Annotated in this window: 76 protein-coding genes; 36 read left to right on the forward strand and 40 right to left on the reverse strand. The window is 71.9% G+C overall.

The features are described 5' to 3' along the window. Nucleotides 1-24: 24 nt before the first annotated feature. On the reverse strand, nucleotides 25-1,224 hold the full coding sequence (mgt, locus tag ACFWBT_RS03640; RefSeq protein ID WP_385695384.1) for a macrolide-inactivating glycosyltransferase: 1,200 nt from the start codon (nucleotides 1,222-1,224) through the stop codon (nucleotides 25-27). A gap of 120 nt (nucleotides 1,225-1,344) precedes the next feature. On the opposite strand from mgt, the gene ACFWBT_RS03645 reads away from it, so the two are divergent. Further along, on the forward strand, nucleotides 1,345-2,133 hold the full coding sequence (locus tag ACFWBT_RS03645; protein WP_385695386.1) for an MBL fold metallo-hydrolase: 789 nt from the start codon (nucleotides 1,345-1,347) through the stop codon (nucleotides 2,131-2,133). A 79-nt stretch (nucleotides 2,134-2,212) separates the two neighbouring features. On the opposite strand, the gene ACFWBT_RS03650 is transcribed toward ACFWBT_RS03645, so the two are convergent. Beyond that, nucleotides 2,213-3,187 carry a CDP-alcohol phosphatidyltransferase family protein gene (locus ACFWBT_RS03650; protein WP_385695388.1) on the reverse strand — a complete coding sequence of 325 codons (975 nt, stop codon included), beginning with the start codon at nucleotides 3,185-3,187 and terminating at the stop codon, nucleotides 2,213-2,215. Nucleotides 3,188-3,731: 544 nt separating this feature from the next. On the opposite strand from ACFWBT_RS03650, the gene ACFWBT_RS03655 reads away from it, so the two are divergent. After that, on the forward strand, nucleotides 3,732-4,595 hold the full coding sequence (locus tag ACFWBT_RS03655) for a phosphotransferase enzyme family protein (RefSeq protein WP_385695391.1): 864 nt from the start codon (nucleotides 3,732-3,734) through the stop codon (nucleotides 4,593-4,595). A 332-nt stretch (nucleotides 4,596-4,927) separates the two neighbouring features. On the opposite strand, the gene ACFWBT_RS03660 is transcribed toward ACFWBT_RS03655, so the two are convergent. The 4 genes from ACFWBT_RS03660 to ACFWBT_RS03675 all read right to left on the reverse strand — a co-directional run bounded on the left by ACFWBT_RS03660 (nucleotide 4,928) and on the right by ACFWBT_RS03675 (nucleotide 9,302). Beyond that, nucleotides 4,928-5,650: a 3'-5' exonuclease gene (locus ACFWBT_RS03660; protein ID WP_385695394.1), complete on the reverse strand. Its 723-nt coding sequence runs from the start codon at nucleotides 5,648-5,650 to the stop codon at nucleotides 4,928-4,930. Between the two features lie 105 nt (nucleotides 5,651-5,755). After that, nucleotides 5,756-6,994: an SAV2148 family HEPN domain-containing protein gene (locus tag ACFWBT_RS03665; protein ID WP_385695397.1), complete on the reverse strand. Its 1,239-nt coding sequence runs from the start codon at nucleotides 6,992-6,994 to the stop codon at nucleotides 5,756-5,758. A gap of 119 nt (nucleotides 6,995-7,113) precedes the next feature. After that, nucleotides 7,114-8,430: a copper amine oxidase gene (locus tag ACFWBT_RS03670; protein WP_385695400.1), complete on the reverse strand. Its 1,317-nt coding sequence runs from the start codon at nucleotides 8,428-8,430 to the stop codon at nucleotides 7,114-7,116. Between the two features lie 56 nt (nucleotides 8,431-8,486). Then, complete coding sequence (locus tag ACFWBT_RS03675) at nucleotides 8,487-9,302, reverse strand: Tat pathway signal sequence domain protein (RefSeq protein WP_385695402.1); 816 nt, start codon at nucleotides 9,300-9,302, stop codon at nucleotides 8,487-8,489. A 179-nt stretch (nucleotides 9,303-9,481) separates the two neighbouring features. Here ACFWBT_RS03675 and glgX point away from each other — a divergent pair, with 179 nt between their 5' ends. Together glgX and treY are read left to right on the forward strand one after the other, a co-directional pair. Next, nucleotides 9,482-11,590, forward strand: a complete 2,109-nt coding sequence (gene glgX / locus ACFWBT_RS03680) for a glycogen debranching protein GlgX (protein ID WP_385695405.1) — start codon at nucleotides 9,482-9,484, stop codon at nucleotides 11,588-11,590. 225 nt (nucleotides 11,591-11,815) lie between these two features. After that, nucleotides 11,816-14,320, forward strand: a complete 2,505-nt coding sequence (treY, locus tag ACFWBT_RS03685; RefSeq protein WP_385695407.1) for a malto-oligosyltrehalose synthase — start codon at nucleotides 11,816-11,818, stop codon at nucleotides 14,318-14,320. Here treY and ACFWBT_RS03690 read toward each other — a convergent pair. Beyond that, on the reverse strand, nucleotides 14,280-15,458 hold the full coding sequence (locus ACFWBT_RS03690; protein WP_385695409.1) for a cytochrome P450: 1,179 nt from the start codon (nucleotides 15,456-15,458) through the stop codon (nucleotides 14,280-14,282). The genes treY and ACFWBT_RS03690 overlap by 41 nt on opposite strands. A 573-nt stretch (nucleotides 15,459-16,031) precedes the next feature. Here ACFWBT_RS03690 and ACFWBT_RS03695 point away from each other — a divergent pair. Beyond that, nucleotides 16,032-17,282 (forward strand): M14 family zinc carboxypeptidase, encoded by a 1,251-nt coding sequence (locus ACFWBT_RS03695; RefSeq protein WP_385695412.1) that lies wholly within the window; start codon nucleotides 16,032-16,034, stop codon nucleotides 17,280-17,282. Nucleotides 17,283-17,366: 84 nt separating this feature from the next. Here ACFWBT_RS03695 and ACFWBT_RS03700 read toward each other — a convergent pair whose 3' ends face one another. Both ACFWBT_RS03700 and ACFWBT_RS03705 read right to left on the reverse strand, forming a co-directional pair. Then, nucleotides 17,367-18,692 carry a M14 family zinc carboxypeptidase gene (locus ACFWBT_RS03700; protein WP_385695415.1) on the reverse strand — a complete coding sequence of 442 codons (1,326 nt, stop codon included), beginning with the start codon at nucleotides 18,690-18,692 and terminating at the stop codon, nucleotides 17,367-17,369. A 159-nt stretch (nucleotides 18,693-18,851) separates the two neighbouring features. After that, complete coding sequence (locus ACFWBT_RS03705) at nucleotides 18,852-19,403, reverse strand: FHA domain-containing protein (RefSeq protein ID WP_385695417.1); 552 nt, start codon at nucleotides 19,401-19,403, stop codon at nucleotides 18,852-18,854. 195 nt (nucleotides 19,404-19,598) lie between these two features. Here ACFWBT_RS03705 and treZ point away from each other — a divergent pair, with 195 nt between their 5' ends. Continuing rightward, entirely contained in the window at nucleotides 19,599-21,344 is a 1,746-nt protein-coding gene (treZ, locus tag ACFWBT_RS03710) for a malto-oligosyltrehalose trehalohydrolase (RefSeq protein WP_385695419.1), read from the forward strand. Between the two features lie 36 nt (nucleotides 21,345-21,380). On the opposite strand, the gene ACFWBT_RS03715 is transcribed toward treZ, so the two are convergent. The 5 genes from ACFWBT_RS03715 to cyc2 all read right to left on the reverse strand — a co-directional run bounded on the left by ACFWBT_RS03715 (nucleotide 21,381) and on the right by cyc2 (nucleotide 28,006). Continuing rightward, nucleotides 21,381-22,325: an aminoglycoside phosphotransferase family protein gene (locus tag ACFWBT_RS03715; RefSeq protein ID WP_385695421.1), complete on the reverse strand. Its 945-nt coding sequence runs from the start codon at nucleotides 22,323-22,325 to the stop codon at nucleotides 21,381-21,383. Nucleotides 22,326-22,388: 63 nt separating this feature from the next. Further along, nucleotides 22,389-23,513, reverse strand: a complete 1,125-nt coding sequence (locus ACFWBT_RS03720; protein WP_385695422.1) for an aminopeptidase P family protein — start codon at nucleotides 23,511-23,513, stop codon at nucleotides 22,389-22,391. Between the two features lie 93 nt (nucleotides 23,514-23,606). Further along, entirely contained in the window at nucleotides 23,607-24,227 is a 621-nt protein-coding gene (locus ACFWBT_RS03725) for a LysE family translocator (protein ID WP_385695424.1), read from the reverse strand. A gap of 346 nt (nucleotides 24,228-24,573) precedes the next feature. Next, on the reverse strand, nucleotides 24,574-25,086 hold the full coding sequence (locus tag ACFWBT_RS03730) for a PDZ domain-containing protein (RefSeq protein ID WP_385695426.1): 513 nt from the start codon (nucleotides 25,084-25,086) through the stop codon (nucleotides 24,574-24,576). A 742-nt stretch (nucleotides 25,087-25,828) separates the two neighbouring features. After that, nucleotides 25,829-28,006 carry a germacradienol/geosmin synthase Cyc2 gene (cyc2, locus tag ACFWBT_RS03735; RefSeq protein WP_385695428.1) on the reverse strand — a complete coding sequence of 726 codons (2,178 nt, stop codon included), beginning with the start codon at nucleotides 28,004-28,006 and terminating at the stop codon, nucleotides 25,829-25,831. A gap of 486 nt (nucleotides 28,007-28,492) precedes the next feature. Between cyc2 and ACFWBT_RS03740 the strand changes: the two genes are divergently transcribed. Next, nucleotides 28,493-29,764 carry a cytochrome P450 gene (locus tag ACFWBT_RS03740; RefSeq protein ID WP_385695431.1) on the forward strand — a complete coding sequence of 424 codons (1,272 nt, stop codon included), beginning with the start codon at nucleotides 28,493-28,495 and terminating at the stop codon, nucleotides 29,762-29,764. Between the two features lie 66 nt (nucleotides 29,765-29,830). Here ACFWBT_RS03740 and ACFWBT_RS03745 read toward each other — a convergent pair whose 3' ends face one another. After that, nucleotides 29,831-30,727: a hypothetical protein gene (locus ACFWBT_RS03745; protein WP_385695433.1), complete on the reverse strand. Its 897-nt coding sequence runs from the start codon at nucleotides 30,725-30,727 to the stop codon at nucleotides 29,831-29,833. Nucleotides 30,728-31,210: 483 nt separating this feature from the next. Continuing rightward, nucleotides 31,211-32,407 carry a damage-control phosphatase ARMT1 family protein gene (locus ACFWBT_RS03750; RefSeq protein ID WP_385695436.1) on the reverse strand — a complete coding sequence of 399 codons (1,197 nt, stop codon included), beginning with the start codon at nucleotides 32,405-32,407 and terminating at the stop codon, nucleotides 31,211-31,213. 407 nt (nucleotides 32,408-32,814) lie between these two features. On the opposite strand from ACFWBT_RS03750, the gene ACFWBT_RS03755 reads away from it, so the two are divergent. Then, nucleotides 32,815-33,774 (forward strand): lytic polysaccharide monooxygenase, encoded by a 960-nt coding sequence (locus ACFWBT_RS03755; RefSeq protein WP_385695439.1) that lies wholly within the window; start codon nucleotides 32,815-32,817, stop codon nucleotides 33,772-33,774. A gap of 18 nt (nucleotides 33,775-33,792) precedes the next feature. On the opposite strand, the gene ACFWBT_RS03760 is transcribed toward ACFWBT_RS03755, so the two are convergent. Next, nucleotides 33,793-34,458, reverse strand: coding sequence for a Tat pathway signal sequence domain protein (locus ACFWBT_RS03760; protein ID WP_385695441.1), 666 nt, complete (start codon nucleotides 34,456-34,458; stop codon nucleotides 33,793-33,795). Nucleotides 34,459-35,158: 700 nt separating this feature from the next. Here ACFWBT_RS03760 and ACFWBT_RS03765 point away from each other — a divergent pair. From ACFWBT_RS03765 to ACFWBT_RS03775, 3 genes are all read left to right on the forward strand, one after another. Beyond that, nucleotides 35,159-35,833, forward strand: coding sequence for a DUF6230 family protein (locus ACFWBT_RS03765; protein ID WP_266763579.1), 675 nt, complete (start codon nucleotides 35,159-35,161; stop codon nucleotides 35,831-35,833). Continuing rightward, a complete protein-coding gene (locus ACFWBT_RS03770; protein ID WP_385695444.1) occupies nucleotides 35,833-36,246 on the forward strand; it encodes a DUF6114 domain-containing protein in 414 nt (137 codons plus the stop codon). Before ACFWBT_RS03765 ends, ACFWBT_RS03770 begins: the two co-directional genes overlap by 1 nt. Before the next feature lie 166 nt (nucleotides 36,247-36,412). Then, nucleotides 36,413-37,657 carry a cytochrome P450 gene (locus ACFWBT_RS03775; protein ID WP_385695446.1) on the forward strand — a complete coding sequence of 415 codons (1,245 nt, stop codon included), beginning with the start codon at nucleotides 36,413-36,415 and terminating at the stop codon, nucleotides 37,655-37,657. Between the two features lie 13 nt (nucleotides 37,658-37,670). Here ACFWBT_RS03775 and ACFWBT_RS03780 read toward each other — a convergent pair whose 3' ends face one another. The 5 genes from ACFWBT_RS03780 to ACFWBT_RS03800 are packed head-to-tail and all read right to left on the reverse strand — an operon-like array spanning nucleotide 37,671 to nucleotide 41,856. Then, nucleotides 37,671-39,011, reverse strand: a complete 1,341-nt coding sequence (locus tag ACFWBT_RS03780) for a cytochrome P450 (protein ID WP_385695449.1) — start codon at nucleotides 39,009-39,011, stop codon at nucleotides 37,671-37,673. Then, entirely contained in the window at nucleotides 39,008-39,610 is a 603-nt protein-coding gene (locus ACFWBT_RS03785) for an ATP/GTP-binding protein (protein ID WP_351554267.1), read from the reverse strand. Before ACFWBT_RS03785 ends, ACFWBT_RS03780 begins: the two co-directional genes overlap by 4 nt. Then, nucleotides 39,588-39,950, reverse strand: a complete 363-nt coding sequence (locus ACFWBT_RS03790; RefSeq protein WP_385695453.1) for a DUF742 domain-containing protein — start codon at nucleotides 39,948-39,950, stop codon at nucleotides 39,588-39,590. Before ACFWBT_RS03790 ends, ACFWBT_RS03785 begins: the two co-directional genes overlap by 23 nt. Then, nucleotides 39,947-40,360 (reverse strand): roadblock/LC7 domain-containing protein, encoded by a 414-nt coding sequence (locus ACFWBT_RS03795; RefSeq protein ID WP_266763573.1) that lies wholly within the window; start codon nucleotides 40,358-40,360, stop codon nucleotides 39,947-39,949. Before ACFWBT_RS03795 ends, ACFWBT_RS03790 begins: the two co-directional genes overlap by 4 nt. Further along, entirely contained in the window at nucleotides 40,357-41,856 is a 1,500-nt protein-coding gene (locus ACFWBT_RS03800; protein ID WP_385695456.1) for an ATP-binding protein, read from the reverse strand. Before ACFWBT_RS03800 ends, ACFWBT_RS03795 begins: the two co-directional genes overlap by 4 nt. Before the next feature lie 206 nt (nucleotides 41,857-42,062). On the opposite strand from ACFWBT_RS03800, the gene ACFWBT_RS03805 reads away from it, so the two are divergent. Continuing rightward, nucleotides 42,063-43,028 (forward strand): helix-turn-helix domain-containing protein, encoded by a 966-nt coding sequence (locus ACFWBT_RS03805; protein WP_385695459.1) that lies wholly within the window; start codon nucleotides 42,063-42,065, stop codon nucleotides 43,026-43,028. A 160-nt stretch (nucleotides 43,029-43,188) separates the two neighbouring features. Further along, nucleotides 43,189-44,058: a LysR family transcriptional regulator gene (locus tag ACFWBT_RS03810; protein WP_385695462.1), complete on the forward strand. Its 870-nt coding sequence runs from the start codon at nucleotides 43,189-43,191 to the stop codon at nucleotides 44,056-44,058. A 79-nt stretch (nucleotides 44,059-44,137) separates the two neighbouring features. Here ACFWBT_RS03810 and ACFWBT_RS03815 read toward each other — a convergent pair whose 3' ends face one another. The 5 genes from ACFWBT_RS03815 to ACFWBT_RS03835 all read right to left on the reverse strand — a co-directional run bounded on the left by ACFWBT_RS03815 (nucleotide 44,138) and on the right by ACFWBT_RS03835 (nucleotide 49,433). Further along, entirely contained in the window at nucleotides 44,138-45,544 is a 1,407-nt protein-coding gene (locus ACFWBT_RS03815) for a YhgE/Pip domain-containing protein (protein ID WP_385695465.1), read from the reverse strand. Between the two features lie 426 nt (nucleotides 45,545-45,970). Beyond that, nucleotides 45,971-46,378, reverse strand: a complete 408-nt coding sequence (gene msrB, locus ACFWBT_RS03820) for a peptide-methionine (R)-S-oxide reductase MsrB (RefSeq protein WP_385695468.1) — start codon at nucleotides 46,376-46,378, stop codon at nucleotides 45,971-45,973. A gap of 45 nt (nucleotides 46,379-46,423) precedes the next feature. Continuing rightward, nucleotides 46,424-47,812: a UDP-N-acetylmuramate--L-alanine ligase gene (gene murC, locus ACFWBT_RS03825; RefSeq protein ID WP_385695471.1), complete on the reverse strand. Its 1,389-nt coding sequence runs from the start codon at nucleotides 47,810-47,812 to the stop codon at nucleotides 46,424-46,426. Nucleotides 47,813-48,033: 221 nt separating this feature from the next. Beyond that, the gene (locus ACFWBT_RS03830) at nucleotides 48,034-48,507 is read right to left on the reverse strand and encodes an indole-3-glycerol phosphate synthase (RefSeq protein WP_385695473.1); all 474 of its coding nucleotides are present in this window, start codon (nucleotides 48,505-48,507) and stop codon (nucleotides 48,034-48,036) included. A 116-nt stretch (nucleotides 48,508-48,623) separates the two neighbouring features. Next, nucleotides 48,624-49,433 carry a pyrimidine reductase family protein gene (locus ACFWBT_RS03835; RefSeq protein ID WP_385695476.1) on the reverse strand — a complete coding sequence of 270 codons (810 nt, stop codon included), beginning with the start codon at nucleotides 49,431-49,433 and terminating at the stop codon, nucleotides 48,624-48,626. Between ACFWBT_RS03835 and zapE the strand changes: the two genes are divergently transcribed. The 6 genes from zapE (at nucleotide 49,432) to ACFWBT_RS03865 (ending at nucleotide 55,336) form a co-directional block, all read left to right on the forward strand. Continuing rightward, nucleotides 49,432-50,577: a cell division protein ZapE gene (zapE, locus tag ACFWBT_RS03840; protein WP_385695479.1), complete on the forward strand. Its 1,146-nt coding sequence runs from the start codon at nucleotides 49,432-49,434 to the stop codon at nucleotides 50,575-50,577. The genes ACFWBT_RS03835 and zapE overlap by 2 nt on opposite strands. Before the next feature lie 141 nt (nucleotides 50,578-50,718). Next, complete coding sequence (locus ACFWBT_RS03845) at nucleotides 50,719-51,765, forward strand: slipin family protein (RefSeq protein ID WP_385695482.1); 1,047 nt, start codon at nucleotides 50,719-50,721, stop codon at nucleotides 51,763-51,765. A 219-nt stretch (nucleotides 51,766-51,984) separates the two neighbouring features. Next, nucleotides 51,985-53,208, forward strand: coding sequence for a threonine--tRNA ligase (gene thrS / locus ACFWBT_RS03850; protein WP_385695484.1), 1,224 nt, complete (start codon nucleotides 51,985-51,987; stop codon nucleotides 53,206-53,208). A gap of 132 nt (nucleotides 53,209-53,340) precedes the next feature. Then, nucleotides 53,341-54,231: a polysaccharide deacetylase family protein gene (locus ACFWBT_RS03855; protein ID WP_385695487.1), complete on the forward strand. Its 891-nt coding sequence runs from the start codon at nucleotides 53,341-53,343 to the stop codon at nucleotides 54,229-54,231. A gap of 83 nt (nucleotides 54,232-54,314) precedes the next feature. After that, on the forward strand, nucleotides 54,315-54,521 hold the full coding sequence (locus ACFWBT_RS03860; protein ID WP_385695488.1) for a hypothetical protein: 207 nt from the start codon (nucleotides 54,315-54,317) through the stop codon (nucleotides 54,519-54,521). A 65-nt stretch (nucleotides 54,522-54,586) separates the two neighbouring features. Further along, nucleotides 54,587-55,336, forward strand: a complete 750-nt coding sequence (locus ACFWBT_RS03865; protein WP_385695491.1) for a peptidyl-tRNA hydrolase — start codon at nucleotides 54,587-54,589, stop codon at nucleotides 55,334-55,336. A gap of 140 nt (nucleotides 55,337-55,476) precedes the next feature. Here the strand turns inward: ACFWBT_RS03865 and ACFWBT_RS03870 are convergent, their stop codons facing one another. Continuing rightward, nucleotides 55,477-55,971: a hypothetical protein gene (locus ACFWBT_RS03870; protein WP_385695493.1), complete on the reverse strand. Its 495-nt coding sequence runs from the start codon at nucleotides 55,969-55,971 to the stop codon at nucleotides 55,477-55,479. A gap of 259 nt (nucleotides 55,972-56,230) precedes the next feature. Here ACFWBT_RS03870 and ACFWBT_RS03875 point away from each other — a divergent pair, with 259 nt between their 5' ends. Then, the gene (locus tag ACFWBT_RS03875) at nucleotides 56,231-56,461 is read left to right on the forward strand and encodes a DUF397 domain-containing protein (RefSeq protein WP_385695553.1); all 231 of its coding nucleotides are present in this window, start codon (nucleotides 56,231-56,233) and stop codon (nucleotides 56,459-56,461) included. A 129-nt stretch (nucleotides 56,462-56,590) separates the two neighbouring features. Beyond that, a complete protein-coding gene (locus ACFWBT_RS03880) occupies nucleotides 56,591-57,514 on the forward strand; it encodes a helix-turn-helix domain-containing protein (protein ID WP_385695496.1) in 924 nt (307 codons plus the stop codon). Between the two features lie 28 nt (nucleotides 57,515-57,542). On the opposite strand, the gene ACFWBT_RS03885 is transcribed toward ACFWBT_RS03880, so the two are convergent. Then, on the reverse strand, nucleotides 57,543-58,361 hold the full coding sequence (locus tag ACFWBT_RS03885) for an SAM-dependent methyltransferase (RefSeq protein WP_385695498.1): 819 nt from the start codon (nucleotides 58,359-58,361) through the stop codon (nucleotides 57,543-57,545). A 358-nt stretch (nucleotides 58,362-58,719) separates the two neighbouring features. Here ACFWBT_RS03885 and ACFWBT_RS03890 point away from each other — a divergent pair, with 358 nt between their 5' ends. From ACFWBT_RS03890 to ACFWBT_RS03910, 5 genes are all read left to right on the forward strand, one after another. Then, nucleotides 58,720-59,508 carry a DUF4142 domain-containing protein gene (locus ACFWBT_RS03890; protein ID WP_385695500.1) on the forward strand — a complete coding sequence of 263 codons (789 nt, stop codon included), beginning with the start codon at nucleotides 58,720-58,722 and terminating at the stop codon, nucleotides 59,506-59,508. Nucleotides 59,509-59,660: 152 nt separating this feature from the next. Next, nucleotides 59,661-60,989, forward strand: coding sequence for a DUF692 domain-containing protein (locus ACFWBT_RS03895; RefSeq protein ID WP_385695502.1), 1,329 nt, complete (start codon nucleotides 59,661-59,663; stop codon nucleotides 60,987-60,989). A gap of 303 nt (nucleotides 60,990-61,292) precedes the next feature. After that, entirely contained in the window at nucleotides 61,293-62,060 is a 768-nt protein-coding gene (locus tag ACFWBT_RS03900) for a DUF4142 domain-containing protein (RefSeq protein ID WP_385695503.1), read from the forward strand. 127 nt (nucleotides 62,061-62,187) lie between these two features. Further along, on the forward strand, nucleotides 62,188-62,997 hold the full coding sequence (locus tag ACFWBT_RS03905; RefSeq protein ID WP_385695506.1) for a TIGR04222 domain-containing membrane protein: 810 nt from the start codon (nucleotides 62,188-62,190) through the stop codon (nucleotides 62,995-62,997). Between the two features lie 120 nt (nucleotides 62,998-63,117). Further along, a complete protein-coding gene (locus tag ACFWBT_RS03910; RefSeq protein WP_385695507.1) occupies nucleotides 63,118-64,809 on the forward strand; it encodes an alpha/beta hydrolase in 1,692 nt (563 codons plus the stop codon). A 64-nt stretch (nucleotides 64,810-64,873) separates the two neighbouring features. Here the strand turns inward: ACFWBT_RS03910 and hemQ are convergent, their stop codons facing one another. Both hemQ and hemG read right to left on the reverse strand, forming a co-directional pair. After that, nucleotides 64,874-65,605 carry a hydrogen peroxide-dependent heme synthase gene (gene hemQ / locus ACFWBT_RS03915; RefSeq protein ID WP_356462803.1) on the reverse strand — a complete coding sequence of 244 codons (732 nt, stop codon included), beginning with the start codon at nucleotides 65,603-65,605 and terminating at the stop codon, nucleotides 64,874-64,876. A 4-nt stretch (nucleotides 65,606-65,609) separates the two neighbouring features. After that, nucleotides 65,610-67,100 (reverse strand): protoporphyrinogen oxidase, encoded by a 1,491-nt coding sequence (hemG, locus tag ACFWBT_RS03920; protein WP_385695511.1) that lies wholly within the window; start codon nucleotides 67,098-67,100, stop codon nucleotides 65,610-65,612. 266 nt (nucleotides 67,101-67,366) lie between these two features. Between hemG and ACFWBT_RS03925 the strand changes: the two genes are divergently transcribed. Both ACFWBT_RS03925 and ACFWBT_RS03930 read left to right on the forward strand, forming a co-directional pair. After that, nucleotides 67,367-68,398, forward strand: a complete 1,032-nt coding sequence (locus ACFWBT_RS03925; RefSeq protein ID WP_385695554.1) for a DUF4349 domain-containing protein — start codon at nucleotides 67,367-67,369, stop codon at nucleotides 68,396-68,398. Between the two features lie 27 nt (nucleotides 68,399-68,425). Then, the gene (locus tag ACFWBT_RS03930) at nucleotides 68,426-69,835 is read left to right on the forward strand and encodes an FAD-dependent oxidoreductase (protein ID WP_385695514.1); all 1,410 of its coding nucleotides are present in this window, start codon (nucleotides 68,426-68,428) and stop codon (nucleotides 69,833-69,835) included. An 81-nt stretch (nucleotides 69,836-69,916) separates the two neighbouring features. Here the strand turns inward: ACFWBT_RS03930 and ACFWBT_RS03935 are convergent, their stop codons facing one another. Then, a complete protein-coding gene (locus ACFWBT_RS03935; protein ID WP_385695516.1) occupies nucleotides 69,917-70,249 on the reverse strand; it encodes a hypothetical protein in 333 nt (110 codons plus the stop codon). Nucleotides 70,250-70,449: 200 nt separating this feature from the next. On the opposite strand from ACFWBT_RS03935, the gene ACFWBT_RS03940 reads away from it, so the two are divergent. After that, a complete protein-coding gene (locus ACFWBT_RS03940) occupies nucleotides 70,450-71,268 on the forward strand; it encodes a rhomboid family intramembrane serine protease (protein ID WP_385695519.1) in 819 nt (272 codons plus the stop codon). Nucleotides 71,269-71,308: 40 nt separating this feature from the next. On the opposite strand, the gene hemE is transcribed toward ACFWBT_RS03940, so the two are convergent. After that, complete coding sequence (gene hemE / locus ACFWBT_RS03945; RefSeq protein WP_385695522.1) at nucleotides 71,309-72,376, reverse strand: uroporphyrinogen decarboxylase; 1,068 nt, start codon at nucleotides 72,374-72,376, stop codon at nucleotides 71,309-71,311. Nucleotides 72,377-72,561: 185 nt separating this feature from the next. On the opposite strand from hemE, the gene ACFWBT_RS03950 reads away from it, so the two are divergent. The 5 genes from ACFWBT_RS03950 (at nucleotide 72,562) to ACFWBT_RS03970 (ending at nucleotide 79,460) form a co-directional block, all read left to right on the forward strand. Next, on the forward strand, nucleotides 72,562-73,230 hold the full coding sequence (locus ACFWBT_RS03950; RefSeq protein WP_385695525.1) for a DUF3000 domain-containing protein: 669 nt from the start codon (nucleotides 72,562-72,564) through the stop codon (nucleotides 73,228-73,230). A 283-nt stretch (nucleotides 73,231-73,513) separates the two neighbouring features. Beyond that, complete coding sequence (locus ACFWBT_RS03955; protein ID WP_019073943.1) at nucleotides 73,514-74,176, forward strand: response regulator transcription factor; 663 nt, start codon at nucleotides 73,514-73,516, stop codon at nucleotides 74,174-74,176. 154 nt (nucleotides 74,177-74,330) lie between these two features. After that, the gene (locus ACFWBT_RS03960) at nucleotides 74,331-75,608 is read left to right on the forward strand and encodes a ribonuclease D (RefSeq protein WP_385695528.1); all 1,278 of its coding nucleotides are present in this window, start codon (nucleotides 74,331-74,333) and stop codon (nucleotides 75,606-75,608) included. A gap of 502 nt (nucleotides 75,609-76,110) precedes the next feature. After that, nucleotides 76,111-77,337, forward strand: a complete 1,227-nt coding sequence (locus ACFWBT_RS03965) for a thiolase family protein (RefSeq protein ID WP_385695530.1) — start codon at nucleotides 76,111-76,113, stop codon at nucleotides 77,335-77,337. Then, the gene (locus tag ACFWBT_RS03970; RefSeq protein ID WP_385695532.1) at nucleotides 77,334-79,460 is read left to right on the forward strand and encodes a 3-hydroxyacyl-CoA dehydrogenase NAD-binding domain-containing protein; all 2,127 of its coding nucleotides are present in this window, start codon (nucleotides 77,334-77,336) and stop codon (nucleotides 79,458-79,460) included. Before ACFWBT_RS03965 ends, ACFWBT_RS03970 begins: the two co-directional genes overlap by 4 nt. A 136-nt stretch (nucleotides 79,461-79,596) precedes the next feature. Here ACFWBT_RS03970 and ACFWBT_RS03975 read toward each other — a convergent pair whose 3' ends face one another. The 6 genes from ACFWBT_RS03975 to ACFWBT_RS04000 form a co-directional block, all read right to left on the reverse strand. After that, nucleotides 79,597-80,613 carry a hypothetical protein gene (locus ACFWBT_RS03975; protein WP_385695535.1) on the reverse strand — a complete coding sequence of 339 codons (1,017 nt, stop codon included), beginning with the start codon at nucleotides 80,611-80,613 and terminating at the stop codon, nucleotides 79,597-79,599. Nucleotides 80,614-80,674: 61 nt separating this feature from the next. Continuing rightward, the gene (locus ACFWBT_RS03980) at nucleotides 80,675-81,733 is read right to left on the reverse strand and encodes an NlpC/P60 family protein (RefSeq protein WP_385695536.1); all 1,059 of its coding nucleotides are present in this window, start codon (nucleotides 81,731-81,733) and stop codon (nucleotides 80,675-80,677) included. A 37-nt stretch (nucleotides 81,734-81,770) separates the two neighbouring features. Continuing rightward, on the reverse strand, nucleotides 81,771-82,253 hold the full coding sequence (locus ACFWBT_RS03985; protein WP_266763537.1) for a poly-gamma-glutamate biosynthesis protein PgsC/CapC: 483 nt from the start codon (nucleotides 82,251-82,253) through the stop codon (nucleotides 81,771-81,773). Next, nucleotides 82,250-84,289, reverse strand: coding sequence for a poly-gamma-glutamate synthase PgsB (gene pgsB / locus ACFWBT_RS03990; RefSeq protein ID WP_385695539.1), 2,040 nt, complete (start codon nucleotides 84,287-84,289; stop codon nucleotides 82,250-82,252). The genes ACFWBT_RS03985 and pgsB overlap by 4 nt, the downstream gene beginning before the upstream one ends. A gap of 6 nt (nucleotides 84,290-84,295) precedes the next feature. Continuing rightward, complete coding sequence (locus ACFWBT_RS03995; protein WP_385695542.1) at nucleotides 84,296-86,557, reverse strand: cache and HAMP domain-containing protein; 2,262 nt, start codon at nucleotides 86,555-86,557, stop codon at nucleotides 84,296-84,298. A gap of 431 nt (nucleotides 86,558-86,988) precedes the next feature. Next, nucleotides 86,989-88,215: a CapA family protein gene (locus ACFWBT_RS04000; RefSeq protein ID WP_385695544.1), complete on the reverse strand. Its 1,227-nt coding sequence runs from the start codon at nucleotides 88,213-88,215 to the stop codon at nucleotides 86,989-86,991. A gap of 98 nt (nucleotides 88,216-88,313) precedes the next feature. Here ACFWBT_RS04000 and ACFWBT_RS04005 point away from each other — a divergent pair, with 98 nt between their 5' ends. Together ACFWBT_RS04005 and ACFWBT_RS04010 are read left to right on the forward strand one after the other, a co-directional pair. Further along, nucleotides 88,314-89,213, forward strand: a complete 900-nt coding sequence (locus ACFWBT_RS04005) for a hypothetical protein (protein WP_385695547.1) — start codon at nucleotides 88,314-88,316, stop codon at nucleotides 89,211-89,213. A gap of 4 nt (nucleotides 89,214-89,217) precedes the next feature. Next, on the forward strand, nucleotides 89,218-89,592 hold the full coding sequence (locus ACFWBT_RS04010) for an NTP pyrophosphohydrolase (protein ID WP_385695550.1): 375 nt from the start codon (nucleotides 89,218-89,220) through the stop codon (nucleotides 89,590-89,592). A gap of 171 nt (nucleotides 89,593-89,763) precedes the next feature. On the opposite strand, the gene ACFWBT_RS04015 is transcribed toward ACFWBT_RS04010, so the two are convergent. After that, nucleotides 89,764-91,287, reverse strand: coding sequence for an amino acid permease (locus tag ACFWBT_RS04015; protein WP_385695552.1), 1,524 nt, complete (start codon nucleotides 91,285-91,287; stop codon nucleotides 89,764-89,766). Between the last annotated feature and the right edge of the window lie 113 nt (nucleotides 91,288-91,400).

Consider the following 91,400-nt stretch of genomic DNA (forward strand, 5'->3'; position numbering starts at 1 on the left):
CAGGACGGGCCCTTCGCGTGTGGTTCACGTCCGCGCGCGCAGTTCCGCCTCGATGAGGTCGGCAGTCCGCCGGGTGCCTCCCTCCTCGGCCATCCGCTCGCGGATCTCCCGCAGCCGGCGGGCCACTTGGGGATCGTCGGCCACCGCGAGGACGGCCTCGCGCAGGGTGGCGGCGGTGGCCTCCTCCATGGGGAGGTGGCGGGCGACGCCGAGCGTCCGGAGCATGTCGGCGTTGCCGAACTGGTCGGCCGCCTGCGGTACGGCCACCATCGGCGTGCCGGTGGCCAGTCCCTCCTGGCTGCCGCCCGCGCCCGCGTGGGTGATGAACGCGTCGGCCTGCCGGAGGACCGAGAGCTGCGGCACCCACGGGTGCACCTCCACGTTGCCGGGCAGCTCGCCCAGCTCCGCCGGGTCGACGAACTTTCCGATCTGCAGCACCACATGCCAGTCCGGCACGTCTTCGAAGGCCTCGGCGCACGCGCGGTAGAAGGCGGGCTGCTTGGTGAAGCTGGAACCCAGTGACACGAGCAGCACCCGCCCGGCACCGGCGGGTCGCCGCCACTCCCCCTGCGCGGCACGGTCGCCCTGACAGGCCCCGACGAAGGTGTAGCGCCGCTCGTCGACGCGGTCGGCGTTCGGCTGAAGGGCCCGCGGGATGAGGACGAGGCAGCGGTCGGGGCGGCCCATGAAGTCCTCGACGCTCAGGTCCATGCCGTTCTCGGCGATCCAGCCGGCGAAGGTCTCGTAGAACGCCTTGCCGCGCGGGGTCTGTTTGAGCGGCTCGAACAGCGGCTTGCCGACCTCCTCCTCGTAGCCCTCCCAGGCCACCAGGTTCGGTGAGAGCTGCACGATCGGGACACCCCAGCGATGGGCGAGCACCCGGGCGGGATAGGCGGTGATGTCGTACAGCACCAGATCCGGCTCGTCCCCCGCGTAGGCCGCCGCGAGCTGCGGCTCGGCCTGCAGGGCGTCCGCCAGGAACGGCTCGATGTTGTCGATCAGCTCGGTCCCCCACGCGTCCGGATCGTCGTCGGTGGGCAGCGTCGAGGTCCACGGCTTCGGTTCCGCGCCCGTCTCGGCGATCCGGTCGGCGAACGCGGGCGGAATCGCGTACGTGACGCGGTGGCCGCGGGCGACGAGTTCCCTGATCACTTCGATGCTCGGGTTCACATGGCCGTGGGCGGCGATGGAGAACATGGCGACATGGGCGGGTCGAGTGGTCATGTACCGAGCCTAAGCGAGACGATACGTCTCGTCCAGCCAATAGACGTCTGCGGTCGCGGCCCACCCGCCGATCGGGTACTACGGAAACCGGGGCCCACCGCGACGAAGGGACGGCTCACCGTGCAGACGCGTCTCGACGAGATCGCCGACGGCATCCACCGGATCTCGACCCACGTCCCCGAGATCGCCCCACCGGCCGGGTTCACCTTCAACCAGTTCCTGGTGGCGGCAGAGGAACCCCTGCTCTTCCACACCGGGATGCGCGCCCTGTTCCCATCGGTCTCCGAGGCCATCGCACAGGTGATGCCGGTCGACCGGCTGCGCTGGATCACGTTCGGGCATGTCGAGGCCGACGAGTGCGGCGCGGTGAACGAGTTCCTGGCCGAGGCCCAGCACGCCGAGGTCGCACACAACACCCTGGGCTGCCTGGTCACCCTCAACGACCTGGTCTCCCGGCCGCCGCGACCGATGGGCGAGGGAGAGCGTCTGGACATCGGCGGCCACGAGGTGCGGCGGGTCGTGCGGAACATCAACACCCCGCACGTACCCCACAATTGGGAGGCCCGGCTGCTCTTCGAGGAGCACACCCGCACCCTCTTCTGCGGTGACCTGTTCACCCACCTCGGCAACGGGCCCGCCGTCACCGCCGACAGTCTCGTCGAACGCTGCCTGGAGGCGGAGGAATTGTTCCGCCAGATCTCGTGCCTGACCGCGATGACGGCCACGCTGCGCTCGCTCGCGGAGCTGCGGCCCGCCACGCTCGCCGTGATGCACGGCTCCTCGTTCAACGGGGACTGCCCCCGCGCGCTGAACGACCTCGCGGACGCCCTCGACTCCCGTTTCGGCCCGGAGGCCGCGTTCGTGTCCCGGCCCAGCGTGCTGGCGGGACCGCATCCCGGGGCGGCGTGACCCACGCCCGCACGGCGAACCTCATACGTGGCCGGGGTGCGGGCACCCCCGGCCACCGTGCTGTCCGGGAGAAGAGGGCTCAGGCGGCCTTGGTCACCGCGTCGCGCTCGAACGAGTTGATCGTGCGCGTGAAATCCCGGGTGGACAGCAGAAGCTTGTAGATGATGGCGAGTTCGAAGACGAGAAGCAGCACTCCGGAGACGACGGTCGCCTCCACGACGGAGTCGAGAAGCGGACCGATGATGAACGCGCCCATCTGGAATTCGATTCCGCTCACCAGGTGAGGACGAATCCGGTGCCGCAACAGGAGGGAGCGCATCCGCAGATAGGTCGGAAAACGGTGGCGGAACTCCCGCTGCAGATCGATGACCTGGCGCGAGGGAACGGCCGTCGCGCCCTCCGTGGCCTCCGCCCCGGCGGCCGCCTCGGCCTTGCCCATGTCCTGCTCGATGTCGGCCTCGGGGTTGTCGCGGAGCAGGTCCTCCATGAAGGTCAGCTCGGCCTGGTTCTCGGCGCGGCGCGCCTCCCGCAGCCGCGACTTGATCTGCTTCCGCATGGAGTGCCGAATCTTGAAGATCTCCAGGGAGTTGATGTAGCGCAGGGTGTCGAGTCCCACGACGGCGAGGGCCAGCCAGATGTACAGCGTCTCCCCACTGCGCTGGTACTGGCCGGCCATCAGCGCCACCGCGCACACGGCCACCCGGATGCGGTCGAAGACGAAGTCCAGCCAGGCACCGAACACCGAGCCCTGGCCGGTGAGCCGGGCGAGCTTGCCGTCCATGCAGTCGAAAATGAAGCTGACGTGGTAGACCACCGCACCCGCGACGAGCCAGCGCCAGTCGCCGAGCGCGAAGCAGGCCGCCGAGACCAGGCCGAGCAGGAACGCGCCCCAGGTGATCTGGTTCGGCGTGATCCTCGTCCGCATGGCGAGTTGCCTGACCAGGGGTGTGGCGACCGGGTCGACGAGCAGCACGGTCCACCACGCGTCACGCTTCTTCTCCGTGATGCGCCGCACCTCGGCGAGGTCCGGAATGTCTCGACGTATGAGTCGCATGGGTCAACTTCCTGATGTTCGACTGGAATTAACCTCACGCTAGGAATGCCCTCACCCAAGGCACAAGATCCGCCCCGTGCAACCTTTTCAAGGGGGTAACGGTCCCATCAGTAACCGAGTCGATGGGACTTTCCGGCAAGCCCCGCGTTACCCGAGCGTTATGCAATGACCCGACCGTTATTCAACGTGCGCCAGGACTTCACCGTCTGGGCGCAACCGTGACGGAAGGACGTCACGGCACTCGTGGACGGTGACATTCCGGTGGCCCCTGCCGCGCTCGCGGCCCGCGCCCGCGCCATTCCGCTTCGCCGGAATCCGCTTCGCCGGAATCGTTTCCCTCGGGATCCGTTTCCCTCGGGTGCCGCCCGTCGCGGCCTCCGCGACCAATCGGGTCCCGTTGCACGCCGGGTGGCACCGCGCGACTCCGGACACCAAGCACCGGGTCCGACCTGTGGGAATGGGACACTGACCGACGGATGGCGTGACCCCACGCCGTCGTACGCGAGGGCAGCGCGGGCGGCGCGCGAGGACACGGAGGCGAGCGATGGACGAGGCACGGGCGCGGGACGTACTGGCGGCGGCGAACGTGCTGCCGGGGCCGGCGCGGGACGCGTCGCTCCTCGCCCTCGGCGAGAACGCGGTGTTCGCCGCCGGCGACCTGGTCGTCAAGGTGGGGCGGGACGCCGAACTCCTCGACCGCGCGCGCCGGGAGCTGGACATCGCCGCGTGGCTGGCCGGTTCGGGCGTCCCCGCCGTGCGGGCCGCCGAGCCGGAGCCGCTGCTGGTCGACGGGCACCCCGTGACGGTGTGGCACCGGCTGCCCGATCCCGTCCGCCCCGCCGAACCGCGCGACCTGGCCGAACTCCTTCGGGTGGTGCACGCACTGCCCTCCCCCTCCTTCACCCTGCCGCCCCGCGAACTCCTCGGCGGTGTGGAACGCTGGCTGCGTCTGGCGGGCGACGCGATCGACCCCGTGGACGCGGCGTATCTGCGGGAGCGGCGCGACGGGTTCGCCACGGCGGCCGCCGCGCTCGTCCCGCATCTGCCGCCGGGCCCGATCCATGGCGACGCGCTGCCCCGCAACGTCCATGTCGGTCCGGACGGACCGGTCCTGGTCGACCTGGAGACCTTCTCCGCCGATCTGCGCGAGCACGACCTGGTGGTCATGGCCCTCTCCCGTGACCGTTACGGGCTTCCCGCCGAGGCGTACGAGTCCTTCACCGCGGCGTACGGCTGGGACGTCCGCGCGTGGGAGGGCTGCTCCGTCCTCCGGGGCGCCCGGGAGACGGCCAGCTGCGCCTGGGTCGCCCAGCACGCGCCGGCCGACCCCAAGGCGCTGGCGGAGTTCGAACGCAGGGTGGCGTCCCTGCGGGACGGCGACGAGACGGTGCGCTGGTACCCGTTCTGACCGGACGCCCGGTCTCGGCCGCGCGATCGACGGAGCCGTCCTCCACACCGACGGCCGCCTCTCGGCGAAGAGCGCGAGTGCCTCCGGTCTCGCCCCCGCGCGGCCCCCTATGGGCCCCGGCGTCCCCTACGGCGCCGGCTCCCACCGGAAGCGATCACGGCCCCTCCGGTCTCGCCCCGGCACGGACTCCCCGGTACGCCCTGGCGCCCGCTACGGTGCCGGCTCCGACCGGCCCGCGCTCCCCGCTCCCCTGTCACGCGGCGCGCCCGCTCCGGGCGGGACCCGGTGACCCCGGTTCCGTGTCCGGTGGCGGGGCCCGGGAGGCGGTCGGGTCAGACTCTGTCGTCCGCCAGGTCCCGCAGCGGCCAGGTCCCGTCCACCACGGCGTCCGCGTCGCCCTTGCGGCGCAGGAACCCCTGGAAGTCGGCCGCCCATTCCGCGTACCAGTCGATCTGGCGGCGGTGCAGCTCGGCGGGGCCGAGGGCCGCGACCTTGGGGTGACGGCCGGCTATCGCGCAGGCGAGCCGGGCCGCGGCGAGCGCGTCGGCCGAGGCGTCGTGGGCGGAGTCCAGGACCACTCCGTACTCGGTGCAGACCGCTTCGAGGTTGCGCTTGCCCCGGCGATAGCGGTCCACCGAGCGGTCGATGGTGTAGGGGTCGATGACGGGGGCCGGGTCGATGCCGCCGAGCCGCTCGCGCAGCGACGGCAGTCCGTACCGGCGCAGTTCGGCGGAGAGCAGCGTGAGGTCGAAGGCCGCGTTGTACGCGACGACCGGGACGCCGGTCCGCCAGTAGGTGACGAGGACGCCCGCTATCGCGTCGGCGACCTCGTCGGCGGGCCGGCCCTCGGTGGCCGCCCGCTCATTGGTGATCCCGTGCACGGCCACGGCGTCGACGGGGATCTCCACGCCCGGATCGGCCAGCCACTCGCGGCGCCCTCCCGGCTCTCCGTCCTTGACCTCGATCACGGCGCCCGTCACGATGCGCGCCTCGCGCGAATCGGTCCCGGTCGTCTCCAGGTCGAAGCCGATCAGCAGCTCCCGGTGCCAGCCCATGGGCGGCCCCCCTTCTTCGTGGTGCTTTCCCCCAGTGGTCTCCACGATCCCATGGGCCACTGACAATCCGAGGACCGCGTTCCGCTCGGCCGGGGGAGAGCCTTTTCAGGACACAGGCCGCGAATCGGCCCAGGCCACCTCGAACTCCTCGCGATAAGTGGGGAAGAGCCCCTCTTCGTTGCTTTCGTCCGGTTTGACGAGCCGGCTTCCGCCGCGCAGCACCAGGACCGGCGCCTCCATGCCGCGCGTCCGGCGCAGATACGACTGCACGACCGCGATGCCGTCCGAGCCGTCCCCGTCCACCAGGTAGGCGGTGAAGCGGGGCGTCTCGTCGTAGACCTGGATCTCGAAGGCGTCCGGGTCGCGCAGCCTGGACCGGACCCGTCGCATGTGCAGGATGTTCATCTCGACGGCCCGGCTCAACTCGCCGCGCTTGATGCCGAGTTCACGCTCACGCCGTTTGACGGCACTGGAAGCGGGGTTCAGGAACAGCAGCCGCGTCCGGCAGCCGGACTCGGCGAGGCGGACCAGCCGGCGCCCGGAGAAGTTCTGCACCAGCAGGTTCAGGCCGATGCCGATCGCGTCGAGCCGACGGGCTCCGCCGAAGAGGTCCTCGGCGGGGAACTGGCGCAGCAGCCGCACCCGGTCGGAGTGCACCCCGACGACGTCCGCGTACCGGTCGCCCACGAGTTCCTCGACGGCGTCCACGGGCAGCCGCCGCGCGGAGGGCACGTCGCTCCCGGCGCCGAGGATCTCCAGGAGCTTCGCCGCGGCCCGCTCGGCCTGGCCCAGCACGGCCTCGGACAGGGCGCGGTTGCGCGACACGACGTTCCGGGTCACTTCCAGCTCGTCCAGGGCCAGTTCGACGTCCCTGCGCTCGTCGAAGTAGGGCTCGAAGCACGGCCAGTGCTGCACCATCAGCTCGCGCAGCTGGGGCAACGTGAGGAAACTGAGCACGTTGTCGTCGGCCGGGTCGAGCAAGTACCCCTTGCGACGGCTGACTTCGCGGACGGCGACCGCCCGCTGCACCCACTCCTGCCCGGCGGGACCCGCGGCGGCGACCACCCAGTCGTCGCCGTGGACGGGTTCGTAGATGGGACGGAGAACAGCGGCCACGACCGCGCGCAGCCGCTGTTCGACCAGGTTCAGCCAGATGTAGGCGCGCCCGGCTCGCTGGGCGCGCGTACGCACCTCGCGCCAGGCGTCGGCGCCCCAGTCCAGTTCCGGTCCAATGGATCCCATTTCCATCGGCCGTGCCAGGGACACCGCGCCGGGTGGGACATCTGTGGAGTTCCCCTCGTGACCCTCGTCACCAGGAGGCAACTCCAGCCCTCCCGAGCCCACCCGCGCACCGCCTTCCGCTCCCCCGAGCACTCCCCAGGGGCCAGGCCCCAATCAACGATCAAGGAAGGGTACTCCGGGAGCGGCGAGCGGTGCAGCCCGATGCACAGGTCGTTTCCCAACTACCTTGGTTCGACATGCCCGTTCTGGTTCGCCAGCTCCGGCGGAGTGAGCGGATTCATAGCGGTGACGTCACGCGGTGCGATGGCGAAGCCCTGCCAGTGGACCGGCATGGGCTGCTGGTCCTCGTCGCGGGCGATGTGGTGGAAACCCGAGTTGACCCAGACGACGGGGTGCGTGAGCGTCTGCCCGCCGACCCACTTGTCGACGGATTTTCCGTGTCCGGCACCGCAGTTGCGCAGGTTGTCGCTGGCGAACTGCTCGCACTTGTTGTACTCGGTGAAGTAGACGTCGTGCTTGGTGAAGGCACGGCCGAGGTACTTGGTGGTCGCGCCCGGGACGAGCTCGTAACTGCGGGCGTGGTTGTCCTTGTTCTTGCCCGAGTTGCTGACGAGACGCCACCAGCGCGAGTTCTTGGCGTCGCCCGCGAGTTCCTTGGTGATCTTCGTGACCGTGGTCTTCTTGCTCGGTGCCGCCGCGCCGCTCGCGGGCGGGCTGACCGTGGAGTCGTACTGCTCCACCTTGGCCTTGGAGGAGCCGTCCAGGCCGAAGTTGAGCCGCCAGAAGACGTTGTGGCTGTGGCTGGTGGCGTAGTCCTTGGCGCCCTTGCCGAGCGGCCAGCCGCGGCCGTCACCCGCGTCGTAGTCACCGGGCGAGAGGCTGCCGGTGGCGCCGACGTTCATGTTGAGGGTGCCGTCGTCCTGGAAGCGCCACTCGGTGATGTACTCGTACCAGCCGACCTTGTTGACGGTGTAGACGAGAAGGTCCTTGCCCTGCTTCTGGAAGACCTTGTTCCCGGTGTCGGCCTCCATCCGATAGGCGTGACCGCGTGAACGGGTCGTGGTGCACAGGCCCTTGACGTTCGCGTGCTGCGGGTCCCAGGCGTCGGGGACCTTGACCGTCTTGATGGCGCCGCCGGGGCACTCGGCCGGGACCATGTCGACCAGGCCCTGGCCGAAGCCGGCGCCCGTCAGGTCGCTGTACTCGACCGAGCCGTCGTCGTAGGGGACGTCGATCTGGGCGAGCTTGGCGCTGCTGAGGACCTTGATCGGGGCGGCCTCGCCGGGCGGCTGGTACGAGATGTCCTCCAGGACGAGCCCGGCCTCGCTCTCGTAGTGCCAGCACATCCGCCAGGTGGTGCCGGTGGCGAGCTTCTGCTCGATCCGGTAGGCCGCGCTGCAGTCGGCGGCCGGGGCGGGCGCGGCCTTCGGCTGGGCGACGGCCGGTCCTGCGGCCGTCGTCGCGCCGGCGGCCAGGGCGAGCACCGAGAGGCCCGCCGCCGCCCGGCTGCGGGCACGGCTGTTTCTGTTGACGCGCATGAAGAAGTGACTCCTTGCGGAAAGCAGTGAAGGTGGGAAGGAGAGAGGGGCGGCGCTCAGCCGAGCTTGCCGACCTTGCGGGTGCTCAGGTCGATCACCAGGTCACGGCTGTCGATCCAGGGCCCGTTCTTGACCTTCGGGAAGAGCCGTACGCAGCGGTGCTCGCCGCAGGCGTCGAGGACGGCGGGCTGGCCGCCGGGCGTCGCGCGGTAGACCATGCTGTTGAGCATCAGCTGGTCGGGCGAGGCGAGTTCCTTGCCGGTGGCGTCCTTGAAGTCGGCCTTGAGGCCGGCGCCGAGCGGGTCGGCGATCAGCAGTTCGGCGGCCTCGGTCATCTCGTCGCGGCTGATCGGCGGCTGCACGTCGTGCTGGGTGCCCGTCTTCTCGACCTTCCCGGTGTCGAGGTTGACGGTCTTGGTGACGAGCGTGTCGTCCTTGTAGTCGTAGAACGTGACGTCGGCGCGGCGCGGCGCGTTCGGGTCGTCCAGTTCGGCCGTCTCGGGTTCGGCGAGGTCGACGCCGATCCGCTGCGGTCCTCGCTCGCCCTCGACGTTCTCGGTGGCGTTGAACAGCTGCCGGTTCACCGCGATCCGCTCGACGCGCTTCATCTCGTCGTCGGTCAGCGGGTCACGGCCCTTGCCCTTCTCGCCCTGGGCCGGAGCCCGCTCGACGACGCCGGGCCGCACCGCTCCGCCCTGCTCCCGCAGCGCCGCCCGTTCCTGCGCGGTCGTGCCGGCTGCCAGGCCCCCGTCCCGCTCGTCGGCCCCCGCCGACCCCGGAAGGGTGATACCGACCATCACGGCCGTCCCGGCCACCGCGATGGCCGCACCTGCCACCACCTTGCCCAGATGGCGGTGCACTATCTTGCGCACATTTCCCCCTACTCCCCCCACGTACTTCAGGAGTCGCTCGAGTCCCACTGGTTCGGCATACGAGGTATGCCTGGTCACGGGGTAAGAGGGATGTAAGTCATAGGAGGTTCCATCACTTTCGGGGAGACTCGGCTCGGACTCGCCCCCAGGGGCACGGCACTACTGGAAGAGTCATATCCATGCAGGTCTGGCCTGGAGAGGCATATCCACTCGGTGCCACGTACGACGGTGCCGGTACCAATTTCGCGGTCTTCTCGGAGGCCGCCGACCGTATTGAGCTGTGTCTGCTGCACGACGACGGCTCGGAGACGGCCGTGGAACTGCGCGAGACCGACGCGTTCGTCCGGCACGCCTACCTGCCCGGCATCATGCCCGGACAGCGGTACGGCTTCCGGGTGCACGGGCGGTACGCGCCGGAGCGCGGACAGCGTGCCAATTCCGCGAAGCTGCTCCTCGACCCGTACGCGCGTGCGATCGCCGGTTCCGTGACCTGGGGCGAGCAGGTGTACGGCTATCCGTTCGGGTCGCCCGACAAGCGCAACGACCTCGACTCGGCGCCGCACACCATGTCGTCGGTCGTGGTCAACCCGTACTTCGACTGGGGCGACGACCGGCGCCCCCGCACGGAGTACCACCACACCGTGCTCTACGAGGCCCACGTCAAGGGCCTGACGATGCTGCATCCGGCGCTCCCCGACGAGCTGCGCGGCACGTACGCGGCGCTCGCCCACCCGGCGATCATCGAACACCTGACGGAACTCGGCGTCACCGCGCTGGAACTGATGCCCGTACACCAGTTCGTCAACGACCACCGTCTGGTCGACATGGGTCTCAACAACTACTGGGGCTACAACACCATCGGCTTCTTCGCCCCGCACAACGCGTACGCCTCCTGGGGCGACCGGGGGCAGCAGGTCCTGGAGTTCAAGTCGGCCGTCCGGGCGCTGCACGAGGCCGGCATCGAGGTCATCCTCGACGTGGTCTACAACCACACGGCCGAGGGCAACCACCTGGGTCCGACCCTCTCCTTCAGGGGCCTCGACAACGCCTCGTACTACCGCCTGGCGGACGACCCCCGCTACTACATGGACACCACGGGCACCGGCAACTCCCTCCTCATGCGCTCCCCGCACGTGCTCCAGCTGATCATGGACTCGCTGCGCTACTGGGTCACCGAGATGCACGTGGACGGCTTCCGCTTCGACCTCGCGGCCACCCTGGCCCGGCAGTTCCACGAAGTGGACCGGCTGTCGTCGTTCTTCGACCTCGTCCAGCAGGACCCGGTGGTCTCCCAGGTGAAGCTGATCGCCGAACCCTGGGACGTCGGCGAGGGCGGCTACCAGGTGGGCAACTTCCCGCCCCTGTGGACCGAGTGGAACGGCAAGTACCGCGACACCGTGCGGGACATGTGGCGCGGTGAGCCGCGCACGCTGGCCGAGTTCGCGTCCCGGCTGACCGGCTCGTCCGACCTGTACCAGGACGACGGTCGCCGCCCGCTCGCCTCCATCAACTTCGTGACCTGCCACGACGGCTTCACGCTGCACGACCTCGTGTCCTACAACCACAAGCGGAACCAGGCCAACGGCGAGGACAACCGCGACGGCGAGAGCCACAACCGTTCCTGGAACTGCGGCGCCGAGGGCGAGACGGACGACGAGACCGTGCTGGCGCTGCGGGGCCGGCAGCAGCGCAATTTCATCGCCACGCTGATGCTCTCCCAGGGCGTGCCCATGCTCAGCCACGGCGACGAGTTCGCGCGCTCCCAGGGCGGCAACAACAACGCGTACTGCCAGGACAGCGAGCTGGCCTGGGTGCCGTGGCCGGAGGACGGCTCCGACCTCCTGGACTTCACGCGCGCGATGGTGTGGCTGCGCAGGGACCATCCCGTCTTCCGGCGGCGGCGGTTCTTCCACGGGCGGCCCGTCCAGGGCACCCACGACGAGCTCTCCGACATCGCGTGGTTCACCCCGGAGGGCCAGGAGATGACCCAGCGCGACTGGGGTTCCGCGCAGGCCCGGGCGCTGTCCGTCTTCCTCAACGGCAACGCGATCTCCGAGCCGGGCCCCCGCGGGGAGCGCATCGCCGACGACTCCTTCCTGCTGATGTTCAACGCCTCGCCGAAGTCCCTGGACTTCGTCGTGCCGGTCGACCACGGCCGCCTGTGGCAGGTCGTCGTCGACACGTCCCGGCCTGAGGGAGTCGCCCCGGGTACGGGCGCGAAGGTCGAGGCCGGGGAGCGGCTGACCCTGGTCGACCGGAGCATGACGGTGCTGCAGCGGCCCGCGTAGGAGGGCCCGGTCCGATCGGCACGCGCGCGTGGCTCCCGCCGTGGGGCGCACGCGCGCGGGGGTCTCCGTCGTGGGGCGCACGCGCGCGGGGGTCTCCGTCGTGGGGCGCACGCGCGCGGGGCGCGGGTCTTCGCCGTCCGTCGTGCGTCCGGGCCGGGCCGCCGTGCGTGTCCATATGCGTGCGCCGATGACAGGAAATCCGGCCGGGCGGGTACGTAGGTTCCCATGACACCTGAGCGTCCCGAACCGGCGATCACGGACCCGGTCGTCCCCGGCCCGGTTGTTCCCGTCGTACCGACCGCCACGTACCGGCTGCAGCTCCAGCCGGGGTTCCCCTTCCGGAGCGCCGAGGCGGCCGTGCCGTACCTGGCCTCGCTCGGCGTCTCCCATCTGCACCTGTCCCCCGTCCTGGAGGCCGTGCCCGGCTCCACGCACGGGTACGACGTGGTGGACCACGGGCGCGTACGGGCCGAACTCGGCGGTGAGGAGGGGCTGCGCTCCCTGGCGCGCACCGCGCGGGAGCACGGGCTGGGCCTGGTCGTGGACATCGTGCCGAACCACATGGCGATGGCCCCGCGCCACAACCACGCCCTGTGGGAGGTGCTGCGCGAGGGCCCCGCGTCGCCGTACGCGCGCTGGTTCGACATCGACTGGGACGCCCAGGACGGCCGGATCCTGCTGCCGGTGCTCGGGGACCGTCTCGGCGCCGAGATCGGCCACCTGAAGGTCGACGGCGACATACTGCGCTACTACGACCACGTGTTCCCGCTGCGCGAGGGCACCGCGAAGCTGCCGCTGCCCCAGCTCCTCGACGCCCAGTGGTACCGCCCGGCCTGGTGGCGGATGGCCCGCACGGACCTCAACTACCGGCGCTTCTTCAGCATCTCGGAGCTCATCGGAGTGCGGGTCGAGGACCCGGAGGTGTTCGCGGCGACCCACGCGAAGATCCTGGAACTCCTCGACGACGGTGTCGTCGAGGGACTGCGCATCGACCACCCGGACGGTCTGGCGGACCCGGACACGTATCTGCGCCGGCTGCACGAGGCGACCGGGGGCCGCTGGACGGTGGTCGAGAAGATCCTCGCGGACGGTGAGCCGCTCCCGCCCGCGTGGCCCGTGGCGGGCACCACCGGCTACGACGCGCTGCGGCACGTCGACGGCCTCTTCACCGACGAAGCCGGCGCGAGCGGGCTCCTCGGCCGCTACCGGCGGTTCGCGGTCCCGCAGGCCGACCGGGGCGGCCACTGGGAGAGCACGGTGCGCCGGGCGGCGTACAAGGTGGTCACCCACGAACTGGCCACCGAGGTGGAGCGCCTCACGCGCGTGGTGAGCGCTCTGTGCGCCGCGTCCCCCGACCCGGCCCTGCGCGACCACGCCCCCTGGGCCCTGGGCGCCGCGCTGCGGGAGCTCCTGGTCCGGCTGGAGGTGTACCGGCCCTATCCGTCCACGGACGCGTCCCTGGTGGTGACCGAGCGGGCCGCCGACGAGGCCAGGGCGGCGTTCAGGGTGCCCGAGGAGGCCCATGCCGTGGACGTCGTACGGGACCTGGTGCTCGGGCGGGGCGGTGCCGGGCCCGAGGCGGCCGAGTTCCGGGCCCGGTTCGCGCAGACCTCGTCGGCGCTGCGGGCCAAGTCCGTGGAGGACACGGCGTTCTACCGCTATGTGCCGCTGCTGTCCGCGAACGAGGTGGGCGGCGACCCGGGCAGCCCCGCTGTGTCCCCGGAGGACTTCCACGCCTACTGCGCGCGCGTGCAGCGCGACTGGCCCGCCACCGGAACCGTCCTGTCGACCCACGACACCAAGCGCAGCGCCGACGTACGCGCCGCCGTCTCGGTCCTCACCCAGTGCCCGGAGCGCTGGTCCGACGTCCTCGCCGAGGTGACCCACGACGGGGCGGGGATGCCCGACCCGCAGGTGGCGTGGGCCGCCTGGCAGACGGTGTTCGGCCTCGGCCCTGCCGAAGGCGACGGTGGCGGCGACGGTGGCGGCGGGCACGAGCGGGAAGGCGGAGGTGGGGGCGAAGGCGGCGGTGCGGCGTACGAAGAGCGGGTCCGGGACGCTCTGCTGAAGCACATCAGGGAGGCCGGAACGCACACCGCCTGGACCGAGCGGGATCCCGCGTACGAGGACGCTGTGGCGGCGTTCGTCACCGAGGGGCCGTGCGGGGCCCCTGGCCGGCGCGTGGCCGCTCTCCGGGCCTCCCTGGCACCGCACGTGCGGGCGAACGTCCTCGGGGCCGCTCTGGTCCATCTGACGATGCCCGGGGTGCCGGACGTGTACCAGGGCACCGAGGACGAGTACCGGGCACTGGTGGACCCGGACAACCGGGGGGCGTTCACCCCGCGGGACCTGTCCGCGGAGAAGGTGGCGCTCACGGCCGCCGCGCTGCGGCTGCGCGCCCGGCGGCCCGACGTCTTCGGCGACGCCGCGACGTACGCGCCCCTGCCGGCCGGGGGTCCGGGAGCCGCGCACTGCGCGGCGTTCCTGCGGTCGGGAGAGGTGATCACGGCCGTCACCCGGCTGTCGCTGCGGCTGGCGGAGGCGGGCGGCTGGCGCGACACCCGGCTGGCGCTCCCCGAGGGACGGTGGGCCGACGTGCTCTCCCCCGACTCGCCCGAGCGGGAGTTCACGGGGCACGCGCGCGTGGCGGAGCTCTTCGAGAGGTCGCCCGTCGTGCTGCTGGAGCGTGTCAGCGCAGACGCACCGGCAGGGTCCGGGGAGACCGGCTGATCAGACCCTCGGCGGGAGGCCTGGGCCCCGGCGCCCTGCGGACGTCCGGCAGGACGGTCAGCAGGGCGCGCAGACCGTGCTCCGCGGTCAGCCGGGCCAGCGGGGCACCCAGGCAGGAGTGCGGTCCCGAGCCGTACGCGAGCTCACCCGGGTCGGCGCGGAAGGCGTCGTAGCGGTCCGGGTCCGCGAACCGTGCCGGGTCGCGGCCCGCGGCACCGAGCAGACACGCCACGGCGGCGCCCTCGGGGATCGGGCCGATCGGTTCGAGGGCCCGGCGCGGCACGATCTGCAGCGGCGGATCCCGGCGCAGCGACTCGGCCCAGGCACCGTCCGCCAGCTCGGGACGGGTCCGGATCAGGTCCAACTGGCCGGGATGGTCCAGGAGGTTGGCGAGGAACGAGGCGAGCGCGCGTGCGGTCGTCTCGCCGGCCGCGCCCAGCACCGCGGCGGCCAGGCCCGTCACGTCCTCCTCCGGCAGGGGACGGCCGTCGGCCCGGGCCGCGCACAGCGCGGAGAGCAGATCGTCTCCGGGGTGGGCACGGCGGCGGGCGACGTGGGGGCGCAGGTAGGCGTCGAGTCCGGGGCGGTGCCCGCCGAGGTGGTCGAGTCCCGTACGGCACCAGGCGTGCACGCGCGCGGTGTCCTCGTAGGGCAGCCCGAGCGCGGCGACGGCGGCCGCGGCGGGCAGCCACTGGCAGAACTCGGCGACGAGATCGGCCTCCCGGCGGGACGCGAGGCGGCGGGCGAGGACGTACGCGGTGCGCTCGACGCCCGATTCCAGGGCCGCCAGCGCGCGACCCCGGAGCGCCGGGGACAGGAGGGCCCGGTGGCCGCCGGGCACGCCGTCCGGGCGGGGGGCGAGTGCGGGTCCGGGCGGGGGCGCGACGAGCCGCGGGTCCGCGAGTGCGGCGCGCACGTCGGCGTACCTGCTGATCAGCCAGGCGCCGAACGGCTCGTCGTACACGAGGGGGAAGTCTCCGCGCAGGGTGCGGTAGAGCGGGTGGGGGTCGCGCTCGGTGCCGGGATCGAGCAGGCTCGGCAGAACGGTCGCCCGCGCGGACGGCACGCGCGGGGGCAGGTACGGCGCCTCGGACGCGGGGCACGGGGGCGCGAACGGGGTCACCGGCGAGAGAGACATGGCCGTGATCGGGGTCGGCGGCGGGCTCGTGACGGGCGAGAGCGGCCCGCTCAGGAAGCCAGGCGGGGGCGGACCCGCGAGGGACGGGGGAGGCGGGCCCGGCACGTTCGGGGGCAGGGGCGGGGGCGTGATCTTGACCGGTGGGCCCGCGGGTATCGCCGCCGGGCCGCCTTCGCGGGGAAGGCCATGAGGACACAGCACCGCGGGCCACCACCTCGGGTCTGCGCGCCGGACCCGCGCGCGGTTGTTCCGAGTCGACCACCGTCTGACCGGGACCGCAGTTCCCGTACACCCTTACGGGTGAATCGTGTACGTGACACCGGCTCGCCCGCGCGTGGCGCGCGCGTACGCCGTCCACCCGTCCCGGGCTCCCGTTCCCGGGCCCCTCCCCCGGTTCTCCGCAGGCCGGGGGGTGCGGTCCGCACCGGCCCCGGGCGGCTCGCGCATCCGCGGCGGCCCGTTGCCAGGGGAAAGTGCCACCCGGTGCCCCGCGGAGCCGCCGTGTCGCGTTCTTGACAGTTCCCCGAGACCGTGGAGTACTGCCAAAAGCGACGCAGGGCGGACCAGTCGGGGGTGAGTCACCTGCCGGAGTTGCGCTATCCCAGTGTGACCGAAATCGTCTCGTCCGCCTGGGCGTTGGCGGCCCACCGACCCGACCTGTGCGTCCTGAGGCAAGTGGGGACCTCCCGCGCGGGCAGGCCTCTCCAACTGCTGTCCGTCGGCCACGCCCGGCGCGCGGTCCTCGTCGTGGCCGGGGCCCACGCGAACGAACCGACGGGCGGTTCGACGCTGCTGTCGCTGGCCGAACGCGTGCTGCGCCGACGGGAGTTGCGAAGAGACACCTCCTGGCACTTTCTGCTCTGCGCGGACCCCGACGGGGCGAGCCTGCATGTGACGCCCGCGCCGCGCACCCTGCTCGACTACCACCTGGGCTTCTTCCGTCCCGCCGGACCCGAGCAGCCGGAGTGGTCGCCCTCCGTCCTGCCGCCCGACCGGCTGCCGCCGGAGACCCGCGCGCTGACCCGGGTCATCGACGAGCTGCGGCCCTATCTCCAGGCGACGCTGCACGGGACCGATCTGGGCGGCAGCTGGGTGCAGTTGACCAAGGACATCCCGGGGCTCGCGGAGCCGTTCGCCAAGTCCGCGGCGGAGCTGCGCATCCCGGTCGAGACGGCCGCGTCGGACGCCGCGGGCTGGCCCGCTTCAGGGCCCGGGGTCCATGTGATGCCGGCGCCCGGTTCGGACGCGGCGTACCCGAGCATGCCGGACGACGCCCGGCACAGCACCTGGTACCACGCCCACCGGTACGGCGGTCTGACGGCCGTCGTGGAGGTGCCGATGTGGGCCAGCGACCTGGTGGACGATCCGGCGCCCCACCCCGCCCCCGCGGCGGCGCTGCGGCGCCTGGCACACCGGCTGCTGACCGACGCCTTCCAGGTGGAGGCGGTGCTCGGGCGGGCCCTGCCGCGGCTGCCGGGACCCGACGGGCCCCTTCTGCGGGCGGCGAAGTGGGCGCTGGAACTGGTGCCGGGCCTCGCCGCGGACTGGTCGCAGGCGCCCCCTCCGGACACGACGATGGCGTACGTGGGCAGTGTCGACGCGTTCGGCCGGCGGATTCCGCTGCGGGCCGCGTCCATGCTGCTGCGCGTCCTCCAGGAGTTCGGTGACCGCGAGGCGCCCCATCTCGAACAGCTGGTGGCCGGCTGGAGCGACGCCTTCGCCGAGCGCTTCCGGGCGCGCTGGGTGCCGCTGGAGAACCAGGTCGAGCACCAGGCCCGTACGGTGATGGCGGCCGCCCGCCACGCGCGCGACAGCGCCGCCTGACTCAGCTCGGCAGGTCGAACACCGCACCCGTCTCGGCTCCCCTGTGGACGAGCGGGCCGGCGCGGAGCACCGGGAGGGTCTTCGTCATTCCTGGTGCGTCGGCACCGTGGCCTGCGCGCCCCGGCCCGGCTCACCCGAAGGGGAACGCGCGCCCGCGCGGCGCCCCGCGAGGTCGAACGCGGCGAGCACCACACGCGCCTGGTATTCGACCTGGCGTGCGACCGGTATCCAGCGGGCCCCGCAACCGTCGCGGTAGTCGGCGCACCACGCGTCGATCAGCCGGTCGAGTTCGGGCAGCGCGTCGCACGGGTCGTGCCCGGAGGCGGTGACCAGCTGGTGCAGCAGCCCGGCCGTGCGCAGGGCGACCCGGCGTCCGGCGAGGCGCAGGGCCGTGAGCCGGGCGGTGTCGAGCGGCGGCAGGGCGCGCGCGCCGGCGTCCCGCACGTCGGGATCCCAGGAGTCGGCGAGGCCGGGGCCGACCAGTAAATAGTCGTCCACCGGCGCGAGGAGACAGGTCGCGTCCGGCGAGGCGCCGAGGCCGGGCCGCACGCGGGCCAGGATGCCTTCCAGGAGCCGCGTGTCGTGCCGCAGCGTGCGGCTGACGGAGCGGAGCACCGCGTCGGGATCGGCGGGGCGCGCCGGGTTCCCGACGGCGCCGACGCCCCACATGGGTGCCTCGACGATCGCCGTCACCGTGCCGTGCGGCTGCGGGTGGAACCAGGTGGAGTCGACCGCGGCCTCCGTGATGGCGGCGGCCAGGTCTCCCCTGCGCGGCGGCGGGACGCGGTAGACGGCGGGGCCGAGCGCCGGCCAGTACAGGGTGTCGTACGGGCCGAGTTCGCGCGGGATGCCGAGGCGGGCCGCGCTGTGCGCGACGCGCTGGGCGAGACCGGGCAGGTCGCGGGTCAGCTCGACGAACGCGCCGCCGACGTCGACGCCGTGCAGGGAGCACTGGAGGAACGGCCGCAGTTCGTCCTGGAGGCGGAGCAGGGCGCGGGTCTCCGGCAGGACGGTGCCGTCCGCGCCCTCGGGCAGCCATTCGGGCTGTTCCAGGAAGCCGGGCCGGAAGAAGTGCCGGAAGTAGTGGCCGAGGGTGTACGGGCCGCGGAGCCAGGCCTCGTTGCGGCGCGAGCCGTCCGGGTCGAGGCAGAGCAGCAGGTTCCAGGTGGCGTCCGCGCCCTCGGTGAGCCGGGGGTCGGCGAGCGCCCGTTCGGCCAGCCGCAGGACCGTGGCACCGCCCACGGGTTCGTTGGCGTGCGGTCCGGCGACGACGAGGGCCTGGCGGCTGCCGTGTCCGACGGACAGGAGCCACAGCGGCGTGCCGGCCCGGGAGGTGCCCACGCGGCGCAGCCGGGCGGCATCGGGGTGCCGGGCGGCGAGCGCGGCGGCGCGGACGCCGAGTTCGTCCACGGTCGGGTAGCGCCGGAGTGGCGGCAGGGCACACCTCCGCTCGTACGGCGCCGTCGGTTCACCTGATGCGCATGGTGCAACCACAGTCAGTCACGGCTCCGGAGGTACGTCAACACCGAGGGAGGCGAGGGATGTTGCGGAGCTCCGTGCCGCCGCGGCTCAGTCCGAGGCGAGGCGGAACAGAATCCGGCCGAAGCCGATCTGGTCGCCGTCCTGCACGACGGACGCGCCGATGACGCGCCGGCCGTTGACGGTCGTGCCGTTGGTCGAGCCGAGGTCGCGCAGCACCCACACGCCGCTCTGCCGACTCAGCTCGGCGTGCACCCGGGACACCGTCTCGTGGTTGAGCCTCAGCCCGCTGGCCGGGTCGCGGCCGATGCGCAGCGGATAGGGGCTGCCGGGGTTGGGCAGCTGCAGCTTGGGCAGGCGCTCGGCCTGCCAGGCCCTGCGCAGCCGTACGGTGAAGCCGGAGACGGCCTCCACCGTGCCGAACACCAGTTTCGACCAGCGGCGCTCGGTGGGCAGGTCGGCGGTGAGCACGGCGAGTTCGTCGGACCGGCGGGCGGCCAGGGCCAGCTCCATGCGGCGGATGAACGTGTCGTGCGAGAGGCGGCCGAGGGCGACGCCGTCACGGAGGGACTTGAGCGCCCGGTCGCGCTCCGCGTCGGACAGCCGCGCGGGGTACGTGTGGAACTCGAAGGACGACGTCACGATGGTGATTGTCGGGCAGTAACGACGGGGTGTCCAGAAGAGCCCGAAACGGCGCGAGGAACCGCGTGGAGCCGTTCGCGGGACCAAAGGGCGACGAACACGCGGCAAAAGGGTGGATCCGAAAGCGAATTGATCTCCGGTGAAGCACCATGGACGGGCCGATTGTCACAGCGAGCCGACAAGGGGGAACCGTCTGTGCGATTCGAAGTGTGGGCACCGCAGGCCGACCGGATGACGCTCCATTGCGCGGGTGTCACGAGCGCGCTGGACCGCGATCCCGAGCGTGCCGGGTGGTGGACGGGCGACGCGGACGCGGAGGAAGGGACCCGGTACGGGTTCGCGGTGGACGACGGCCCCGTGCTGCCCGATCCCCGCTCGCTCCGGCAGCCGGACGGCCCCGACGGACTGAGCGCGGTGGTCGACCAGGAGCGGTACGCGTGGCGCGCCGAGTGGACCGGGCGGGCGCTGCCGGGCGCGGTCCTCTACGAACTGCACGTGGGTACGTACACGCCCGAGGGCACGCTGGACGCGGCGGCCGAGCGGCTCGGGCATCTGGCGGAACTGGGCGTCACACACGTCGAGTTGATGCCGCTGTGCCCGTTCCCCGGCCGGCACGGCTGGGGCTACGAGGGTGTCTCCCTGTGGGCCGTGCACGAGCCGTACGGCGGCCCCGAGGCGCTGAAGCGCTTCGTCGACCGGGCGCACGAACTCGGCCTGGGAGTCGTCCTCGACGTCGTGCACAACCACCTCGGCCCCTCCGGCAACCATCTCCCCGCGTTCGGGCCCTACTTCACGGACACGCATCAGACGCCCTGGGGCTCCGCCGTGAACCTGGACGCGCCCGGCTCGGACGAGGTGCGCGCGTACCTCGTCGGCAGCGCGCTGGCCTGGCTGCGCGACTACCGGATCGACGGACTGCGCCTGGACGCGGTGCACGCACTGCGGGACACCCGTGCGCTGCACTTCCTGGAGGAGCTGTCGACGGCCGTGGACACGCTCGCCGGCGACCTGGGCCGGCCGCTCTTCCTGATCGCGGAATCGGATCTGAACGACCCGCGGCTCATCACCTCCCGCGAGGAGGGCGGTCTCGGGCTGCACGCCCAGTGGAACGACGACTTCCACCACGCGCTGCACACCACGCTCACCGGTGAGGCGCAGGGCTACTACGCGGACTTCGGCCGCGCCCCGCTCGCGGCCCTGAGCAAGACGCTGACGTCGGGCTTCTTCCACAACGGCACGTACTCCAGCTTCCGCGGACGGCATCACGGCCGCCCGTTCGACCGTGCGCGCGTCTCGGCGCAGCGGCTGCTCGGCTACGCGCAGACCCATGACCAGATCGGCAACCGCGCCCAGGGGGACCGGCTCTCGGCCTCCCTCTCCCCGGGGCTGCTGGCCTGCGCGGCGGCGCTGACGCTGACCGCGCCGTTCACGCCGATGCTCTTCATGGGTGAGGAGTGGGCCGCGGGCACCCCCTGGCAGTTCTTCACCGACCACACCGACCCCGAGCTCGCGGAGGCCGTACGGCGGGGCAGGCGGCGGGAGTTCGCGGCGCACGGCTGGGCCGAGGAGGACGTCCCCGACCCGCAGGACCCGGCGACCCGGGACCGCTCCTGCCTCGACTGGTCGGAGCCCGAGGCGCCCGCGCACGCGCGCGTGCTGGCCTGGTACCGCGAACTGATCGCCCTGCGGCACGGTCAGGCCGACCTCTCGGACCCCGATCTCGCGGCGGTCAGGGTCGCCCACGATGCGGGCGCCCGCTGGCTCGCCGTCCGGCGCGGGGACGTCCGGGTCGCCGTGAACCTGTCCAAGGACCCCGCGGCGATCCCGCTCGGCATCCGCCGCGCGCGGATCCTGGCGTCCTGGGACCCGGCCGAAGCACCGGAAGCGGACGGGGTCCTGAACGTGCCGGGCGAGTCGTGCGTGGTGCTGACGCAGGCGTGAGGCGCTCGGCGCGGAGGCCGTGGAAGAGCCCGCGCCCTACGGCACGTCGTCCGGGCCGTCCCGCAGATCCGTGACCCGCTCCAGCAGGATCGACTCCCAGGCGCGCCGCAGCCGGGCCTCCAGGAGCGGGACGGGACTGTCGTCGCGGGCGCGGCCGCGATGGCGGTCGGCGAGCCGGATGACGGTGTCGCAGCGGGAGAGCCACAGGCCGCGCAGGCAGGGACGGGCGCCGTAGCCGGCGAGCGTGGCGGCGCGCACGGCCGCGGGGGCGCCGACGGCGGTGGCGAGCCCGGCGATGTCCTCGGCCGGATCACCGAGGACCGCATCGGTCCAGTCGAGGACGCCGCGCACCCGCCCGTCGGGGCTGACCACGAGGTGTTCGCCCAGGAGGTGGTGGTGCACGAGGACCGCGGCGCCGGTCTGCGCGCCGAGCTGGACGGCGGCGGGCGCGGCGAGCTGGGCGAACCGCGCGGGGTCGAACTCCTCGGCGGGGAGCCGCTCGGCGGCGCGTAGCGCGGCGGCCCGCAGGGTCTCCAGGGAGCGTGGCGGGGTGCGCGGCACACCGAGCGTCTCGGCCTGGCGTACGGGGACCTCGCGCAGCCCGGTCAGCAGCCCCGCCAGGTCGGCCTCGCCGAGGGCCGAGACGTCCTGTTCCTCGCCGGAGACGCCGGGCACCTTGGTGTCGAGGGTGTAGTTCAGTCCGCTCGCCCACTCGCCCCGCGCGACGCTCACCGGGACGGCGACCCCGATGAGCGGGCGGATCAGGTCGCGCAGCCGCAGCTCACGGCGTTGCCGCAGAGAGGCGTCGCGGTTCTGGGTGAGCCGCAGCACGTGGCGTCGGCCCACCCACCAGGTGGAGAGCCCGCCCCCCTCGGCGACGGGCCGCACGTCCGGTCCCGGGCCCGCCGCGGTGTCGTCGGCCAGCAGCGAGAGGACCAGTCCGCGGACTGTTTCCGTGGTCGGTGTCGGTGTCTGGGTCATGGTCGCGCCCTTGTCGTCCGGGTGCGGGGGCGAAGCGGTTGCCGCGCGGTCGGCGGTCGCACGTCAGTCGACGATCACCATCTCGCGGGATGTGGTGTTGAGGCGGCGTCCGCCGTCGTCGGTCACCGTGACGATGTCCTCGATCCGGACCCCGAACCGGCCGGGCAGATAGATGCCCGGCTCCACGGAGAAGCACATGCCGGGGACCAGGGGCTGTTCCTCGCCCTCGACCATGTAGGGCGGTTCGTGGGTGGTGACGCCGATGCCGTGCCCGGTGCGGTGGATGAAGTATTCGCCGTACCCGGCGTCCTTGATGACGGCGCGCGCCGCGCGGTCGATGTCCTGGCAGGCGGCTCCGGGCCGCACGGCACGGAAGCCGGCCTCCTGGGCCTCGCGCACGATGTCGTGCACCTTGCGCTCCTCGTCGTCCGGCTCGCCGACGTGGACCGTGCGGGAGGTGTCGGAGCCGTAGCCCTCCTTGAGACCGCCGAAGTCCAGGACCACCATGTCGCCGTGCTCGATGACGCGCTCGTCGGCCTCGTGGTGCGGGTTGGCTCCGTTGGGGCCCGAGGCGACGATGGTGAAGTCGACCTGGGAGTGCCCGAACCGGCGCAGCAGTTCGGCGAGGTCGCGGGAGACCTCCGACTCCCTGCGGCCCGCGAAGGACACCTTCCGGATCTCCTCGAACGCCGCGTCCGCGGCCGCTCCGGCGGCCGCGAGCCGGTCCAGTTCCGCCTGGTCCTTGACGGCCCTGAGCATCGGCAGGGCCTCGGTGAGCGCGCTGTAGCGGCTGTCGGGGAGCCGCTTCTGCAGGCCGAGCAGATGCAGGGCCCAGCCGTTGTCGCTGATCCCGAAGCGGCCGGCGCGCTCCAGGAGGGGCGCGGCCGCCTCGTAGGGGTCCGTGCCGTCGGTCCAGTCGTGGAGGGTCAGCGCGGGCGCGCCGGCCGACTTGGCCGCGTCGGGCGCCTCCAGGGTGGGCACGACGAGGGCCGGGTCGTGTCCCGCCCGCAGTACCAGCAGGGTCAGCCGCTCGGTCTCCGCCGGGCGGTACCCGGTCAGCCACACCAGGTCGGGCCCCGGCGCGACCAGGACGCCGTCGAGACCGGCGTCGGCCGCGGCGTCGGCGGCGCGCCGCATGCGGGCCTCGTAGTCGCCGGCGGTGAAGGGCGCGGGTGTGGCGGTGGTCATCCATGCCTCCGTGTGTCCGGAGTTCCCCAGGGGGCTACGGCAGCATCCTGCCCCTCCGGTGGGGTGTGCGCGAGCCGGTTGTGCCTGTCGCCGTCAGCTCTCCAGGGCGAGGCGGGCTCCGAGGAGCAGCAGGACGCCTCCGGAGACCTGCTCCAGGCGCCGGCGTACGCCCGTCCGGGACAGGACGGCCTTCATCCGGCCGACGAACCACACGTACACGCTGTAGTAGCCCACCTCGTACACCGCCCAGAGCGCGGCGAGGCCGAGCATGGCGGGCAGGTGCGGGGCGCTCTCGGGCACGAACTGCGGCAGGAAGGACATCGCGAAGACGGCCGCCTTCGGGTTGGCGAGGTTGAGCAGCAGCCCGCCCCGGTAGGACGCCCAGCCGCTCTTCTCCGGGCCCTCCCAGCCGCCGTCGACGGCCCCCTTGGTACGGCGCGCCTGCCACAGCGTCTGGACGCCGAAGCCGACGAGCACGACGGCACCGACGATCCGCATGACGTCGTACGCCATCTCGGAGGCGGCGAGCAGCGCGGTGAGGCCGAGGGCGGCGACGGCGCCCCACACGAAGACACCCGTCTCGTTGCCTAGCACGGTCAGGAAGCCGGACCGCCGGCTGCGCAGCGACTGCTTGATGATCAGCACGGTGCTCGGGCCGGGCGAGGCGGCGATCAGGGTGCAGGCGCCGAGGAAGGCGAGGAGGGTGCTCAGCATGCGGCCATCCTGGCGGCCCGCGGCCCGCGTGGCCAGCCCCTTTCCCCCAGCGCCCGTCAGGTCCGAGAGCCGCTCCCCGGGCATCCGCCGACGCTCGGAGCCCTCCCCCGCGTCCTGCCGCGCCGGGGCCTCGCCCCTGCCTCCTGCCTCCCGCCGGGGGGCGAGGCCTCCGGAGCCCGCGAACGGCGGTCCGGCCAGCCGCGGGGACACCCGGCGTGCCGCGTACGGCGCCCGGCATGCGGTGGGCGGCGCCCGGCGTGCCGTGTGCCGCGTACGGCGCCCGGCATGCGGGGTGCGGTGTGCGGTGGGACATCGGAGCCGCGGTCGTCCGGGCCGCCCGTCCGTCTCAGGTCACGATGCCCGGGAGCGCGGACAGTTGCCTTCGGTTGCCGTTCGCGTGACGCACGTCGAGGGTGACCTCCTTGCCCGGCTGAGCGTCCGCCACCGCGCGGGCGAGGTCGGCGGCCGAGGAGACCTCGGTCCCGCCGACGGCGACCAGGACATCGCCGCGCACCAGGCCCGCGGTGTAGCCGGGACCGGGGATGTGTACCCCGACGACCAGCGCGCCCCCGCCCTCCGGGGCGTCGACGGCCTCGATCCCCAGGGCCGCCCGGCCGGTCTCCCGCTCGGACCGCCCCGACGGGATCGGGCTGCCGCTGCCGGACTCGGTGGTGGAGCCACCGGGCAGCGGCAGCCCGGAGACACCCGGGGTCTGCCGTGTCTGCCCGGCCGCACCGGCGGCCTGCTTCCGGAGGTCCGCCAGTCTGCTCATCCCGATCACCGTCGCGCCGACCGTGCCGAGCCCCACGCCGGACAGCACCAGCACCGACCCGACGAACAGGCTGAACAGCAGGGTCATCAGCCGCCTGCCGCGGCGCCGCGCAGCGTGCGGGCGCCGGGTCTCACCGGGCGGACGGCCACTATCACCGCTACCACCACCGCTACCACTACCGCTACCGCCGCCACCGCCGCCCGGGTCCTGACCGGGCATCGGCTTGGGACGCAACGCGGTCTGTTCCATGGGTCGCCTCCGGCAGATGTTCTGGCAGGTGTTCTAGGACCGCCTCCGGCCCTTGCTCTACCCCGGCCACCGGCGCGCGACGATTCCCTAACGAGTGAGACTGTCATCCCCGTTCGAGAAGTCCGTCCGCCACGGCCGCCGCCGTTCGCGGCGCGCTGCTGGTCCGGCGGCAGGCCGGAGCCGGGGGCGTCCAGCCGACGGGCGTCGACCAGGTCGCCGCGACGCGGGCCCGCGCGCCGGGCGAGCGGATGAGACGCGGGCAGCAGCACGCAGACCGGTTCCTCGCTGACGCCGTGCGTGGTCAGCCGGGCCATGTCGGGCAGCCGGAGGGGGCCGCTCGGCGCGGCGAGTCCGTCGACGAGGTCCAGATCGGCCGCGCCGACGGCGACCGCCGCGGGAACCTCGTCGCGGGCGAGCACGCGCACGCGCAGGGCGAGCCGCGGTGGCCCATGCCGGCCTCGCACCCGCGAGCGGGTCCGCCCGAGCGCCCGCACCATCACGTCGCCGGCGGGTGTGAGGCGGACCCGACCTCGCGGAGGAGGTCCGCGAGGTCACCGAGGCCGCCGACCGCCGGAACCCGTCAGAGCGAGGCGGGCTCCGCGCGCCAGGCGAACGGCAGCGCGGGCGCCTGGTCCGGCACGAATCCGTGGGCGCGCCGCGCCAGGTTCGTCGCGCCGTAACGGCGGCAGTCCTGGTGCCACTTCAGGATTCCGGCCAGCCAGTTCTGCAGCTCCACCACATAGCCCCGCATGATTCCGCGCACCTCCTCCGAGAGCTTGAAGTCCTCGTACAGGATGGGCAGTTCATGGGCGGCGACATGCTGGAACTGCTCCATGCGCTGGGTCATCAGGTCATGGATGACGCCGAGCGCGGTCGGGTAGTCGCAGCCGAAGAAGTTCTGCACGACGAGGATGCCGTTGTGGATCTCCCCCTCGTACTCGATCTCCTTCTGGTACGAGAAGACGTCGTTCAGGAGCATCGCGTAGTCCATGGCCGCGTTCTCCATCGACCGGACGGGGCCGCTGCGGTAGACCTCCGGCGGGACCTCGGGGCCGTGACCGAGGCGGCACAGGCCCATGGTGAGCTCGGAGCCGAAGGTGGCCCGCCGCATCTCCAGATAGTCGACCGGGTCCGGGATGCGGTTCTGGATCTGGTTGGACAGCTCCCACAGCCAGCTCTCCGTCATCACGTCGACCGCCGCGCGCAGGGTGCTGCGGGCGTCCGGGGTCATCTCCGCGGTGGTGCGCCGCCACAGGTCGATGAGTCCGCGTTCCATGCCGTTGACCGGGACGGGGACCTCCTCGCCGTCGGCGGGCATGCAGGCCGAGAGGCGCGCGGTGGTCAGCCTGGCGGCGGCCAGATCACGGCGGTTGCCGAAGAGCAGCGGGTAGTAGTCGTCGCCGTAGGTGCCCCAGGCCAGCCACTGCGAGCTGAGGTCGAGGGCCTCGGGGGTCGCGTCGGGATGGATGCCCGCGGCGCAGAGCGGCAGGTCGTAGGCGATGAGCTTGTCCTCGTCCCAGACGCCCTCCTGGAGCATGCCCGTGGTGTGCATCCAGGTGCCGAGGCGGTCCCGGGCGCCCGCGAGGTGCGGGCTGAGGGTGACCTCGAACGGCATGTGGAAGTCGGGGAGCAGGGAGGGTCCGACCTTCTGGAACGGGACGTGGGTGTACGCGCGCAACCGCTCCGCGCCGGCCGCGGAGAGCAGCGCCCCGATGTCCGCGGCGGAGGTCCCGAACCCGCCCATGCCGAGGGGGCGCGCCTCCTCGACGGCGCCCTCGTTCATGTAGCGGCTGGAGCGCATGTGCCACTCGTGGCCGCCGGACTGCCAGTCCTGGAGGCCCTGTGCGTACGCGGCCACGGCGCCGATCTCCTGAGGGGTGAGCCCCTTCTCCACGGCCAGCGCGGGTACTTCGGTGAGCGCCGTGTGCTCGAACTGGTGGAGCCGTGAGGTGAGGATGTCGTTGACCGTCTCGGCGGCCTGCTGTGTGGTGCAGCCGAAGAACGTCTCCAGGACGAGGACGCCGTTGCTCAGTTCGCCCTCCTCCTCGACTTCCCGCTGGTAGGAGAAGAGGTCGTTGCGCAGGTGGACGCCGTCGGAGAACGTCTCCATCAGGACGCGCAGCGGCCTCGACTCGGCGACGGACGCGGGCACTTCGGCGGTCGCGTACTCCACGAGCCCGGCCGACCAGGGGGCGCCGCCCACCTTGCGGCGCATCTCGATGTACTCGACGGGGTTGGAGATCCGCCCCTCGTTGATGTTGGACAGCTCCCACATCGACTCGTTGAGCAGATGCTCGGTGGAGACGGCGAATCGCCTGCGCCAGTCCGTCGACATCGAGGGCACGGTGCGCGCCCACAGGTCGGCGAGTCCGGCCTCGACGGGGTTCTCCGGCTGGGGTACGGGAGTCGACAGGTCGAGCGGCATGAAGAGGGGCAGCCGGTCCAGGTAGGCCTTGCCGCCGGCGCGGTCCTGGGTGCGTTTGAAGGTCTCCAGGAAGTGGTCGTCGAAGAAGAACACCCACACGTACCAGTCGGTGATGAGGGAGAGGGCCGGTCCGTCGCAGTCGGGGTGGGTGTACGCGCACAGCAGGCCGTAGTCGTGTGCGTCGAGGTCGGACTGCTCCCAGATGCCCGAGCCTTCCAGCATGCCCATTCCGCGGGCCCACTCGACCGAGTGGGCCCGCGCCTCGTCCAGATGCGGGTTCAGCCGGGCGGTGTACGGCATGTAGAAGTGCGGGAGTTCGAACGGCTGCGTCATGGCCGGGCCCTACCCATGGCTCCGAGCGGACATCCGCAGGCCAGGACATGATCACACCATCGCGTGAACCGGTGCGAAAGCCGCGCGCGGCGGCGTATTCGTCCGGGCCGGGCCGACGCCCCGGCTCGATGCCGGCCCGCCGCCCGGCTCCCGTCCCCTTGCCTGCCCGGCCGCCGCCCGCCACCGTGGCCGTATGACCCTCGTCGCGCTCCCCCGTGCCGTGCACGGCTCCGCTGTCCGTGCGGTGTTCGCGGGGCGCGTCCCGTCCGCCGCCGGACCGGTGTCCGCACCGGTGTCACCGGATCCGGGTCGCGTCTCCGTCCCGTTCGCGTCCGCAGGTCCACGCTGCCGATCCGCGCCGGAGGGCCCGGGCAGGCATGGCGGAGGGGTTCGGGAGAGCACCGGCGGGCGGCGCTCCGGCGTAGTCCCGGGCGGGTGGGGCGGCGAGAGGCGAGAAGGCCCCGGCAGGCGCAGTGGCGGGGAGTCGTGAGCGCCGCGCCACGGCCGCACGTGCCTCCCGTTCCGGACGTCTTCGACCCGCGACGGTACGCCGACGGGGTGCCCCACGCCGCGTACCGCGTCCTGCGCGATCACCACCCGGTGGCCTGGCAGGAGGAACCCGAGGTGCTGGGCTGGCCGGCCGGTCCCGGGTTCTGGGCGGTGACCCGGCACGCCGACGTGGTCCGGGTGCTCAAGGACTCCTCGACGTACTCCTCGTACCTCGGCACGACCCAGATCCGGGATCCCGACCCCGCGGATCTGCCGTTCATCCGGCGCATGATGCTCAATCAGGACCCGCCGGAACAGGGCCGGTTGAGACGTCTGGTGAGCCGGGCGTTCACCCCGCGCCGCATCGAGCACTTCGCGTCGGTGGTCCGCGAGCGGGCCCGTACGCTGCTCGGGCGGGCGGTGCGGGAGGCCCGGTCGGGCGACGGCATCAGCGACCTCGTCGCCGCGGTCACCGACGACTACGCCCTGCTCAACCTCGCGGATCTGCTCGGCGTGCCCGAGCGCGACCGGGGGCTGCTGCTGCACTGGACGCGGCGGGTGATCGGCTACCAGGACCCCGACGAGGCGGGCCCCGCGGTCCTCGGCCCGACGGGGAAACCGGTCGATCCGCGCTCTCCGGCGATGCTGCGGGACATGTTCGCCTACGCGCGGGAGCTCGCCGATTTCAAGCGGCGTCATCCCGGCGACGATGTGCTGACCACCCTCGCCACCGACGCCGAACTCGCCCCGGAAGAACTGGAGATGTTCTTCTTCCTGCTCACGATCGCGGGCAACGACACCGTGCGCGGCGCGGCCCCCGGGGGCCTGCTGACACTGGCGGAGCATCCGGAGGCGTACGAGGGTCTGCGGTCGGGCCGCCATCGACCCGCCACGGCCGTCGAGGAGTTGCTGCGTGCGCACCCTCCCGTGCTCACCTTCCGCCGGACGGCGGCCGTGGACACGGAACTGGCCGGACGGCGTCTGCGCGCGGGCGACAAGGTGGTCGTCTTCCACGCCTCGGCCAACCACGACGAACGCGTCTTCGCCGACCCCCACCGGCTCGACCTGTCCCGGGCCCCGAACCCCCATGTCTCCTTCGGGGACGGCCCGCACGTCTGCCTGGGCTCCCACTTCGCCCGGCTCCAACTGCGGGTGCTGTACGAGGAGACCGTGCGGGCCATGCCCTCGCTGCACCCCGCGGGGCCGCCCGGACGTCTCGTCTCCAACTTCATCAACGGCATCAAGTCTCTCCCTCTTCAAGTGACTTGACCACCGGTGCGGTGCACGGGACCGCCGGCCCGGGTACTCCCGCGCGCCGCCCGCCTCGGCGTCCGGTCAGTCGGAGCGGAGGTTCTCCAGTGTCGAGCGGGTGTCGGTCTTCACCCACCGCGAGACATCGCCGACCTCGGGCGGAGTGGTCGTCTCGTAGGACGACGTGTAGACGCTCCAGCTCATCTGGTAGGTCATCCAGCCGTCGCGCACCGCGAGGATCACCGCCCGGCTGCCGCTGGTTCCCGAGCCGGAGGTGGTGTCCTCGGTGACGAGATAGGCCTCGTCACCGAAACCGGACACCTTCTCCACCTCGTAGTCGTCGTAGCGCTGGCTGTACTCGGACCACACGGCGGTGAACTCGGCGGAGGGATCGGTTGTCTTGTGGAGATCCACCTGCACCGAGAGATACGCGTCGGAGTAGGAGGAACTGGACGATTTCTTCAGGGAGATGCTGCAGTAGCTCTCGTCGATGGCCTTGTGCTTCAGCGCGTTGTGCGTGGGGGCGCTGTCCTGCTCGGTGTACTCGGTCCGCAGGGCGGTGTAGTCGACCGCGGAGCAGAGATTGGCCTTGGCCCGGTATCCCGCCAGATCCGGGTCGTCGCCGAGCGGGCGGAGAAGGAAGACCCCGCCGGCCCACAGCGCGGAGGCGACCACCGCGCCGACCGCCGCCCACAGCACCGCGCGTCCCGCGGTGCCCTTGCCGCCGGGCGGCGGGGGAAAGCCCGGCGGTTGCCCGTATCCGTACGGCTGGGCCGGAGCGTAGGTGGGAGGAGGGCCGTAGCTGTTCGCCGGGCCCGGGGCCGGGTACGGATTGCCCGGCGCGGGTTCGGGTCTCGGCAGCGCCGACGGCTGGTGGTACGCCTGCGACTGGTTCGCGGGGGCGGGCGGAGCCGTGGAGCCGGGTGGGGGCGACGTCTGCGCCTGGGGCTGCGCCGGGACGTCCTCGGGCCGATCCTGCATCCTGTGCTCCTTCTCCGAAGTCGTCGGGCGTGCGATCAAGGTGGCGGAACCGGCGCTGCGCTCGACGCCGACCGGATGGCGGTGCCGACAGGTGGCGCGGTCGCAGCGGAGCCATGGACCGGTGGGGACAGCGAGCGAAGGGGCGATCGGTCGCCGTGAGCAGACGTCCGGGCCCGACGGTGAAGCCGTGCTGCCACCACACTGGGTGACTCAACACGTCGATTCTAAAGGGCAGTTCGACAGAAGTGACCTTGCAGCATCGACCGTTGCAGAGTCGTTGATCTCACCGGAAACCGCCCGGTCCGGGGATAGTTCCAGCAAAGACGGATACCCCCGCCCACGGCGGCGCCTCACCGATGGATACGCCTGCCCGTAGGAGACCGAGGTGGCTCGCGGGAAGGCCCCGGCCGTCCCGCGGAGTCTCCGGCCGCGAACCGTGCGCCGCGGGACCCCGCGCGAGGTCCGGACCGGAGCGGGTCGCCGCTAGCGTCTCGCCTGGATCAGCGCGTGGGTGCCGCTGGTGCGCCAGCGGTGGTCCTCAGCGGCGTCGAGCGCCGCCTCGACGGAGGAGGTGATGCCGACGACGACATCGGACTTAAGGGTGCGCAATGCCGCCACCGGGCCGGGGAAGGAGGCGGTGGCGACGGCGAAGGGCGTGGTCGCGGGGTAGCGGCGGTCGCCGATGAGGCGGCGGTAGTTCAGATCACCCTTCAGCAGGGTCACATCGGCCGCGGTGAACTCCCGCCGGAGGTCTTCGGGCATGTCCGCGTACGGCAGCGGGGCACAGGCGAAGGGGTGGGTGCGGACGGTGAGACGGCCCTCGGACAGTGCGGCCCAGAGGCGGTTCCCGGCCTCGCCCGCGGCTCCCTTCGCTCCGGTGAGGCGGCGCAGGGCGTCGATCACGTCCGCGGTCGTGGCGTCGGAGACGTAGTACGGGTACGGCTTCACCTGCAGGACGGTCCGCTCGACCCGGCCGTGGCGGAGCAGGTGGTCGATGAGGAGCAGGTCGGGGACGAGTTCCCGGCCCGCGTTGTCCGCGACCAGGCAGAGGGTGCCGCCCGCGAGGAGCGATCGCAGCACCTCTCCGTCGTTCGCCACGAGCTGGGAGTCGGCTGCCGTCCCGCCCTCCCCGCCGGCCAGCCGGAACCCGAGATCGGCGCGGTTGCCCCACAGGGAGCCGTGCAGCAGCGCCTCCTCCTGCTCCTCGGCCGGCCGCCGCGCGAGATCGTCCAGCGCGGCGAGTTCCTCGTCGGCCTCCGGCGTGTCCAGTTCGGCGAGCTTGAACGGGCGGAAGGGGTCGATGCCCTGCCACGGCCCGGGCGTGAAGTAGCCGACGGCTTCGAGCAGTCGGCGGTAGAAGTAGCTCTCGGACCAGAGGAAGGGAACGTCGAACCAGGACCGGCCGTAGTACTCCCGGCCGCCCCAGGCATCCCACTGCCCGCGGTCCGCGGCCGACGCCGCGAGCGGTTCCACGACCCCCTCGGCGCAGTTCCTGAGCAGGGCGTCGAGCGCGTGGCGCTGCTCGGGGCCGTACGGGAAGGCGTCCGCCACCTTGCGGATGAGCGCCGGATGCCTCTCGGCCAGCACGCTCCAGGGGAACGAGCCCCGCACCGCGCTGACGACCACCGGCGCGTCCTCGGGACCGGCGGCGGGGCGGGCGGATGCGGCGGGCTCAGGCATGCCGCTCACCGTACCGGCTGGGCAGAAGGGGCCGTCCGACGCGCGTGCGCGCCGGGCGGCCCCTCCCCCCGTAGAGCCCAGCGGTCGGCCTGGTCGGTCGGCTTCGAGCTGTCGACCGCGCTGTGTGCCGCGCGGCCGTGTCCTGGACACGGGCTCGCGGCTGCCGTGGGCGGTCGCGCTGAACGATAGGCAGGCGGCGGGTGGGAGGGATAGCGGGAAAACCCTCGATCGGGCCGCGAATCGGCTCCCGTCCGCCCCGGTTCGCCAAGATGGTCCCGTTTCACACGGACCGCGGATCTGAACGCACGGCGCTGTGGCCCCGTATTGCACGGTGCCCCGTGCGAGGAGTGCGTCCCGGCCGCGCGCGGTGGCACGCCGCTTCGCCGACGCACCGAGGAGACCTCCGGATGTCCGCCTACCGCACCGCAACCGCGGCCGCTGTCGCCCTGGCGGCGCCGCTGCTCCTCGCGACGTGGGCCGCTGGGCCCGCATCGGCGCACGGCGCGCCGACGTCTCCGGTCAGCCGGGTGGCCGCGTGCTCACCGGAGGGTGGCGGTCTGGTCCGGACGGCGGCCTGCCGGGCGGCGATCGCCGCGAACGGCGCGCCCTTCACCGCGTGGGACAACCTGCGGGTGGGCGGCGTCAACGGCAGGGACCGCTCGGTGATCCCGGACGGGAAGCTGTGCAGCGGCGGTCTGCCCGCCTACAAGGGCCTCGACCTGGCCCGTGCCGACTTTCCGTCGACGCGTCTGACGCCCGGCGCGGCCTTCACCCTCAAGTACAGTTCGACGATCCCGCACACGGGGACCTTCAAGCTCTTTCTGACCAAGCCGGGTTACAGCCCGACGCGTCCTCTGAAGTGGTCCGACCTGCCGGAGAAGCCGTTCGCCTCGGCCACCGACCCGGCGCTGGTCGACGGCGCCTACCGCATCAACGCGAAGCTGCCGTCCGACCGCACCGGCCGCCAGATGCTGTTCACGATCTGGCAGAACTCCAGCACGTCGGACACCTACTACTCGTGCTCGGACGTGGTGTTCTCCGGCGGGAGCGCGGCGTCGAAGCCGGCTCGGAGCACGGCGTCCTCGGGGAGCACCGGAAGCACGTCCGGCGGCAAGAGCGCCAAGGACACCTCCGGGTCGACCAAGCTGGCGACCTCGCCGCCCAGCCGCACGCCGGCCTCCCCCGCCGCCGACTCGCCTTCCCCTGCGGCCAGTTCGGCCGCCGGGGAGACGGACACCGATCATCTGACTCCCGCCGCCGACAGCACATCGGGCGGCGGGCCCGCCCTCCCCCTGGTCGCGGGGGGAGCGGCGACCGCGCTGCTGCTCACCGTCGGCATCGCCGTCACCCTGCGACGCCGGCGGTGAACACGCGCCCGGTGGACGTCAGTTGACGTAGACCACCGGGCTGTCCGGCTGGCTGGTGTCGGTGACGGGGGCGTACTTCGCGGTGAAGTAGCCGCTGCTGAAGCACAGGGACGAGCCGGAGAACTTGGTGAACTGCTGGTTGGCGAAGGTGATGCTGTTGTCGGCGTTGCTCGCCGTGCCGGACAGACTCGGCGCCCGGTAGACGCAGTTCAGGGTGCCCAGCAGGGTGCGCAGCTTGACCGTGGTCTGGATGGTGGACCCGGCGGCCGGGGTGACGGTGACGGATCCGTCGGAGCCCACCGCGGTGCTGTACGGCAGGTTGTCGACCGTGATGCCGGTGACGCCGAGAACGCCGACGACGTTGCTGCTGCACGAGCTGCTGTCGAAGGTGTGCCCGGTGAGCGACTCGGTGGCCGTGCCGGGAGCCGCCGGGTTGTCGGTGGCGGTCGCGGTGAACGTCGACGCGGAACAGGAGACGCCGCTCGTGCCGGTGCTGCTGGAGTAGAGGGTGGCCGTGGTGCCGCTCGCGAGCGAGGCCTTGAGGACGTCTCCGACGGCGACGGGGGTTCCTCCGGCGCTGCCGGTGGTGAGCACGGGGACGTCGTCCGCGGAGGCGGGGACGATCGCGGAGGCCGACAGGGCCGCGACGACGCCGACGAGGGCGAGCAGGGATCGAGTACGCATGGGGGGTGCCTCTTCTCCGATGGGGGTGTGGGTGCCTGACCGCGCCGGGGCGCGGGGGTGCGGGTCGAGAAGGTGGCGCGGGGGTGCGGGGTGGAACGGCCGCGCGGGGCCGACGGGTTCGACGCTCGGCGCGGGTGGTGCGAGGAAGGACCGCTGCCGGTCCATGACGCCTTCTCCGTGCGCCAGGGACCGGCAGCGACAGCCGGGCGACCGGTACGGCCCGGAGGGGAAGGTGACCGTGCCGGTGCCGCGGGGACGGGGAGTGGCCGAGGGTGCGCGCCGCTTCGGCGTACGCGCCCGGGCCGCTCCGGAACACGCCATGACCGCCCCGCGCAGAACGGGGTCCGGGAGGTGACGGGCGCGTCGGCCGACGGATCCGGCGCCACGGATCCGGGGAAACCAGGGAGAGTTGTAGACCTGATGGATGGTCAACGTCAAGGCGCAGCAAGGAAGTTGAAGGTCACGACGCCCCTGTCGCCGGCGCGTGTTCACAGGTGGGGCACAACTGGCACGGTTTTCCCACAGGTCCCTTGACCCTGCATGTAACCCCCGGTAACTTCCTCGACGGCTACTGCTGCGTAACGAGAAAGCCCTTGCAACCGCCGGGAGGCGCGAGGGGGCGTGCGCCGCAGCCGCTGTCCGCGCCAGGACAACGCGCCACTGGAGCCCGACCCGCATCGAATGTGCCCAGGGAGCAGACATGGCCTCGTCCCCGGACGCCACAGCGTCCACCGGTTCCACGCCCGAGACCCCGGAAAGCGGTTCAGCCGCCGACGGGCAGAACAGACGCGGACGGGTCCGTCTGCGCCGCGCCGCCGTGATGGCACTGCCTGCCACCGCGGTCGCCGCCGGATTGATGATCCTCACCGCCCAGGGCGCGCTCGGCGTCCAGTTCGCCATCTCCGGCATGCCGTTCACGGTCACCGCCACCGAACTGAACGGCACCGGCTTCGAGCAGTTCGGCGGCCTCGACAACATGGCGGAGGACAGTCCGAACGCCGGCGACACGGGCGGCCAGGTCCTCATCGTCACCTCGGCGATCAAGAACGCGACCCTCACCAAGCTGTGCCAGAGCGTCGACCTGGGCGGCACGAACCTGCTCATCACGGCGGGCAGCGGGGCGGACAAGGTGCAGGCGAGCCACCTCACCACCGACTCCACGGAACTGTCCGGCGACGCCTCCTTCGACAACATCGAGATCGGCAACGACGCCAGCACCCTCGACAAGGCCGGGGTCCAGGGCCCCAAGGGCGTCTTCAGCCAGCAGGCCGACACCGTGCGCATCGCGAACCTGCGCCAGACCAACTACGCGACCACGGCGGCGGTGTTCAAGCTTCCCGGCCTCAAGCTCCGCTTCAGCGAGCAGGGTTGCTGATGAGCTCCGGCGTCCGTACGGACAGCTCCCGGAGCCTGCGGGCCGGTTTCCGGCAGTGGCGTGCGCACCGCCCCTTCTGGGGCGGGCTGCTGCTCGCCCTGGCGGGAGCGGAGATCCTCCTCACCGAGAAGGCGTCGCTGAAGGTCGTCATGCACATCGGGATGCAGGGCCTGGCGGGCTATCTGCTCCCCACCATGATGCTGCTGTGCGGCCTGCTGATCCTCTTCAACCCGGCCCAGCGCCTGTTCTACTCCCTGCTGGGCATCCTCCTGTCCCTGGGCACCTGGCTCACCTCCAACCTCGGAGGCTTCTTCATCGGTCTGCTCCTCGGAGCCGTCGGCAGCTGCCTCACCTTCGGCTGGCTGCCCGACCAGAAGCCGCGCAGGCGGCTGCTGCGTCGCGGACACGCCTGAGCCGGGCGGCCGGAACGGACCCGCACCCTGGGCAACTTGCCTGTACGCGCAGGGAAATTGACACCGTACGCAGCCGACGCCGAGTGGGTCTCGATGGGACCCCGTGTGCTCGCGTAGCGTGACGCGGCGTATGCCGAATTGGGGTTCGACTGCCGGGAGGCTCCTGATGGGTAATCCAAGTCCCTTAGTGATCGACGCGACCGGACGCGACATCCACGAAGAGGCCGCCCGGATACGCGAGAGCGGACCGCTGGCCCGGGTGGAGCTTCCCGGCGGCGTGGAGGCCTGGGCGGTGAGCGGCCCCGAGCTGCTGAAACGGCTGCTCACCGATCCCCGGGTGTCCAAGGACGCACGGCAGCACTGGCCCCTGCTCGCGAGCGGCGCGATCACCCCGGAGTGGCCGCTGTTCACCTGGGTGGCCGTGCAGAACATGTTCACCGCGTACGGAGGCGAACACAAACGCCTGCGCACGCTCGTCTCCAAGGCGTTCACCGCCCGCCGGACGGCCGCGCTCCAGCCGCGTATCGAGGAGATCACCCGGCGGCTGCTGGACCGCGTGGAGAAGGCGGGGCAGGGCTTCCAGGTCGTCGACCTGCGCGAGGAACTCTGCTACCCGCTGCCGATCCAGGTGATCAGCGATCTGTTCGGGCTGCCCGAGGAGCGGGGCCCCGAGCTGCGGCGCCTGGTCGACCGCATCTTCGACACCTCCGCCGACCCCGGTGAGATGACGGCCGCCTACGAGCGGATGTACGTCGTCCTGGCCGAACTCGTCGCCGCCAAGCGGGAGTCACCCGGCGACGACCTGACCTCGGGGCTCATCGCGGCCCGCGACGAGGAGGACGGCACCCGGCTCAGCGAGCAGGAGCTGCTGGACACACTCGTCCTGATGGTCAGCGCCGGTCACGAGACGACGGTCAACCTCATCGACAACGCCGTGCACGCCCTGCTCACCCGGCCCGAGCAGCTCGAACTCGTCCGGGAGGGCCGCGCGACCTGGGACGACGTGGTCGAGGAGACCCTGCGCGCGGACGCGCCGGTCGCGAACCTGCCGCTGCGGTACGCCGTGGAGGACATCGTCCTCTCCGAGCTCGGCGGCCCCGACGGAACCGTGATCGCCAAGGGCGAGGCGATCCTCGCGGCGTACGCCGCCGCCGGTCGCGATCCGGAACGCCACGGGAAGGACGCCGACCGGTTCGACGTCACCCGCGCCGACAAGGAGCACCTCGCCTTCGGCCACGGTGTGCACCACTGCCTGGGGGCGCCGCTGGGCCGGCTGGAGGCCCGGATCGCGCTCCCGGCACTCTTCGACCGGTTCCCGGGCCTGCGACTCGCGGTTCCGGAGGAGGAGTTGCGGCCGGTGGACTCCTTCATCTCCAACGGCCACCGCTCCCTTCCCGTCCGCATTTCCTAGCAGGCGGGCCGGTTCATTCGCCGCGCCACCAGGCCGACAGCCGCGCCCAGCCGCCCCTCGGGCGGTCGGGCGCGGGGGCCGAAGGCTCAGGGGCGGGTGCCGGGAAGGCCGCAGCCGGCGTCCGGAGCCCGCCCTCGGGCCGTCCGGCCGCCGGGGCGGGCGGGAAGCTCACCGGCAGCGCGGCGAGCGCCCGGTGGAAGGGGCCGGGACGCCACTCCAGCTTCTCGGCGGGAACCGCCAGTTCGATGTCGGGGATCCGGTCGAGCAGCTTCTCGACCCCGACGGCGGCGATCAGCCGCGCCGGGCCCTGCGCCGGGCAGTTGTGCGGGCCCGCGCTCCACGCCAAGTGGGCGCGGTTTCCCGTGCGCTGACCGCTCGTCAGGGACGGATCCGTGTTGGCCGCGGCGAGACTCACCACCAGCGGATCACCCGCGCGCAACGGTGTGCCCTCGTACACGACGTCGTGCCGCGGATAGTGCACGGCGTAGTTGGCGATCGGCGGATCGGTCCACAGCACCTCGTCGAGGGCGTCCTCCACCGGCAGAGTGCCGCCGGACAGGTCGCCCGCGAAGCGGTCGTCGGACAGCAGCAGGCGCAGGCTGTTCGCGATCAGGTTCTGCTCCGGTTCGGTGCCCGCGCCCATCAGCACGACGAGGGTGTGGACCATCTCCTCGTCGGTGAGCGCGGCCGGGTGCTCCATCAGCCAGGACGTCATGTCCGCCCCGGGCCGCCGCCGCTTCAGCGCGACGAGGTCGAGCAGGGTGGTGGTGAGCAGTTCGTTCGCCTTCTCGGCGTCCACCCCGTCGAAGATCCCGGACATCCCCTCGACCAGCCGGACGCCGTGGCCCGCGGGGCAGCCGAAGAGATGGTTGAAGACGAGCAGCGGCAGGACCTGGGCGTATTCGCCGAGCAGATCCGCCGCGCCGCGCGGCGCGAACCGGTCGATGAGGGTGTCGGCGCTGCGCTCGACATAGCCGCGCAGGGTGCTGGGCTCGACGCGGGCGAGGCTGTCGGTGATGGCGCCGCGCAGCCGTCGGTGCTCCTCGCCGTCGGTGAACAGGGCGTTGGGCCGGTACATCATCATCGGGACGACCGGGCTGTCCATCGGCACGGTGCCGTCCGCCAGGTCCCGCCAGCGGCGCGGGTCCTTGGAGAAGGTCTCCGGACTGCGCAGGACGTGCAGGGCGGCGTCGTACCCGATGACGAGGGTGGCCCGGACGCCGGGCGCGAGTTCGACGGGCCCGGTCGGTCCGGCCTCCCGCAGCCGCCGGTAGACCGCGGCGGGATCGGCCGCGAACTCCGGCCCGTACAGGGACTGGTGGGCTGGGCAGCCGGGGGGCGGTACGGCGGTCACGCGTGCTCCAGTTCGCCGGTGCGGTTCAGTAGGTATTCGACGAGGGTGATCAGTGCCTCGGTGGAGGAGACCGGATCGCGCGCGTCGCAGCGTACGAGCGGGGTGGAGGGCAGCAGGTCGAGCGCCTCGCGCACCTCGTCGAGCCCGTGCCCCGGCCCGTCGCCGAAGTCGTTCAGGGCGACGGCGTACGGGAGCCCCAACTCCTCCAGTACGCCCATGACGTCGAAGGACTGGTCCAGGCGCCGGGTGTCGGCGAGGACGAGCGCGCCGAGCGCGCCGCGCGTCATGTCCTGCCAGAGCTCGGTGAAGCGCTGCTGCCCCGGAGTGCCGAACAGATAGAGCACCAGGGTGTCGTTGAGGGTGAGGCGGCCGAAGTCGAGGGCGACCGTGGTGGTGGTCTTGTCCCGCGTTCCGGCCAAGTCGTCGACGAGCGCGCCGGCTTGGCTCATGACCTCCTCGGTGCGCAGGGGCCGTATCTCGGACAGCGCGCCGACGAATGTGGTCTTGCCGACCGCGAAGTGGCCCACCACCAGCAGCTTGACGGCGGTCCGCACGCCCTCGGGCAGATACATGGTCTCAGAGGCGGGAGCGGAGCCCATCGAGCACCTCCTGGAGGATGCGGGTGTCGGACGGCCGGGCGGAGGGGATCGGCGCGCGGGTGACCAGGTGGCCGCTGTCCATCAGATCGGCGATCAGCACCTTGGTGACGCTGACCGGCAGCTCCAGATGGCCGGCCACCTCGGCCACCGACAGCGCCCCGGGCCTGCACAGCTCCATCAGCCGCCGCTTCTCGGGGCTCAGCCCGGTGAGCGGCGGGCCTTCCGCGGCGATCAGGAGCGTGACGAGGTCGAGGGTGTTGCGCGACGGGTACGAGCGGCCGTCGGTGACGACGTACGCCCGCACCAGCCGCTCCCCGGGGCGGCGCCTGGGCGGCGTCATGCCGGACTGCCGGTGTCCTGCCGGGCCGGGCTGGTCAGCTCCTTGCCGAGCCGGTCGACCAGCTTGTGCATGCGGTAGGTGACGGCCTCCATGTCGACCTCCTCGGTCGTGGACACCGCGAGATGGGCGCCCTCGCCCGCGGCGACGAGGAAGACGTATCCGTGCGCGAACTCGATCAGGGTCTGCCGCCACGGTGTGTTCGCGCTGCCGCAGAACTCGGCCGTGCTGCGGCTGATCGACTGCACGCCGGACAGACCCGCGGCCAGCCGTTCGGCGTCGTCCCGGCCGATGTCGGCGGAGTGGGCGCGGAGCATGCCGTCGGCGGACAGCAGGATCGCGTGCCGCGCTTCCGGCACCTTCAGGACCTCGTCGAGCATCCACCCCAGCTCGTTGGTCTTGGGCGCGGTCATCCCTGTGTGTTCCCTTCGTTCTCGTGGGGGGTGTCGTACGACGTCACGGGGACGTCCGTCGGCTTCATGGGGGCGTCCGTCGGCACCCCGGGGGCGTCCGTCGGCGTCGCGGGCGCGTCCGTCGGCGCGAGGGCCTCCGGTTCTCCGGGGATGCCGGGCATCTCGGAAGCGTCGGGCGTTCCGGTGGTGTCCCGCGCCGAGCGGCCGAAGCGCGTGCCGCGCGCGAACGCGCCCATGCGCCGGGCGTTCTCCTCGGCCGACCGTGCGCTGACGTCCTCGGCGGGCACGGCGGCGGGCTGTTCGGCGGGGGCCGCCTGCTGCGGGCCGCGGCGCCGCCGCTTCGGCAGGCCGCCGGCCGTCGTCGTCTCGACGGGCTCGGCCACCCGGAGCGTGGGACGCGCGGGCGCCCCGGGACCCGCGGGCCGCCCGGCCGCCTGTGCGGGCTCGGCCTGTGAGGGCTCGGCCCGCGGAGCCTCGGGGGCCGCGGCCACGTGCGTGAGCAGCGTCGACGGAAGGAACACCACGGCGCGGACACCGCCGTACGGGGACCGCGTGTCCACCGAGACGCTGAACCCGTACCGTGCGGCGAGTACGCCGATGACGGCGAATCCGAACTGCGGCGGATCGTCGAGCCGGGTCACGTCCACCGCGTCGCGGCCGGTCAGCAGCGCGGCGGCCTGCTCGGTCGCCCGGCCGTCCATGCCGACGCCGGCGTCGTCGATGACCACGCACGCGCCGTTGTGCACGGACTGGACGGTGACCTCGACCGTGGTGTTGGGCTGCGAGTGGCGTGCCGCGTTGTCCAGGAGCTCGGCGACGGCGAGGACCACCGGTTCGACCGCGCGGCTCTCGACGGCGATGTCGACCTGTCCGTTCACGCGGACCCGGCGGTAGTCGCGGACCCGGGAGGTCGCGCCGCGCACCACCTCGATCAGCGCGGAGGTGCTGCGCTGCCGTCCGGGCCAGGAGCCGCACAGGACGGCGATCGCCTGGGCGCGGCGGCCGAACTGGGCGTTGGTGTGGTCGATCTCGAGCAGGTCGCGCAGCACGTCGGGGTGGTCATGCCGGTCCTGCATCTCCGCGATGGACACCTGCTGCTCGTTGGCGAGGGCCTGGATCGAGCGCATCGACGCCTTGAGCGCGGACTTCGCCGACTGGTCGGCCCGCGCCTGCGCGTGGTCCACCGCCTCCGCGAAGCGTTCGAGGACGCTGTCGAGATGCTTCGCGAAGTCCGTGTCCGCCAGCCGGGCGTCGAGCAGGCCCCCGGCGGGGGCACCGGTGGGGGCCTGCTGGTGCGGCGCGGCCTCCAGCGCGGGGAGGCGGACCGCGACCATGCGGCGCAGCTCCTCGTCACGGGCCCGCAGGTCGTCCGCGAGCGCGGCGGTCCGTCGGCGCTGCCGCCTGGTGATCCCGCGCTGGCGCAGCAGCAGCACGGTGACGGCGAGCAGGCCGGCGGCCAGGCACCAGGACGCGGCCTCCGGTATCCGTTCGGTCATGGTCCTCAAGTCCTCATATGCAGAGACGCGTTGCTGGGGCGGAAGCGGGAAAAGTGAGGGGTGGGGCGCGAGTGGGCGCGGCGCACGACGCTAGCCGCGCGGCGGCACCGGCGCTTGCCCCGGCGCGCAAGGAAGTTGCCGTCATGCGCACCGGCTGTGTGCACTAGGCTGACACCGTGTAACTGCCCTCAGTCGCACAGGAGTTGATGGTGTCGTTGCCCGCGGGAAGCTACCTGGTGGAGACCCGGTCGACGGGTGCGGTGGAGCCCCGGGAGCGGGCCGACTTCTGGAGCGAGCACATCGGGTCGTACCAGTCCCGGATGGGCTACCGCTTCGGCCGCCCCGACAACTTCCGCGGCGAGACGGTCCGTCAGCGCACCGAGACCTATCAGCTGGTCAGGTTCCGGTCGGACGAGATCGAGTACAGCAGGACCGCCCGGCAGGTCCGCGAGGACCCCGACGGGGACTACCGATTACTGCTTCCGCTGACCGGGGAGATCGTCCTGCGCCAGGACGACCAGGAGGCACGGCTGACCCCGGGGACGGGCACGCTCGTCTCCTTCGGATCACCCTTCGAGTGCCTCCAGGACGCCTCCACCCAGGCGTTCGTCCTCACGATCCCGGCCCGGGAGGTGGACGGCCCGCTGAACCGCAAGTCGCCGCTGGCCACCGGCCTCGACCTGACCAGGGGTCTCGGCCGCGTCGTCGGGTCGATGCTCGACGGTCTGTACGCCGAGCGCGACGATCTCTCCGACTCCCAGTTCGACGCCGTGTCCGACCGCGTGGTCGAGCTGCTGTGCATGCTCGCCACCGGCGACGACCGCCCCGACGGAGCCCGCCATCTGACCGGCGTGGAGACGGTGGTCCGCCGCCACGTCCGCGAGCACGCCGCCGACCCCGGCCTCACCGGTACCTCCATGGCCCGCGCCCTCGGCTGGTCGCTGCGCCAGGTCCAGCTGGCGCTCCAGCACGCGGGCACCACCCCGCGCGACCTGATCCGCGAGGAGCGCCTGCGCCTGGTCCGCGAACGCCTCCGGTGCGGCGACTGCGAACACCTGACGATCACCGATCTGGCCTACGCCTCGGGGTTCTCCTCGGCGAGCGCCCTGAGCACCGCGTTCCGGCAGCGCTTCGGGGTGAGCCCCCGGGAGATGCGCAACGGCACCCGTTGAGTCCCGGTCTCCGGTCCCGGCCCTCCCCCATCCACGCGTCGGCACCCCGTCGGGACCTCACCGGGGACCTCGTCGGGACCCGCGCGGACGATCACGGCCTGGGACAATCGGCGCAGGGCAGGAACTCGATCGGAGACGGGCTGCGGCTTCGGGAGTGGAGATGGATCTGCGGCAGATGGAGGTCGTGGTCGCGGTGGCCGAGGAGGGCGGTTTCACCGCGGCGGCCCAGCGGCTGCACGTGGTGCAGTCCGCCGTGTCGAGCACGGTCCTCGCACTGGAAAGGGAGCTGGGCACCCCCCTGTTCGACCGCACCACGCACCGGGTGTTCCTGACCCCGGCGGGCGAGGTCTTCGTCCCGGCGGCGCGCGCCGCGCTGCGGGCGGCGGAACGGGCACGGGCGAGCGTCGACCTGGTCCGGGGACAGCTGCGGGGCACGATCACGATCGGTACGACGCAGGGTGTCTGGGCCGGCCTTCACCGGCCGCTGGCCGCTCTGCGCGCCGAGCACCCGGATGTGATGGTGCGGTTGCGGCAGGCGGCCGTGACCGACATCCGTCAGGCGCTGCGCGAAGGCACCGTCGACCTGGCCGTGGTCGCGCTCGACCATCGGCCGCAGCGCGGTCTGGTGACCCGGCTGCTGTCCCACGAGGAGATGGTGCTGGTGTCCGCTCCTGGCCGGACGCTCACCGGAACCGGCCCGGACGGCACGATCACGCTCGCCGGGACCGCCCGGCTGCCGCTGGTGGACTTCACCCCGGGCCGGGCGATCCGCCTCTGCGTGGACCGGGCGTTCGATGCCGCCGGCGTGGAACGGGAGACGGCCTTCGAGGTCGACGACATCGTCGCCGCGGCCGAGCTCGTCCGCGGCGACCTGGGCGTCTGCGTCCTGCCCGCCTCGATCGCCGCACAGTTCCCCGACCTCGGCACCCACACCTTCGCCCGGCACGCACCCCACTGGAAGATCATGCTGGTCCACCCCGGTGGCGACACCTCGCCGGCGGTGGCCGCCCTGCTGCGGCACATGCCCTGAGGGCCGCCGCGCCAGGCGTTCCCGAGGGCCGATCGGCCGGTGGTCGGTCCGGTGGCGGTGGATGACTGCGGGGTGCCGGTCAGGCGGATCGGACGGGATGCCGGGCGGGCTGCGGGGTAAGACGGTGCAGGCCCTTGCGGTCGTAGTAGCGCGTCATCGCGAAGCCGAAGACAAGGGCGAGCACGGCACCGATGCCGATCATGAGCCAGGCGCGGCCCAGGCCGGCGTCGGCCCGCGCGTCGAAGAAGAGGATGGCGCGCACGCCGTCGCTGAGCTGGCGCATGGGCTCGAAGACGGACAGGAAGCGGTAGAACCCGGGGACCGCCTGGAGCGGGACGGTGGCGCCCGACGACGGCAGGCCCAGCACGATGAACACGAACATGGACACGAGCTGTCCGATCCCGCCGAACGCCGCGTTGATCGCCTGGACGCCCAGTCCGACGGCGAGGCTCGCGCAGTAGGAATAGATCCACAGCAGCGGCAGATGGGTGGCGTCCATACCGAGGATCGCGACGGTGGCCAGCATGACCAGGGAGACCGTGAGCACGGTGATCCCTGCGGTCATGGCCATCTTCAGGAGCAGGGTCTGGGTGCGGTTGATCGGCACGGTGGGACGACGGGTGTGCCAGGGACCGATCTCGCTGTCGGCATAGCCGAGGGCCGTGTCGACTCCGGTGCTGATGAGGTTGGCGCCGAGGAACCCGGCCAGCACCAGAAGCAGGGTGTAGTAGAACGCGCTCAGTCCGAGACCGCTGTGCCGGCCGATGGGGTGCCCGACCCGGGTGACGACCTGGACGGGGTCGGCGAGGAGCAGCCGGGTGGTGGAGTCCGCCTTCGCTGTCGCGGAGGACGCCGTCAGTTCCTTGCCGATGGTCGTGGAGGCCCGCTGGGCCGCCGCCGTGGTGATCCGGCTGGCGAGGGACGAACCGAGGCTGCCCATACCGGGGTTGGTCAGCACTGTCATGGTGGGCCGGGCCGTGGCGTTCGCGGTGGTCAGCGCGGCGAGGGAGTCGGTGAAGTCCCGGGAGACGACCAGGGCGCCGTAGATCTTGCCCGAGGAGAGCTCGTCCTGGGCCTGCGCGGGAGTGAGCCTGCGCCAGTCGGCCGTGCCGGAGGTGTCGTCGGCGACGACGGCCGCGGTGACCTGGCTGCCCACGTTCTGGCGCTGGCCCGGAAGCGGCTTGCCCGTGTCCGCGTTGACCAGGCCGATCGGCAGGTCGTGCAGATGCTGGTTCGGGTTGACGATGCCGCCCATGTAGAGCAGCGACAGCAGCAGCGCGAGCAGCCCTGTCAGCACGGTGGGCACCAGCCACAGCTTCGGCCGGCGCAGGAGCGCGGCGGCACGCGCCTGGGCGGGGGCGCCGGCGTGGTCACCCCGGTCGCCGTCCGTGTCACCACGGCCGGCGTTGCCCGGATCGGCACCGCTGCCGACGCCCGTGGCGTCCTCGTCGCCGTCGTCCGGGGGGTGATTGCTGTCGGCGTCCATGGTTCTCCGTAGTTCCGGGCGGCACGGGAGCGGCGTGGGCGCGCGGCCCCCGGCCGGGGAGTCCGGGGCCGCACGTCAGCTCAGGATCGATGGTGCGCGGGTGTCACGGACGGCGACGCGCCGGACCGCCCACAGCGGCGCACGGCCACGCGGACGGCACCCTGGTGAAGCCGCCGGTCGGTGAGGACTCCGTCCACGACCCGCTGGGAGCTCCCGCGTCGCGGGAGCTCGGCCACCCCTAGGACTGCGGGCACCCGACGTGCCCGCACGAGCCCGCCGCGGCGATGGACATGATGTCTCTGCATGGCGGTGCTGCCCGGTGCGTGAGTGCTGCCCGGCGTGTGGGTGCTGCCCGGTGTGCGGGTCCTGGTCCTCCCGGACCCCGGCCCGCACCCAGGCACAGGCGTCCGGCTCGACGCCCCCGGCTCAGCCCTCGTCGGGCGTCAGCCGCAGCGAGATGCTGTTGATGCAGTACCGCTGGTCCGTCGGGGTCGCATACCCCTCACCCTCGAACACGTGACCGAGGTGCGATCCGCAGCGGGTGCAGCGCACCTCCGTCCGCACCATGCCGTGCGAGCGGTCCTGGATCAGCTCGACGGCGTCGGTGTCCTTCGGGTCGTAGAAGGACGGCCAGCCGCAGTGCGACTCGAACTTCTCCGTGGAGGTGAAGAGTTCGGCGCCGCAGGCGCGACAGGAGTAGACGCCCGTCGTCTTGGTGTCGGTGTACTCCCCGGTGAAGGCGGGCTCGGTGCCCGCCTTGCGCAGCACCGTGTACTCGGCCGGGGTCAGCTCCGCGCGCCACTGCTCGTCCGGCTTTTCGATGTCGTACGACATGAAGCTCAACCCCTCACGTTCAAGAAGGCTCACAGGGAGCCACGGCTACTCGGACAGCCGGGCGAGGATCTCCGGTCCGAGATCCGTCACGTCGCCCGCGCCCATGGTGAGAACGAGATCACCGGGCTTCGTCATTCCCGCGACGACGGACGGCACCTCGGCCTTGTCGTGGACCGGCGTCACCTCCGCGCCCGCCGCCCGTGCGGCCTTCAGGATCAGCTCGCTGGTGACGCCCGGGATCGGGTCCTCACGGGCCGGGTAGATGTCCAGGACGACCGAGGCGTCCGCCAGGGACAGCGCCTCGCCCATCTCCTTGCCCAGTTCCTGGGTGCGGGAGAACAGGTGCGGCTGGAAGACCACGAGGATGCGGCCCGAGGCCCCGGCCCGCATGGCCTCCAGGTCGGCCGTCATCTCGGTCGGGTGGTGCGCGTAGGAGTCGATGACCTGGACGCCGGCCGCCTCGCCCTTGAGCTGGAGGCGGCGCTTCACACCGGTGTAGGAGGCGAGCGCGGGGGCCAGCTCGGCGGCCGGGATGCCCAGGGCCACACCCGCCGCCAGCGCCGCCACCGCGTTGTGCGCGTAGTGGCGGCCGGGGACGGAGACGGCGAAGGTCAGCTCGGCGCCGTCCAGCAGGACCGTCACCTCGCTCTTCAGGCCGTGCGGGACCACGGAGAGCACCCGGACGTCCGCGTCGGCGGCGTCGCCGTACGTCACCACGCGCACGTCACGGCCCGTGACCCGGCGGGTCAGCTCGCGCGCGCCCTCGTGGTCCGCCGAGATCACCAGCGTGCCGCCCTCGGTGACGCGGTCCACGAACGTCTCGAAGGACTCGTAGATCTCTTCCATGGACGCGTAGTTGGCGTGGTGGTCGAGCTCGACGTTGAGGATGATCGCGACCTCGGGCGCGTACTTGTGGAAGCTGCGGTCCGACTCGTCGGCCTCGGCGACGAAGATCTCGCCCTGGCCGTGCAGGGCGTTCGAACCGGGGGCGTCGAGGTCGCCGCCGATGGCGTACGACGGGGAGAGGCCGAGCGACGACAGGGACACGGCCAGCATCGACGTGGTGGTCGTCTTGCCGTGGGTGCCGGCGACGGCGATCGGGCGCAGGCCGTCCATCAGGCGAGCGAGGGCGTCCGAGCGGTGGACCACCGGGATGCCGAGCTCGGCCGCGCGGGCGAGCTCCGGGTTGTCCGCGCGGATCGCGGAGGAGACCACGACGCAGGTGGCGTCGGGGGCGAGGTGATCGGCCGCGTGCCCGATGTGCACCGTGGCGCCCAGCGCGCGCAGGGCCTCGGCGGTGGCGGACTCCTTCGCGTCGCTGCCCGCCACCTCCGCTCCGCGCTGCGCGAGGATCTTCGCGATGCCCGACATCCCGGCGCCGCCGATGCCGATGAAGTGCGGTCGGTCCATCGCGGTAGGAAGGCCGGGTGCCATGCGTGTATCTCCCCAAGATCCGGTACGAAGGTGGGCGCGCTCTCCCGAAGGGAACGCGCACCCAGCCTATTGGGTGCGGCGGACAGCACCTCACAAGGGACACCGGCGAACGCGTGCCGCCCCCGGGGACGGGCGCGAAGCCGGGAGCTGTACCCCGGTGGGAAGCGGACCCGTCACTTACGCACCCCCGGGGCGGGCGAGCCGCCTCAAGTCCCGCCGTCTCAGGTCTTGCTGTGCGAGAACAGTTTCAGCACCGGCACGCCGACCTTGTGGCGGGCCCGGGAGGCCCAGTCACGGTGGAAGAACTCCTCCACGTAGTGGGGGTCGGTCAGCACGATGACCTCATCGGCCTCGACCTCGTCGACCAGGCCCTTCAGCGCGTCGAGCGGGTGATCCTCGATGAGCCGCCCCTCGGCCGCGCTGCCGGACGCGCGCAGGGCCACCAGCGACACCTCCAGCGCCCGCTCGCCCTGGCTGGCGGCCTCCTCGCCCTCCGGCGTCTCGCCCTCACGGGTCGCCTCGTCGATCTCGCCGAGCGCCACGTCGTCGATGGCCCGCAGCAGCCGGTCCGCCTGGTCGCCCCGGGGCTGGAGCAGCACGTGGAAGGCGACCGCCTCGTCACCGTGCAAGGTGGTGACGAACTCCACGTCGGCGGACGTCAGGGCCTTCTCGATCATCAATACGCTTGTGAACACGACAGGCGCCCTTCTCGTCCGTGGGCCGTCCCGGCCCCCTGCGGAAACCATCCTGCCCCGTGACAGCACGGGTACTGCGCGATTTAGTGTGCCCGGCGGAAGATAAACGGAATCGACTATTCCGCCGACCTGTCAGGCCGACGGTATCGGCCGTAGAGGAACCCGGCCTCTTCCAGCAAAGAGGCCAGTTCGAACCGGCGCGGGACCGGGATCGGGGGTCCTCCGGCGATCCGCTGGGCGTCTCCCGCGGCGAGCATCGGGGCCAGCGTCAGACACAGCTCGTCCAGCACACCGGCCGCGATCCACTGGCCCAGCAGTCGGGGCCCGCCCTCGGTCAGCAGCCTGGTGTGCCCGAGGTCGCCGAGGGCCCGGACGGCGCGGGCGGGATCGACGCCCATGCCGTCCCCGGCGATCACCACCTGTGCGCCCGCGCGCTCGGCCTCCGCGATCCGGTCCGGGGCGGCCGCGGCGCCCGTCAGTACCAGCGTGGGCACCAGGGGCGAGGTGAAGAGCGGCAGCGAGAAGTCCAGGTCGAGGCTCGCCGTGACCACCGCGATCGCGGGTGCGGGGCCCTGCCCGGCGGCCTTGCGGAGCGCCGCGAAGGCCTCACGCGCGCGTGCCGGCCGGTACCCCTCCTGCCGTACCGTTTCCGCTCCGACGACCACGACGTCCGCGAGAGCCCTGAGGACACCGAAGATCCGCATGTCGGTGGCGCTGGAGATCGGCTGGGAGCGCCCGTCGTGCTGGGCGGCGCCGTCCAGCGTGGACACCATGTTGGCGCGCAGCCAGGGCTCGCGGACCTCGGGGTAGGCGTACGCCTCCGCCAGTTCCCCGAGCTCCCACTCGCGCTCCGTCACATCCGTCCGGGGGGCCTCGACGGAGGCCTGGGCTGCTGTTTCGTAGGTCACAGGGAACAGGCGTCGCATGACGTGCAGTCTGGCACGGCGCATAGAGTGGGGAACCGTGTCGTCCACCACCACCGCCTCCGGGATCGACCCGATAGCCGAAGCGGCCCCCTCGTCCCTGTGCGCTCGCGAGCCGCACGTCCCCGCCGACCGGCTCGTCGCCGAGATGGTGCCGCCGCCGCGCTTCGACTCGGTCCGCTTCGCCACGTACATCCCGGACCCGAACCAGCCCAGCCAGATCGAGGCCGTGGGCATCCTCGAACGCTTCGCCGGCGGGCTCGGCGGGGCCCACGCCATCGGTGCCCCCAAGCGGAGGCTCTTCGGCTTCGGCAAGGCCCCGAAGGCTCCGGCCGGTCCCCGGGGCGTCTACCTGGACGGCGGCTACGGCGTCGGCAAGACCCACCTCCTCGCCTCCCTGTGGCACGCGACCCCGGCGGAGCCCTCGCTCAAGGCGTTCGGCACCTTCGTGGAGCTGACGAACCTGGTCGGCGCGCTCGGCTTCCAGAAGACCGTGCAGACCCTCTCCGGGCACCGCCTTCTGTGCATCGACGAGTTCGAACTGGACGACCCGGGCGACACCGTCCTCGTCTCCACGCTGCTCGGCAAGCTGGTCGACGCGGGCGTCGCGCTCGCGGCCACCTCGAACACGCTTCCGGGCAAGCTCGGTGAGGGCCGGTTCGCGTCCGCCGACTTCCTGCGGGAGATCCAGGGCCTCTCCGCGCACTTCCGCCCGCTGCGCATCGACGGCGAGGACTACCGCCACCGCGGGCTGCCCGAGGCGCCCTCCCCGTTCTCCGACGAGCAGGTCACCAAGGCGGCGTACGCCACGGAGGGTGCGTCCCTGGACGACTTCCCGCACCTGCTCGACCATCTCGCCCGTGTCCACCCCAGCCGGTACGGCGCCCTGACCGACGGGATCAGGGCGGTCTGCCTCACCGACGTCCAGCCCGTCCCGGACCAGTCGACGGCGCTGCGGCTCGTCGTGCTCGCGGACCGGCTCTACGACCGTGAGGTGCCGGTCCTCGCCTCCGGAATGCCCTTCGACCGGCTGTTCAGCGAGGAGATGCTGAACGGCGGCTACCGCAAGAAGTACTTCCGCGCGATCTCCCGGCTGACCGCCCTCGCCCGCGACGCGAAGGGGCTCGTGGAAGGCCCGGGAGCCTAGAAGCCCGCCGTCCCGGAGGGGGTGGGCCGCACCAACGGCCCGCCCCCTTCGGGACGCTGTTCCGGGCGCCCCTCTTCGCGCACTCCCCGCGACGTAAAGTGGAGATGTCGCGCAAATCGGGCGGCTCGGAAGGGGGTCGTCATGGTCCAGGAACTCATCGTGGCGATCACGGCGGCCTGTTCCGCCTCAGTGATCTACGTCGCGGCCGGTGCCCGGGTCGTCAAGCAGTACGAACGCGGGGTCGTCTTCCGCCTCGGGCGGCTCGCGGGGGAGGTCCGCTCCCCCGGTTTCACCATGATCGTTCCCTTCGTCGACCGGCTGCGCAAGGTCAACATGCAGATCGTCACGCTGCCCATCCCGGCCCAGGAGGGCATCACCCGGGACAACGTCACGGTCCGCGTCGACGCGGTCGTCTACTTCCGGGTGGTGGACGCGCCGAACGCGATCATCCAGGTCGAGGACTACCGCTTCGCGGTCTCCCAGATGGCGCAGACCTCCCTCCGGTCGATCATCGGCAAGAGCGACCTGGACGACCTGCTGTCCAACCGCGAAAAGCTCAACCAGGGACTGGAGTTGATGATCGACAGCCCGGCGATCGGCTGGGGTGTGCAGATCGACCGAGTCGAGATCAAGGACGTGTCGCTGCCGGAGACGATGAAACGGTCCATGGCGCGGCAGGCCGAGGCCGACCGTGAGCGCAGGGCCCGCATCATCAACGCGGACGCGGAGTTGCAGGCGTCCAAGAAGCTGGCACAGGCCGCCGAGGTGATGTCGGAACAGCCGGCCGCGCTCCAACTGCGGCTGCTCCAGACGGTGGTGGCCGTCGCGGCCGAGAAGAACTCCACGCTCGTCCTGCCCTTCCCGGTGGAACTGCTGCGCTTCCTGGAACGGGCGCAGTCGGGACAGCCGCCGGTGGTGGCCGAGTCGCAGCGGGAGCCGCAACCGAAGGCGCCGCCCGTGGTGGAGCGGCAGCCGGCGGTCGAGCCCGTCGAGCCTCCCGCCGCGCCGGACCGGATCAATGGAGTGCCGGAGGCTCTCGGCCTTCCGGAGGCGTTCGCGGACACGGAGGGGTTCAGGATCCCGGATGCGTTCGGAATCCTGCGTGAGCCCGGACTGCCGGGGGAGCCCGGGGAACCGGACGAGTCTCGGGATCCGGAGGATTCCAGGAAACCGGACGGATCCGGGTGAGCGGGGCAGGGCGCGGAGCCGGAGGAGCCCACGGGATAAATCCCGTGCCCGCCCCGGGGGCCGCTGCTAGCGTGAGGGCCATGAAGCGTGCCGCACTGAACACGACGACGCCGGAGAGTGTCCCGGCGCGCTGACCGCTGACGTGAGTCGAAGCCCCGGGGCGAGTGCCCCGGGGCTTCGCCGTGTGGTCGCTCGCCCTCCCCACGCGAGGAGACCACCATGAACGACCACCGCCGACTCGGCCGTGAGCTCGACCTGTTCGACACCGACCCCCTGATGGGCGCCGGGCTGCCGTACTGGCTGCCGGACGGCGCCGCCGTGCGGTACGCCCTGGAGGAATATGTGCGCGACGCCGAGCGGCGGGCGGGCTATCGGCACGTGTACTCCCCGGTGTTGGGCAAGCGGGAGCTGTACGAGATCTCGGGGCACTGGTCGCACTACGGCGACGACATGTTCCCGCCGATGGAACTCGGCGGCGAGCAGATGCTGTTGCGGCCGAGTCTGTGTCCCCACCACGCGCTCATCTACCGTTCCCGCCCGCACAGTTACCGCGAACTCCCCTTCCGCATGGCCGAGTTGGGCGGCATGTACCGTTCCGAGCTGTCAGGCGTACTGGGCGGCCTGACCCGCGTCCGTGCCATCCAGCTCAACGACGCGCACATCTTCTGCACCCCGGACCAGGTCGCCGAAGAGGCTTCCGCCGCCCTCGGGTTGATCCGTGGGGCGTACGACGCGATGGGCATCGGCGCCGCCCGCTACCGGCTGTCGCTGCCGGGCCCCGGCGGGAAGTACGTCGCCGATCCCGAGCTGTGGCGCAGATCCGCCGCGCTGCTGCGCGAGGTCCTCGACGGTTCCGGTGTGGCGTACGAGGCCGTCGAGGGGGAGGCCGCGTTCTACGGGCCCAAGATCGATGTCCAGATCACCGACTCGGCGGGCCGCGAGTCCACCCTGTCCACCGTTCAGGTCGACTTCCACCAGCCGGAGCGCTTCGATCTGCACTACATCGGGGCCGACGGCGGGAAGCACCGGCCGGTCATGGTGCACCGCAGCGTGATCGGGAGCCTGGAACGGGCCGTCGCCCATCTCATCGAGGTGCACGGCGGCGCCTTCCCCGCCTGGCTCGCCCCCACCCAGCTGGTGGTCCTGCCCGTCTCCGACGCCGAGACCGACCGGGCACTCGGGCTGGTGCGCCGCTGCCGCGACCGGGGTCTGCGGGCCGAGCTCGCCGCCCCGGACCAGGGCAGTCTGGGCGCCCGGGTGCGCGCCGCCCGCCTGGTCCCGTACCAGGCGGTGATCGGGCCCCGGGAAGCGGCGGCCGACCTGATCGCCCTGCGCCTGCGCGACGGGCGCCGCCTCGACCCCCGGCCGGCCGACGAGGTCCTGCACGTCATCGGGCGGCTGATCGAATCCCGCAGCGCCGACCTGCTCGACCGGGCCGCCTGAGCACGTATCGGGCATCTGCTCGCGCGGCGCGGCCCCGGACAGAGCCCCAGGCGGGTGACTTCGGGGCCGCGCACGGGCGGCACACCCCCCACGATGGCCGAATAATCATATTTACCCGCATATCTTCACACGATGATCCTCTCTGTACGGAGCATCGCCGTGACCTGCGCCCTCGGAGCACTCGGTGCCGCACTCACCGCTTGCGGCGGCCCGGCGACCCCGCCCCCCGCCCGCCGGGCACACCAGGCGTCCGCCACCTCGGCCGCGACCACGCGGCCGCCCACGCTCGCGCCCGGGCCCGCCGGACTGACACCCGTCTTCGAGAACGGACCGCGTTCGCGGGACAGGACCGTCGCGCTCACGTTCGACGCGGACATGACCGCGGATCAGGGGGCTCGGGCCGCGGCCGGTGAGCACTTCGACAATCCCCGGCTGATCGCGACGCTCCGGGAGTTCAAGGTGCCCGCGACCGTCTTCATGACGGGCCGGTGGGCCGACGAGTATCCGCGGGAGGCCAGGGACATCGGACAGGACCCGCTGTTCGAGATCGCCAACCACTCGTACAGCCACTACGCCTTCACGAAGGACTGCTACGGGCTGCCGACCGTGCCCGAGGACAGGATGCGCGCGGACGTGGAGCGGGCGTACGCCGCCTTCAGGACGGCGGGGGTGCGGGACGCGATGCCGTACTTCCGCTTCCCCGGCGGGTGTTACGACCAGCGGTCGCTGCGGACGCTCAGCGCGGCCGGGGTCACCGCCGTGCAGTGGGACGTGGTGAGCGGGGACGCGTTCGCGACGGACGCGGACGCCGTGGCGCGACAGGTCCTCGACGGGGTGCGGTCCGGGTCCGTCGTCGTCATGCACTGCACGCGCAGCGCGGCTCCGGCGACCGAGCGGGCGCTCCGGACGATCGTTCCCGAGCTGCGCCACAGGGGCTTCCGGTTCGTGAAGGTGTCCGAACTGATCGGTGCCGCGGGCGGACGGCACCGAGCGTCCGCCCGGTCCTGGTCACCTCGACCGTGAGAGCGGGCGGCGTCGGGCAGCCGCTGTCGCCGCTCACGCCCTCCTCGCACTCTCCGGCCGGCCGCCGCTCGTAAGCTGGGGCCATGAGCGACGACTACTGCGCGAGCGGCGCGGACCGGCCGGCCGGCGCGTCCCTGCACGCCCTCGACGCGACGGGGGAGGCCGGGCCGCCGTACGCCGAGTGCGTGCTGTGCCGTAAGCCCACCGAGTACCCGGAGTCGCACAAGGGGATCACGCTGTGCCCCGTCTGCGAGTGGCAGGAGGCCCAGCGCACCGCGTGTTCCGGCTGACCGGGGAGGGCGTCCGCGAGAACCGTCCGTGCCGAACGGATCTTCCGCCTGGCAGACTGGTGGACGTGACCAGCGACCCGACCTCCTCCGACGACAGCCCGTTCCGTTCCGAACCCACCGTGCGCGACAAGGCGGTGCAGTTCGTGCTGCCGCTGGTCGTGCACATCGAGAAGGCCGCTCCCCCGGCGCGCACCGACGCCCTGGAGACCTCGGCCCGGGCCGTGCTGACGATCCTGAGCGACGAGCGGTCGCTCGGGGACGGCGAGTGGGCGCAGGCGATGCGGGACTGGCAGGACGCCCGGATCCGCAAGGTCGTGCGGCGGGCGCGCGGAGCGGAGTGGCGGCGGGCCGAGGCACTGCCCGGCATCACGGTGACCGGAGGGTCCGCCGAGGTGCGCGTCTTCCCGCCGGTGCCGCTGGACGGCTGGCCCAAGGACCTGGCGCGGCTCCAGGTGTCCGGTACGGATCTCGACGACCCGGAGCCCCCGGCACCGGCCGATCCGACGGCGCCCGTGCTGTGGCTCAACCCGGAGCTGGACATGTCGGCCGGCAAGACGATGGCGCAGACGGGCCATGGCGCCCAACTGGCCTGGTGGGAACTGTCGGAGAAGGAGCGGACCGCCTGGCGTGACGCGGGTTTCGCCCTGTCCGTGCGCACCGCTGATCCGGCTCGCTGGCGTGAACTCACCACCTCCGGGCTTCCGTTGGTCCGCGACGCGGGTTTCACGGAGATCGCGCCCGGACTGACGGTCGCCGTCGAGGGGCACGACCGCGTCGGCGCCCTGCCCGAACGGGCCCGGCACTCGGCCGGCTGACACCGAGGCGCTCCCCTCGCCGCCGGGCATGTACCGGGTGCGGGTGAGGCGGTGCGAGTGAGGCGATACGGCCGAAACGGTGCGGGTGAGGCGGAAGCGGTGCGGGTGCGCACCGCCGCCCGGCCCTCGGGTCCGGAGCGTCAGTCGGCCAGCGTGGAGGCGAGTTCCGTGGTGGCCCGGACGAGTTCGGTGTCGGGCTCGGCGAGCAGGTGCTGGAGCGTGCCGCGGTGGGCGCGTACGGCTTGCCGGGCTTCGCGCTCCCAGCCCACCCAGTTCTCGCGGCGGTTGAGGAGTTTGGGGTAGGCGGCGGCGGTCCGCTCCCACTGCCGGGCGTCCGCGATGTCCTTCAGCAGCTGGATGATCTGCACGCGGCAGGTGACCTGGGGCAGTTCGGCGAGCTCCCACAGGAAGGGGACCGTGGCGGCTGTCGCCTGTTCCACGACGAATCCGAACTGGCAGATTCGTTCCCTCAGGTCCTGGAGCGCGGCCCTGGCCGTTGCCGCGTCACCCCGCGCAACACTGTCGAGCAGGAACGGGATGTCGTGCGCCGACCCCTTGGAGTCCTTGATCTCACCCCACGACACATGTTCCAGATTCCTGAGTGGTGTTGCCATTTCCGCTCCCTCCGAAGGCATCGGACAGTGTCAGGTGTGCGGGCGGACCGACAGCCCCGCCCGGACGATCACGCCCCCGAGGGAGCTCCCTGATCTGACGTCAGCACAAGCCGCTGGTAACGACGTTGACGCCGCCGCTAGTATCCACCCCGACAGCGCCTTCGTGCAATTGCACGAGAAATTGCACGAAGACAGGGAGGCATGAACCACGTGATCCGGCCACGGCCCGCGACGGGCGGCCGGAGCACACGTGGTGGAACGTCAGCAAGGAGAGTGCGTGGTGCCATCAGTGCCGAACGGAGTGCGGGCGAGCTCGCTGGATGCCTGCTGGATCAAGAGCAGGCACAGCAACGCCGAAGGCAACTGCGTCGAAGTGGCCGATCTGGGCGACGGAGGTATCGCGGTCCGCAACTCCCGCGACCCCGACGGTCCGGCCCTCGTCTACACCCCGGCGGAGGTGGCCGCCTTCCTCGCCGGCGCGAAGGAAGGCGAGTTCGACCATCTGTTGTGAGACGGTCCTCCGGATCTCCGAACTCCGTTGAAGCGGAAGGATAGTTGTCCACTTCTGTCTCCCCATGCGGCAGAGTCCGGCGCAGTGCGATAATTTTGGCTGTCTTCTGCCCGTCGACTGGGAGTCAGGATGTCCGTCGAGTCACCCCGCGTCTCCCGCCTCGAACCGTATCTGAGGCGGGCTGAGCCCGCTCCCACTCTGCTGAAGATGCTGGTCGGCGTTCAGCTGGCCGGTGCCCGCGAGGACGCGGGTCTCTCCCAGGAACAGGCGGCCCGGTCCCTCGGGTTCAGCGCGGCGAAGCTCTCGCGCATCGAGGCGGGCAAGGGGCGTCGGCCACCCACCGAGGGAGACGTCCGCGCACTGCTCGACCTGTACGGGACCGATTACTACGAGGCGTCGGTCCTGCTGAGACTCCTGAAGCGCGCCGGTGAGCCGGGGTGGTGGCAGCGCTACGACAAGCGGTTGATGCCCGAGTGGTTCGACCGGCTGGTCGGACTCCAGGAGGCCGCCACCACCATCCGTACGTTCGAGATCCAGTACGTTCCGGGCCTGCTCCAGACTCCCGAGTACACCCGGGCGGTCGTGGAGCGCGGGCTGCCGACGGCACCGGCCGCCGAGGTGCAGCGCCGGGTGGAACTGCGGATGCGCCGACGGGAGCTGCTGAACCGGGCGGACGCCCCTCAGTTGTGGGCCGTCGTCGACGAGTCCGTACTGCTCCGCGTCCTGGGCAGCCGCGAGGTGATGCGCGCACAGCTGGAGCACCTCATCGAGATGGCTCAACGTCCGCATGTCGTCGTGCAGTTCGTACCGCTGGACGTCACGAACGCCTCGGCGCCGGCCATCCCCGTCACCTATCTGCGTTTCGGCGGCGCCGAACTGCCCGACATCGTCTACCTGGAGCACATCAGGAGCGCCAACTTCCTGGAGGACCGCGACGAGACGGAGGAGTACCGGGTGGTACTGGACCGGCTCGCCGACGAGGCCCTCAGCCCCCGCGCGTCCCTGGCGCTGCTGCGCGACACGGTGGAACAGCGCTACAGCCGGTCGCACTGAGGGGGCCGTACCGGCGGATGCCGGCGTACTAGCGGATGCGGCCGACGCCGCCGAACTCGATCCACTCCTGGGTGAGTTGACGCGCCACCACTTCGGTGTCCGGCCGCCAGGTGGACACCTCCACGAGTCCGGGCTCGAGGATGTCCATCCCGTCGAAGTACTCCGCCACGTCCTTCTCCTGGCGCACCCGGCCCCAGTGGCCCTGCGTCGCGGTGTCCATGAAGTCGGTGACGAACTTCCGGACCTCGGGGTCCTCGCTGACCAGCTGGCACATCACCATGAAGCTCCCGGGAGCCAGCCGTTCGCTGACGCGGCTGATCACGGAGAGCGGCCCGTCGGTCTCGCTGTCGGGGATGCAGTGGAACACCGAGTTGAACAGCACGGCCACCGGCTGCGAGAGGTCTATCAGCCGCTGGGTGTCGGGGTGGGAGAAGATCTCCTCGGTTTCCCGCAGGTCGGCGTGGATGACGGCCGTACGCTCGTTCTGCTCCAGCAGGGCCCGGCCGTGCACCAGCACCATCGGGTCACTGTCGACGTAGACCACCCGGGATGCCTCGTCGACACCCTGGGCGATCTGGTGCACGTTGTTCTGGGTGGGCAGGCCGGATCCGTGGTCGAGGAACTGCCTGATGCCGTATCCGTCCGCCAGCGTCCTGACCACCCGCTGGAGGAACCGCCGGTTGTTCAACGCCAGCGCACGGGTGCTCGGCACGACCTTGTCCAGCTCTTCGCAGGCCGCCCGGTCGGCGGCGTAGTTGTCCTTGCCGCCCAGGTAGTGGTCGTACATGCGTGCGGCCGTGGGCACGGTGGCATCGATCGACGTGGACAGTTGCTGGTCAGGCTGCATCGTTCCCCCAGATCCGTGCCGCGCCAACTGGACTGGCCCGACCGACAATACATATTAGAGAAACGGAAGTTGGGGTTACCAGCCCCCGAACGGAGGACACGGGAAAGGGCTCCCGCCGGCCGCCCTTCAGCGGGCCGGCGTGAAGTGGCGGATCAGCAGGGAAAGCCGCCGGTCGTAGCCCGCTCGGGACAGTCGCCCGCTGCGCATCAGCATCACGCGCCCACGGCGGCCGGCGCCTCGCCGGGGTCGATCAGCGCCGTGCGCGCGGTTTGAACAGCACAGCCATCCCGTACGTACCACCAAGCACTGGCCAAATATTGGATTCCAACGACCGGTTGGTTTGCCCCGGGAGGCACCTTTGCGGCGTATCAACGGCAGTGCCCTCGTCATCGCGGCGCTCGTCGCCACCCTCGGAGCCCTCGCCTTTCCCGTGTGGTCGTACGCCGACCGCTCGGGCACGGGCCAGGCCAATCTCGCCGCGGGGACGGTGAGCACCCCATGGGGGCCGCTGTCCGCCTCGGACCGCGATCTGATCGTCCGGGTGCGGCTGGCCGGTCTGTGGGAACTGCCCGCCGGACAGCAGGCCATGGAGCGGGCGCCCACCAAGGCGATCAAGGAGGCGGGCGACCATCTGATCGTCGGGCACACGGACCTCGACAAGAGGGTGCGGATCGTCGCGGCACAGCTCAACGTCGAGCTGCCGAACCAGCCGAACGAGCAGCAGCAGGGCTGGCTGCAGGAGCTGAGCGCGGCGACGGGCAAGGAGTACGAGAGAAAGTTCGCGAATCTGCTGCGCGCCGCGCACGGCAAGATCTTCCCGGCCATCGGCGCCGTCCGCAACGCCACGCGCAACTCGCTCGTGCGGCAGCTGGCCAGCGACACCAGCGTGACCGTGCTCGACCACATCACCGTGCTGGAGAAGACGGGAGAGGTCGACTTCGACGCCATCGCCAACGACACGGCCGCGGCGTCGACCGCCAGCCCCACCGGTCCCCCGCCGCCGACCATCGGCTCGCCGGTGGCCTCCGCCCCACCGGTCCAGCCGGGCGACGGTGTCGATGTCTCGTCGAGCCCGTCGGCACAGCCGCCCGGCACGGTGAACACCGCCCGGCCGGAGCCGTCGGACCCGGACAAGGTGATCCGGTAGCGGGCACGGAACCTCAAATGTTGCTCTGAAGGTCCGCTCCGGTGGGTTCGGCGCCGGCTCCCGGGGCCATGACTCCGTCACGCCGGAACTCGGGCCGTCGTGAGGGGACGACACGCAAGCGGCCCGGTCGAGGTCGTGACGGAGGAGGGGACATGCGGCAGCCGACGCGGCTGGGTACGGGAATCGGGTGGCGGCCTGAGATCGCCGAGGCCGTGGAGCGCATGCCCGGCATCGACTGGGTCGAGGCCGTGGCGGAGAACGTGTGCCCCGGCCATGTCCCCGAGTCGCTGCTGCGGCTGCGCGAGCGGGGTGTCACGGTGGTGCCGCACGGGGTCTCCCTGGGACTCGGCGGAGCCGACCGTCCCGACGAGTCCCGGCTCACCGCGCTCGCCGAACGCGCCGAGGCCCTGGGCTCACCGCTCGTCACGGAGCACATCGCGTTCGTGCGGGCGGGCGGCCCGCTCACCGCCTCACCGCTTCTGGAGGCCGGGCACCTGCTGCCGGTTCCGCGCACCCGGGACGCGCTGGACGTCCTGTGCGAGAACATTCGCGCCGCTCAGGCCGCGCTGCCCGTGCCCCTCGCGGTGGAGAACATCGCCGCGCTGATCTCCTGGCCCGGCGAGGAGATGACGGAGGGACAGTTCCTCTACGACCTGGTCGACCGCACCGGCGTCCGGCTGCTCATCGACGTGGCCAACCTGCACACGAACCACGTCAACCGCGGCGAGGACCCCGCCAAGGCCCTCGACGAACTCCCGGTCGAGGCCATCGCCTACGTCCACGTCGCCGGCGGCTTCGAACGCGACGGCGTATGGCACGACAGCCACGCCCATCCCGTCCCCCGGCCCGTTCTCGACATCCTCGCCGACCTCGCGTCCCGGGTGACTCCGCCCGGGGTCCTCCTGGAACGGGACGAGAACTTCCCCGAACCGGCCGAACTGGAGCGCGAGCTGGCGGCGATCCGGGAGACGCTGGAGCAGGCGGGACCCCTGCCCGGAGGGACCGCGCGGGCCGCGTCCGTACGGGTGAGCAGCCCGGTCGGCACGAATGCCGGCCCCGACGTCGAGGACGCCACCCGTCAGCGGCTGGCGCTGTCGCAGGCCGCGCTGCTGTCCTCGCTCGTGGCGGGGACCCCGGTGCCCGAGGGGTTCGACCGCGTCCGGCTCGGGATGCAGGCGCGCGCACTCGCCGCCAAGCGGGCGGACGTCGTGGCGAAGGTGGCCCCGGAGCTGCCGGAGATCCTCGCGGACGGCTACCGGCCGGCGTTCCTCGCGTACGCGCAGGGTCATCCGATGACCGACGGGTACCGGCGCGACGCCCTGGACTTCGCCGAGCATCTGCTGCTGACGGGGCTCCCGGAGGGTGCGGAGACGCGGCGGCTGCGTGACTGGTGGCTGGAGCGATCGGGTCCGGCCCCGCTGTCGCGGCGGCCCGGGGCCCGGCTGGCCCGCGCCACCCGGAGGGCGCTGCTGCGCCGCTGACCAAGCGTGTCGGCCGGGCCCCCGCGCTCGCGCCGGTCACGGCGCGCCGCCTCGACTACAGCACCGCGGCGCGCCGCGTCCGCGGAGTGTGCCCGGAGTAACACCGCTCTCCGTGAAGGTGCCGCGCGGGTCCGTTTCCTGCGATTTCAGGGCGTTCTGACGTACGCCCGAACTACCGCAACCGGCGCCTTCCACCCTCCGCTCGATCCAAACCTCCTGTACGGCCGTTGGCGTAGCGCCCGCAGTAATATGCCAACCCGCACCCACGGCGCACTAGCGTGCGGTGCCGCAACAGGAGGCACCATGCGATCCAACAACCGCACCGGATTGGTCAGTGGAACAGGGCTCATCATCACCGCCCTCCTGGCGACCCTGGTCGCGCTGGCCTTTCCGATCTGGTCGTACGCGGACCGCGCCGGCACCGGCCTGGACACCCTGAACGCGGACACCGTGCCGACCCGGTTCGGTCCGTTGTCGGCCCTGGACCGGGAGTTCGTCACCAAGGTGCGGCTGGCCGGGCTCTGGGAGCTGCCCGCGGGTCAGCAGGCCCAGGAGCGCGGCACCACCCAGGCCGTACGGACGGCCGGTGAGCACCTCATCGAGGGGCACACGTTCCTGGACTCCCGGGTCCGCAATGTCGCCGCCCGGCTCGGCCTGGAGCTGCCCAACCAGCCCAATCCGCAGCAACGCGAGTGGCTGGCCACGCTGAGCGCGGCGCACGGCACCGAGTACGACTTGGCCTTCGCGAACATCGTGCGCAAGGCGCACGGCAAGGTCTTCTCCGTGGTCGCCCAGGTCCGCGCGAACACCCGCAACTCGCTCGTACGCGATCTCGCCGACGACGCGAACACCACCGTGCTCGACCACATCAAGGTCCTGGAAGCGACCGGATACGTGGACTTCGACGCGCTGGCGGAGGACGCGGCGACCGCGAGCCCGCCGCCGCTCACCGCCTCCCCCGCGCCGCCCGGCCCGACGCAGTCCCCGCAGTCGCCGGTCCCGGTGACCCCGTCCCCGGGCTATCCGCTCCCACCGGCCGCCGCGCGCCCGAACCCGACCTCGACGCCCTAGGGCACGTCCGCAAGGTCCCGGCCGTCCCGTATCGGCCGGGAAACGGAACGTCACAGACCCACAACGCTCCGTCCCACATAGTGAATAAGGCATGGCGCCCGCCCGGCCCTTCGCATAGAAAAACGCCATGTTCTGGGTCCTTCTCCTGCTCCTGGCCTGGGCCGCGGCCGGCATCTCCTGCACCCGGCTGTGCCTGGCCGCCGTCCGCGCCGCGTCGGTCGACGCCGACGCGGCCCGCGGGCACGACCTCACGCTGTACGAGGCGGCCTTCCTGTCCGGCGGCCCGGCCCGGGTGGCCGATCTGACCCTGGTGTCGATGGCCCGGCAGCGTCGGCTGCTGCTCGCGCACACCGGCTGGGCGACGGTGGTGGACCCGCGCGGGCGCGACGACATGGAGCGCTCGGTCATCGGAGCCATCGGCCCGGAGGGCCAGTCCCGGATAGCGCCGGTGCGGGCGACCGCGGCCGGCGCGGACTCGGTACGCCGTCTCGCGGACCGCCTGGTCGCGGCGGGCCTGGCCGTTCCCGACGGCGACCGCACCACCGTCGCGGAGGCGGTCCGCCAGGTCCGGGCCGCCGCGGCCGCGGTCCTCGCGCTGGCCGTCGCGGCCCTGCTGCTGCCGGCCCAGAGCACCGGGAGCGAAATCCCGGTGGCGGTCTGGTTCGCGCTCCCGCTCCTTCTGACGGTGAGCTGTCTCGCCATCGCCCGGATCGAGGTGCACCCCTACACGCGCTGGGCCTCCCCGGCCGGCCAGCGACTGCTCGGCAGGCTCGCCCGGCACTCCGACGCATCGGATGACGACCGTACGTACCTCACGTCCGTCGCCGTACGCGGCGTTCGCGCCATCGGTGAGCCGGAGGTGCGGGCGGCGCTGGCGCACCGGGACCGCGACGCCGGACTCGGCGGCTGGCTGCAGGGGGCTCGCGAAGGGGGCTGACGGGCGCTCAGGGGGGCGCATCGGGGTCATTGGCGCCGACACCGGCGGCCGGTGCTTTACTTCGCCAACCGTCGAACGAAACATCCTTTCTGTCGCTGCCGTGCGCTGAAGGGATTCGCGATGAGAGCTGCCGTCCTCCACGGAACCGCAGGGTCCTTGCTCCTGACCGGTCTCGTCGCCGCTCCGGCGGGTGGCGCACCGGCCTGGCCCGCCCCGGCCGACTCCGCCGAGGCGCGCGGTACCGCCGTCGCCGCCCAGCGCGCCGCGGCCGCGGGCGTCCGCTTCGGCAAGTGCGCGAAGGAAGAGCGTCTGCCGGGCAATCTCCAGTGCGGCACGGTGACGGTGCCCCTCGACTACGCCCTCCCCGACGGCAAGCGGATCAAACTGACCGTCAGCCGCGTCAAGGCCACCGGCAAGGACCCGCACAACTCGAAGCACAGGGTGCCGCGCCAGGGCGCCCTCGTCTACAACCCCGGCGGGCCCGGGGCCTCCGGCATGTACTTCCCGCTGATCGGCTTCCTCCCCGAATGGAAGCCGATCGGGGCGGCGTACGACCTCGTCGGCTACGCCCCGCGCGGCGTGGACCGCTCCGCGCCGCTGTCCTGCCGGGACCCGAGGCGCCTGCTGAAGGCGCCCCTGCACTCCCCGACGTTCCCCTCGGAGTCGTACAAGAAGGAACGGATCGCGGAGGCCAAGGCGTACGCCCGCGGCTGTGCCCTCCGTTCGGGCTCCGGCCTGCGCCACTACACCTCGCTCAACAACGCCCGCGACCTGGACGTGCTGCGCGCCGCGCTCGGCGAGCGGAAGCTGACCTTCATGGGCGCCTCGTACGGGACGTACTTCGGCTCCCTGTACGCGACGCTGTTCCCCTCGCATGTACGCCGGATGGTCTTCGACTCCGCGGTGAACCCCGACCCCGACAAGATCTGGTACCGGAACAACCTCGACCAGTCGGCCGCGTTCGAGGTGCGCTGGGCGGACTTCCGCGCGTGGATGGCCCGGCACGACAAGGTGTACGGGCTCGGCCGGACGCCCGAGGAAGTGCTGCGTTCCTACGAGAGGGCGCGTGCGCGGCTCGCCGCCGAGCCCGCGGGCGGCAAGGTGGGCCCGGCGCAGCTGCAGGGCGCGTTCCTGCAGGCCGGGTACTACGACGACTACTGGCCGCAGCGCGCGCTGGCGCTGTCCGCCTATCTGAAGGGTGACCCGAAGCCGCTGGTCCAGGTGGCGGGACCGCATCCGGAGGCGGCCGCCGAGCAGGAGAACGGCAGCGCGGTCTACACCGCGGTGGAGTGCAACGACGCGTCCTGGCCGACCGACTGGCGCGTCTGGGACCGCGACAACACGCGTCTCGCGCAGGTCGCGCCGTTCGAGACCTGGGACAACGTGTGGCTGAATCTGCCGTGCGCGTACTGGTCCGGGCCGCGGCAGAAGCCGCTCGACGTGCGGACGCTGCCCGGGGAGCTGCCGCCGACGCTGATCCTGGCCGCCGAGCGGGACGCGGCGACGCCGTACGAGGGCGCCAAGGAGTTGCAGCGGCGGCTGTGGGGCTCGGTGCTGGTGACCGAGAACGGCGCCGGTACGCATGGCATCGGCGGCGGCCCCAACAAGTGCGTCAACGGCTATCTGAACGCCTACCTGCTGGAGGGCAGGCTGCCCGATCGGAGCGCGGCGTGCGCGCCGCACGCGGAGCCGAAGCCGCAGGCACCGGTCAGTCGTGCGCGGGGCACCAAGGGCGCGAAGGACGTGAAGGGTGCGGCGGCGTCGAAGGCCTCCGCGCGCGTCGCGACGGCGAAGGTCCGGCAGGCGCCCTGACAGCGGTCACGAACACCGGAAGGCGGGCGTCCTCCCTAGGGCGCCCGCCTTCTTGTGGTGCCGATCAGGCGAGGCCGGCGACCAGCTCGGCGACGTCCTTGCGACGGCCGGTGTAGAACGGGACCTCTTCGCGGACATGCATCCGGGCCTCGGAGGCGCGCAGGTGGCGCATGAGGTCGACGATGCGGTAGAGCTCGTCGGCCTCGAAGGCGAGGATCCACTCGTAGTCGCCGAGCGAGAACGAGGCGACCGTGTTCGCGCGCACGTCGGGGTAGCCGCGGGCCATCTTGCCGTGGTCGGCGAGCATGCGGCGGCGGTCCTCGTCGGCCAGCAGGTACCAGTCGTAGGAGCGTACGAACGGGTAGACGCTGACGTAGTCGCGCGGCGTCTCGTCGGCGAGGAACGCCGGGATGTGCGAGCGGTTGAACTCGGCGGGCCGGTGCAGCGCCATGTTCGACCAGACCGGCTCCAGAGCGCGGCCCAGCCGGGTGCGCCGGAAGAGGTTGTACGCCTCCTGGAGCTGGTCGCTGGTCTCGGCGTGCCACCAGATCATGACGTCGGCGTCGGCGCGCAGCCCCGACACGTCGTACGTGCCGCGGACGGTGACATCCTTCGCGGCGAGCTGGTCGAACAGCTCCTGGACCTCGTCGGCGTATCCGGCGCGGTCCTCGGGCAGCACGTCCTTCAGCCGGAAGACGGACCACAGGGTGTAGCGAATGACCTCGTTGAGGTCCTTGGCCAGCTTGCCCTTGTTCGGGACCCTGCCGGACTCGGTGGTGGGGGCGTCGTCACTCATGCGGCTATTCTCCCGCGCCGCCGTGCAGGCTCTGCACCGGGTCGGTCCGCAGCGCGTCCAGGGCGCCGCCGTCTCCGCCGAGCCGGTCGACGGCCGCGTACGCGGACGCGATGCAGGCGGGGATGCCGACTCCGTCGTACGCCGCGCCGCACACCGCGAGGCCCGGCAGTCGCCCGACGTGCTCGCGGACGCGGGCCACGCGCGCGTGGTGACCGACGGGGTACTGGGGCAGTCCGTCGTCCCAGCGGGTCACCCGGGTCGCCACCGGGTCGGCGTCGATCCCTACCGCCTCCCGCAGGTCGTGCCGGGACACCTGGACGAGGTCGGCGTCCGCCCGGCCGAGCACCTCCGTCTCGCCGTACCGTCCGACGGAGGTGCGCAGCACCAGCAGACCGGGGTCCTGGTCGGCGATCCAGCCCCACTTGCGGGAGGCGAAGGTGGACGCCTTGATCGTGTGCCCGTCGACCGGCGGCACCAGAAAGCCGCTTCCCTCGGGGAGGGTGATGTCGCCGCCGCGGTAGGCGAGGGTCACCAGGGCCATCGACGCGTACTCCACGGCGGCCAGCTCGGCCGCGGCGGCGGGGGCCTCGGCCCGCAGCAGTCCGGCGGCGGCCGGGGCGGGCAGCGCCAGGACGACCGCGTCGGCGTGCAGGACACGGCCCCCGGCGACGACACGCCAGGCGGCGCGCGGCCTCTCACCGGTGGCGGGCTCGGCCGACACGGTCCTGCGCAGCTCGGTCACCGGCGTCCCGGTGAGGATCTCGCCCCCGCGTGCCGTCACGGACTCGGCGACGGCGAGCGGCAGTTGACCCACTCCGCCGTCGATGCCCATGAACACCGGGCCGGTCTGCCCGGCGGCGGCCGCCTTGGCCTGGATCTCGCGGACGGCCTCGGTGAGGGAGGTGTGCGTGCGGGCGGCGGCGTAGAGCTGGGGGACGGCGAGGCGCAGGGAGAGGCGGTAGGCGTCGCCCGCGTACACGCCGCCGAGGAGGGGTTCGACGAGGCGGTCGACGACCTCGCGGCCGAGGCGTGCCGCCACGTACTCGCCCACGGCGATGTCGTCGCCCACCTCCGTGCGGGGCAGGTCGGCGTCCCGCTCGATGCGGCGCAGGCCCTCTTCGGAGAGGACGCCGGCGAGTGCGGAGGCGCTGCCGGGGACGCCCATGACGTGGCCCTTGGGCATGGGGCGCAGGACGCCTCGGTTCCACAGGGAGGCCGTCGCGGTGGCGGGCGGCCGGAGGCGGTCGCCGAGTCCGGCCTCGCGGGCGAGGTCCACGGCCTCCGGGCGGCGCGCCAGCATCGACTCGGCGCCGAGGTCCACGCGTACGCCCGCGATCTCACCGGGCAGCAGCTTGCCGCCGACGCGGTCCGACGCCTCCAGGACGGTGACGCGGGCGCCCCGCCCCAGCAGACGGTGGGCGGCGGCCAGTCCCGCGATCCCCCCGCCGACGACCACGACGTGTCCCGAACCCGTAGGAGTGTCCTCTTCGCGCATGACTCCACCTTCTCAAACCCCGCCGGCACCTCCGGTGGGGAGCCCGGTGTCCCGAGCGAGTCCGGACCGTGACCGCATCGGGACCGGATCCCGCCAACGTCCGGTGCCGGTCCGGCGTCGAAGGACCGTCAGTCGTCACCACCCTGGGGGTAGCCCGCATGCTCACACGCAGCTCCGGACGTACGGCACGGCCCGTGCCGCCTGTCTCGTCCGTCTCACCCGCCGCATCAGGACGCACCGCCCGCCCGGCCCGGGTCCTCGCGGGGATGTTCCTCGTCACCACGCTCGCGCTGACGGGATGCGGCGCCGCCGATGATTCGGGCGGCAGCAGCAGCGACAAGGGGTACGCGCAGGACGCCGGAGACGCCAAGGCCGGCCCCGCGGAGAGGGCGGACTCGGGTGCGGCCGGGAGCAACAGCTCGACCGGACGCAAGGCCGCCCCGCCCAAGGTGACGGTGAACCGCATCATCCGTACCGCTTCCCTGACCGTCGAGGTCAAGGAGGTGGCCAAGGCCCTGGACGACGCCCGGGCGACGGCCGAGAACGCCGGCGGCTATGTCGGCAACGAGACCACCACCCGTGACGGCAGGGGTCACGAGCGCACCCGCGTCGTCCTGCGGGTGCCCACCGAGCGGTACGACCAGGTGCTGGCCGATCTGGAGGGCACCGGCAAGGTCGTCGAGCGGACGGCCAAGGCTCAGGACGTCACCGATCAGGTCGTGGACGTGGAGAGCCGCGTCAAGTCGCAGCGCGCCAGCGTGGCCCGGGTCCGTGAACTGATGGACCAGGCGACCAAACTCAGTGATGTCGTCACCCTGGAAGGGGAGTTGAGCAGCCGGCAGTCCGACCTGGAATCGCTGCTCGCCCAGCAGGCGTCGCTGAAGGACCGCACGAGCCTGGCCACGATCACCCTCTCGCTGTCCGAGACCCCGGTGAAGAAGGCCGAGAAGAAGGACGAGGACCCGGGCTTCCTGGACGCGCTCCAGGGCGGCTGGGACGTGCTGGTCACCATGGTGCGCTGGCTGGCCCTGGCGATCGGGGCGCTGCTCCCCTTCGCGGCGGTGCTGGCGCTGATCGTCCTGGTGTGGATGCGTGTCGTGCGTCCCCGGCTGCCCCGCCGCCCGGCCCCGGCGGTGGCTTCGGGTCCGGCCCCGAGTGCCGCCGCGCCGGCGTCGGCGGTCCCGGTTCCGGCTTCCCGCCCGGCTCCCGGCCCGGCTCCGGCTCCGGCCGGTGAGGTCGCGCCGATGGCCGCCCCGCCCGCGCGCGGCGGAGCCGCGGAAGGCCGCGAGGAGGACTGAAGTGCCGGGCCCCCGTAGCGTGTTCGTATGAGCGTGAACGGTACGAGCGGTAGTGGTGGGGCCCGGGAACGACTGGTCGTGATCGGCGGTGACGCGGCGGGCATGTCCGCCGCGTCACAGGCGCGTCGGCTGCGCGGTCCCGACGAGCTGGAGATCGTGGCGTTCGAGCGGGGCCACTTCACGTCCTACTCGGCGTGCGGCATCCCGTACTGGGTGGGCGGCGACGTCTCCGATCGCGACCGGCTGATCGCGCGGACGCCCGAGGAACACCGCAAGCGCGCCATCGACCTGCGGATGCGCACGGAGGTCACGGAGATCGACGTCGCGGGCGCCCGGGTGCGCTCCCTGGACCTCGGCAGCGGGGCCGAGGAGTGGACGTCGTACGACAGACTCGTGATCGCGACGGGCGCGCGTCCGATCCGCCCCGACCTGCCGGGAGCCGACGCGCCGGGCGTGCACGGCGTGCAGACCCTGGACGCCGCACTGGCCCTGCTCGACTCGCTGGCGGCGGCGGGGGGCCGCCGCGCCGTGGTCGTCGGCGCGGGCTACATCGGCGTGGAGATGGCCGAGGCGCTCATCAATCGCGGGTACGAGGTGACGGTCGTCAACCGCGGCAAGGAACCCATGTCCACGCTCGATCCGGACATGGGCCGCCTGGTGCACACCGCCATGGAGGGCCTCGGGATCACCATGGTCGACGACGCCGAGGTCACCGCGTTCCTCACCGGCGACGAGGGGCGGGTCAGCGCGGTGGTAACGGAGGACGCCACGTATCCGGCGGACGTGGTGGTGCTCGGCATCGGCGTACGCCCCGAGACGACGCTCGCCCGGGCGGCGGGGCTGCCCCTCGGCGAGCACGGCGGGCTGCTCACCGACCTGGCGATGCGGGTGCGCGGGCACGAGGACATCTGGGCGGGCGGCGACTGCGTCGAGGTGCTCGACCTGGTCTCGGGCCGCGAGCGGCACATCGCGCTGGGCACCCACGCGAACAAGCACGGGCAGGTGATCGGCTCCAACGTGGCCGGCGGATACGCCACCTTCCCCGGTGTGGTCGGCACGGCCGTGAGCAAGGTCTGTGATCTGGAGATCGCCCGCACCGGGCTGCGCGAGAAGGACGCGCACCGCGCGGGCCTGCGGTTCGAGACCGTCACCATCGAGTCGACGAGCCGCGCGGGCTACTACCCGGACGCCGCCCTCATGACGGTGAAGCTGCTCGCGGAGCGCCGCACGGGGCGGCTGCTCGGCGTGCAGATCGTCGGCCGGGAGGGCGCGGCGAAGCGCGTGGACATCGCGGCCGTGGCGCTGACCGCGGGCATGACGGTGGAACAGATGACGATGCTGGATCTCGGCTACGCGCCGCCCTTCTCGCCGGTCTGGGACCCCGTGCTGGTGGCGGCCCGCAAAGCGGTGGCGAAGGTGCGGCACGGCGACCGGTGACGGGCGCGCGAAGATGCGCCGGCTGCCGTGCCGGGCGCGTACGGCGCCCGGTCGACGGCCCGCGACGGCCGACGCGCCCGGTTACGCGGACTCGTGCCCTGCCGTCCCGTTGATCCGGTCTATCGCCTGCCGGGCCTGCTCCGCGGGCGGCCGGGCCGGCAGCGAGGAGACCGAGGCCGGCGGGGTGACCGCGGGCGGTGACTGGGCCGGCTTCGCGTGCGCCGCCGACCGCGAGGACCGCAGCCGATGGCTGACGGCCTCGTCCAGGGTCACGGGCCGCTGCATCCGCGCCGCGAGGCGTCCCGCCTCCTGGCCGAGCGCGGCGACGTCCTCCCAGGGGAGGTGCAGCACCAGGGCGATCTCCGCCTCGCCGTCGGGCAGGGCATGCATCGGAGGAGTAACTCGGTCGCTCATCGCCTGTGTCCTCACGTCTTCACGTCGTCGCGTCGAACCCGCGTCGCGTCTTCGTCGCGGCGCGGGCGGTTGAGGAGACATACGGCTGCGGGGGCACATGTGTTCAGTGGGAGACCGCACCGGCCGCCGGGCCGGCCGGGCACCGCTCCGGGCCCGGTGGAGCGCGGATTCGCCCGGCACATCGGGGGCAGTACTTCCTCGTGGTCATACCCGTCCATGACGTGAACCCGGTGCGGCGCACGCCCTATGTGACGTACGCGCTGATCGCCGCCAATGTCCTCGTGTTCCTCTACACCCCCGGTCTCGCCGGATCGGTGGCGGGGGACAGCGCGCTCTCGCAGCTGTGTCATCTGCACGCGTTCCTGGACCACTACGCCGCCGTGCCACAGGAACTGATCCACCATCACATGCCGCGTCTGGTGCCGACCGGTGACGTCGGTGCCGGTCCGCACGGGGTGGGCTGTGTGGTGGGCCCGCCGGACTACGACAAGTCGCCGCCGCTGTCGGTGGTCACGGCGCTGTTCCTGCACGGGAGCTGGCTGCACCTGCTGGGCAACATGCTCTTCCTGCTGATCTTCGGCAACAACATCGAGGACCGGCTCGGACATGTGCGGTTCACGCTGTTCTACGTCGCGTGCGGTTTCGCGGCGGCGTACGGCTTCGCGCTGGTGAACGCCGACTCGGGGGACCCGCTGATCGGCGCCTCGGGGGCGATCGCCGGGGTCCTCGGCGCCTATCTGGTGCTGTATCCGAAGGCCAGGGTCTGGGTGCTCGTCCCGTTCCTGGTGTTCCTGCCGCTCCGGCTGCCCGCGTGGCTCGTGCTGGGCTTCTGGTTCGTGCTCCAGGCGGCGTACTCGTCCGGCGCCGCGGTGCCCGCCGCGGGCACCGTGGCCTACGCGGCGCATGTCGTCGGGTTTCTCGCCGGCATGCTCCTGGCCTGGCCGCTGCGCCCCGGCACCCCGCCCCCGCCCGAGCCGCGCCGCCTGCTGTGGGGCAGACGGGCACGGCACGGCTGGTGAACCGGCCGCCCCGCTCCGCGGAACGGTCCGGGGACGGGCTCTAGCGGGCCGTCCGCGTGTGCACGTACTCCACGAGGTGGGTCAGCGCGTCCGGGTCCATGCTGGGCAGGACGCCGTGGCCGAGGTTGAAGACATGGCCCTCCAGACCGGCGGCGGCGTCGAGCACCTCGCGGGTCTTGGCCTCGAGGGCCTCGGTGGGGGCGAACAGGACCGCGGGGTCGAGGTTGCCCTGGAGCGCCTTGCCGGGACCGACGCGGCGGGCGGCCTCGTCGAGCGGGACGCGCCAGTCGACGCCGACCACGTCCGCGCCCGCCTCGCCCATGAGGCCGAGCAGCTCACCGGTGCCGACGCCGAAGTGGATGCGCGGGACGCCGTACGAGGCGACGGCGTCGAAGACCTTGGTGGACGCCGGCATCACCGAGCGGCGGTAGTCGGCGGGGGCCAGGGCGCCGACCCAGGAGTCGAAGAGCTGGACGGCGCTCGCGCCCGCCTCGATCTGCACCTTGAGGAAGGCGGAGGTGATCTCGGCGAGACGGTCGAGCAGGTCGGCCCACAGCTGCGGGTCGCCGTACATGAGCGCCTTGGTGTGCTCGTGGTTCTTGGACGGACCGCCCTCCACGAGGTAACTCGCGAGGGTGAAAGGCGCGCCCGCGAAACCGATGAGGGGGGTCTCGCCGAGCTCGGCCGTCAGGAGCTGGATCGCCTCCGTGACGTACCAGACGTCCTCGGGGGTCAGATCGCGCAGCTGGGCCAGGTCGGCGCGGGTGCGGATCGGGTTCTGGACGACGGGGCCGACGCCCGGCTTGATGTCGAGGTCGACGCCGATGGCCTTCAGCGGGACGACGATGTCGCTGAAGTAGATCGCCGCGTCCACGCCGTGCCGGCGGACCGGCTGGAGGGTGATCTCGGCGACCAGGTCGGGCCGCATGCAGGACTCCAGCATGGGGATGCCCTCGCGCACCTTGAGGTACTCGGGCAGTGAGCGACCGGCCTGCCGCATGAACCACACGGGCGTGTGCGGCACGGGCTCGCGCCTGCACGCCTTGAGGAAGGCGGACTCGTACGTGGCTGTCGGCTGCTGCCCGGCGGGGCTGTGGTTGGCGCTCACGACGGAAAGTCTCCCACGGCTCACGGGCGTCACCGTCCCGGGCTCCGGGCCGCCGGCCGCCCCCCGCTCCGGCACCCGGAGCACCCGCCCGGACGACCGCGTTCACATGGCGTGATCCGGACAGGGGTCCCACGCACGGGTGTCTCTCCCTGCGCGCGGGCTCCGTTCCCCTTAATCTTCCCCGCATGGCTGCGGCTCAGGGACGACTGTCGGACGGCGCTGGCGGAATGGACGACGCGAAGGAGGAGGACAGGAATGCGGCGGACACGGCCCCGTTGCCCTTCCGGGCGGCCGTCGACGGCCTGAGGGCCGCGCGGCTGCGGCCGGACATCGAGATCGACCCGACGCGACCACCGCAACGCCTGGCTCCGTACTCGTACGCGCTGGAGGCCGCGGTCGTCGCCGACGACGAGGATCTGGCCGACGGCCGCCTCGTCCTGCTGCACGACCCGGCGGGGCACGACGCCTGGCAGGGCTCCTTCCGTCTGGTGACCCTCGTCCGCGCGGAGCTGGAGCCGGAGATGGCCGCCGACCCGCTGCTCCCCGAGGTCTGCTGGTCGTGGCTGACCGGCGCGCTCCAGGCCCGCGGTCTGTCGTACGGCGAGGCGAGCGGCACCGTCACGCGCGCGAGCTCGCACTATTTCGGCGGGCTCGCGGAGCGCCCGGCCGCCTCGCAGATCGAGATCCGCGCGTCGTGGACACCCCGGGAGGGCCTCGGCGGCGTTCCGGACACGGCCGCGCACCTCGCGGGCTGGTGCGACCTGCTGTGCCAGATCGCCGGGCTGCCGCCGGTGCCTCCGGGTGACGCCTCGGTGGTCACCCTTCCGCAGCGCCGGGGACCACAGTCCCGCTGACCACCGAGGGGGCGCGCGCCGACGCGCGCGCCCTTTCCGTTTTCTTACCGGGCCCTTTGTCGATACGACCACTTTCGGCCGCGTATCGACGTGGAACGACTCGGTTCGATCTTCGGATGATCGATCGCGTGTCCGAATTGCACGGATTGTTACTCACCACATCGTGATCATTCTCTAAAGGTCGATGGGTTTGATGCCGAAGACGTCTGTGACCTTGAAAGCACGGTTCGTCCTGGCTCGCCCCCCCAGAGCCGGTCCCCGTCCCCGCACCCCAGGAGGCCTGGTGTCCGTTCTCCTCGAGCAGCCCGCAAGCCTGGTCGCCTACCGCCCGAACAAGCCGACCGCCATGGTGGTCGTGGCCGACCCCCGGGTCCGCTCCACCGTCACCCGCCATCTGTGGGCGCTCGGAGTGCGCGACGTCATCGAGGCGTCGTCCGTCGCGGAGGCCCGTCCCCGAATCGGCAACCCGCGCGACATCTGTGTCGCCGATGTCCACCTGCCGGATGGTTCCGGCCTCACCCTCCTTTCCGAAACCCGAGCCGCCGGTTGGCCCAACGGCCTCGCCCTCTCCGCAGCCGACGACATCGGCGCCGTGCGCAACGCCCTCGCGGGCGGCGTCAAGGGCTACGTCGTCACCGGCACCCGTACGAACGTCGGGCTCCCCACCCGGCCCGGCGCCGCGCCCATCGGTTCGGCCGCCGCCCGTATGCACCGCCGCCCCCCGGGTGCCCCGAGCCACCCGGGCGGCTACCGCGAACTGTCCGGACGTGAGGTCGAGGTCCTGCGACTGGTCGCGGAAGGCCAGTCGAACAAGGCCATCGGCGTCTCCATGGGCCTGTCCGCACTGACCGTGAAGAGCCACCTCGCCCGCATCGCCCGCAAGCTCGGCACGGGCGACCGCGCCGGGATGGTCGCGGTGGCCCTGCGGACCGGAATCATCCACTGACCCCTTCCCGACACCGCCCCCTCCCCCCGGCCCCGGCATCCTCCTCGCGCGTGAACCGGATCTTTCACCTGCCTGACTGGTTTGCGACCCTCAGACGCCCGTCGACGGAACGTTCCGTCGGCGGGCGTTGTCCATACACAGATACCCTTGACAGGTGACCGACGCCCAAGAGACCGCAGCAGACAGCTCACTGCGAACCACCGGAGGCGGCCCTCCGGACGACGTCGAACCGGCGCCGATCCCTTTGCTTGAGCCCCGAGAAGGCATTCCGCCCGTGATCGCCGACGACGCCTCGCTCGCCGAGATGATCGCCGCCTTCGCCGCCGGATCCGGCCCGGTGGCCGTCGACGCCGAACGCGCGTCCGGGTACCGATACGGCCAGCGCGCCTATCTCGTGCAGCTGCGCCGCGAAGGCGCCGGCAGCGCGCTGATCGACCCCGTCGCCTGTCCCGACCTGTCGGGTCTGGGCGAGGCGATCTCCGGGGCCGAGTGGGTGCTGCACGCCGCCACCCAGGACCTGCCCTGTCTCCGCGAGATAGGCATGATCCCCACCGGCCTCTTCGACACCGAGCTGGCCGGACGCCTGGCCGGGTTCCCCCGGGTGGGCCTGGGCGCGATGGTCGAGAGCGTCCTCGGCTTCGTCCTGGAGAAGGGGCACTCCGCCGTCGACTGGTCGACCCGCCCGCTGCCCGAGCCCTGGCTGCGCTACGCCGCGCTCGACGTGGAACTCCTCGTCGACCTGCGCGACGCCCTGGAGAAGGAACTCGACCGGCAGGGCAAGCTGGAATGGGCCCGGCAGGAGTTCGACGCGATCGCGCAGGCCGAGCCCGCGCCGCCGCGCAAGGACCCCTGGCGCCGTACGTCCGGGATGCACAAGGTGCGCCGCCGCCGTCAGATGGCCGTCGTCCGGGAGCTGTGGGAGACCCGGGACCGGGTCGCTCAGCGCCGGGACATCTCGCCGGGCAAGGTGCTCGGGGACGCGGCGATCGTCGAGGCGGCCCTGGCCGTGCCCGCCAACCTGCACGCCCTGGCCGCCCTGAACGGCTTCGGGCACCGCATGGGCCGCCGCCAGCTGGAGCAGTGGCAGGCCGCGGTCGAACGGGCGAAGGAGTTGCCGGACGTCGAGCTGCCGCAGCCGGGGCAGCCGGTGACCGGACCTCCCCCGCCGCGGGCCTGGGCCGACAAGGACCCGGCCGCCGCGGCCCGGCTCTCCGCCGCGCGGGCCGCCGTCTCCGCGCTGGCCGAGCGGCTGAACATGCCGCAGGAGAACCTGATCACCCCGGACACCGTGCGGCGCGTGTGCTGGGAGCCGCCCGCGGTGCCGGACACCGAGTCCGTGGGCGCCGCGCTCACCGGCTACGGGGCCCGGCCCTGGCAGGTCGAGCTGGTCACGCCGGTGCTGGTGACCGCGCTGTCCCTGAAGGCCGCCTAGAGGCCGAGACGGTACGACGCGAGGGGCGGGCCGGAGCTCGCGGACCGTCGGTCCGGGGCGCCTCCCGCGCCGCCCGTACGCTCGCGCACTCCGCTCTTTCCGCCCGCTCCGCGCGCCGCGTGTGCTCCGAACGGGTCCTGGAAGCGGAATCGGGACGTCGACCGGACGTCGAGATCACGCCAAGATCCTGGGCCGCCCGACCGCGCCACCCGGTTCCCCGGCCTCCCCGCCCTCCGGAACGCCGTCGCGGCAGGTGGGGCCGCCGTACCGCGGACCGTCCACCACCCCCGCCCGCAAGGCCGGTCCGGAGCGGCGCGCCGATGCCGGGCGCCCGCACATGATGGGCTTGGCCGGGAACACGCAGCCCTTCCGGATGTGACCTTCGCCGCTCCCGGCCTCGGGACTGGGCAGGTTGGTTACTCGTAAGTAGCATGGGTGCTGAGCGCGCGCTCAGGCGTGTGTCCGCGCAGCAGTGCCATCCCGCATCTGGAGGAGAGCCATCGTGCCTCGTACCGTCAGGGACGTCGTCTTCGTAGACGGCGTCCGCACCCCGTTCGGCAAGGCGGGCCCGAAGGGCATCTACCACGAGACCCGTGCCGACGACCTCGTCGTGAAGGCCATCCGGGAGCTGCTGCGCCGCAACCCCGGTCTTGACCCCAAGAAGATCGACGAGGTCGCCATCGCGGCGACCACGCAGATCGGTGACCAGGGTCTGACCCTGGGCCGCACGGCCGGCATCCTCGCCGGACTCCCCCAGTCGGTCCCCGGCTACTCCATCGACCGCATGTGCGCGGGCGCGCTGACCGCCGTCACCGCCACCGCGGGCTCCATCGCCTTCGGCGCGTACGACGCCGTCATCGCCGGCGGTGTCGAGCACATGGGGCGCCACCCCATGGGCGAGGGCGTGGACCCGAACCCGCGGTTCGTCAGCGAGAAGCTGGTCGACGAGTCCGCCCTGTTCATGGGGATGACCGCCGAGAACCTGCACGACCGCTACCCCACGATCACCAAGCAGCGCGCCGACGAGTACGCCGTGCGCTCGCAGGAGAAGGCCGCCAAGGCGTACGCCAACGGCAAGATCCAGCAGGACCTGGTGCCGATCTCGGTGCGCAACACCAACGCGGAGGTCGGTGAGACGGGCTGGGGCCTGGTCACCGCCGACGAGCCGATGCGTCCGGGCACCACGCTGGAGAACCTGTCCGGCCTGAAGACCCCGTTCCGCGTCCACGGCCGGGTCACCGCCGGTAACGCCGCCGGTCTGAACGACGGTGCGACCGCGTCGATCCTCGCCTCCGAGGACTTCGCCCGCGAGAACAACCTGCCCGTCAAGATGCGCCTGGTCTCGTACGCCTTCGCGGGCGTCGAGCCGGAGGTCATGGGCTACGGCCCGATCCCGGCCACCGAGAAGGCTCTCGCCAAGGCCGGCCTCTCGATCGAGGACATCAACCTCTTCGAGATCAACGAGGCCTTCGCCGTCCAGGTGCTCGCCTTCCTGGAGCACTACGGCATCGCCGACGACGACGCGCGCGTCAACCAGTACGGCGGCGCCATCGCGTACGGCCACCCGCTCGCCTCCTCCGGCGTCCGTCTGATGACGCAGCTGGCCCGCCAGTTCGAGGAGCAGCCGGAGGTCCGTTACGGCCTCACCACCATGTGCGTCGGCTTCGGCATGGGCGCCACGGTGATCTGGGAGAACCCGCACCACAAGGACGCCGGAGGCGACAAGTGACCACCGCTGAACTCCTGAAGGGCGCAGCCGAGCTGTTCCCCGACGAGGTTGTGACGTCCGCGAACGTACGCCACCTCGACCTGCCGTTCGGTGCCGGGCGCTTCGCGCTCATCACCCTGGACAACGGCTTCGACCACACCAAGCCGACCACCTTCGGCCCCGCGTCGCTGGCAAACCTGAACACCGCCATCGACCAGGTCGAGAAGGAGGCCGCGGCCGGCGAGATCGTCGGTATCGGCGTCACCGGCAAGCCGTTCATCTTCGCGGTCGGCGCCGACCTCAAGGGTGTCGAGCTGCTCAAGCGGCACGAGGACGCGCTCGCCATCGGCAAGGGCGGCCACGAGGTCTTCAAGCGCCTGTCGGGCCTCGCGGTCCCGACCTTCGCCTACTACAACGGCGCGGCGATGGGCGGTGGCGTCGAGGTCGGTCTGCACTGCTCGTACCGGACCGTCTCCGCGGCCCTGCCGGCGTTCTCGCTGCCCGAGGTCTTCCTCGGTCTGGTCCCCGGCTGGGGCGGCTGCACGATCCTGCCGAACCTGATCGGCGCGGACAAGGCCGTCTCGGTGATCATCGAGAACTCGCTCAACCAGAACAAGCAGCTCAAGGGCGGCCAGGTCTACGACCTCGGCATCGCCGACGCGCTGTTCGAGGGCGCGGACTTCCTGGAGCAGTCGCTGCTCTGGACGGCCGCCGTCCTCAAGGGCGAGATCGCCGTCGAGCGCCCGGAGATCGACCGCGGCGAGGCCTGGGACCAGGCCGTCGCGCGCGGCCGGTTCGTCGCCGACAGCAAGGTGCACGGGGCCGCCCCGGCCGCCTACCGCGCGCTGGACATCATCGCCGCGGCCAAGGACGGCGACCTCCAGAAGGGGTACGACGCCGAGGACGTGGCGCTCGCCGACCTGATCATGGGTGGCGAACTGCGCTCCGGCATCTACGCCTTCAACCTGGTGCAGAAGCGCGGCAAGCGTCCGGCGGGTGCGCCGGACAAGTCGCTGGCGCGTCCGGTCACCAAGGTGGGCGTCGTCGGCGCGGGCCTGATGGCCTCGCAGCTCGCCCTGCTCTTCCTGCGCCGCCTCGAGGTGCCGGTCGTGCTGACCGACATCGACCAGGAGCGCGTCGACAAGGGTGTGGGCTACGTCCACGCCGAGATCGACAAGCTGCTGCTCAAGGGCCGCGTCAACCAGGACAAGGCCAACCGCCTGAAGGCCCTGGTCTCCGGTGTGCTGGACAAGGCGGAGGGCTTCTCCGACGCCGACTTCGTCATCGAGGCCGTCTTCGAGGAGATCGGCGTCAAGCAGCAGGTGTTCGCTGAGGTCGAGGCGGTCGCCCCGGCGCACGCGATCTTCGCCACCAACACCTCCTCGCTGTCGGTCACCGAGATGGCGTCGAAGCTGAAGAACCCCGAGCGGGTCGTGGGCTTCCACTTCTTCAACCCGGTCGCGATCCTCCCGCTCCTGGAGATCGTGCGCGGCGAGCAGACGGACGACGCCTCGCTGGCCACGGCGTTCGCCGTCGCCAAGAAGCTGAAGAAGACCGCGGTCCTCACCAAGGACGCCCCGGCGTTCGTCGTGAACCGCATCCTGACCCGCTTCATGGGCGAGATCCAGAACGTCATCGACGAGGGCACGTCGGTCGAGGTCGCCGAGAAGGCCATCGAGCCGCTCGGACTGCCGATGTCCCCGCTGGTCCTCCTCGAACTGGTCGGTCCCGCGATCGGTCTGCACGTCTCGGAGACCCTCAACCGGGCCTTCCCGGACCGCTTCACGGTCTCCCCGAACCTCGCGGCCGTCGTCAAGGCGGGCAAGCGCGGCTTCTACGTCTACGACTCCGGCAAGCCGGAGCTGGACCCCGAGGTCGCCGCGCTCCTCAAGCAGGGCGATGTCGTCCTGTCGGAGGAGCAGGTGCGCGCCCGGGTCCTCGACGCGGTCGCCCAGGAGATCGGGCTCATGCTCGACGAGGGTGTCGTCGCCGAGGCGCAGGACATCGACCTCTGCCTGATCACCGGTGCCGGCTGGCCCTTCCACCTGGGCGGCATCACGCCGTACCTGGACCGTGAGGGTGTCTCCGAGCGAGTGACCGGGAAGCGGTTCCTGGAGCCCGGCGTGGCTTCGGTTCCCGCGTAACGGCCGTACGGCATACGTGAAGAGGGCCTCCGCTTCGGCGGGGGCCCTCTTTCGTCGGTGTCGGGACGGGTGGACGCCGTGGGAGTGCCGAGCGTGCCGTGCCCCGGGCAGGGTGACCTGGCCGGGGCCTTCGGCGTCACACCGCCCGCCATGCCTCCAGCGCGATCCCCGGCTCGTCCTTGCGGCGGGTGACCCGGAGTTCGCCGGTGCCCGGGGAGAGCGTCGCGGCGACCACCCGGCCCTCCTCGTCCTCCGTCAGCGACACCAGGGCGTCGGCGGGGAGTTCCGGCCCCGACTCCGTCCACCACGCGCCCGCCGACTCGTCCTCGGTCGGGTAGGCGGCGAAGGCCACCCGTCCGCTCGCCGAGCGCTGGGCGAGCAACGTGCAGTCATGGCCGTCCAGTTCGCAGCGGACGACGCAGACGGGACCCGGGCCGGCCGAGGCCAGGAGGGCCACGGGCTTGGTGCCGGGACGCCAGGCGCACACATCGCCCGACTCGTCGGTGAAGAAGAGCGTCGTGGAGCCGATCGAGGTCGCGAGCGCGCGCAGGGTGTCCGGGCGGACCGGTGCCTCCAGCGCCTCGTCCAGGGCGGGTACCGAGCCCGGCTCCTCCTGGCGCCAGTGCAGAACGCCGCCCGGGACGGCCGCGTACAACTCGACTCGGCCGGACATCCCCGTCACGGCCGCCAAGTCCCCTTGGACGTCATACCCCTTGAGGTCGCGCCAGGGCCCCCAGCCGCCCTTCAGCTTCTGGCCGACCATGCTGACTCCGCCGCTCTTGTTGCGCACGAAGACATGGGCGCGCCCCTCCGCGTCGACCGCGACGGCGGGGTTGCCGGTCCGACCCCCGGTGCGGTCGGGGTGACCGATCGGGTTCCAGTCGAGGGCGGAGAGGTCCGGCCGGAAGTGGGTCGAGTGGACGAGGCCCGACTCGTCGCGGACGGTCGGACGCCAGGAGACAAGATGGGTGTAGAGGTCGGGTCCCTGGCCCAAGGCCATGACGGGGTGCAGGCGTTGGGCGCCGCCCACGGTGCGCGGAGGGTCCCAGGGGCCACCGGGTCCGCGCTCCGCCCGGCAGCGGACGGTGGCCTCCGACAGCAGGTACGCACTGAGCCTGCCGTCACGGCCACGTATGAGCCAGTCGACGTTCACCGGTTCACCTTAATCGGGGACGGGCCGCTCGCCGAGGCCCGCCCCCGCACCGGTCAGCCGCTCACAGGCGCTTGGCGCTGCGCAGCAGCCCGGCGTAGAAACCGTTGCCGTCGATCCGGGAGGCACCGCCCTTGTCGCCCATGGTCGGTCCGTTGACCTCCTTGCGGCTGGAGACGAAGACACGGTGGCCGTCGGTGTCCACACCCAGGTACAGGGCGACATGGTCCAGGTGGTTGCCGGTGCGGTGGTCCATCTTGAAGAAGAGGAGGTCACCGGGCTGGACCACGTCGATGTTCTTGGGGCGCGTGTACCAGGGGGACGGCCCGGAGAGCTTCAGGATGTCGACGCCGATCTTCGATCGGGCCATGCCGTCGGCGCTGCGCGGCAGTCCGTCGCCGGAGAGATTCGTCGCCATCAGCGGATAGCGGGCCCGGTAGCCCCAGATCATGCGCATGAACCCGGAGCAGTCCAGGGCGCGGTAGCGCTCCTTGCGCGCCACCATCGAGGTGCCGTCGCGGAAGGTGTAGTTGATGCCCAGGTAGTCGTAGAAGTCGTTCTGTTCGAGGCGGTCGACGCCGTCCTCCTTGAAGGGGCCGAAGATCGCGTCGCCCGCGTACGGGACGCCCTCGTCGTCCTTCTTCACCGGCGCGCCCTGGACGTACTGGAAGGCGATCGCGAAGATGTCGTCGGCCTCGCTGCCGTAGAACTCCTTGAACCAGTCCTTGAACCACTTCTCCTTCTCGGCACCCTTGCGCCAGGCCTCCGGCATCAGGCGCACCCAGTCCTGTGTCACCACACGGGACTGGGTGTTGGCCGGCTCGGTGAGGGTGCGGGAGGGGCCCCGGAGGGTCGCGGTGCGGGCGCCGTCCGTGAAGGTGGCGAGGATGTCGCCGTTCTCGCCGCGCAGCACGGAGCGGGTCGGGTTGTTCAGTCGCTCCCAGGTCTGCTTGCCGGTGGCCTTGCCCGAGTTCTCCAGGGCCGGCTTGTCGGTGACGGCCTGCACGGCCGGGACCTTCGCCTCCTCGTCCTTGCGGAGTTCGAAGGTGAAGTAGGCGCTGCCCGCGAGCAGCGCGAGAACCGTGGCCGCGTGGAGGACGGGACGGCCTTTGCGCTTCGGCATGGTGACGGCTCCAGAGGTTCCGAAGAAAGAGGCGGGCTCAGGCGGACGGCATGGCGCCGAGAAGGATTCCGGCGGTCAGCACGACATAGGTGGCGAGCGTGACCGAACCGGTCGACAGCAGCGTGGCCCCCTTGGGCTGGCGCACCAGCTGGTAGCCGACGAGACCGGGAACGATGAAGCCCAGGGTCTGGTTGGCGTACAGCAGCGGGAACTCCATCTGGAGCACGATGATCACGGACGCCTGGATCAGTACACCGGTCAGCACGACGGCCGCGAACAGGCGCTTGCCGTAGAGGATCACGAAGCGCTGGAGCAGCAGGGTGGTGACGTACGTCAGAACGGTCACGCCGAGGACGAGCGCCGCGCGCTGCAGGTCCTCGATGAGGGTGAGCGCCAGCCAGCCAGGGGTGATCATGCCGCCGGGCGAGAGGTTGGTGGTGAGGTAGCAGATCAGCGAGAACATCAGGCCCAGGCCGATGCCGATCGCGGCGATCTCGGGGGTGAGGACGGAGGGGATCAACGGGGCTCTCCTGGGCTGCGCCACTGCTGGGGGTCGTCGTCGGGGTGTGTGGGAGGTACGCGGGGTTCGAACAGGCCGCGGGACCCGGGCTGTTCACCGGACCCGGGCGGCTGGGGCCGTGTGTCGGCGGGTCCCTGCGACCCGTCCGGCCAGGGCTCACGGGCCTGCTCGGGCCGGTACACCTGCTCCGGCTGGTGGCTCCGGCGCGGGTGCTCCGGCTGCTGGTGCGGGTGCTCCGACCGGTGCGGCTGGTGCGGCTGGTGTGACTGCTCCAGTTGGTGCTGCTGTGTCTGCTGCGGGTATTCGGGACGCGCCCGCCGCGACCGGCCCTCCGGCGCGGACGCACCCAGCGGGTCCGTCTGCGGGAGCGCCGCCTGCGGCCGGCCCTGCTGAGGCTGACCCTGCTGAGGCCGGCCCTGCTGAGGCCGGCCCTGCTGAGGCTGACCCTGCTGAGGCTGACCCTGCTGGTCGAGCGTCGCCTGCGGGTGGCCCTGCTGGACGTGCCCGGCCTGCGGGTGGCCCTGCTGAGGCTGCGGCCGGCCCTGCTGGGGGCGGCCCCGGCGCGGACGGCCCTGCTGTTCGGGCGTCGCCTGCGGGTGACCCTGCTGGGGGTACGGGTGGTCCGCGGTGCGCTGTGCGGGGACATGGGTCTGGGGCGCGTACCGCGTCTCGTACGCCTCCGGGTACCGCTGGTAGGGGTCGATCCGCGGCGCGTACAGCTGCACGGTCTCGACGTGCTCGCGCACCGGCGTCGGCACACGCGGCTCGTCGGCCGTGCCGCCGGGACGGCCGGCGCGCTCGTCGTCACCGGCGGCGTTCTCGTCCGCGCCCTCGTCCGCACCGTCGTCCGCGCTGTCGTCCGCGGGGAGTTCGGCGAGGTGCTCCAGCAGGTGCTCGCCCTGGCCGTGGATGTTGCCGATGGCCACCAGCGAGCTGTCCGCGCCGAGCTCGCCGAGCAGCTGCCGCATGAACTCCTCGGGGTCGCGGCGGTCGCCGCCGAGGTCGACCGCGCGGGAGCGGTACTCCGCGGGCATCGCGTCGATGGCGCTCTTGGCCGGGTGGCCGATCACGAAGACCTTCTCGGGGTCCAGCTCGGGGATGATCTCGCCCATCTGACCGTTGCGCTCGACGCGGTCGGGGCGGCAGTTGATGACCACGTTGAGCGGGCGGTGGACGGCGCCGAGATCGAGCAGCTGGTTGATGTTCATCAGCGTCGACTCGGGGTCGTTGGCCGCGAACACGTTGGCGAAGCGGAGCTTCTTCCCGTCCTCGGTGACATACCGCTCGACGGAGAGGACACCCGGGTCCGGCGGCGCGTCGTACATGCCCTGGAGGGCCGTCTCCCGCTCCACACCGAGGAGTTCGGCGACGGTGAGCGCGATCGCCACGTTCTCCTTGAAGGTGAACCAGCTGAAGCCGCGCAGCTCCTCGTCCGAGACCGTTTCCGGGTCGGCGTAGATCAGTTTGCAGTCGCGGGAGTCGGCCTCCTCCTGGAGGATCGCGAAGCGCTCCTGCTCGGCGGTGACACAGATGCCACCCTCCGGCATGGACCGGGAGAGCGAGCGGGCCACGTCGTCGAGGGTGGGGCCCATCTCGGCGAGGTGGTCCTCACGGACGTTGCACAGGACGCCGATCGTGGAGCGGATCAGCTTGGACTGGTTGATCTCCTGGAGGGCCGGCATGACGGCCATGCACTCGATGACCAGGGCGTCCGGGTTGTACGCCGCCGCGCGCCGGACGATGCCGATCTGCTCGACGACGTTGGCGATGCCGAACTTGCGGTAGACCGGCTCCTCGGTGGCGTCGGGGTGGATGAACCGGGCCGCCGTACCGGTGGTCTTGGCGACCGTGGTCAGCCCGCCGCCGCGCAGCGCGCCCGCGCAGAGCCGGGTGATGGACGACTTGCCGCGGATGCCGTTGACCAGCACCCGGGTGGGAATGTTGTCCAGGTTGGTGAAGTGCCGCCGCTGTTCGACGATGCCCGCCACCAGCAGGATCGCGCAGCACACCACCAGGACGGTGAAGAGGAAGAGCACGGCTGATCAGTTCCTTACGTGCTGCTGGGGCGCGGTGCCGGGTGCGCTCCGGCGCGGGGACGGCTGCTGTCTGCGCTGTTCCTGGAGCTGCTGGCGGACGAGTTCCAGGGAGCGGGTGACCGCGCCGACCTCGTCGTGGTTGCGCGGGAACAGGACGGTCTTGCGGTCGCCGCCGGCCAGCGCCTCGGCCTGGCCGGCCAGGGCGCGCAGCGGCCGGGCCACCACGATGTGCATCCAGCCGAGGCAGGCGGCCGCGGCGGCGGCGCCCAGCAGTCCGGCGAGCACCGTGCGGTGCTGCACGTCGTACTCGGGGATGGCGAGCCGGTCCGCGGGCTGCCAGCTGACGACGGTCCAGCCGAGCTGCTTGGCCGGGCCGCCTCCCACGAAGGGAGCCGCGGCGGCGATCTGCACGCCGTGCTCGCGGTAGAGGACACCGGCGGCGTGTGCGGACTTGCCGACCTTCTGCCCGGCCGCGAAGACCAGGTCCTTCAGGCGCTGGTCGGGCAGCGACTGGAAGGCGAGGTAGCCGGTGTTGCCGGCGATGACCTTGCCCTGGTCGTCGACGAGGCGTACGACGCCGAGGCCCGGCCTCTTGAGCACCGAGTTGAGGAAGTCGATCCGGAACTCACCGACCAGCGCGGACCCGTCGCGGCCGGGGATCTCGGCGGTGCCGACCACGAGCGGCTTCTTGCCTCCCTGGCCGAGCAGCTGGATGGGGTCGGCGGTGGCGGGCTTGGGCCGTGCCTCGCGGGGCTTGTCGCCGACCTGGGCGACCACGTCGCCGGAGGCGTCGACGACGTAGAGCGACTGGTAGCGCAGGTGCTGGTTGAGCGTGCGGTCCAGCACCTTGGTCATGTCGTCCGGGGTGGTGCGGTCGCCGATCAGCGTGGCCACGGACTGGAGGTCGGCCTCGCCCTCGTTGAGCGCGCGGCGCACCCGGTCGGTGAGCGTGTCGGTGCGCTCGCGCTGGTCGTTCACGAGCTGCTGCGGTACGACGACGGTGCCGTCGGCCCGGTTCAGGATGAGCAGCAGCGGGGCCGACCAGGCGAGCAGCAGGACCGCGCAGACGGCGAGCAGGCCGCGGGTTCCGATGCGGCGCGCGCCGCGCGGGCGGGGCGCGGCCTCGCTCCGCTCCGCTCCTTCGCCGAGCAGCTGGCCGCGCAGTGCTTCCAGGGCCGTGCCGATCCGGCGGGCCTCGCCGTAGCCGGGGACGCTCACCGGGCGTGCCAGGTCGCCGCGGGTGAGGCGGCGCGACTCCAGGAAGAGCCGGATGAGCGGCCGCTGCACCGTACCGAGCAGGACGGCGACGGCGATGCCGCCGATGATCAGGAGGGCGCCGCCGGCGAGCAGCCCGAAAACGGGAGAGGTGGAACGGGTGGGGTCCTCGGCGACCTTCACCATGGCGACCACGGTGAGGCCGAGGGCGGTCGCGGTGGTGGTCTCGCCGGGCTGCGGCGCGGAGAGCGTGGCGTAGCCGGCGACGGACCGGTCGCTGAGGAAGGTGCCGCCGAGCAGGCTGCCGCTCACGCCCAGGTAGCCGCCGGAGCCGGGCTCCTTGGTGCTGAGCGGGTGCTCCCCGGCCTTGCTCGCGGCCTTCTTCGCGAAGGACTTGAGCTGCTTGTTGGACGCGGCGACCTCTTCGCGCTGGAGGTCGGTGAGGACCTGCTCGGGCTCGGGGATGCCGTCGCTGCTGAGGATCGCCCCGGAGCGGTCCACGACCGCGATGGAGCGGAACTGGCCGAGGCTGATGCCGGGGAACTTGAGGCTGTTGGAGGCGACGAGAAGCAGCTGCGGCTTGCCCGGCCAGGACAGCAGCGCGAAGGACAGCAGCCGGACCTCGCCGTTCTCCAGGCGCACCATGCGGGGCGCGAGCCCGCCCTCGTCGCCGAGGGTGGACCGGTCGAGGGAGGTCAGCGGGACAGTCTCGCCGCGGGTCGCGACGAGCTTGCCCGACCGGATCTCGATGACCGCCGTACCCATCCACTTCTGGTACGTGTTGCCCAGTTTGTCGAGCACGGTGTCGCCGGAGACCGGCGCGCCCGCGCTGAACAGGGCGGCGGAGCGGTCGAGGTCGGTCACCGACTCGTCGATGGAGGCACGCAGGGCGATCGCGCCGTCCTCCGCGAAGTGCTGCTGGGACGTCTGGACGGCCTTGGGCAGGCTGGTGTCACCGGCCGGACCGAGCACGAGCGCCGTGACGGCCGCGAGCGAGAGGAGGAGCGCCGACAGGACCGCTATGGGCGGCCGTATGCCGCCAAGCAGCGACATATCAGCTCTGCGGCGAGCACGGTGCTGCCGCGCCGGGGGCGATGGCGCCAACGGACAGGTCCTCTCAAGCGGTTGTACGGGCAGGCGTGCGGGGAAGCGGCCTGCTTGCGGGTGCGGGTACGGGCGTGGCACAGGGGCACAGAAGGGAAAATTGAGTCTCTGCGCGTGTCAGACCGGCGAAGGCGTCAGGAAGTTGCACGGAATAAAAGTGATCTGGGCAACATCATGTTTCGGATGGGCACATTCGGGCAGGACCGATCGATTCCGGTTCGGATGGAGTCCGTCACCGCTCCGGCGGCGCGGGCTGAGGACCCGCACCCGCCCGACCATCGGCTCCGGCACGGGCGGACCCGAACGTCGGCTCGCTGCCCGCGACAAGGGCAGTGCCCGGCCCGAGGCGGGCCGGGCACGGATCGTCGCGCCGGTCGGCCTCAGCCCGGCAGCTCCGTGAGGGGCTTGAGGCCGTCCTTCGCCGCGCCGCGGTTGAGCATGGTGCCCTCGGTCCGCTCGAAGGCCAGCCGGAGACGGGACCGCTCCTGGTCGCTCAGGTCGTCGCGCTTGAGCTCCGCCGCGACGTCCACCAGCCGGTAGTTCTTGACGTCACCCTTCGCCGGCTCGGCCGGGGTGCCGTCCTCGGTCGCCTCGGGGTCCGGCGGAATCTCCACGAGGGTCGGCTCGTAGCGGGCCTCGACGTCCCACTTGCCGCCGCGCTCGGTGAAGGTGAACCAGCCGATCACGCCCTCCTCGGTGAGCCCCGTCGGCACGTCGTGACGCGCGACCTGGTTGCCGAGGCCGTACACGATCCAGGTGCCGTCGACCTTCTCCATCGGCTGCACGACATGCGCGTGGTGCCCGATGACCAGGTCGATGCCGGTCTCCCGGGCCAGCTGCCGGGCGAACTTGAGCTGCGGGGTCGACGGGTTGGGGTGGTGCTCACGGCCCCAGTGGATGCTGAGGATCACGACCTCGGCGCCGGCCGAGCGGGCCCGCTTCTCGGCCGTCCTGATCCGGCCCAGGTCGTTCTGGTTGACCAGCCACGGCTTGTCCTTGGGCAACTCGTGGGCGTTGAAGCCGAAGGCGAAGGAGATCTGCGCGACCTTCACGCCCTTGACGTTCATGATCAGCGGGGTGAGCGCGTCCTTCTCGGTACGGAAGGAGCCCGTGTGCTTGAGGCCCGCGGAGTCCAGGGTGTCGAGGGTGCGCTTCACACCGGCGTAGCCGTGGTCGATCGAGTGGTTGGAGGCGGTCGAGCAGGTGTCGTAGCCGATGTCCTTGATGGTCCCGGCTATCTGCGGCGGTATGAGGAAGTTGGGGTAGCTCTCGAAGGGGCCCTTCGGCTTGCCCATCACCGGCTCCATGTGGCAGATCCCCAGGTCCGCCTTGCTGATCACCGGCCTGATCCCGGCCATGAGCGGGCCGAAGTCCAGACCGTCGACCCCCCGGCCGGTCTCCTTGGCGTCCGCCGTCGCCTGCTCGATGAGCTGAGGATGGATCAGAATGTCACCGGCCGCGGCTACGGTGAACGAGCGTCCGCCACCCTTCGACGTGGAGTCGGAGTCCCCACCTCCACCGACGAGGCCGCACCCCGACAGTGCGGCGACGAGGGCGAGCGGGGCCAGGAGAGTGGGCAAGGTGCGGCGGTTACGACGTCTGGTCACCGAGATATCTTGATACAACCATGAGGGCAAACCGCTCCAGAACGATAACGATCGCAACACTTCTCTTGCTCATCGCCGCTCTAGCCTGTTGGGGAACGGTGGTCCTGCGCGACACCCGCGACACCGGCGGGGAGTCGGCCTCCGGCCGCCCCGGGGACGGTCCGCCGTCCGTCGACCTGGCCCGCTCGGTCGCGGCGTACACCGACCGGTTCGCACCCGACGGCACCTTCCGGCCACCCTCCCGCGCAGAGCGGCAGACGGTCGCCGACGGAGTGGGACTCCTCCTCGACCACCACCGGGAACAGGCCGAACAGCGGCTCGCCGAGGTCGACTTCGCCGTGCGCACCGTGGTCGACAGCGTCACCGGCCGACAATTCGCAGAGGTGTACGACCGCGTCGACCAGGGGCCCGCGCCGCGCGGCTGGGGCCGCGTCTTCATCGGCCTCGGCCACCCCGTCCGATGGTCGGTACAGGTGCCCCATCCGGTCGCGGACAAGCACACGGAACTGCTGGGCGTCCGCGTTCTGAGAGGCTCCTCCGGCGGCCTGTTGGTCATTGCTGGAGCACATCGCAAATCAGGCGAGGGGGATGCCGCGGACGTGGCGCACCGCCGCGACACCGTCTTCCACGCGGTCTGCTCCGAACTCGTCCGGCGCCGTGTCGCCGGCATCCAGCTGCACGGCTTCGCCCAGGAGTCCGCCCCGCGCTACGACGTGATCGCCTCGGCGGGTGCCGGAACGGCCGGCCGCCCCGCGGGCCGCCGGCTCGCCGACGCGCTCGGTGCGAAGGACTTCGACGTGTGCCGGGCCTGGGCCCGCTCCTGCCCGCTCGCCGGGCGGGACAACGTGCAGGGGCGCCGGGCCGCCGAGAAGGGGGTTCCGTTCCTCCATGTGGAGTTCGCCCCGGGGCCGCGCTCGGACGTCCGGAAGGCCGGCCGGGTGGCCGAGGCCGTGTCCGTCGTCACGCGCCGCTGGGCCGAGGGCGTTCTGGCAGGGTGAGGGCATGACGACTCTGCTCATCGTGGACGGCGCCAACGTGGTGGGGTCCGTGCCGGACGGCTGGTGGCGCGACCGCCGCGGCGCCGCCGAGCGGCTAAGGGACCGGCTGGCGGACTTCGCCGAGCGGGGCCTGCCCGGCCACCCGGGTCGCCTGGAGATCGTCCTGGTGGTGGAGGGCGCGGCGCGCGGGGTGGCTTCCGTCCCCGGGGTCCGTGTCGACGAGGCGCCGGGCAGCGGCGACGACCGCATGGTGGAGCTGGTGGCCGAGGCCGGGGGCCGCGCCCGTCTGGTCGTCACGGCCGACCGCGAACTGCGCCGCCGGGTCGGCGAACTGGGCGCGGAGGTCACCGGGCCGCGCACGGTACGCCCCCACCCCTGACCGCCGGTCAGCGCGCACCGCGCACCGCGTCGCCGCCGCCGCCGACGACGACGGCCGTACGAGGACTACCTCGCGGCCTGTGTACGGACCTCGGCCGGGCCCGGGGACGCCGAAGGGCCCCGTAGTCACCGGCGGAGGGGACGTACGGGGCCCGAGGGCGGTGCGGGTCGGCTACCGGCCGGGGCCGCCGGGCGGGCCCTGGACCTCGCCCAGCGACGTCTCCTCGTGCCGGCCGAGGCGGCTGTGGGAGCGCCCGTACAGGAAGTACACGACGATGCCGATCACCATCCAGATCGCGAACCGCAGCCAGGTCTCCGCGGGCAGGTTCAGCATCAGCCACAGCGTCGCGAGGACCGACAGGATCGGCACCCACGGCACCAGCGGGGTGCGGAAGGCGCGGGGCAGGTCGGGGCGGGTGTGGCGGAGGACGACGACGCCGACGGCGACCACGATGAAGGCGAAGAGCGTGCCGATGTTGACCAGTTCGGCCAGCTCGCTGAGGCTGGTGAAGCCCGCGAGGATCGCGATGATCACACCGAGCAGGATGGTCGGCCGGTGCGGGGTGCGGAACCTCGGGTGCACCCGGGAGAAGAAGCGCGGCAGCAGTCCGTCGCGGCTCATCGCGAAGAACACACGGGTCTGGCCGAGCAGCAGGATCATGCAGACCGTGGTCAGTCCGACGGCGGCGCCGAAGCTGATGACACCCGCGTACCAGGGGTGCCCGGTGGCCTTGAACGCGTCGGCGAGCGGGGCGTCCACGGACAGCTTGGTGTAATTCTGCATGCCCGTGACCACGATCGACACCAGGACGTAGAGCGTGGTGCAGATGACGAGCGAGCCGAGAATGCCGCGCGGCATGTCCCGCTGCGGGTTCTTCGTCTCCTCGGCGGCGGTCGCGACCACGTCGAAGCCGATGAAGGCGAAGAACACCACGGAGGCCGCGGTGAAGATGCCCATCACGCCGAAGTTGGTCGGCGCCCAGCCGAACATCAGCTGGATGAGCGGGGACTTGATGCCGCTGCCCGCCTCCACGGCCTGCGCCGGGGGGATGAACGGCTCGTAGTTCTTGCCCTCGATGAAGAAGGCGCCCGCGATGATCACGATCAGGACGACCGTGACCTTGATGGCGACGACCACTGTGGTGATCCGGGCGGAGAGCTTCACGCCGATGACGAGGATGGCGGTGAGCACCAGCACCAGCGCGGCGGCGAGGATGTCGAAACCGAACCCGGTGGACCCCTCGCGCCCGCTGAGCGACTCGGGCAGGTGCCAGCCCGCGTTGTCCATCAGCGAGCGCACGTAGCCCGACCAGCCGACGGCCACCACCGCCGTGCCGAGCGCGAACTCCAGGACCAGGTCCCAGCCGATGATCCAGGCGGGCAGCTCGCCGAGGGAGGCGTAGGAGAAGGTGTACGCGGATCCTGCGACCGGGACCGTGGAGGCGAACTCCGCGTAGCACAGGGCCGCCAGCGCGCAGGCGACGCCCGCGGCGACGAAGGCCAGCGAGACCCCCGGCCCCGCGTTCTCCTTGGCCACTTTGCCGGTGAGGACGAAGATGCCGGTGCCGATGATGACACCGACACCGAACACGGTGAGATCCAGAGCGGACAGCGTCTTCTTGAGCGCGTGCTCCGGCTCCTCAGTGTCCAAGATCGATTGTTCGACCTTCTTCGTCCTGAAGAGGGTGTTGCTCACGGACGTACCTCCCACGCTTGTCGTCCTCGACATGATCGAGAGGGCAGGTAGCACGTATCCCCCGACACGGCCCGGTTCACGCAGATGGGCCGGTTTCACCACCCGTACAGGGT

The sequence above is a fragment of the Streptomyces sp. NPDC060027 genome (assembly GCF_042737005.1).
Classification (GTDB): Bacteria; Actinomycetota; Actinomycetes; order Streptomycetales; family Streptomycetaceae; genus Streptomyces.

Coding starts and splice junctions, on each gene's coding strand:
- ACFWBT_RS03995 (WP_385695542.1), bottom strand. CDS start 86,557: ATGTCGCTGCTTGGCGGCATACGGCCGCCCATAGCGGTCCTGTCGGCG.
- ACFWBT_RS03930 (WP_385695514.1), top strand. CDS start 68,426: ATGAGCGTGAACGGTACGAGCGGTAGTGGTGGGGCCCGGGAACGACTG.
- ACFWBT_RS03795 (WP_266763573.1), bottom strand. CDS start 40,360: ATGACCGCGCCCAAGACCAACGAGCTGGGGTGGATGCTCGACGAGGTC.
- ACFWBT_RS03950 (WP_385695525.1), top strand. CDS start 72,562: ATGGCTGCGGCTCAGGGACGACTGTCGGACGGCGCTGGCGGAATGGAC.
- treY (WP_385695407.1), top strand. CDS start 11,816: ATGACACCTGAGCGTCCCGAACCGGCGATCACGGACCCGGTCGTCCCC.
- thrS (WP_385695484.1), top strand. CDS start 51,985: ATGAACGACCACCGCCGACTCGGCCGTGAGCTCGACCTGTTCGACACC.
- ACFWBT_RS03845 (WP_385695482.1), top strand. CDS start 50,719: ATGGTCCAGGAACTCATCGTGGCGATCACGGCGGCCTGTTCCGCCTCA.
- msrB (WP_385695468.1), bottom strand. CDS start 46,378: ATGTCGTACGACATCGAAAAGCCGGACGAGCAGTGGCGCGCGGAGCTG.
- ACFWBT_RS03935 (WP_385695516.1), bottom strand. CDS start 70,249: ATGAGCGACCGAGTTACTCCTCCGATGCATGCCCTGCCCGACGGCGAG.
- ACFWBT_RS03800 (WP_385695456.1), bottom strand. CDS start 41,856: ATGACCGAACGGATACCGGAGGCCGCGTCCTGGTGCCTGGCCGCCGGC.
- ACFWBT_RS03900 (WP_385695503.1), top strand. CDS start 61,293: ATGCGATCCAACAACCGCACCGGATTGGTCAGTGGAACAGGGCTCATC.
- ACFWBT_RS03925 (WP_385695554.1), top strand. CDS start 67,367: ATGTTCCTCGTCACCACGCTCGCGCTGACGGGATGCGGCGCCGCCGAT.
- ACFWBT_RS03745 (WP_385695433.1), bottom strand. CDS start 30,727: ATGCAGGATCGGCCCGAGGACGTCCCGGCGCAGCCCCAGGCGCAGACG.
- ACFWBT_RS03855 (WP_385695487.1), top strand. CDS start 53,341: ATGATCCTCTCTGTACGGAGCATCGCCGTGACCTGCGCCCTCGGAGCA.
- ACFWBT_RS03660 (WP_385695394.1), bottom strand. CDS start 5,650: ATGGGCTGGCACCGGGAGCTGCTGATCGGCTTCGACCTGGAGACGACC.
- ACFWBT_RS03655 (WP_385695391.1), top strand. CDS start 3,732: ATGGACGAGGCACGGGCGCGGGACGTACTGGCGGCGGCGAACGTGCTG.
- ACFWBT_RS03770 (WP_385695444.1), top strand. CDS start 35,833: ATGAGCTCCGGCGTCCGTACGGACAGCTCCCGGAGCCTGCGGGCCGGT.
- hemQ (WP_356462803.1), bottom strand. CDS start 65,605: ATGAGTGACGACGCCCCCACCACCGAGTCCGGCAGGGTCCCGAACAAG.
- ACFWBT_RS03750 (WP_385695436.1), bottom strand. CDS start 32,407: ATGCCTGAGCCCGCCGCATCCGCCCGCCCCGCCGCCGGTCCCGAGGAC.
- ACFWBT_RS03760 (WP_385695441.1), bottom strand. CDS start 34,458: ATGCGTACTCGATCCCTGCTCGCCCTCGTCGGCGTCGTCGCGGCCCTG.
- ACFWBT_RS03670 (WP_385695400.1), bottom strand. CDS start 8,430: ATGCGCGTCAACAGAAACAGCCGTGCCCGCAGCCGGGCGGCGGCGGGC.
- ACFWBT_RS03715 (WP_385695421.1), bottom strand. CDS start 22,325: ATGACCCAGACACCGACACCGACCACGGAAACAGTCCGCGGACTGGTC.
- ACFWBT_RS03775 (WP_385695446.1), top strand. CDS start 36,413: ATGGGTAATCCAAGTCCCTTAGTGATCGACGCGACCGGACGCGACATC.
- ACFWBT_RS03790 (WP_385695453.1), bottom strand. CDS start 39,950: ATGACGCCGCCCAGGCGCCGCCCCGGGGAGCGGCTGGTGCGGGCGTAC.
- ACFWBT_RS03815 (WP_385695465.1), bottom strand. CDS start 45,544: ATGGACGCCGACAGCAATCACCCCCCGGACGACGGCGACGAGGACGCC.
- murC (WP_385695471.1), bottom strand. CDS start 47,812: ATGGCACCCGGCCTTCCTACCGCGATGGACCGACCGCACTTCATCGGC.
- ACFWBT_RS03765 (WP_266763579.1), top strand. CDS start 35,159: ATGGCCTCGTCCCCGGACGCCACAGCGTCCACCGGTTCCACGCCCGAG.
- cyc2 (WP_385695428.1), bottom strand. CDS start 28,006: ATGACGCAGCCGTTCGAACTCCCGCACTTCTACATGCCGTACACCGCC.
- ACFWBT_RS03885 (WP_385695498.1), bottom strand. CDS start 58,361: ATGCAGCCTGACCAGCAACTGTCCACGTCGATCGATGCCACCGTGCCC.
- ACFWBT_RS03690 (WP_385695409.1), bottom strand. CDS start 15,458: ATGTCTCTCTCGCCGGTGACCCCGTTCGCGCCCCCGTGCCCCGCGTCC.
- ACFWBT_RS03860 (WP_385695488.1), top strand. CDS start 54,315: ATGAGCGACGACTACTGCGCGAGCGGCGCGGACCGGCCGGCCGGCGCG.
- hemG (WP_385695511.1), bottom strand. CDS start 67,100: ATGCGCGAAGAGGACACTCCTACGGGTTCGGGACACGTCGTGGTCGTC.
- ACFWBT_RS04010 (WP_385695550.1), top strand. CDS start 89,218: ATGACGACTCTGCTCATCGTGGACGGCGCCAACGTGGTGGGGTCCGTG.
- ACFWBT_RS03910 (WP_385695507.1), top strand. CDS start 63,118: ATGAGAGCTGCCGTCCTCCACGGAACCGCAGGGTCCTTGCTCCTGACC.
- glgX (WP_385695405.1), top strand. CDS start 9,482: ATGCAGGTCTGGCCTGGAGAGGCATATCCACTCGGTGCCACGTACGAC.
- ACFWBT_RS03720 (WP_385695422.1), bottom strand. CDS start 23,513: ATGACCACCGCCACACCCGCGCCCTTCACCGCCGGCGACTACGAGGCC.
- ACFWBT_RS03905 (WP_385695506.1), top strand. CDS start 62,188: ATGTTCTGGGTCCTTCTCCTGCTCCTGGCCTGGGCCGCGGCCGGCATC.
- ACFWBT_RS03785 (WP_351554267.1), bottom strand. CDS start 39,610: ATGGGCTCCGCTCCCGCCTCTGAGACCATGTATCTGCCCGAGGGCGTG.
- ACFWBT_RS03730 (WP_385695426.1), bottom strand. CDS start 25,086: ATGACCCTGCTGTTCAGCCTGTTCGTCGGGTCGGTGCTGGTGCTGTCC.
- zapE (WP_385695479.1), top strand. CDS start 49,432: ATGACGTGCAGTCTGGCACGGCGCATAGAGTGGGGAACCGTGTCGTCC.
- ACFWBT_RS03725 (WP_385695424.1), bottom strand. CDS start 24,227: ATGCTGAGCACCCTCCTCGCCTTCCTCGGCGCCTGCACCCTGATCGCC.
- ACFWBT_RS03650 (WP_385695388.1), bottom strand. CDS start 3,187: ATGCGACTCATACGTCGAGACATTCCGGACCTCGCCGAGGTGCGGCGC.
- ACFWBT_RS03880 (WP_385695496.1), top strand. CDS start 56,591: ATGTCCGTCGAGTCACCCCGCGTCTCCCGCCTCGAACCGTATCTGAGG.
- ACFWBT_RS03835 (WP_385695476.1), bottom strand. CDS start 49,433: ATGCGACGCCTGTTCCCTGTGACCTACGAAACAGCAGCCCAGGCCTCC.
- ACFWBT_RS03805 (WP_385695459.1), top strand. CDS start 42,063: ATGGTGTCGTTGCCCGCGGGAAGCTACCTGGTGGAGACCCGGTCGACG.
- ACFWBT_RS03980 (WP_385695536.1), bottom strand. CDS start 81,733: ATGCCGAAGCGCAAAGGCCGTCCCGTCCTCCACGCGGCCACGGTTCTC.
- ACFWBT_RS03810 (WP_385695462.1), top strand. CDS start 43,189: ATGGATCTGCGGCAGATGGAGGTCGTGGTCGCGGTGGCCGAGGAGGGC.
- ACFWBT_RS03895 (WP_385695502.1), top strand. CDS start 59,661: ATGCGGCAGCCGACGCGGCTGGGTACGGGAATCGGGTGGCGGCCTGAG.
- ACFWBT_RS03755 (WP_385695439.1), top strand. CDS start 32,815: ATGTCCGCCTACCGCACCGCAACCGCGGCCGCTGTCGCCCTGGCGGCG.
- ACFWBT_RS03870 (WP_385695493.1), bottom strand. CDS start 55,971: ATGCCTTCGGAGGGAGCGGAAATGGCAACACCACTCAGGAATCTGGAA.
- mgt (WP_385695384.1), bottom strand. CDS start 1,224: ATGACCACTCGACCCGCCCATGTCGCCATGTTCTCCATCGCCGCCCAC.